This window comes from Arthrobacter sp. GW822-FHT05G07 (assembly GCF_058799755.1).
This window is the reverse complement of sequence record NZ_JBXALT010000007.1, coordinates 55,360-170,702: the sequence shown is the minus strand read 5'-3', so window position 1 is coordinate 170,702 and position 115,343 is coordinate 55,360. Positions and strand designations below refer to the sequence as shown.

At 63.2% G+C, this 115,343-nt stretch carries 102 protein-coding genes, 1 tRNA gene, 1 other RNA gene and 1 pseudogene (2 of these 105 only partly in view); 65 read left to right on the top strand and 40 right to left on the bottom strand.

Annotated features, from left to right (window positions below; all coding sequences use genetic code 11):
- Both AC1RJY_RS13650 and AC1RJY_RS13645 read right to left on the bottom strand, forming a co-directional pair.
- Positions 1–440, bottom strand: partial view of a PIG-L deacetylase family protein gene (locus AC1RJY_RS13650; protein ID WP_238324501.1) — the 5' portion only. The gene continues 475 nt to the left of window position 1, outside the view; 440 of the gene's 915 nt are visible here — the first part of the coding sequence; it begins with the start codon at positions 438–440; its stop codon lies beyond the left edge, outside the window.
- Positions 441–554: 114 nt separating this feature from the next.
- A complete protein-coding gene (locus AC1RJY_RS13645) occupies positions 555–2,198 on the bottom strand; it encodes a sigma-70 family RNA polymerase sigma factor (RefSeq protein WP_498602517.1) in 1,644 nt (547 codons plus the stop codon).
- Positions 2,199–2,545: 347 nt separating this feature from the next.
- Here AC1RJY_RS13645 and AC1RJY_RS13640 point away from each other — a divergent pair, with 347 nt between their 5' ends.
- A complete protein-coding gene (locus tag AC1RJY_RS13640) occupies positions 2,546–3,169 on the top strand; it encodes a hypothetical protein (RefSeq protein WP_143711601.1) in 624 nt (207 codons plus the stop codon).
- Positions 3,170–3,429: 260 nt separating this feature from the next.
- Entirely contained in the window at positions 3,430–4,257 is an 828-nt protein-coding gene (locus AC1RJY_RS13635; protein WP_014920754.1) for a DUF1684 domain-containing protein, read from the top strand.
- 26 nt (positions 4,258–4,283) lie between these two features.
- Here the strand turns inward: AC1RJY_RS13635 and AC1RJY_RS13630 are convergent, their stop codons facing one another.
- Complete coding sequence (locus AC1RJY_RS13630; RefSeq protein WP_286176341.1) at positions 4,284–5,591, bottom strand: acyl-CoA dehydrogenase family protein; 1,308 nt, start codon at positions 5,589–5,591, stop codon at positions 4,284–4,286.
- On the bottom strand, positions 5,588–6,382 hold the full coding sequence (locus AC1RJY_RS13625; protein ID WP_498602515.1) for an SDR family NAD(P)-dependent oxidoreductase: 795 nt from the start codon (positions 6,380–6,382) through the stop codon (positions 5,588–5,590). The genes AC1RJY_RS13630 and AC1RJY_RS13625 overlap by 4 nt, the downstream gene beginning before the upstream one ends.
- 113 nt (positions 6,383–6,495) lie before the next feature.
- On the opposite strand from AC1RJY_RS13625, the gene AC1RJY_RS13620 reads away from it, so the two are divergent.
- From AC1RJY_RS13620 to AC1RJY_RS13605, 4 genes are all read left to right on the top strand, one after another.
- Positions 6,496–7,668, top strand: a complete 1,173-nt coding sequence (locus tag AC1RJY_RS13620; RefSeq protein ID WP_498602514.1) for a glycoside hydrolase family 76 protein — start codon at positions 6,496–6,498, stop codon at positions 7,666–7,668.
- A 165-nt stretch (positions 7,669–7,833) separates the two neighbouring features.
- Complete coding sequence (locus tag AC1RJY_RS13615) at positions 7,834–8,883, top strand: iron ABC transporter substrate-binding protein (protein ID WP_498602513.1); 1,050 nt, start codon at positions 7,834–7,836, stop codon at positions 8,881–8,883.
- 4 nt (positions 8,884–8,887) lie between these two features.
- Entirely contained in the window at positions 8,888–10,489 is a 1,602-nt protein-coding gene (locus AC1RJY_RS13610; RefSeq protein ID WP_498602512.1) for an ABC transporter permease, read from the top strand.
- Positions 10,486–11,652 carry an ABC transporter ATP-binding protein gene (locus AC1RJY_RS13605; protein WP_187329918.1) on the top strand — a complete coding sequence of 389 codons (1,167 nt, stop codon included), beginning with the start codon at positions 10,486–10,488 and terminating at the stop codon, positions 11,650–11,652. Before AC1RJY_RS13610 ends, AC1RJY_RS13605 begins: the two co-directional genes overlap by 4 nt.
- A gap of 13 nt (positions 11,653–11,665) precedes the next feature.
- On the opposite strand, the gene AC1RJY_RS13600 is transcribed toward AC1RJY_RS13605, so the two are convergent.
- Positions 11,666–12,259, bottom strand: a complete 594-nt coding sequence (locus AC1RJY_RS13600) for a YdeI/OmpD-associated family protein (RefSeq protein ID WP_011773499.1) — start codon at positions 12,257–12,259, stop codon at positions 11,666–11,668.
- Between the two features lie 74 nt (positions 12,260–12,333).
- Here AC1RJY_RS13600 and AC1RJY_RS13595 point away from each other — a divergent pair, with 74 nt between their 5' ends.
- On the top strand, positions 12,334–13,032 hold the full coding sequence (locus tag AC1RJY_RS13595; protein ID WP_498602511.1) for a hypothetical protein: 699 nt from the start codon (positions 12,334–12,336) through the stop codon (positions 13,030–13,032).
- Here the strand turns inward: AC1RJY_RS13595 and AC1RJY_RS13590 are convergent.
- From AC1RJY_RS13590 to AC1RJY_RS13570, 5 genes are read right to left on the bottom strand one after another with little or no spacing between them, the layout of a single operon-like run.
- Complete coding sequence (locus AC1RJY_RS13590; protein WP_011773497.1) at positions 13,029–14,285, bottom strand: M20 family metallo-hydrolase; 1,257 nt, start codon at positions 14,283–14,285, stop codon at positions 13,029–13,031. The genes AC1RJY_RS13595 and AC1RJY_RS13590 overlap by 4 nt on opposite strands.
- Positions 14,286–14,293: 8 nt before the next feature.
- Entirely contained in the window at positions 14,294–16,030 is a 1,737-nt protein-coding gene (locus tag AC1RJY_RS13585) for an amidohydrolase (protein ID WP_498602509.1), read from the bottom strand.
- 8 nt (positions 16,031–16,038) lie between these two features.
- Complete coding sequence (locus AC1RJY_RS13580) at positions 16,039–17,445, bottom strand: gamma-aminobutyraldehyde dehydrogenase (RefSeq protein ID WP_011773495.1); 1,407 nt, start codon at positions 17,443–17,445, stop codon at positions 16,039–16,041.
- A gap of 14 nt (positions 17,446–17,459) precedes the next feature.
- The gene (locus AC1RJY_RS13575; protein ID WP_498602507.1) at positions 17,460–19,079 is read right to left on the bottom strand and encodes a thiamine pyrophosphate-dependent enzyme; all 1,620 of its coding nucleotides are present in this window, start codon (positions 19,077–19,079) and stop codon (positions 17,460–17,462) included.
- Positions 19,076–20,407: an MFS transporter gene (locus AC1RJY_RS13570; RefSeq protein WP_498602506.1), complete on the bottom strand. Its 1,332-nt coding sequence runs from the start codon at positions 20,405–20,407 to the stop codon at positions 19,076–19,078. The genes AC1RJY_RS13575 and AC1RJY_RS13570 overlap by 4 nt, the downstream gene beginning before the upstream one ends.
- Positions 20,408–20,543: 136 nt before the next feature.
- Here AC1RJY_RS13570 and AC1RJY_RS13565 point away from each other — a divergent pair, with 136 nt between their 5' ends.
- From AC1RJY_RS13565 to tgt, 8 genes are all read left to right on the top strand, one after another.
- Entirely contained in the window at positions 20,544–21,755 is a 1,212-nt protein-coding gene (locus tag AC1RJY_RS13565) for a PucR family transcriptional regulator (protein WP_210064651.1), read from the top strand.
- 155 nt (positions 21,756–21,910) lie between these two features.
- Positions 21,911–23,278 carry an MFS transporter gene (locus tag AC1RJY_RS13560; RefSeq protein ID WP_210064653.1) on the top strand — a complete coding sequence of 456 codons (1,368 nt, stop codon included), beginning with the start codon at positions 21,911–21,913 and terminating at the stop codon, positions 23,276–23,278.
- The gene (locus AC1RJY_RS13555) at positions 23,275–23,682 is read left to right on the top strand and encodes a RidA family protein (RefSeq protein WP_011773490.1); all 408 of its coding nucleotides are present in this window, start codon (positions 23,275–23,277) and stop codon (positions 23,680–23,682) included. Before AC1RJY_RS13560 ends, AC1RJY_RS13555 begins: the two co-directional genes overlap by 4 nt.
- Positions 23,679–24,287 (top strand): RraA family protein, encoded by a 609-nt coding sequence (locus tag AC1RJY_RS13550; protein WP_498602505.1) that lies wholly within the window; start codon positions 23,679–23,681, stop codon positions 24,285–24,287. The genes AC1RJY_RS13555 and AC1RJY_RS13550 overlap by 4 nt, the downstream gene beginning before the upstream one ends.
- A 77-nt stretch (positions 24,288–24,364) precedes the next feature.
- Positions 24,365–24,904: an NUDIX hydrolase family protein gene (locus AC1RJY_RS13545; RefSeq protein ID WP_011773488.1), complete on the top strand. Its 540-nt coding sequence runs from the start codon at positions 24,365–24,367 to the stop codon at positions 24,902–24,904.
- 73 nt (positions 24,905–24,977) lie between these two features.
- On the top strand, positions 24,978–25,961 hold the full coding sequence (locus tag AC1RJY_RS13540) for a DUF6707 family protein (RefSeq protein ID WP_011773487.1): 984 nt from the start codon (positions 24,978–24,980) through the stop codon (positions 25,959–25,961).
- Positions 25,962–26,021: 60 nt separating this feature from the next.
- Complete coding sequence (locus tag AC1RJY_RS13535; RefSeq protein WP_011773486.1) at positions 26,022–26,732, top strand: SRPBCC family protein; 711 nt, start codon at positions 26,022–26,024, stop codon at positions 26,730–26,732.
- A gap of 47 nt (positions 26,733–26,779) precedes the next feature.
- Positions 26,780–28,090 carry a tRNA guanosine(34) transglycosylase Tgt gene (tgt, locus tag AC1RJY_RS13530; protein WP_498602504.1) on the top strand — a complete coding sequence of 437 codons (1,311 nt, stop codon included), beginning with the start codon at positions 26,780–26,782 and terminating at the stop codon, positions 28,088–28,090.
- A gap of 81 nt (positions 28,091–28,171) precedes the next feature.
- Here the strand turns inward: tgt and AC1RJY_RS13525 are convergent, their stop codons facing one another.
- On the bottom strand, positions 28,172–28,882 hold the full coding sequence (locus tag AC1RJY_RS13525) for a queuosine precursor transporter (protein ID WP_498602503.1): 711 nt from the start codon (positions 28,880–28,882) through the stop codon (positions 28,172–28,174).
- 250 nt (positions 28,883–29,132) lie between these two features.
- On the opposite strand from AC1RJY_RS13525, the gene AC1RJY_RS13520 reads away from it, so the two are divergent.
- The 3 genes from AC1RJY_RS13520 to AC1RJY_RS13510 are packed head-to-tail and all read left to right on the top strand — an operon-like array spanning position 29,133 to position 31,204.
- On the top strand, positions 29,133–29,795 hold the full coding sequence (locus tag AC1RJY_RS13520; RefSeq protein ID WP_011773483.1) for a TetR/AcrR family transcriptional regulator: 663 nt from the start codon (positions 29,133–29,135) through the stop codon (positions 29,793–29,795).
- Positions 29,792–30,706, top strand: coding sequence for a TIGR01777 family oxidoreductase (locus AC1RJY_RS13515; protein WP_498602502.1), 915 nt, complete (start codon positions 29,792–29,794; stop codon positions 30,704–30,706). Before AC1RJY_RS13520 ends, AC1RJY_RS13515 begins: the two co-directional genes overlap by 4 nt.
- Before the next feature lie 45 nt (positions 30,707–30,751).
- The gene (locus AC1RJY_RS13510; RefSeq protein WP_498602593.1) at positions 30,752–31,204 is read left to right on the top strand and encodes a hypothetical protein; all 453 of its coding nucleotides are present in this window, start codon (positions 30,752–30,754) and stop codon (positions 31,202–31,204) included.
- A 44-nt stretch (positions 31,205–31,248) separates the two neighbouring features.
- On the opposite strand, the pseudogene AC1RJY_RS13505 reads toward AC1RJY_RS13510, so the two are convergent.
- Positions 31,249–31,680: pseudogene (locus AC1RJY_RS13505) on the bottom strand (methyltransferase family protein); the annotation flags it as partial.
- A 313-nt stretch (positions 31,681–31,993) separates the two neighbouring features.
- Here AC1RJY_RS13505 and AC1RJY_RS13500 point away from each other — a divergent pair.
- From AC1RJY_RS13500 to AC1RJY_RS13480, 5 genes are all read left to right on the top strand, one after another.
- The gene (locus tag AC1RJY_RS13500; RefSeq protein WP_498602501.1) at positions 31,994–33,403 is read left to right on the top strand and encodes an MFS transporter; all 1,410 of its coding nucleotides are present in this window, start codon (positions 31,994–31,996) and stop codon (positions 33,401–33,403) included.
- A 185-nt stretch (positions 33,404–33,588) separates the two neighbouring features.
- Positions 33,589–34,251 carry a response regulator transcription factor gene (locus AC1RJY_RS13495; protein WP_011773479.1) on the top strand — a complete coding sequence of 221 codons (663 nt, stop codon included), beginning with the start codon at positions 33,589–33,591 and terminating at the stop codon, positions 34,249–34,251.
- Positions 34,248–35,663 (top strand): sensor histidine kinase, encoded by a 1,416-nt coding sequence (locus AC1RJY_RS13490; RefSeq protein WP_498602500.1) that lies wholly within the window; start codon positions 34,248–34,250, stop codon positions 35,661–35,663. The genes AC1RJY_RS13495 and AC1RJY_RS13490 overlap by 4 nt, the downstream gene beginning before the upstream one ends.
- The gene (locus AC1RJY_RS13485) at positions 35,656–36,645 is read left to right on the top strand and encodes a TAXI family TRAP transporter solute-binding subunit (protein WP_014920741.1); all 990 of its coding nucleotides are present in this window, start codon (positions 35,656–35,658) and stop codon (positions 36,643–36,645) included. The genes AC1RJY_RS13490 and AC1RJY_RS13485 overlap by 8 nt, the downstream gene beginning before the upstream one ends.
- Before the next feature lie 52 nt (positions 36,646–36,697).
- Positions 36,698–37,534: a hydroxymethylpyrimidine/phosphomethylpyrimidine kinase gene (locus tag AC1RJY_RS13480; RefSeq protein ID WP_430515953.1), complete on the top strand. Its 837-nt coding sequence runs from the start codon at positions 36,698–36,700 to the stop codon at positions 37,532–37,534.
- Between the two features lie 88 nt (positions 37,535–37,622).
- Here AC1RJY_RS13480 and AC1RJY_RS13475 read toward each other — a convergent pair whose 3' ends face one another.
- On the bottom strand, positions 37,623–38,555 hold the full coding sequence (locus AC1RJY_RS13475; RefSeq protein ID WP_011773475.1) for a cytochrome b/b6 domain-containing protein: 933 nt from the start codon (positions 38,553–38,555) through the stop codon (positions 37,623–37,625).
- Positions 38,556–38,858: 303 nt separating this feature from the next.
- Here AC1RJY_RS13475 and AC1RJY_RS13470 point away from each other — a divergent pair, with 303 nt between their 5' ends.
- Positions 38,859–39,473, top strand: a complete 615-nt coding sequence (locus tag AC1RJY_RS13470; protein ID WP_014920738.1) for a TetR/AcrR family transcriptional regulator — start codon at positions 38,859–38,861, stop codon at positions 39,471–39,473.
- Here AC1RJY_RS13470 and AC1RJY_RS13465 read toward each other — a convergent pair.
- Positions 39,470–40,771 carry a serpin family protein gene (locus tag AC1RJY_RS13465; protein WP_498602498.1) on the bottom strand — a complete coding sequence of 434 codons (1,302 nt, stop codon included), beginning with the start codon at positions 40,769–40,771 and terminating at the stop codon, positions 39,470–39,472. The genes AC1RJY_RS13470 and AC1RJY_RS13465 overlap by 4 nt on opposite strands.
- 140 nt (positions 40,772–40,911) lie before the next feature.
- Positions 40,912–42,426 (bottom strand): XRE family transcriptional regulator, encoded by a 1,515-nt coding sequence (locus AC1RJY_RS13460; protein ID WP_014920736.1) that lies wholly within the window; start codon positions 42,424–42,426, stop codon positions 40,912–40,914.
- Between the two features lie 144 nt (positions 42,427–42,570).
- Between AC1RJY_RS13460 and aceA the strand changes: the two genes are divergently transcribed.
- Complete coding sequence (aceA, locus tag AC1RJY_RS13455; RefSeq protein ID WP_011773472.1) at positions 42,571–43,914, top strand: isocitrate lyase; 1,344 nt, start codon at positions 42,571–42,573, stop codon at positions 43,912–43,914.
- A gap of 113 nt (positions 43,915–44,027) precedes the next feature.
- On the top strand, positions 44,028–45,680 hold the full coding sequence (aceB, locus tag AC1RJY_RS13450) for a malate synthase A (protein WP_498602496.1): 1,653 nt from the start codon (positions 44,028–44,030) through the stop codon (positions 45,678–45,680).
- 219 nt (positions 45,681–45,899) lie between these two features.
- Here aceB and AC1RJY_RS13445 read toward each other — a convergent pair whose 3' ends face one another.
- Both AC1RJY_RS13445 and AC1RJY_RS13440 read right to left on the bottom strand, forming a co-directional pair.
- Entirely contained in the window at positions 45,900–47,093 is a 1,194-nt protein-coding gene (locus AC1RJY_RS13445; protein WP_011773470.1) for an MFS transporter, read from the bottom strand.
- 85 nt (positions 47,094–47,178) lie between these two features.
- Complete coding sequence (locus tag AC1RJY_RS13440) at positions 47,179–48,384, bottom strand: ROK family transcriptional regulator (RefSeq protein ID WP_043805778.1); 1,206 nt, start codon at positions 48,382–48,384, stop codon at positions 47,179–47,181.
- A 174-nt stretch (positions 48,385–48,558) separates the two neighbouring features.
- On the opposite strand from AC1RJY_RS13440, the gene AC1RJY_RS13435 reads away from it, so the two are divergent.
- The 10 genes from AC1RJY_RS13435 (at position 48,559) to AC1RJY_RS13390 (ending at position 56,656) form a co-directional block, all read left to right on the top strand.
- On the top strand, positions 48,559–49,335 hold the full coding sequence (locus AC1RJY_RS13435; RefSeq protein ID WP_011773468.1) for a sugar phosphate isomerase/epimerase family protein: 777 nt from the start codon (positions 48,559–48,561) through the stop codon (positions 49,333–49,335).
- Positions 49,332–50,453 carry a Gfo/Idh/MocA family protein gene (locus tag AC1RJY_RS13430; RefSeq protein WP_014920731.1) on the top strand — a complete coding sequence of 374 codons (1,122 nt, stop codon included), beginning with the start codon at positions 49,332–49,334 and terminating at the stop codon, positions 50,451–50,453. Before AC1RJY_RS13435 ends, AC1RJY_RS13430 begins: the two co-directional genes overlap by 4 nt.
- A 17-nt stretch (positions 50,454–50,470) precedes the next feature.
- A complete protein-coding gene (locus AC1RJY_RS13425; protein ID WP_498602494.1) occupies positions 50,471–51,646 on the top strand; it encodes a Gfo/Idh/MocA family protein in 1,176 nt (391 codons plus the stop codon).
- Between the two features lies 1 nt (position 51,647).
- Positions 51,648–52,649 carry a sugar phosphate isomerase/epimerase family protein gene (locus tag AC1RJY_RS13420; RefSeq protein WP_498602493.1) on the top strand — a complete coding sequence of 334 codons (1,002 nt, stop codon included), beginning with the start codon at positions 51,648–51,650 and terminating at the stop codon, positions 52,647–52,649.
- Positions 52,650–52,660: 11 nt separating this feature from the next.
- The gene (locus AC1RJY_RS13415; RefSeq protein ID WP_498602492.1) at positions 52,661–53,380 is read left to right on the top strand and encodes a TolB family protein; all 720 of its coding nucleotides are present in this window, start codon (positions 52,661–52,663) and stop codon (positions 53,378–53,380) included.
- A 20-nt stretch (positions 53,381–53,400) separates the two neighbouring features.
- Positions 53,401–54,423: a Gfo/Idh/MocA family protein gene (locus AC1RJY_RS13410; protein ID WP_498602491.1), complete on the top strand. Its 1,023-nt coding sequence runs from the start codon at positions 53,401–53,403 to the stop codon at positions 54,421–54,423.
- Between the two features lie 3 nt (positions 54,424–54,426).
- Complete coding sequence (locus AC1RJY_RS13405) at positions 54,427–54,903, top strand: heme-degrading domain-containing protein (RefSeq protein ID WP_400403556.1); 477 nt, start codon at positions 54,427–54,429, stop codon at positions 54,901–54,903.
- A gap of 146 nt (positions 54,904–55,049) precedes the next feature.
- A complete protein-coding gene (locus AC1RJY_RS13400; protein WP_498602490.1) occupies positions 55,050–56,081 on the top strand; it encodes an LLM class flavin-dependent oxidoreductase in 1,032 nt (343 codons plus the stop codon).
- A 51-nt stretch (positions 56,082–56,132) separates the two neighbouring features.
- On the top strand, positions 56,133–56,399 hold the full coding sequence (locus AC1RJY_RS13395) for a type II toxin-antitoxin system Phd/YefM family antitoxin (protein ID WP_011773458.1): 267 nt from the start codon (positions 56,133–56,135) through the stop codon (positions 56,397–56,399).
- Positions 56,396–56,656: a type II toxin-antitoxin system RelE family toxin gene (locus AC1RJY_RS13390; RefSeq protein ID WP_011773457.1), complete on the top strand. Its 261-nt coding sequence runs from the start codon at positions 56,396–56,398 to the stop codon at positions 56,654–56,656. Before AC1RJY_RS13395 ends, AC1RJY_RS13390 begins: the two co-directional genes overlap by 4 nt.
- A gap of 13 nt (positions 56,657–56,669) precedes the next feature.
- Here the strand turns inward: AC1RJY_RS13390 and AC1RJY_RS13385 are convergent, their stop codons facing one another.
- Positions 56,670–57,338 (bottom strand): response regulator, encoded by a 669-nt coding sequence (locus tag AC1RJY_RS13385; RefSeq protein ID WP_498602489.1) that lies wholly within the window; start codon positions 57,336–57,338, stop codon positions 56,670–56,672.
- Complete coding sequence (locus AC1RJY_RS13380) at positions 57,335–58,912, bottom strand: sensor histidine kinase (protein WP_011773455.1); 1,578 nt, start codon at positions 58,910–58,912, stop codon at positions 57,335–57,337. The genes AC1RJY_RS13385 and AC1RJY_RS13380 overlap by 4 nt, the downstream gene beginning before the upstream one ends.
- A 291-nt stretch (positions 58,913–59,203) precedes the next feature.
- Between AC1RJY_RS13380 and AC1RJY_RS13375 the strand changes: the two genes are divergently transcribed.
- From AC1RJY_RS13375 to AC1RJY_RS13360, 4 genes are read left to right on the top strand one after another with little or no spacing between them, the layout of a single operon-like run.
- Positions 59,204–60,211, top strand: a complete 1,008-nt coding sequence (locus tag AC1RJY_RS13375) for a Bug family tripartite tricarboxylate transporter substrate binding protein (protein WP_498602488.1) — start codon at positions 59,204–59,206, stop codon at positions 60,209–60,211.
- Positions 60,208–60,711, top strand: coding sequence for a tripartite tricarboxylate transporter TctB family protein (locus AC1RJY_RS13370; protein WP_011773453.1), 504 nt, complete (start codon positions 60,208–60,210; stop codon positions 60,709–60,711). The genes AC1RJY_RS13375 and AC1RJY_RS13370 overlap by 4 nt, the downstream gene beginning before the upstream one ends.
- A complete protein-coding gene (locus tag AC1RJY_RS13365) occupies positions 60,711–62,312 on the top strand; it encodes a tripartite tricarboxylate transporter permease (protein WP_498602486.1) in 1,602 nt (533 codons plus the stop codon). The genes AC1RJY_RS13370 and AC1RJY_RS13365 overlap by 1 nt, the downstream gene beginning before the upstream one ends.
- Positions 62,313–62,369: 57 nt before the next feature.
- Positions 62,370–62,762: a universal stress protein gene (locus AC1RJY_RS13360; RefSeq protein ID WP_011773451.1), complete on the top strand. Its 393-nt coding sequence runs from the start codon at positions 62,370–62,372 to the stop codon at positions 62,760–62,762.
- 68 nt (positions 62,763–62,830) lie between these two features.
- Here AC1RJY_RS13360 and AC1RJY_RS13355 read toward each other — a convergent pair whose 3' ends face one another.
- Positions 62,831–64,183 (bottom strand): NosD domain-containing protein, encoded by a 1,353-nt coding sequence (locus AC1RJY_RS13355; protein WP_498602485.1) that lies wholly within the window; start codon positions 64,181–64,183, stop codon positions 62,831–62,833.
- Between the two features lie 334 nt (positions 64,184–64,517).
- Between AC1RJY_RS13355 and AC1RJY_RS13350 the strand changes: the two genes are divergently transcribed.
- The 8 genes from AC1RJY_RS13350 to AC1RJY_RS13315 all read left to right on the top strand — a co-directional run bounded on the left by AC1RJY_RS13350 (position 64,518) and on the right by AC1RJY_RS13315 (position 73,314).
- Positions 64,518–65,795, top strand: a complete 1,278-nt coding sequence (locus AC1RJY_RS13350) for an ABC transporter substrate-binding protein (RefSeq protein ID WP_011773450.1) — start codon at positions 64,518–64,520, stop codon at positions 65,793–65,795.
- Positions 65,796–65,867: 72 nt separating this feature from the next.
- Complete coding sequence (locus AC1RJY_RS13345) at positions 65,868–66,755, top strand: carbohydrate ABC transporter permease (protein WP_498602484.1); 888 nt, start codon at positions 65,868–65,870, stop codon at positions 66,753–66,755.
- Positions 66,755–67,720, top strand: a complete 966-nt coding sequence (locus AC1RJY_RS13340) for a carbohydrate ABC transporter permease (RefSeq protein ID WP_498602483.1) — start codon at positions 66,755–66,757, stop codon at positions 67,718–67,720. The genes AC1RJY_RS13345 and AC1RJY_RS13340 overlap by 1 nt, the downstream gene beginning before the upstream one ends.
- Positions 67,721–67,730: 10 nt before the next feature.
- Complete coding sequence (locus AC1RJY_RS13335) at positions 67,731–69,128, top strand: right-handed parallel beta-helix repeat-containing protein (RefSeq protein WP_498602482.1); 1,398 nt, start codon at positions 67,731–67,733, stop codon at positions 69,126–69,128.
- A gap of 69 nt (positions 69,129–69,197) precedes the next feature.
- Entirely contained in the window at positions 69,198–70,286 is a 1,089-nt protein-coding gene (locus tag AC1RJY_RS13330) for a LacI family DNA-binding transcriptional regulator (RefSeq protein WP_498602480.1), read from the top strand.
- Between the two features lie 43 nt (positions 70,287–70,329).
- Positions 70,330–71,283, top strand: coding sequence for a carbohydrate kinase family protein (locus AC1RJY_RS13325; RefSeq protein WP_498602479.1), 954 nt, complete (start codon positions 70,330–70,332; stop codon positions 71,281–71,283).
- Positions 71,276–72,778 (top strand): glycoside hydrolase family 32 protein, encoded by a 1,503-nt coding sequence (locus AC1RJY_RS13320; protein ID WP_498602478.1) that lies wholly within the window; start codon positions 71,276–71,278, stop codon positions 72,776–72,778. The genes AC1RJY_RS13325 and AC1RJY_RS13320 overlap by 8 nt, the downstream gene beginning before the upstream one ends.
- A gap of 5 nt (positions 72,779–72,783) precedes the next feature.
- The gene (locus AC1RJY_RS13315) at positions 72,784–73,314 is read left to right on the top strand and encodes a GNAT family N-acetyltransferase (protein WP_011773443.1); all 531 of its coding nucleotides are present in this window, start codon (positions 72,784–72,786) and stop codon (positions 73,312–73,314) included.
- 10 nt (positions 73,315–73,324) lie between these two features.
- Here AC1RJY_RS13315 and AC1RJY_RS13310 read toward each other — a convergent pair whose 3' ends face one another.
- Positions 73,325–75,460 (bottom strand): amylo-alpha-1,6-glucosidase, encoded by a 2,136-nt coding sequence (locus AC1RJY_RS13310; protein WP_210064691.1) that lies wholly within the window; start codon positions 75,458–75,460, stop codon positions 73,325–73,327.
- Positions 75,457–76,512, bottom strand: a complete 1,056-nt coding sequence (locus AC1RJY_RS13305; RefSeq protein WP_498602477.1) for a glycosyltransferase family 4 protein — start codon at positions 76,510–76,512, stop codon at positions 75,457–75,459. The genes AC1RJY_RS13310 and AC1RJY_RS13305 overlap by 4 nt, the downstream gene beginning before the upstream one ends.
- Before the next feature lie 147 nt (positions 76,513–76,659).
- Between AC1RJY_RS13305 and AC1RJY_RS13300 the strand changes: the two genes are divergently transcribed.
- Positions 76,660–77,358: a DsbA family oxidoreductase gene (locus AC1RJY_RS13300; RefSeq protein WP_011773440.1), complete on the top strand. Its 699-nt coding sequence runs from the start codon at positions 76,660–76,662 to the stop codon at positions 77,356–77,358.
- 97 nt (positions 77,359–77,455) lie between these two features.
- On the opposite strand, the gene arfA is transcribed toward AC1RJY_RS13300, so the two are convergent.
- From arfA to AC1RJY_RS13275, 5 genes are all read right to left on the bottom strand, one after another.
- On the bottom strand, positions 77,456–78,994 hold the full coding sequence (gene arfA, locus AC1RJY_RS13295; protein WP_011773439.1) for an arabinosylfuranosidase ArfA: 1,539 nt from the start codon (positions 78,992–78,994) through the stop codon (positions 77,456–77,458).
- A 49-nt stretch (positions 78,995–79,043) separates the two neighbouring features.
- Positions 79,044–79,946, bottom strand: coding sequence for a carbohydrate ABC transporter permease (locus tag AC1RJY_RS13290; RefSeq protein ID WP_011773438.1), 903 nt, complete (start codon positions 79,944–79,946; stop codon positions 79,044–79,046).
- 2 nt (positions 79,947–79,948) lie between these two features.
- A complete protein-coding gene (locus tag AC1RJY_RS13285; RefSeq protein WP_011773437.1) occupies positions 79,949–80,869 on the bottom strand; it encodes a carbohydrate ABC transporter permease in 921 nt (306 codons plus the stop codon).
- Positions 80,870–80,905: 36 nt separating this feature from the next.
- Positions 80,906–82,240: an extracellular solute-binding protein gene (locus AC1RJY_RS13280; RefSeq protein WP_014920715.1), complete on the bottom strand. Its 1,335-nt coding sequence runs from the start codon at positions 82,238–82,240 to the stop codon at positions 80,906–80,908.
- Positions 82,241–82,425: 185 nt separating this feature from the next.
- A complete protein-coding gene (locus tag AC1RJY_RS13275; RefSeq protein WP_043469753.1) occupies positions 82,426–83,427 on the bottom strand; it encodes a LacI family DNA-binding transcriptional regulator in 1,002 nt (333 codons plus the stop codon).
- A 107-nt stretch (positions 83,428–83,534) separates the two neighbouring features.
- Between AC1RJY_RS13275 and AC1RJY_RS13270 the strand changes: the two genes are divergently transcribed.
- Complete coding sequence (locus tag AC1RJY_RS13270; RefSeq protein ID WP_014920713.1) at positions 83,535–84,221, top strand: TetR/AcrR family transcriptional regulator; 687 nt, start codon at positions 83,535–83,537, stop codon at positions 84,219–84,221.
- A 126-nt stretch (positions 84,222–84,347) separates the two neighbouring features.
- On the opposite strand, the gene AC1RJY_RS13265 is transcribed toward AC1RJY_RS13270, so the two are convergent.
- From AC1RJY_RS13265 to AC1RJY_RS13255, 3 genes are all read right to left on the bottom strand, one after another.
- Entirely contained in the window at positions 84,348–84,995 is a 648-nt protein-coding gene (locus tag AC1RJY_RS13265; RefSeq protein WP_011773433.1) for a LytR C-terminal domain-containing protein, read from the bottom strand.
- A 22-nt stretch (positions 84,996–85,017) separates the two neighbouring features.
- On the bottom strand, positions 85,018–85,317 hold the full coding sequence (locus AC1RJY_RS13260; RefSeq protein WP_011773432.1) for a type II toxin-antitoxin system VapB family antitoxin: 300 nt from the start codon (positions 85,315–85,317) through the stop codon (positions 85,018–85,020).
- A 160-nt stretch (positions 85,318–85,477) separates the two neighbouring features.
- Positions 85,478–86,152 (bottom strand): hypothetical protein, encoded by a 675-nt coding sequence (locus AC1RJY_RS13255; protein WP_238324499.1) that lies wholly within the window; start codon positions 86,150–86,152, stop codon positions 85,478–85,480.
- A gap of 265 nt (positions 86,153–86,417) precedes the next feature.
- On the opposite strand from AC1RJY_RS13255, the gene AC1RJY_RS13250 reads away from it, so the two are divergent.
- Positions 86,418–87,338 carry a Cof-type HAD-IIB family hydrolase gene (locus tag AC1RJY_RS13250; protein WP_498602476.1) on the top strand — a complete coding sequence of 307 codons (921 nt, stop codon included), beginning with the start codon at positions 86,418–86,420 and terminating at the stop codon, positions 87,336–87,338.
- Between the two features lie 67 nt (positions 87,339–87,405).
- Positions 87,406–88,995: a stealth family protein gene (locus AC1RJY_RS13245; RefSeq protein WP_374100565.1), complete on the top strand. Its 1,590-nt coding sequence runs from the start codon at positions 87,406–87,408 to the stop codon at positions 88,993–88,995.
- Here the strand turns inward: AC1RJY_RS13245 and AC1RJY_RS13240 are convergent.
- The 4 genes from AC1RJY_RS13240 to AC1RJY_RS13225 form a co-directional block, all read right to left on the bottom strand.
- A complete protein-coding gene (locus AC1RJY_RS13240) occupies positions 88,973–89,956 on the bottom strand; it encodes a phosphodiesterase (RefSeq protein WP_011773428.1) in 984 nt (327 codons plus the stop codon). The genes AC1RJY_RS13245 and AC1RJY_RS13240 overlap by 23 nt on opposite strands.
- A gap of 142 nt (positions 89,957–90,098) precedes the next feature.
- Complete coding sequence (locus AC1RJY_RS13235; protein WP_498602475.1) at positions 90,099–90,581, bottom strand: glutathione peroxidase; 483 nt, start codon at positions 90,579–90,581, stop codon at positions 90,099–90,101.
- A 77-nt stretch (positions 90,582–90,658) separates the two neighbouring features.
- Positions 90,659–92,218 carry a M23 family metallopeptidase gene (locus AC1RJY_RS13230; protein WP_498602474.1) on the bottom strand — a complete coding sequence of 520 codons (1,560 nt, stop codon included), beginning with the start codon at positions 92,216–92,218 and terminating at the stop codon, positions 90,659–90,661.
- A 155-nt stretch (positions 92,219–92,373) separates the two neighbouring features.
- Positions 92,374–92,769 carry a MarR family winged helix-turn-helix transcriptional regulator gene (locus AC1RJY_RS13225; protein ID WP_011773425.1) on the bottom strand — a complete coding sequence of 132 codons (396 nt, stop codon included), beginning with the start codon at positions 92,767–92,769 and terminating at the stop codon, positions 92,374–92,376.
- A 97-nt stretch (positions 92,770–92,866) separates the two neighbouring features.
- Here AC1RJY_RS13225 and AC1RJY_RS13220 point away from each other — a divergent pair, with 97 nt between their 5' ends.
- Together AC1RJY_RS13220 and AC1RJY_RS13215 are read left to right on the top strand one after the other, a co-directional pair.
- A complete protein-coding gene (locus AC1RJY_RS13220) occupies positions 92,867–94,309 on the top strand; it encodes an MFS transporter (RefSeq protein WP_498602473.1) in 1,443 nt (480 codons plus the stop codon).
- A 45-nt stretch (positions 94,310–94,354) separates the two neighbouring features.
- The gene (locus AC1RJY_RS13215; RefSeq protein WP_014920708.1) at positions 94,355–95,275 is read left to right on the top strand and encodes an oxygenase MpaB family protein; all 921 of its coding nucleotides are present in this window, start codon (positions 94,355–94,357) and stop codon (positions 95,273–95,275) included.
- A 165-nt stretch (positions 95,276–95,440) separates the two neighbouring features.
- Here the strand turns inward: AC1RJY_RS13215 and AC1RJY_RS13210 are convergent, their stop codons facing one another.
- Complete coding sequence (locus tag AC1RJY_RS13210; protein ID WP_498602472.1) at positions 95,441–98,914, bottom strand: bifunctional proline dehydrogenase/L-glutamate gamma-semialdehyde dehydrogenase; 3,474 nt, start codon at positions 98,912–98,914, stop codon at positions 95,441–95,443.
- A 123-nt stretch (positions 98,915–99,037) separates the two neighbouring features.
- Here AC1RJY_RS13210 and AC1RJY_RS13205 point away from each other — a divergent pair, with 123 nt between their 5' ends.
- Positions 99,038–99,964, top strand: a complete 927-nt coding sequence (locus tag AC1RJY_RS13205; RefSeq protein ID WP_011773421.1) for a LysR family transcriptional regulator — start codon at positions 99,038–99,040, stop codon at positions 99,962–99,964.
- On the opposite strand, the gene AC1RJY_RS13200 is transcribed toward AC1RJY_RS13205, so the two are convergent.
- Together AC1RJY_RS13200 and AC1RJY_RS13195 are read right to left on the bottom strand one after the other, a co-directional pair.
- Positions 99,961–101,004: an acyltransferase family protein gene (locus AC1RJY_RS13200; protein ID WP_498602471.1), complete on the bottom strand. Its 1,044-nt coding sequence runs from the start codon at positions 101,002–101,004 to the stop codon at positions 99,961–99,963. The genes AC1RJY_RS13205 and AC1RJY_RS13200 overlap by 4 nt on opposite strands.
- A gap of 190 nt (positions 101,005–101,194) precedes the next feature.
- Positions 101,195–101,279: transfer RNA gene (locus AC1RJY_RS13195), tRNA-Ser, on the bottom strand.
- Between the two features lie 305 nt (positions 101,280–101,584).
- Between AC1RJY_RS13195 and AC1RJY_RS13190 the strand changes: the two genes are divergently transcribed.
- The 5 genes from AC1RJY_RS13190 to AC1RJY_RS13170 all read left to right on the top strand — a co-directional run bounded on the left by AC1RJY_RS13190 (position 101,585) and on the right by AC1RJY_RS13170 (position 106,547).
- Complete coding sequence (locus AC1RJY_RS13190; protein WP_014920704.1) at positions 101,585–101,908, top strand: YqfO family protein; 324 nt, start codon at positions 101,585–101,587, stop codon at positions 101,906–101,908.
- A 206-nt stretch (positions 101,909–102,114) separates the two neighbouring features.
- Positions 102,115–102,211: signal recognition particle sRNA small type (gene ffs, locus AC1RJY_RS13185), an RNA gene on the top strand.
- Positions 102,212–102,244: 33 nt separating this feature from the next.
- Positions 102,245–105,445: a DNA polymerase III subunit gamma and tau gene (locus tag AC1RJY_RS13180; protein ID WP_498602469.1), complete on the top strand. Its 3,201-nt coding sequence runs from the start codon at positions 102,245–102,247 to the stop codon at positions 105,443–105,445.
- Positions 105,446–105,478: 33 nt separating this feature from the next.
- A complete protein-coding gene (recR, locus tag AC1RJY_RS13175) occupies positions 105,479–106,078 on the top strand; it encodes a recombination mediator RecR (protein WP_011773417.1) in 600 nt (199 codons plus the stop codon).
- A gap of 40 nt (positions 106,079–106,118) precedes the next feature.
- The gene (locus AC1RJY_RS13170; RefSeq protein WP_498602468.1) at positions 106,119–106,547 is read left to right on the top strand and encodes a dihydrofolate reductase family protein; all 429 of its coding nucleotides are present in this window, start codon (positions 106,119–106,121) and stop codon (positions 106,545–106,547) included.
- On the opposite strand, the gene AC1RJY_RS13165 is transcribed toward AC1RJY_RS13170, so the two are convergent.
- Positions 106,528–107,619, bottom strand: coding sequence for a hypothetical protein (locus AC1RJY_RS13165; protein ID WP_498602467.1), 1,092 nt, complete (start codon positions 107,617–107,619; stop codon positions 106,528–106,530). The two genes, AC1RJY_RS13170 and AC1RJY_RS13165, sit on opposite strands and share 20 nt — an antisense overlap.
- A 124-nt stretch (positions 107,620–107,743) precedes the next feature.
- Here AC1RJY_RS13165 and AC1RJY_RS13160 point away from each other — a divergent pair, with 124 nt between their 5' ends.
- Entirely contained in the window at positions 107,744–108,271 is a 528-nt protein-coding gene (locus AC1RJY_RS13160) for a DUF427 domain-containing protein (RefSeq protein ID WP_238324493.1), read from the top strand.
- A 160-nt stretch (positions 108,272–108,431) separates the two neighbouring features.
- Positions 108,432–109,778 (top strand): aspartate kinase, encoded by a 1,347-nt coding sequence (locus tag AC1RJY_RS13155; RefSeq protein ID WP_011773413.1) that lies wholly within the window; start codon positions 108,432–108,434, stop codon positions 109,776–109,778.
- Between the two features lie 130 nt (positions 109,779–109,908).
- Here AC1RJY_RS13155 and AC1RJY_RS13150 read toward each other — a convergent pair whose 3' ends face one another.
- The gene (locus tag AC1RJY_RS13150; protein ID WP_143711600.1) at positions 109,909–110,511 is read right to left on the bottom strand and encodes a TetR/AcrR family transcriptional regulator; all 603 of its coding nucleotides are present in this window, start codon (positions 110,509–110,511) and stop codon (positions 109,909–109,911) included.
- Positions 110,512–110,647: 136 nt separating this feature from the next.
- Here AC1RJY_RS13150 and AC1RJY_RS13145 point away from each other — a divergent pair, with 136 nt between their 5' ends.
- The 3 genes from AC1RJY_RS13145 to AC1RJY_RS13135 all read left to right on the top strand — a co-directional run bounded on the left by AC1RJY_RS13145 (position 110,648) and on the right by AC1RJY_RS13135 (position 114,878).
- A complete protein-coding gene (locus AC1RJY_RS13145; protein WP_286140244.1) occupies positions 110,648–111,928 on the top strand; it encodes an MFS transporter in 1,281 nt (426 codons plus the stop codon).
- Complete coding sequence (locus AC1RJY_RS13140; protein ID WP_498602466.1) at positions 111,928–114,423, top strand: beta-glucosidase family protein; 2,496 nt, start codon at positions 111,928–111,930, stop codon at positions 114,421–114,423. Before AC1RJY_RS13145 ends, AC1RJY_RS13140 begins: the two co-directional genes overlap by 1 nt.
- A gap of 155 nt (positions 114,424–114,578) precedes the next feature.
- A complete protein-coding gene (locus AC1RJY_RS13135; RefSeq protein ID WP_011773410.1) occupies positions 114,579–114,878 on the top strand; it encodes a DUF4193 domain-containing protein in 300 nt (99 codons plus the stop codon).
- Between the two features lie 108 nt (positions 114,879–114,986).
- Here the strand turns inward: AC1RJY_RS13135 and AC1RJY_RS13130 are convergent, their stop codons facing one another.
- Positions 114,987–115,343 carry the 3' portion of a LapA family protein gene (locus AC1RJY_RS13130; protein WP_011773409.1) on the bottom strand. The gene runs 27 nt beyond the window's last position, so 357 of the gene's 384 nt are visible here — the last part of the coding sequence; its start codon lies off the right edge, out of view; it ends in the stop codon at positions 114,987–114,989.

Here is a 115,343-nt window from a genome sequence, read left to right as displayed (position 1 = left end):
ACCCGTACAGCACTGTTTCCGCCTTTGCTGCCTGCGCTCATCACCATGGTCCGGACTTCGTGGCCGGCGTCCGACAGTTTTGCGAGGGTAGCCCCGCAGGCCAGCTCCAGATCATCAGGGTGTGCACCAATAGCGAGCACCTTCCGAGGCTGAGTGGCCACACCGTGGCGAATGCGGAACGTGGGGGCCACGAGGCACGCGCCGATCATGCCTACCCCGGCGAGCAGTACCAAAACCCTAAGCCAGGAATGATCCTTTGGATCAGCTGCGAAGCCCACTGAGGCCATCAGCAGGACGCCGCCCAAAGCTGCCAATGTACCCCGCAGGCGATGCGGCCACCTGTACCTGCGGACGAACCAGTTTCGACCAGTCGGGAGCACTGTCCAGACCATAACCAGGAGCCCCGGCAAACCAGCAACGGCAAACAACGTTGCGTTCATAATTCCTTCAAGATGGAGTTGAGATGTGTGCGGCTTCCGGATTTCCCAGGCACCGCCGTTGACTAAGTGGGCGGGGCAGCAGGATCGTGACGCAGACCCTGCCACGAATTGGGCTCAGTACCGGTACGCGAAGTCGCCTTGGACAAGACCTTTCCCACTCAAGGAATAGTTGAAGACGCCGCCGTCCCTGGAGCGTACCGATTCCGCGGTCACATGAAAGTGGAGGCTGCCTCGCTGCACCGATTCCGTGAGGCACATGACGACGGACTGCCCCTCCATGGAACACTCCCACCCGTCGGGCGCACGCAGTGAGCTCTCCACAATGCGCGCATGCCTTCCTACCGAAAACACAACCTTGCCGCTGCCCAAGGGGCCGGTGCCGGAGGCATTGAAGTCGATTTCCATGGCGGTACCGCTGGAGCTACTTCTCTCACGGATCTCCCGCACGGTGCCCGAGACCTTTGCCGGGACGGCCGCTGACGAACCGGTAGGAGCGGCCGGCGCGGGGGGCTTTGCTGGCGGCGAAACGGGGGCAGGAGTCGTAGCTACCGGCTGAGGCAACGCCTTCGGCGGCGACGGCAAGGACTCTGCCGGGGCCGGCACGGGAAGAGGCTCAACCGGCTCCGGGGCCGGCGCGGGAAGAGGCTCAACCGGCTCCGGGGCCGGCACGGGAAGAGGCTCAACGGGGGGCGGCACGGGTGCGGCAGGCAGCGGCTGAGTCTGTGCCGACGGTGCTGGGTCCGGAGCCTCGGTCTGACTTGGCGACGGGGAGGCCAGCCTTAAGTCGCTTTCGATTCGCGCTGCGGATGTCTCAGCTGTCTGCTGTTCTGCAAATATCTCCGGAGCCAGTCCCTCAGCTAATCCCCCTGCCCCCAGCATCAGGCCAACCCCTGCCGCTGCAAAGAGAGCCATAACGGCTGGCTGCGCCAAAGCAGGGACTGCGAGGGCTACTTTGGCCGGGACCATCCCGCTAAGGAAACCGAGCGCAGCGCCTTTACCCGCCCACATAGCCAAGGGGATTCCCGTCACCAGGGGCAGCAGTACCGCCCGCATGCTTCCCTGAACGTCTTCGAGTTCCGTAAGCGCGGCCGTACATGTGGAACAGCTATCCAGGTGATTGCGAACCATGCGTTCAGTAGCGCTGGGTAGCCCACCCCTGAGGAAGCTGCCAAGCTTGGACGCGAATTCGGCGCACCTGCCCGTCTGGTTCGCGAGATGACTTTGGAGGTATTGGCGTCGTAGGCCCTCACGCGCACGGACAGCGAGTGCAGAAACGGCGTTGGGGGTCACCCCAAGAATCGGTGCCACGGCTGCAGGTTTCATGCGTTCGACGTCCATGTACCAGAGAACAGCCTGCCACCGTTCCGGCAAGGCGCGGAACGCCTTGGCCACTGTGCGTGACTCGAAAGCGCTGATGACGGCGTCTGATTCGACCAGTGCTTCGTCCAAAACAGGATCATCACCGCTGAGCAGGATTTTGTTTGATTTTCGATTGCGTTGATGGGATAGCCGGGTGACTATGGACAGCAGGTACGCCCTGAAGAAGGCACGCGGTCCCTTTCCCCCTACGATGCTTTGCAGAACGGATTGAAAAGCCTCAGCCACAACATCCTCGGCGTCGCTCGGATTGTCGACATTCCGTTTGGCAATGGAGGACGCAATGGACAGGTGACGTTTATAGAGTCCATCGAAGGCAGATATGTCTCCGCCTCTCACCAGCTCAATGAGGTGTTGATCGCTGTCAACTTCACCCTCCATGTTTACGTTGCGGCCCGTATGTGCCCCGTGCGCCATTTATGGCATCCCGAAACTGTGAGTAATCCTGCCCATATTTATGGAGTGAGGGCAGACAGCAAGTCGTGACGCGGTTTATACAATGTGTTGAACCAAGACGCCAAAAGACTTCTTTGACAGGCGATCCCGGAGCATCTTCGTCACGAAACAACGCTGCTATGCACTGTTCGGATATGACATCGTTCCGGAGAAAATCACTCGCAGATTGCACGTTCTCGCGGCACCCTTTGCTGCGAAAATGGCAGGACACCAGCTATCAGGCAGGTTGGCGGTTTCGTGCGGATTGGTTCCTGCCGGAAGTTGGGACTGTGGTGGCTTCCCTCGCGAAGAGCGCGGTGATCCCAGGGCCCACAGCCAAGTCGCTTGGCGCTGCCCGTGCCAGGAATGGTGTCGGCATCACTGAGACCATGGCTGACTTCCGTGCTCTCTTCGCTGCCGCAGGGAAGAACGTGGACGTCGAAGCTCTGCAGTCCCTGGCAGAAGGGTGGGCGGAAGCCATGGAAACGGCGCCCCCGGTTTCGTGTACGGATGTCTACACGGGGTTGGCTACCCAGGCCCATTTCCGGCGTCGTCTCCACGAGATCTCAACATTTGGATCCGAACGGCCCGGGACGGTGGTTCTGGCCATCATCTCGATGGCCGGCCCCCGCAACAGTTTGAACCACTCCTGGACGCTGCTGGCACGTATCGGAGAAGCCGTCAATGGCCAGCTGGATGGAACCGGAGCAATGGCTATGTACCAAAACTCGGCCATCCATGTCCTTTTCCCCCTCAGCGAGAGCAACATATCCCGGGTCATCGAGTGCAAGATCGCTGTGGAAGCCCTGGGTGATGGCGCCCTCAGTCCCGCTCGCACCAAGTTCTATCCGCTTCCGTCGGCGGCGCCTGCCACCACCACAACGGCGCCACGGGATTCTTCCTGCGAAAGGCAATAGGCAAAGCTGCGCGACAGCGTCACGAACCGCACAGCGCGAACACTCACTACCAACCGGCATTCGCTGGCAAGGCACCCAGCGCCTGCCTGCTCGTGCCGTCCGTCAAACCCGGCTCGCGCTGGCATGTGTTGAAGGGCCAGCGCGAGCCGTACCACTGAACACCCCGTGAGGTTTCCGGGATTCGGGGAATTACGGCGTCCAGCGCATAGTTGAGCCAAGTGCAACACCGAGATCTGACGTGAACACAGCCGAGGAGAACCATGAGCTCGCCCACCACCACAATCGATCCCCAACTCGCCCGTTGGGAACGGTTCCGTGCCGGTCGAAATGCGGCCCTGGCCACCGAGCACGGCTGGTTGACGCTCACGTCCTTCCAGTGGCTTGAGGCTCAACCGTCCAAGGTTGAACTTGTTCCGGGCCTCTGGTCCACTGATGGCACCACGGCTTTCCTCACGGCGAGCGCCGCGGACGGGCTCACCTTGGTGGAGACAGGACAGGTTGTTGAGGGGACCATTACGGCGACACTGCAGGACGAAGAGTCGCTGATGTGGGTGCAGTTTGGAGGCGACGACGGCAAGCAAGTTGTGGTGGAACTTGCCATGCGTGCGGACAAGTACGCGGTTCGCACCCGCGACAACAGCTCCCCCGTGTTGACTGGGTTCGAGGGTGTCCCCACCTATGCGTACAGCCCTGCTTGGGTTATCGAGGGCCGGTTCGAACCTTACGCTGAGCCCATGGACGTACCCATCGGCACGGCCAACCCCTTGGTGGACGGTGTCCACAGGTCCGTGGGCGAGGTGGTGTTCCGGGCACCGGGCGTTCCCCACGAAATCCGGCTGCACGCGGAAGAGGAGAAGCTGGGCGCGCTTAACGTCACTTTCCACGATGAGACCAACGGTGACACCACGGATGAATGGCGGAAGGTGTTCATCCCCAGGCCTCGCCCCGACGGGTCCGTGGTGATCGATTTCAACCGTGCCATCAACTACCCCAGTGCCTTCACTCCCTATGGCACCTGCCCCATGCCTGTTCGGGGCAATTCAGTCGACGTGCGGGTGGAGGCCGGAGAGAAACTTCCGCAGGGCTAGCACCCGGACCGTACAGCCAGGGCGGTCTAGGTGATGGCTGAAACCCCCGTTACGGCGCGGCCAACGATCAGCGAGTTGATTTCGTAGGAGCCTTCGTAGGTATAGATGGCCTCGGCGTCGGCGAAGATTTTAGCGATGCGGTAATCGGTGACGATTCCGTTCCCGCCCAGGATTGACCGGCCCAACGCCACAGTTTCCCGCATCCTTGCGCTGCAGTAGGCCTTGGCGAGCGCCACCTGTGCCATGTCGGCGCCTCCGTGACGGACCCCCTGGGCGTCCGTGAAAATGTCCTCCTGCAGTTGCGCTATCCGAACCATCATCCCCATGCTGGCCACCGCGTTTCCGAGCATGTCCACCAGGTGTTGCTGGATGAGCTGGAATTTGGCCAGTGGCTTGCCGAACTGCATGCGCTCGACGGCGTACTGCCGGGCGACGTCGAAGGCTGCCAGTTGTTGACCCACTGCCTGCCAGGCGACCATGATGCGTGATCCACGGAGTAGGTGGTTGGTGTCGGCGAAACTGCTGATGCCGGCGAAGCGATCTGCCTCAGCTACCTCGACGTCAGCAAAGACGATGTCGGCGTTCTGCACCGTCCGCAGGGCTATCTTGTTCTCGATGCGGCTGCGGGTGATGCCCGGCAGGGATGCGTCAACGATGAAGGCACGCACTGCGCCGTCTTTTTCGTCCTTGGCCCACACCAACATGTAGTCGCAGAACGTCCCGTTTCCAATCCAGCGTTTGGCACCGTTGATCACCCAGTAATCGCCGCCGTCGGAATCTGCCCGCTCAACACGGCGGGCAGTGGTCTCCATCCCGCCGGCGACGTCCGATCCGTGGTTGGGTTCTGTGAGCGCGAAGGCTCCGGTGGTGCGGAGATTGGAGGCGTCGTCGAGGTAGCGGTCCTGTTGGACGTCGCTGCCGAAGTCGTAGAGGGACTCCACGAAGAGATCGTGGTGGACCATGAAGAACGTTGCGATGGAAGTATCAACGCGTGTCATCTCTGCGATCACCAGTCCGGCAAACAGGTGTGTATACCCACGCTGTGCCGGCGCACTGAGCCGGAGGGCAGCAAGCTTGGGGAGAATGTGTTCCGGGAACTCTGCCTTCTCCCACCATTGCCCGGCGTGCGGGGCAATCTCGGAGGCAAGGAATGCCCGGAGTTCGTTGAGTTTCCGCTGTTCCTGAACGCTGAGCAGCGATTCGAAGTCGAAGAAGTCAGCCGTAGGAAGGTCAGCCACGGACGGCGGAACGGACCCAACGGACCCAGCCGGAACGGGCCCGGACGGAACGGAACCAGAGGGAAATCCCGGAGAGCCGCTGTAGTCGCCCATCATTTGAGCCCCATACGGATGGCGCCATCGAGTCGGATGGTTTCCCCGTTGAGCATGGCGTTTTCCACGATGTGGGCCGCCAGGTTTGCATATTCCGCGGCGCGGCCAAGGCGTGCTGGATGCGGGACCTGCTGGCCAAGGGAGTCTTGGGCTGACTGGGGAAGTCCGGCCATCATGGGCGTTTCAAAGATGCCGGGTGCAATGGTGGCCACCCGGATCAGTGAACGGGCAAACTCCCGCGCCAAGGGGAGTGTCATGGCCGCCACCGCACCTTTGGATGCGGCGTAGGCAGGCTGGCCGATCTGGCCTTCGAAGGCAGCCACGGACGCGGTGTTGATGATGACGCCGCGTTCGGGCCCGCCCAGTTCCGTTGAGACAGGCTCGGTTTCCGCCATGGCTGCTGCGGCCAAGCGGATGACGTTGAAGGTGCCCACGAGGTTGATCTGTATGACCTTGTTGAAGGTCTCCAGCGGCAGTACGCCTTCGCGGCCCAGAACTTTCCCGGGGGTCGCGATTCCGGCGCAATTGACCACGATGCGCAGTGGCCCCAAAGCCAGGGCGGCGTGGACGGCGGCCTGGACCTGGGACTCGTTGGTGACGTCCGCGGGAGCAAAGACCGCGCGTGCCTCACCGGAACCTGCCGCATTCAGCTCGGCGGCATAGGCGTCCCCGGCAGATTGTGGCAGATCCACCAGCACCACCGAGGCCCCGGCGTCGAACAAGCGCTTGGCGGTAGCCGCCCCCAGCCCTGATGCCCCGCCGGTAACCAGCGCGACTGTGCCCTTGATGTCCATTCATCCTCCTTGATGCAGACCCAAATCCGTTAATGCATGTTAACTGGAATTGTGGTCCAGCGCACACTACCGGCTCCGATAGGCCAATTTCCCGACCCCGCTAGGCTAATGACATGTCCAGCCAGATCGAGCCGACCGGGAAGCCGGCCCCCTCCACAGACGCCACCGAATGGGCGTCGCGCGCCAATCAGGCGGCCCGCTCAGTGACCCGAAGCTTCGGTAGGCGACTGCTCTTCCTGCCAGGGACCCACATCGGCGCCGTGAGTCTGCCCAGCAACACCCTCAAGAGCATCTCCGGCCCTTGGCACTATTGGTGGCAAGCGCACTACGTCGATTGCCTGGTGGACGCCGGCCGCCGTGAACTCGCGAGCAAAACAAAGTTCGACGGCGCCTCCCGCCCTAGCGCCGGCCGGCTCGCTTCACGGCTGGTCACCACTATCCGGTTGCGGAATCTGCTGCGTTTCGTGAACGACTACTACGACGATATGGCGTGGCTGGCCCTCGCCACGCTGCGCTTGGAGAAGCTGGCGGAGGAGACCAAGAAGCCTGGTCGCCGGCGCAACGCGTACGTCCAAAAGAGCCTGACGCTGCAGTTCGATTCGGCCTCTACCGACCACCTTGGTGGCGGCACCTTTTGGAGCACCAAGCGCGACTTCAAGAACACACCCGCTACTGCCCCCGTGGCCCTCTATTATGCGCGGACAGGCCACCAAGAGCGCGCGCAATCACTGGTGACCTGGCTCAACAACAAACTCCTCCACCCGGAACGCGGCGTGTACTTGGATGGTTTGCGAATCAGCAACGGCAAAACAGAGCTGGATGCGGCCATCTACACCTACAACCAGGGCCCGGTCCTGGGTGCGCTGCTGGAACTGGGCGGTGAGGACAATCTGCGCAGAGCCGCCCTGCTTGTGGACGCCGTGGAACGCGAACTGACGCTTCCCGGCACGCAGGTGTTCCGCGGTGACGGCACAGGAGATGGCGGCCTCTTTACCGGCATCCTGCTCCGCTACCTCGCGCTGGCTGCAAGGGACGCCAGACTCCCGGCGACAACGCGAGAGACGGCCACGTCCTTGGTGCGCAGCACGGCCGATGCCTTGTGGACCGGCCGCCGCGAGAACCAGAACCAGGCCACGTCCCGCCGCGGAACTCCTGCCATCGTCTTCTCATTCGACCCCCAGCGACCGGCGAGCGAAACGTATCCGGTGGGGGCCGCCGTCGAGCTTTCCACGCAGCTTCAAGCCTGGATGGCACTGGAAGCCGCCGCGAGCATTCCAAGCAATTAAGACACGCAATACTTCTAGTGATCCTCGTCACTTATTGCCGTTTCATCTTCAAACAAAGGTATGCCTAACCTACGCTTTCCTCAGCGGGCTCCCCAACCTACCCGCCAGCACGGACCCAAGCCACAGTTCTTGGACTGCCGTGCTTGTATCCAGAAAGTAGCCCCCATGAAGCTCCCCAAAAACGCTCTGGCCGGAATCGCACTCCTCGCCACTGCCACTCTTGGCCTTTCCGCCTGCGGTTCCAACACCACCACTGCACCGGATTCCTCCGAATCCGCGGCTACCGGCGATGGCATCACGGTCTACAACGCTCAGCACGAGAGCCTGACCAAGGAATGGATCGACGCCTTCACCAAGGAGACCGGCATCAAGGTCACCCTGCGCCAGGGCTCGGACACCGAGATGTCCAACCAGATTGTGCAGGAAGGCGCTGCTTCACCGGCAGACGTCTTCCTCACCGAGAACTCCCCTGCAATGGCGCAGGTGGAGAATGCGGGCCTGTTCGCCGACGTCGACAAAGCCACCGTCGACCAGGTTCCTGCCGAGTTCCGCCCGTCCACCGGCAAATGGACTGGTATTGCCGCGCGCTCCACCGTCCTGGTGTACGACAAGAACAAGATCAGCGATGACCAGCTGCCCAAGTCCATGCTGGATCTGGCAAAGCCCGAGTGGAAGGGAAAGTGGGCCGCTTCCCCCTCCGGCGCCGACTTCCAAGCGATCGTCTCGGCCCTGCTTGAGCTCAAGGGTGAGGCCGCAACCGAAGAATGGCTCAAGGGCATGAAGGAAAACTTCAAGGCTTACAAGGGCAACAGCACCGCCATGAAAGCCGTCAACGCCGGCGAAGTGGACGCAGCACTGATCTACCACTACTACTACTATGGCGATCAGGCCAAGACCGGCGAGAACTCCAAGAACGTCACACCGTACTACTTCAAGAACCAGGACCCGGGCGCGTTCGTGTCCGTATCCGGTGGCGGCGTCCTCAAGTCGTCCAAAAAGGCAGCCGACGCCCAGGCGTTCCTGAAGTTCATCACGGGCAAGGCCGGCCAGGAGATCCTCAAGACCGGAACCTCCTTTGAGTACGCCATCGCCTCAGAGGTTGATGCCAATGAAAAGCTTGTTCCCATCAAGGACCTGCAGGCACCCACGGTGGATCCCGCCAAGCTGAACTCCACCAAGGTCACCGATCTGATGACCAAGGCAGGACTCCTGTAATTCTGTGACCACTGATCTATCGGCTCCCAACGTTCCACGTTCAGAGGGAAGCACGACGACGGCGGGCCGGGGCAAGCGCCCCCGCCCGCCTTTCGGCGTTTCCACGGTGTCCTTGCTGGCGGTGCTGATTGCGCTGTTTTCCCTGATTCCGCTGGGCTACGTGCTGTACATGACGGCGGCGACAGGTTGGGACACGGTGGTGGATCTCATTGTGCGTCCCCGTGTGGGCGAACTCCTGCTGAACACTGTGTTGCTGATGGTCTTCACAGTGCCGCTATGCCTGGGGCTCGGAGTGGGCGGTGCCTGGCTGGTGGAACGAACCAGGCTCCGCGGACACCGCTGGTGGGCGGTGCTGTTGGCCGCGCCTTTGGCTATCCCGGCGTTCGTCAACAGCTACTCCTGGGTGTCCGCCGTTCCTTCCTTGGAAGGACTCTGGTCCGGTGTGCTGATCGCCACGTTGTCCTACTTCCCGTTGGTGTACATCCCTGCCGCGGCGACGCTTGGCCGGTTGGACCCCGCCATCGAGCAGTCCGCGGCATCGTTGGGCCTGGGTTCCTGGGCCGTGTTTTTCCGCGTTGTCCTGCCGCAACTGCGCATCGCCATGACCGGTGGCGCCCTGCTGGTGGCCCTGCATCTGTTGGCTGAGTACGGTGCTTTCGCGATGATCCGCTTTGATACGTTCACCACGGCGATCATGGTCCAATTCCAGTCCACCTTCAACGGCACTGCAGGGAACATGCTGGCGAGCGTCTTGGTGCTCCTGTGCTTGCTGCTGCTGCTGGCCGAAGTCAAAAGTCGGGGCACTGCCCGCTACGCCCGGATCGGCTCCGGCGCGCAGGCGAAGGCTATCCGCCTGCCTCTGGGGGCCTACCAATGGCCTGCTCAGCTTGCACTGCTGGCCCTCACTGTCCTGGCCTTCGGGTTGCCGCTCTGGTTTGTGCTGAAGTGGGTGATGGCGGGCGGTTCGGACGTATGGGCGGCTGAAGACTTAATCCCGGCGCTCTCGCAAACCCTCATGTACGGGGCAGCGGGGGCACTGGTCACCACGGTGGTGGCATTCCCCATGGCTTACCTGGCTGTAAGACACCCGAGCTGGTTCAGCAAGATGTTGGAACTGTCCAATTACGTCACCAGTTCGCTGCCCGGAATCGTGGTGGGCCTGGCGTTCGTCACCGTCAGCATCCGGGTGGTCCCCGGGGTTTATCAGACCGCGGGGGTCCTGATAGCGGCGTACGTCCTGCTGTTCCTTCCGAGGGCCTTGGTGAACATCCGTGCTGGCTTGGCACAAGCCCCCAAAGAACTCGATGAGGCCGCGCAGTCCTTGGGCAAGACCCCTTTGGAGTCCTTCTTCAAGGTGACGTTGCGGCTCACTGCCCCGGCCGCTGCCGGCGGTGCTGCGTTGGTGTTCCTGGCCATAGTCAACGAGTTGACGGCCACTTTGCTCCTCTCGCCCAACGGTACGCGCACGTTGGCCACTGAATTTTGGAGCAAAAGCAGCGAGATCGACTACGCCGGCGCCGCACCTTACGCGTTGCTGATGATCCTGCTGTCAGCCCCCATGACATACCTTCTCTTCCAACAGTCCAAGAAAGTAGCCGGACAGTGACCGAACAATCCCCTTCCAGGCTTCCTGCGCCGCGGGTGGCCCCATCGGTGGCTCCCACCACGAATGCGCACCTGGATATCCGGGAGGTCACCAAGAACTTTGGCTCCCAAGCCGTGCTGAAGGGCGTGAACCTCTCCGTCGCCAAAGGCGGGACCACTGCGATCGTGGGCCCTTCCGGTTCAGGCAAGACCACGCTGTTGAGGTTGATCGCGGGCTTTGAGCATCCGGACACAGGTTCCATCAGCCTGAACGGTTCCCGGGTGGCCGGAGAAGGCGAGTGGGTGCCCGCGCACAAACGGCAGGTAGGGTACGTTGCCCAAGACGGCGCCTTGTTTCCGCACTTGACGGTGGGACAGAACGTCGCGTTCGGCTTGGATTCAGGAAAGCTCGACGGCGGTCGCGGCGCCGTGAGGTCGCGGGTGCAGGAACTGCTTGAGATGGTGTCCTTGGATGCGTCCATGGCCAAGCGCCGGCCGCACCAATTGTCCGGCGGTCAGCAGCAGCGGGTCGCTTTGGCCCGGGCGTTGGCCCGGGAACCTGAGCTCATGCTCCTTGACGAACCTTTTTCAGCGCTCGACGCCGGACTTCGGGTAGCCACCCGCAGGGCCGTAGCCAAGGTGCTCAGTGCTGCCGGTGTGACCACCATCCTCGTGACCCACGATCAAGCCGAAGCGCTCTCCTTCGCTGACCAGGTGGCCATCATGCGCGGCGGCAAGCTGGCCCAGATAGGCAACCCCTTTGTGGTTTACACCCGTCCGGCTGATCGCGCCACGGCTGAATTCCTTGGCGACGCCGTGATTCTTGAGGCGTGGATGGAAGGCTCCCTGGCCACGTGCTCGCTGGGCGGAATTCCGGTCCGCCGCCCGCCGGCGCAGGGAAGGGTGCAGCTGATGCTGCGGCCGGAGCAAATCCGCATTGCCTCCGATGGGCCTATCCGCGGAGTGGTGGTGGACACGGATTACTTCGGGCCGGAAACCACTGTTCGTATCAAGCTGGGTGAGTACACGGCCCCGGACGGCGGCGCGTCGGGCAACAGTCACCGCTACCCTGGCGGCGGGGAGATCATCACCATCAGGCATTGGAACGCTTCGATCACCAAGCCCGGCACTGAATTGTGTCTGCGCGTGGTGGGCGAAGGCGTGGCGTTTCCGTCCGAAACCTGACCGGCCTGGTGCATTACGTCGGCCGTTTCTTCTGCGGGTACGGCGTTTCGTGGCGGGCAAGCATCTCCACGAAACCGGCGATCTTGCGCGCACGGGTGTCTGCGCGCTTAACCCCGTTGGTGCGGTGAATAAGGGCGAACCGGTTCTGTGATGTCAGGACGTCGAACATTGCCTGAGCTTCCGGGACTGCGGCGATGGCTGCAGCGAGGTCGTCCGGGACCACGGAGTCCGCTGGCCCGGCGTAGGCCGCTTCCCAGCGTCCGTCAGCTTTGGCGGCCTCGACGGCGGCACGTCCGGCGTCGGTCATCCTGCCCTCGGACTCCAGACGGGCAATGTGCCCCACATTCCGCACTGACCAGATGCTCTTGCGGCCGCGGGGTGTCATCCGCTGGAAATAGCTTTGGTCGTCGCGGCTTTTCGCTTGGCCGTCGATCCAGCCAAAGCACAGGGCCTCGTCCAACGCGGCGTCGTAGTCCAACTCCGTGACGTTGCCGCCCTTCTTGTGCAGGATCAGCCACACGCCGGGACTGTCTGCGGCATGCTCCGAAAGCCAAGCACGCCACGCGGCGCCGTCTCGGACAAGAAGTTCTTCAAGCTCAATGGGCATGGACTCATTCTGCTGGGAACGGCAGATACGGCATAGGCTGAAACGCAGAAGCCCTGACAATCCCAGGAGGACCGATGTTGCGAGCCCGCCCCACTCATTACACGTCCCACCCCGAGCAGTGGGACGCGCTCCTTCAGGCTCTGGGTTTGGTGAAGACCGTTGACGACGACGCCTGGCGCGAATACGACGCCGGTTCGGGTCGCGTTGCGGTGGGCTCCGTGGACCATGGCCATCCATTGGACGGATCCACGATCTTTGGGGTCGAAGCAGGAAACCTGGAGGAGTTCGCACGCCGCACCGAGGAAGCCGGCACGCAGGCAGAGCTCCACCAAACTCCCGACGGAGCCACTGTGCGTATCTCCACGGAGGACGGTTTCGAGTTCTTCGCATTCCCCGCGCGGCGTGCCATGGATGGCACGTGGGCCACTTCAAGTGAGGCCGATTCCGCGCTCACCGTGGTAGCCACCTGGGTCAGTCCCTTTGTGGGCTTGGCGGCCAACGACCTCCGGAACATCGGCGCCCGGCCGCGCACGGAGGACGACGAATCGGCCACGTTCACCACCAAGAACGGTGGAATCCTGCGGGTGATCCACGGGGCGGATGGCACCAACGGCGAACTCGCGTTCGAGTACGACGACGGGTTGGAAGCTCTGCTGGACCGCCTCAGGGCAGCAAAAGTCGAGGCAAGGATCAGCGAGGGTGTCCTGTACATCGCCAATCCCGATGCCTCGGGTGGCGCGGCACCGGCCTCGATCGTGGTGGAGGCTGTTTAGTTCTCCAGCGCCCCGTCACACAGACGGGCAACCACCTCGGTGAGCATGGTGAGTCCGGCCACGATGTCCTGGTCCGTGGTGTATTCGTGCTCGTTGTGGGAGATGCCATCAACGCTGGGCACGAACAGCATCACGGTGGGGACGATGTCCTTCATGTTCGTGGAGTCGTGCCCGGCCAGGGTCATCACTTCCTTGTTGGACAGCCCGAGGTCGGCGGCAACCTTGGCTGCGAGCTCCACGCCTTCGGGCTGGTACGGGGTGACGGCCCAGGAGTGTGAGTGGTTTTTCTCTACGGTGACGTTGGCCAGCTGTTCGATCTCCGTGATGCGGGCGTGCAGCAGGGCGTCGGCCTCGGCCAGGACGGCTTCGTCGGCGCTGCGCAGGTCCAGCAGGAGGTTCACTCGGGACGGCACCACCACGGGCGAGTTGGGGTACACGTTGAGCTGACCCACCGAGGTGTGCAGGACACCCGGGAAGCGGTCGGCGAGTTCGCGTGCGGCAACCACCAGCATCGAGGCCCCGAGCAGAGCATCCTTGCGGTCCGCGATCACCGTGGAACCGGTGTGTGCCTGCTCGCCGTGAACCACGAACTCGTACTTGTTGGCGGCCCAGTTGGAGCTGACCAGCCCGATGGTGACGCCGTCGCGCTCCATGCTGCGGCCCTGTTCGATGTGGATCTCGGCGCAGTACGCGGCTTCCGGCCCCTCATACGTTCCGCGGCACCCGATCGCGTCCAAGGCATCGCGCACGGTGACCCCGGCGGCGTCCTTGGTGTTGAGTGCGTCCTCGAGTTCCAGCTTGCCGGTGTAGACGGATGAGCCCATCATGGACGGCTTGAAGCGACTGCCTTCCTCGTTGAACCAGTTGACGACGGCGAGGTTGAACGTGGGTGCTGTGGCGCCGGCTTCCCAGCGGGCGGCCAGGCGGAACGCGGCGTGGGCAGCAGCGAGGACGCCATACGCGCCGTCGTAACGTCCCGCCGTCGGCTGTGAATCCATGTGCGAGCCGACCACCACGTAGGGCGCACCGGGCACAGCTTCGTAGAGGCCCCACTGGTTGCCGGCGTGATCGAACTTCACCGTGAAGCCGTGCTCCTCCAGGAGTCCGGCGAGCCAGCGGCGCTGCTCGCCGTCGGGAATGGTTGCCGCTTGGCGGTCCACGCCGCCGTTCTCCGTGGCACCGAAGGCGCTCATGGTCCGGAAGTCCTGCACGAAGGCGGTGTCCTGGGTGGTGAAACTAGTGGTGATGGTCATGGTCTCCCCTATGAGCTTTGGGTTGCTGATACACGGCTCGCTGAAACACGGGCAGCGTACGGACTTTCCGAGGAAGGTTCCGCGTGGAAGTAGGTTGATTGGTAGGTAAAACGGCCGCCGACGGCGGTGGCCAGGACCTGCAGTTCGCTGATGGCAGGCGCCGTCAACGGTGAATCGGACAGGACGGCGAAGTCGGCAAGTTTGCCGGGTGTCAGCGTGCCTTTCTCGGCCAGGGTCCCCGTTGCTGCGGCGGCTCCGGAGGTGTACGCGGCGAGTGCCTGGTGTGGGGTGAGACGTTCGGCCGGGTTACCGAAGACAGCCCCGGACCCGGTCCTGCGGTCCACGAACGCCTGCATGCCGCGGAGCACGTTTCCGTCGGCTACCGGCCGGTCCGAGCTTCCCGCGAGCATCACTCCTGCGTCCAGGAAACTGGCTGCCCGGTAGGCCCACGGCAAACGGTCCGGCCCGAGGGACGCGGTCATGCCGTCCCCACCCTCGCGGAAGAAACTTGCCTGGGGTGTCACGGCGATTCCTGCGTCCGCGAGCCTTGCCAGCTGCTCGGGGCGCGTCATGGAGGCGTGTTCGATCCTGTTGGGCAAACGGCGCTGCCCGTACACGCCCTGGCAGTCGGTGATGATATCCACGGCGAGGTCAACGGCCCGGTCCCCGATGGCGTGGGCCGCGATGGACCACCCGGCGGCGTAGGCGGCCTCGATGCGTTCCCGCAGCTGGGCCGGATCCGCTTGGAAATAGCCAACGTTGCCGCGGTTGTCCTTGTGGCCGTGGCTGCAGAACTCGTGACTCACGGCCGCGGTTTCGCCCAGGAGCGAGCCATCCAGGAACACTTTCGCGGGGCCCAGCGATAGGTAGTCATTGCCGAAGCCGCTGGTGATGCCAAGGTCCAGCCCGGCCGGTGCGGCACCAGCACTGTCAGAAGCATGACCGCCCAGGCCATGCAGCACATCGAGCACGGGCATGACCTGTGCCCGGGCATGCAACCGGCCGTTGGCCGAAGCGCTCTGGTAGGCAGCGAGCTCGGCCGGGCTGTGCCCGATCCACCCGCCGCCCACCCCGGCCTCGGTGAAACTCGTGATGCCCTCGGAGGCGTAATACAACGTGGCCCTCTCAAGGGCGGCCTCGATGTCCTCCAGCGAATACGGCAGGATCAGCCGCTGGATCAGTTCCTGGGCCGTCTCCTGAACCAGTCCCGTGGGATGTCCCGCTGCGTCGCGGACGATCGCTCCGCCGTCGGGATCCGGGAACGACGGCGACTCCGCACCTGCCAGCCGCAACGCGGCTGTGTTGACCACGGCCATGTGCCCGGAGTTGTGCCGCATGAACAGCGGCCGCTCCCCCGTGATGCGGTCCAGCTCGGCGATGTCCGGGAAGGACCCGCCGTGCTGGGTCTGGCTGAAACCAGTGGAGAAGAGCCAGCCCTCGCCGTCGGTCCCGGGGTTGGCAACAGCGCCCCGAAGCAACTCATAGAGCTCCTCCAAGCCGCGGGCACCGGAGACGTCCAGTTCCGCCAGGCCCAGCCCGAACCACGTGGTGTGGCAGTGGGCATCGATGAAGCCTGGAGTGACGGTGGCACCGCCAAGATCGAGCACCTGAGCAGCGTCCAAGCCATCCAGATCCTCGTCCAAGCCCACGATGCGGCCCTGCCAGAGGCCCAGCGAGCCGGCCACAGGGCGGTCCGGATCCATGGTGATGATCTCTGCGTTTCGCAGGAGGAGGTCGAGTTTCATGTCCGGTTCTAGCGGTGGGAGGTGGTGACGGATTTGATGCGCGTGTAGTCCTCAAGTCCATAGACGGAGAGGTCCTTGCCCGTGCCCGAATGCTTGAACCCGCCGTGGGGTGCTTCGGCCGGGATCACCTGGTGGCAGTTGATCCATACGGCCCCGAAGTCGAGCTCGTTGGATACGCGGGTAACCACTCCATGGTTCTCGGACCACACGCTGGAGGCCAGCGCGTACTTGGTGCCGTTGGCGAGTTCGATCGCTTCTTCCTCGGTGGCGAACGGCTGGACGGTCAGCACGGGGCCGAAGATTTCGTCGCACACCACCTCGTCGCTCTGGAAGACGCCGTCGATCACCGTTGGCTCGAAGTGGAAGCCGGTTCCGGTGCGCTTGCCGCCGGAGAGGACGCGGGCGTTGGCGGGCAGGCGGGACATGAAGCCCTCTACCCGCTCCAACTGCGCGGCGCTGTTGAGCGGGCCAAGATCCGCATCGGAACCGCCCACCTTCAAGGCAGAGGCGGCGTCAGCCAGGGCTGCTGCGAACTCCGTATGAATGTCCTGGTGCACCAGGACACGGGTCACCGCAGTGCAGTCCTGCCCGGCGTTGAAGAAGGCAGCCAGGGCGATTTCGCTGGCAGTCCGCTGGATATCGACGTCGGCAAACACCACAGCGGGCGCCTTGCCGCCAAGCTCCAAGTGCACGTCCTTGAGCGTCTTGGACGCCGCGGACATGACCTGTGCACCGGCCCGTGTGGAGCCCGTAATGGACACCATCTCCGGGATGTCATGATCCACCATCGCAGCGCCGGCTTCGCGCCCGCCGCACACGATGTTCACTACGCCGGCCGGGTAGACCTGCTGTGCCAGTTCACCCAGGACCAGTGTGGACCAAGGGGTGGTGTCGGCAGGCTTGAGGACCAAGGTGTTGCCCGCAGCGAGGGCCGGACCGATCTTCCAGATGGCCATCATGAACGGGTAGTTCCACGGCGTAATCTGGGCCACCACACCGATGGGTTCACGCCGGATGGTGGACGAAAAACCCTCCACATACTCGGTCTGCGCCGTACCGGAAACCACCCGGCACGCCCCGGCGAAGAAGCGCAGTTGGTCCGCGCCGCGCAGGATTTCGAGCTCTTTGGTGAGGGCGGAAGGCTTGCCGGTGCAGGCAACCTCGGCCTCGAGAAGACGGTCAACGTTCGCCTCGATGAGGTCGGCCAGCTGCAACAGCAGCGACTGGCGTGTTCCCGGCGTCGTGCGCTTGTATCTCTTGAAAGCTGCGGCAGCGGCCTGGAAAGCGGCGTCGACGGCGGCAGCATCACTGTCCGGCGCGGTGCCGATCTGCTGGCCCGTGGCGGGGTCGAAGAACGGCAGGCTGGCCGCGGCGTCCACGGACTCGCCGTTGATGATGTTCTGAAGCTGGATCACGGTGAAGGCTCCGGTCAATTTGTTGAAGTCTTGGGGGAACGCGTGGTGGGGTCCTGCGGCAGGTGCAACAGGGCCGGGAGGCCGGAGTCGACGGCGCGGTGGAACGCGGCTGCGAAGTCTTCCGTGCGGTCCACGCGCTCGCCGTAACCGCCGTAGGAACGGGCGAGTGCGGCGAAGTCCGGGTTGGTCATGTGGGTGCCGGACGGGCGGTCCGGGTAGTGCGCTTCCTGGTGCTCGCGGATGGTGGCAAAGATGCCGTTGTCCACCACCAGGACGATGAACGTGGCACCGTAGCCCATGGCAGTGGCGATCTCCTGGCCGTTCATCATGAAGCAACCGTCGCCTGCCACGGAGATGACCTGGCGGCCCGGATAAGCGAGCGAGGCTGCCACGGCTGCCGGGATACCCATGCCCATGGCGCCGTTGCGCGGAGCGGCCAGAGAGTTGGCCGAGTTGTGGTCCAAGTACCGGGCGGGCCACAGGGCGTGGTTCCCGGCGCCGAAGGTGAGGACGGCGTCGTCGGCCATCTCCTTCTTGAGGACCTCCATGGCGACGCCCAAGTCGACGCCGATGCCGCCGTCGGGCTGGGGCGTGGAGAACGTGAGCTGATCGGCGCGGGCGCTGGCGAACCAGCCTTCCTCGCGGTTGACCTCCACAGCTGTGGCGGGGAGGGCCGCAGCGAATGCGGTGACGTCCGCAATGATGTGCTGGTCCACGCGGCCGAAGTGGCCCAGGAGGTTGGCATCGGCGTTGACTACGACGGTTTCGGCGTCGAGTCCGCGCTTGTAGCCGTCGGAGAGGACGTCGCCGCGGACGCAGCCAACAAAGACGATCAGATCGGCGTCGTCCAGGCGCTGGGCGTTGGCGTCGCTGCGTCCGTAGCCAAGGAAGCCGGCGTAGGCGTCGCTGCGGTGCGGGACGGCGTCGTAGGCGCGGAAGTCGGCCACCACCGGGATGCTGTTACGGCTGGCCCAGGCGGCCAGCTGCTCGCCGGAGTCCTGCGTCCAGCCTTCACCGCCGACGACGATGAGCGGCTTGCGTGCCTTCTCCAGTTTTTGGGTGAGGCCTGACAGGTCCGCCGCGGCAGGCTCCGGACGGGCAACCTTGCGGGGTTCCACCGTGGCGTTCTCCACGACGTGCACCAACACGTCTTCCGGGAGGCCGATCACCACGGGGCCGGGGCGTCCGCTCAGGGCGGTGAAGATGGCGTCGTCCACCACGCGGGCGGCGGAAGCGGCGTCGTCGAGGGTCACTACCTTCTTGGCGGTGCTGCCGAACCAGGCGTTGATATCGAATTCCTGGAAGGACTCGCGGCCCCGGTCGGCCACCGGAATCAGGCCGACGAACAGGATGAGCGGAGTGGCGTCCTGATAGGCGGTGTGGACGGCGATGAAGGCGTTGGCTGCACCCGGACCACGGGTCACCATGGCAACGCCGGGCAGCTCAGTCAGACGACCTTCGGCGAGTGCCATGAACCCGGCACCGCCTTCCTGGCGGGCCACCACGTTCTGGATGGGCGAGCCGTGCAGGCCGTCAAGGACATCGAGGAAGCTCTCGCCGGGAACGGTGTACACACGCTTGATGCCTGCGCGTTCGAGTTGGCCAACAATCAAGTGGCCGGCGGTGGTGCTCAATGCTTCATTCCTTCTTCTTCGATGGAAAGGGCGGGGAGGAACAGACCGGAGAGTGCCGTCAGTACGGAAACCACCAGCAGGATGATGGCGCCGGGCCAGAAGGAGTTGTTGGCTGCTACCAAGGCGGTGGCGATCAGCGGCACGAATCCGGAGATGACGCCGGCGGTGTTGGAGGTGATGGCGACGCCGGTGTAGCGGACCTTCGTGGCGAACAGCGCTGTCAGTGCCGTGCCGGAGACGGCGTACGGGATGGAAAGGACGGCGACGCCGATCACCATGCCCAGGACAACAAGGACGGGGTTGCGACTGTCGATGGCGAGGAAGACCGGGATGGCAATGACGGCCGAGGCCACGCCGCCCCACAGGATGACCTTGCTGGCGCCGAACTTTTCGCCCATGCGTCCGGCCCAGATGAGGGCGCCGATCTCCAGGGCTGCAGCAAGCAGGGTGCCCAAAAGCAGCAGTTCAGAGGGCAGCTTGAGGACCTTGGTGCCGTAGAAGACCACGAAGCTGGTGATGAGGTAGAAGCCACCGATGCCGAGCAATGCCGAGCACATGCCCACCAGGATCTGGCGCCAGCTGTTCTTCAGGACGCCGCGGATGGGAGCGTGTTCGGTCTCGCCGGACTCCATGAGGGCTTCAAATTCGGGTGATTCGCTGAGCCGGCTGCGGATCCACAATGAGATGGCAAGCAGCGGGATGGCTGCGATGAAGGGGATGCGCCAGCCCCAGGCGTCAAAGTTGCTCTGGCCCACCAGGAACAGCATGCCGAAGAAGCCACCGGAGGACAGGATGGTGCCGATCGGGGAACCGATCTGCGGCAGGGCGGCGTAGCGTGCGCGCTTCTCCACCGGAGCATTCTCGACGGCGATAATCACCGCGCCGCTCCACTCACCACCCACGGCAAGGCCTTGGACGATGCGCAAGGCAACCAGCAGGATGGGAGCTGCCAGGCCGATGGTCATGTAGTTCGGCAAGAGACCGATGAGGCCGGTGACAATACCGATGCCCACGATGGTGACCATGAGGATCTTCTTGCGGCCAACCTTGTCTCCAAGGGCACCGAAAATGAAGCCACCGATCGGGCGGGCAACGAAGCCCACCGCGAGAGTGGCGAAGGATCCCATGGCCGCCACAAAGGGGTCCTGGGAAACGAAGAACTGTGCGTTGAACACCAGCGCAGCGGCTGTGGTGAAAAGGAAGAAGTCGTACCATTCCAGTGCAGTGCCCACGAGGGCAGCCAGGGCCACCTTCTTGGTAACGCTTTCATCGACGACGCGTACTGCCGTGGGACTGGCGTCCGTAGCTCCGCTGACCGTGCTTGCCATAGTTACTCCATGAGTGCGAACGGGACCGGACGCTGGGGGTGCCCGGGCAAATTTGTGTGACTCAATCCATAGTGCCAGTAGTTTTCCCCAAAAAAACTAGCAATCCACCCCGGAATCGTGGCGCTAGAATGTGTGGATGCACAATTCCGAGACATCCGGGCATTCTGTTCGCTGGGCCGAGTTGGTGGACGAGCTTGAAGGCAGGCTGGACACCCTGGCCCAGGCCTTCACCACGAGAGTCCGGGAAATCCCCGAATACGGCGAAAGCCAAGTGACGGTCCTGGAAATCCAGGAGACCGCACGGGAGACTTTCCGGCGGCTGATCAGCGGCCTGAGGAATGGCAGGGCGGACAGCCGCGATGGCCTGCTCGACTTCGCCTCAGACCTCGGCTCCAAGCGCGCTCGAGCCGGCATCCCACCGGAGTCCCTCACCTCTGCCGTGCGGCTGGACTTCAGCATTCTTTGGGCCGAACTGCTGGAGATCGCCCACACTGAGGACGCCGCCTTGCTGGCCACCAGGGTGGACCAGGTGTGGAGCGTCGTGGACGAATTCGCCACCCGGACGCACACCAGCTACCTGACCGAGCGCGTCAGGATGGCGCAGGAAGAGTCCAGCATCCAACGCGAGTTCATCGCACGCCTGTTCAACCAGAGCAGCCCGTCCCTGGAAACCTCCTCCCAGGTAGCTGCGGCACTGGGCATCAACCCCGAATCGCGCTTCGCCTTGGTGGCAGCAAGCGGCGAACCCGGTGCCCGGCTACGCGCCGCAACGTCCCAGTTCGGATCGGGGCAGCACACCCGGCAGCGCTTGTTTCTCCACGAGTCCGGCGGCAACACCTATGTTTTCTGGGCGCTGCCGGCTGTTCGGACGCGGGGTGCTGAGCCCCTTGGCGAGACGCGCAGCCCTGAAGCCGACGGCCAGCAGCTGCCGCCCGGCGTCGTCGATGTCCCATGTGGCTACGTGCCCGAGGTCCTTGGACTGCGGGCCCTTCCAGGGGCCGCCCGCACCGCGGAGAGCCTCGCTGCTCTGCTGCGGCCACGGGATTCCGGTCCACTGTCAGCTGATTCCGCGTGGGCGCGGCTGGCCCAGCAAAACCTGCAGGATGCAGGCCTGGACCTCGCCGCGGAACTCGAAGAAGCCCTGGCCGAGTGCCGGGGCGGCGAGCGCGAGCGACTGCTGGAAACGGTCCGGAACTACCTGTCCACCGGCAACGTCACCGTCACGTCCGAGCAGCTGTTTTGCCACCGCAACACCATCCTCAACCGGCTCAACCGCTTCCAGGAGCTGACGGGAATCGACCTCGCCGTCCCAGCGAAAACGGCACGGCTGGTGGTGGCGTGGGCCTAAGCTTCAGCAGGCGAAGCTGCGCACCGGTGTGTGTTCTCACATTCCTGGCCGCGGTTTGCTGGAGATTATGCCATTGATGGTGTGATCCGGCACACACCATAGTTGTAGCTACCTTGCACCGGACATTCGTCCCCGCACCCCATCCGGAGAATCAGATGGCCCACACGGTAGATACTTCCTCCGCATCCACATCCAGGCTGGACCTGGCCAAGATGCGCAAGATTGCCCTTGCCAGCGTTATTGGCACCACCGTCGAGTGGTACGACCTTTTCGTGTTCGGAACAGCGTCGGCCCTCGTCTTCAACAAGATCTTCTTCCCCAGCTTTGATCCGATCGTCGGCACCATGCTGGCGTTTGGCACGTTCGCTTCCGCCTACATTGCCCGCATGGTGGGCGCCATCATCTTCGGCCACTTCGGTGACCGGCTGGGGCGCAAATCCATGCTGCTGGTCTCCCTCCTGACCATGGGAGCGGCAACGTTCGCCATTGGCCTGCTGCCGGACTACAACAGCATCGGCATCATGGCACCACTTCTGTTGCTCTTCCTCCGCGTCATCCAAGGACTGGCACTAGGCGGCGAATGGGGCGGTGCCGTGCTGATGACCGTTGAACATGCTCCTCCCGCACGTCGCGGCTTCTACGGTTCACTGGTGCAGGTTGGCGTTCCCGCAGGCACCCTGATCGCCAACGTGGCCTTCCTGATTGTGGCCTCCACGGTCAGCACCGAGGCCCTGTACTCCTGGGGCTGGCGCATTCCGTTCCTCGCCTCGGTCCTCCTGGTCACCGTGGGCATCTACATCCGGCTGCACATCGAGGAAACGCCGTCCTTCCAAGCCGTCAAGACCGCCGGCGCTAAAGCCAAGATGCCGTTCGCCGCGCTGATGGCCAAGTACTGGAAGCAGGTTGTCCTGGGCGGCGTCGCTACCCTGTCCACGGGCAGCACGTTCACCCTGCTGGTGGCCTCCGGCGTCTCCTACGGTAAGAAGGAACTCGGCCACTCGGAGAGCCTGATGCTATGGGTGGTCCTGGCCTCCTGCATCCTGGGGCTGTTCCTCATCCCGTTCTTCGGGAAGCTCTCCGATAAGTTCGGCCGCAAACCCATCATCTTCGCCGGCGTGGCAGCCGAGGCCGCCCTCGCGTTCCCCATGTTCTGGCTCATGGACACCAAATCGGTGGCACTGCTGTTCGTCGCCTACCTGGCCATGATGACCGCGTTCTGCGCCAACTACGGCCCCATCGCAACGTTCCTTGCCGAGCTCTTCGGATCCAAGGTCCGCTACTCCGGCCTGTCCGTGGCCTACATGCTGTCCGGCCTCCTGGGCAGCGCCGCCACCCCGTTCGTCACCACATGGCTCCTGGGCATGACGGGCCAGAGCTCCTCGATTGCCTGGTACATCATGGCCGCAGCCGGGCTGTCCTTGGTGGCTCTCTTCCTGCTGACCGAAACCCGGTACGGCAACATCGACGCCGTCGATGAGGCACCGGCGTCCGCTGGCTCCACGGAAGCCGCGGCAGCGCGGTGACCGTCACCACCATCGAGCGCCTGGCCGGCATCCCCGGCCAGGCGCCCGCCGTCGGGCCCTTTTCCCCGGCGGTCATTGCCAACGGTTTTGTCTTCACCTCCGGCCAGATCCCCGCGATCACCGGCCTGGACCATCAGCCGGACAGCTTTGAAGGGCAAGTCCGGCAAACCATCCAGAACCTCGCGGGCGTGTTGGAAGCCGCAGGATCCAGCCTTGAACACGTGGTCAAGGTCAACACCTACCTGACCAGCCAGGACCAGCTCGAGGAGTACAACCGCGTGTATGTGGAGTACTTCGGCACCGCCAAACCGGCCCGGACCACCGTATGCGTGAGCCTTTGGGGCGTGTCCCTGGAAATCGAATGCGTAGCTGTCGTTGCCCAGAAACCGGAGGTAACCCCGTGAGCCCAACACTCCTGCAGGACCTGAGCGATGTCAGCTACCCCACCGTCGGGCACTTCCTTGAGGATGGCTTCGTCTCCCCCGCCATCCAGTCGTTGCTGGCAAACGTGAAAATTGCCGGCCCCGCCGTCACAGTCCGCATCGCAGACCACGACGCCATTGCCATGAACCACGCACTCTTGGCACTCCGTCCCGGCGATGTGCTGGTGGTGGACATGGGCGGCGACCACCAGCATGCGCCCGTGGGGGCCGTCACGGCAGCCGCAGCGCTCGCCCAAGGAGCAGCCGGCGTGGTGGTTGATGGCGTGGCCACCGACGTCCTGGAACTCCGGGAGACCGGCCTGCCCGTGTTCGCCCGCGGAACATCGTGCCTGACCACCAAGCGCCTGTACGGAACCGGCTCCGCCGTCAATGTCCCGGTGCACTGCGGAGGCGTGGAGGTCAGCCCCGGAGACCTGGTCCTGGGCGACGATAACGGGCTGATCATCCTCTCCCCCGAAGCGGCAGGCAACGTGCTGGGGAAAGCGCTCGCATCCGACGCGGCGGAGCCCGCCATCCTTGCCCGCATAACATCCGGGGAGCCGCTCGAGTCCGTTCTGGCCCTCTAATACCGCCGAGAGCGTAACCACGCAGCCAGCGGAACGCCACCAAGGAACTTCGGCTGGGGATGCGGTAGAACTTAACCATGAGCGTACGTACACCCGACCCGTATCCAGGCTGGCTTTCAGATGAAGACCTCTTCGAAGCCCGCGGCCGACTCCCCATGGTCTATGTGGAGGCTGTTCCGGTCAGGCTGGACCCGCTCGGGTATGTGAACGAAGTCGGCACCCTCCTCCAGGGCGACGCCGACGGAAACATGGTCCGCTACCTCGTCTCCGGCCGCGTCCTCTACCGCGAGACCATCCGCGCGGCCCTCCTGCGGCACATGGAGAAGGACCTCGGCCCCTTGGCTTTCCCGCAGCTGCCCATCAGCCCAGTTCCCTTCACGGTGGCCGAATACTTCCCGGCTCCCTCCCAGACAGGTTTCACGGACGACCGCCAGCACGCCGTTTCGCTGGCTTACATCATTCCTGTGACCGGCGAATGCGACCCCCGCCAGGACGCCTTGGAACTCACGTGGATGACGCCCCAAGAGGTGCTCAGCGACAACGTGCAGCAGGAATTCGACGGCGGCCGCGGGAACCTCGTGCGGCAGGCACTGGCTTTCTCGGGCATCGTCCTCTAGCGGGTCCCGACACCCGCGTCGGCAGCTCTTTGTAGACTGGACGGCGGACCCCACGAGAACCAAAGGACTTCCGATGACTCACAGCCCAGCCACACAGCAATACAAGGAAAAGCAGGCTGGGGACCTGCAGCCCGGGGATTTTGTGTTCCCACCCGGCGACGGGCCGGCCGAGGAAATCGCCGCCGTTGAGGTGGAAAACGACGATTACGGCTTTGCCGCGTTGCTGCTGGTGACACTGGTCGACGGCGGCACGGTGCGGATCGCTGTTGGATCCACCGTTCCTGTGGGTGACGGTGTTCCGGCCGACGCCGAAGGCTCCATCCCAAGCGCCGCGGACTCCAGCACCTCCGCGGAAGGCGACGCCGAGGCTCCCGCCGGACCCGCCGTCGTGGTTCCTCCCCGCCCGGAGACGCCGCCCGCGTACACCGGCCCCACCGCCGAAGAGCTCGCGCTCATCCCCGAGCCCGACGGCACACCCGAAGCCGTAGTCCGTGCCGCCGCCGCCAACCACAAAGGCAAGAACGGGGTGCAGGTCCTGGCAGAACGGCTGGCGAAGGGCATCAACACGAAGTCCGGAAGCTGCCTCCGGGACCTCAGTGACCTCGCCTTTGACCTGTGCATCGTGCTGCGCGATCCGGACCACGCCTTGACCGTCGCCGACCTGCTGAATGTGTTGCCGTTTGACGGAAACCTGGACCGCTGGGCGTCCATCGAGCGGGCGCTGGCGTTGTCCAGTTTCATCTGCCGCGAGGCCGGACAAAGCGAACGAGCCGCGGTCTACGAGAAACTGCTGCGCGCGCCCGAGTCCCAGGAAGAAGACCCCTTCAAAGCCCGGATCAATGCCCGGGTCCGGCAGCGCTCGCTGAACGAACCCAACCTGTACGACAAAGAAATCTTCCGGGCGATCGATAACGGCAACCACGAAGCCGAGCGCGAATGGCGGTTCCTGCGTCTCGAAGCGCTGATGTTCCTGCGCGCCCACGGCGGATCGAAGACCATCGACGAGGACGAGCTGGCCCGGCGGATCGGCAATGAACTCGAGTCGGTGCGCGCGTAACGCTATTTCGGGAATATCAAGCCCTGTTCTGTGGGCGCCAACGGCGGTAGATTCGGGGCCATGACGAACAATCTGAGCGTTGTGATTAATGCCGACGCGCAGCAGGTTTGGACAATGCTGCGTGAACCGTCGCTGGTGGCCCAATGGCACGGCTGGGAAGCCGATGACCTCAACGACGAAATCAAACAGATCTACTTCAACACAGATGTTGTGGAGGGACCCGATCATACGAGCCTGACCGTCAACGGCGGCGATGTCTTTGAGCTCCACCCCGTCTCCGGTGGTACCGAAGTGCGGGTCACCAGGGCCGCCCTCGACCACAACTCGGAATGGGCCGAGTGGGATGAGGACATCACCCAGGGCTGGCTCACGTTCCTGCACCAGCTGCGCTTCGCGCTGGAACGGCACCCCCACGGGCACCGACGTACGCACTTCATCTCTCTTCCGGGCAAGGGCGGGCCGGCGATTGAGAAGCTGGGACTCGGGGATTTGCCGCCTGTTGGGGAGGAGTACTCACTCACACTCGCCACCGGCGAGAAGATCTCCGGCAAGGTCTGGTTCAAGAGCCGCCACCAGGTGGGCCTCACCGTGCACAGCTACGCCGAGCATGGGGACGGACTGCTGATCGTCGCGGAGCAGCTGCCGATTCCGGAAAAAAGGCCCGACGGCGGGTCAATGGTGATTGCCTCCACCTACGATCTGGGAGCCCACACGTTGGCTGACATCCGGTCCTCGTGGGACAACTGGAAGGCTGAGAACTACGGTTCGTAGAGGTTTTTGGGCAAGTTACCCGCGGTAAAGCTGGCACACTTGGTAGCGTGCCAGCTTCCTCTTCTGCTCCTGCTTCTTCTCCTGCGCTGCCCGGTTTGTCCCAACGGCAATCCGAGTTCTCCTTTTCGGTGGGCAAGCGCCTGACGGAAACGTGCTCGCCGTCGGACTCTCAGGTGGACGCCAACGGCGGCGCTTTCCTGGGCCGCACCGGAACCATCACCACGCCGCACGGGACCATCCAGACGCCCGCGTTCATCGCCGTCGGGACCAAAGCAACCGTCAAGGCAGTGCTGCCGGAGTCGATCGCCGGGCTCGGCGCGCAGGCTGTCCTGGCCAACGCCTACCACCTGTACCTGCAGCCGGGACCTGAGATCCTCGACGCCGCGGGCGGGCTGGGCGCGTTCATGAACTGGTCCGGGCCTACCTTCACAGACTCGGGCGGATTCCAAGTGATGAGCCTCGGCTCCGGGTTCAAAAAAGTCATCGATATGAAGAACGTGGACAGCTCAGGACCCGACGACGCAGTAGCGCCTGGCAAGGAGCGGCTGGCGCACATTGACGACGACGGAGTCTGGTTCAAATCGCACCTCAACGGGGATCGGCACCGGTTCTCCCCCGAAATTTCCATGCAAGTCCAGCACCAGATCGGCGCGGACATCATGTTCGCCTTTGACGAGCTCACCACGCTGCAGAACTCACGTGCTTATCAGGAGGAGTCACTGGAACGGACCCGGTTGTGGGCGCTGCGGTGCTTGGAGGAGCACGCTCGCTTGACCTCATCCCGTGTGGGCAAGCCGTACCAGGCGCTGTTCGGCGTGATCCAGGGCGCCCAGTACGAGGACCTGCGCCGCAAGGCATGCCAAGACCTTGGCGCCATGCCCTTTGACGGGTACGGCATCGGCGGGGCGCTGGAGAAGGAGAACCTTGGCACGATCGTCCGCTGGTGCAACGAGGAACTTCCCGAGGACAAGCCCCGGCACCTGCTGGGCATCTCGGAGCCGGACGACATTTTCACGGCCATCGAGAACGGCGCCGACACGTTCGACTGCGTCTCCCCCACCCGCGTTGCCCGGAACTCCGCGTTCTACACGCCGTTTGGCCGGTTCAACCTGTCCGGCGCTAAGTACAAGACCGACTTCGGGCCCCTGCAGGACGGCTGCGACTGCTACACCTGCGTGAACTATTCGCGGGCCTACATCCACCACCTGTTCAAGGCCAAGGAAATGCTCTCGGCAACCCTGATCTCCATCCACAACGAGCGTTTTGTGGTGAAGATGGTGGACGATGCCCGCCTCGCCATCGAATCCGGGGACTTCTTTGAGTTCAAGGCGGAGACTCTGGGCCGGTACTACCCCTAGGCGTCGAGTTCGCCGGAAGCATGCGTGAGCGTGCGGAATCTTGCGGCGACCTCACACGCTTCCGGCGAACTCGGCGAAAGCCTACGCCGCGACGACTCCGTAGCTCGGCTCGCGCTTCTTGATCCAGCCAACAACCAGCACTGTGACCGGGACGAACAGGAACTCCACGGCGGTCTTGTAGACGAAGCCCACCAGGACGTAGTTCAGGAACGAGCCGAAGTCCGTGATGCCAATGACCGACGCCGCGATGCTGCAGAAGATCAGGGTGTCCACGAATTCACCCACCACCGATGAGCCCATCAGGCGCGCCCACAGTGACTTCTCGCCGGTGCGGGCCTTCATCTTCACCAGGATCCAGGAGTTGATGGTCTGCCCGGCCAGGAAAGCGAGCAGCGAACCGAGGACGATCAGCGGAACCGGGCCCAGGGCACCTTCGATGGCAGCCTGCTTGGCGGTTCCATACTCGTCATTGAAGCCGGGCAGCACGATGATGATCCAGTAGCAAAGGGATGCGAACATCGAGAGCGCGAACGAGGTGATGATGGCCTTGCGCGCCACCTTGAAGCCGTAGACCTCACTCATGACGTCGCCCAGAATGTAGGCGAGCGGGAACAGGAAGAACCCGCCGTCAGTGATGATCGGGCCAAGCACGACGCCCTTGGACGCGCCGATGTTGGACAGGATCAGCACCACGGCCATGATGGCCAGCATGATGCCGAAATACGGGGAGCCGATCGAAGCGAAGCGCGGAGCGGGCTTGCTCAAAGTACTGGAGCCGGAGGGCGAGGGCATGGGTCATCCATTTCGTAGTGGTTCGCGCAGGCCCCCATAGTGAGGTTGCCCCGCTGTATTAGCACTGTGGTTGGTGGGGCATCGGGCCCGGCACCGGTTCCATTCTCCCACCACGGACCCTCTCTCACATCCCACCCCCTTCCGAGCAACCCTCTCTCACCTCCCACCATCCTGTCACCGTTTTGAACACGTTCAGAAAAGTGACATACTCGTTCTTGAACACGTTCAAAATTCACGCAAGGAGCAGCTGGTGGCAGCAAAGAGTGAACAGACCCGGCAATTGGTGGCCGATGTTGCGCTGAAGATGTTCCGCGAGGTCGGCTTCGAAAAGACCACCATGCGCGCCATCGCACAGGAGGCCGGAGTCTCGGTCGGCAACGCCTACTACTACTTCGCTTCCAAGGACGAGCTGGTCCAGGAGCTGTACATCCAAGTCCAGGATGAGCACGCCGTGGTTGCGGCGCAGGCCCTCGAAGGGGTTCAGGATCTCGCGGGGCGCCTGAAAGCAGTGCTCCACACCGGCGTCGACGTCATGGCGCCGTACCACCAGTTCGGTTCCGATTTCATCGCGACGGCGATCCGGCCGTCGTCGCCCGTCAATCCGTTCGGCGCGGCGTCCACCGCCGCCCGCGAGGCTTCCCTCGCGATCTTCCGGTCCGCCGTCGAAGGTTCCTCTCCCGCCGTCGCCAAGAAGCTGCGCGGCGACCTGCCTGAGCTGCTGTGGTTGGCGTACATGGGCGTCGCGCTGTTCTGGGTTTACGACAAATCCGAGGACCAGCGCCGGACACGAAAACTTATCGACGGCGCTGCCCCGCTGGTGGCGCGCGGCCTGTCGCTGGCGAAGATTCCCGGTGTAAGCAAGGTGTTCGACGACGTCCTGGGGCTCGTGCGCAGTGTCAAGGAAGAGTCATGATGTCGCGGACGGTGGTGATCGCGGGTGCTTCCGGCTTCATTGGCAGTTACTTCCGGCGTCGGTTTGTAGCCGAGGGGTGGCAGGTCCGGACCGTTGGGCGGGACGCCTCGGCGGACGCGCAATGGCACGACGACGGCGCCATCACCAAAGTGCTGGACGGCGCCGAGCTGCTGGTGAACCTCGCCGGACGGTCTGTGAATTGCCGCTACGACGAGAAGCACCGGCGGGAGATTCTGGACTCCCGCGTTCTGACTACACGTGCATTGGGCCGGGCCGTGGCTGCCTGCGCCGAACCGCCCCGGACGTGGATCAACTCGAGTACTGGAACCATCTACCGGCACGCCGAAGATCACCCACAGTCGGAGGTCGCGGGCGAATTGGGCAGCGGGTTCTCCGTGGACGTAGCCCGGGCTTGGGAGGATGAGTTAGCGGCTGCTGTTGTGCCGGCTACGCGGAAGGTGCCGCTGCGCATTGCGATCGTGTTGGGGGCCGGCGGGGTCATGAGCCCCCTCCGTAACCTGGCCCGGCTTGGCCTGGGTGGACACATGGGCCCGGGCACGCAAAAGTTCAGCTGGATCCATGTGGAGGACTTGTTCCGGGCGGTGGTGTTTATCCACGCGGATCCCGGGGTGACGGGTCCGGTGAACGCAGCGTCGCCCTACCCCGTGGACAACCGGGAGCTGATGGCCCTGGTTCGACGGAGCATGGGTGTCCCCTTTGGCATCCCGACGCCAGCGTGGCTGCTGGAGGCCGGAGCCGTTCTGATCCGTACGCAAACGGAGTTGGTGCTGAAGAGCAGATGGGTGGAGCCCCGAAAACTGCTCGATGCCGGCTTCACGTTTGGGTACCCGTCGTTGGCAGGCGCCCTCAACGACGTAGCCAATGGCAAGGCCGATCCCTCGCTCACATAATCGCCCCTTCAACCGAACGCTCGCTCATATCCCTCGGAGGTCGTCATGAGCCAGGACCCGTGGCCAATCGATGAAGACTACTCGCTGGCAACAAGGAGCCCATCCACTGGATGGCGCTATGGACCGAAGGACCGGGTGGTACTGGGAGGCAAAGGACTGACTCTGGGCATCGCCGTGGCGCACTTGACGTTCTGCGTGTTGCTGTCCATCCAGAGTCCCGAGTGGGCCGTTGTCTTTTTCATTTACAGCCTGCTTCCAGTCTGGGCAGTTGGTGCCTCGGTTGGTTCACTCCTCGGACTGGCCCTGCGACGCGTTCGGAACCAGTGGGTTCACGTGGCCGCATTCTTCGCTGCGGGATTGCTCATGTGTGTGCCCTTCGGCGCATTTTCATCCACGGGTTCGCTCCTGTTTTCCTCGTCCATAGCCGTCGCCGCCTGCGTTGGCCGCGTAGCCATCTGGAAGCTGGTGCGAATTAACCAGATGGGCGAGCCCACATAGCGGGGGACGTCTCTCTGGTATTCGGCATAGGGCTGGCCAAATCGCTCCTTGAGCATATTTTCTTCCCACAGCGCGCCCAGATGTTCCACCAGCATTCCAGCAGGCAAAGTCACCAAAGCCCAAGCGGAACCCCTGGAAACCGCCACACCTGTGTGAATCAGCCACCACCCCAGATACATCGGATGGCGGCTCGCTGCATAGGGTCCGCTGGTCACCAGACCTTCGGGATGACCCAGAGCAAAGCTTCCAGTCGTTTTACGCCGGCGCTCCGCAACAGCCCAAGCGGTGATTCCCGCGCCGGTCAGAGCCAAGCCCGCACCGGTCGCCCGGCGTCGGACGTCGCGCCCAGGGACGAAGGCCGGATGCAGACGATCGAGGACTACATCCAGCACCAGGCCCACAACTTGCCCGGGTGGCAGCGGAATACTGGCTGCCTCCCGTTTCACTGCGCGGGCGGTTCGTAGAACTGCACCCATGCCAAGAAGATAACCCCGGCCGCCCGGGAAAGCCACAGCCGAAGCTGCAACCGGGAATCCTGTGGCGAGCGCCCGCCGTCGAGCACTAACCGACGTCACCCGAAACCTAAGGAAGTGTTAGGAAATCCCCCGCGGACTAGGGCTGTGCCGTGCATCACCCATAGTTTGGAACATGTCCTCTTCACCCTGGAGGGCCTTTCTTAGTCGACGAAGAGCCATGCGCAAGGACGCCATGAGCACGAGCTTCATGGACAGAACGAACTCATGCAAGACACGGCCGTTGCAAAACGCTGCCGTCCAGGAAGGTTCATTGATGAGCACCCAACAAGCTGCACCTCTGAGCGAAGCCGCCCAGACACGCAAGGCCGTGAGCAACATCCTCAAGGGCTCCGCGGGCAACCTCGTGGAGTGGTTCGACGTTTATGTCTATACCGCTTTTGCGGCGTATTTCCAGTCGCACTTTTTCAACTCCTCGGACGATCTGCAGGCAGGCCTTGAGGCGATGGCGGTCTTCTCGACGTCGTTCCTTATGCGCCCGATCGGCAGCTGGTTCTTCGGCCGCTACGCCGACCGTAAGGGCCGCAAAGCTGCGCTGACACTCAGCGTGACCATGATGTCGGCGGGATCTTTCGCCATCGCGATCCTGCCAACGCAGGACGTCATCGGCCTCTGGGCTCTGATCCTGCTGGTGTTTATCCGCATGATTCAGGGCTTCTCGGTGGGTGGCGAGTACGGCACCAGCGCTACGTACATGTCCGAGGCTGCAACGGCCAAGCGCCGCGGTTTCTTCTCCAGCTTCCAGTACGTGACGCTGATCGGCGGCCAGATGCTGGCCCTCCTGGTGCTGGTGATCCTGCAGAACACCATGAGCAAGGAAGACCTGACGGCGTGGGGTTGGCGCATTCCGTTCGCCTTGGGTGGCGTTGCTGCGTTGGTTGTTCTCTGGCTTCGCCGTTCGATGGAAGAGACTCTTTCCGCAGACCAACTCCGCGCCGCACATGTCAAGGTTGAGGGTGAAGCGCAGCCTGGCACCATGAAGCTGCTGTTCACCAAGCACTGGAAGCCGCTGCTGATCTGCATCGGCATCACCCTGGGTGGCACCGTGGCGTTCTACACGTACACCAACTTCATCCTCAAGTTCATGAACGATACGTCCGGCATCGCCAAGACCGACACCTCCGTCATCAACTTCTGGGCTCTGTTCATCTTCATGCTGCTGCAGCCCGTGTATGGCATGCTCTCGGACAAGATCGGCCGCAAGCCGTTGTTGATCTGGTTCGGCGTCACTGGCGTACTGTTCACATGGCCGCTGCTCTCCACCCTGGCTGGAACCAAGGACCCGTTCGTGGCATTCCTCCTGATGTTCGGTGGCCTGCTGATGGTGGGCGGCTACACGTCCATCAACGCGCTGGTGAAGGCCGAACTGTTCCCGGCATCCATCCGCGCACTCGGCGTTGGACTCGGTTATGCGATTGCCAACTCGCTGTTCGGCGGCACCGTTCCACTGATTGGAGCTGCGCTGCAGAAGTCGGGCCAGGTGGATATGTTCTTCACCTACGTCACCGCCGCGATCTTCATCTCGCTGCTGGTTTACATCTTCGCGCTGAAAAACAAGAAGTCGACTCACCTGGATGCGGAGCAGGGCCACGCCTTCGTGGCGAAAGGCACCGCAAAGGGCGCTGCGAAGGACGACGACGACAAGAAGGACCTGGTCAACGCCTGATCTGTTTCTGCGCCTGATCTGTGCGCCTTGTGAGGCCCGTTCTGCGCTCTTTGGATACTCCGAAGGGCGCGGAGCGGGCCTCACAACGTTAAGCTCTAGTAGCGGACAAGCCCTACGGACTGGCCCAACCAGCTCGAACGGACCAGCCCCGCGGACCAGCCCACGGCAAGCCAAAGGACATGACAGTGCACGTGCTCATCGTCGAGGATGACGACGCCATGGCGTCGGCCTTGAGTGCAGCCGTCGCCTCCGCCGGCCACAAGCACACCCGGGTTTCCCGCGGGGAGGATGCGCTGCTCGCTCACCGCCAGCACGAGGTCATCCTTCTTGACCTCGGCCTTCCGGACCTGGATGGCTTGGACGTCCTGCGGAAACTTCGCCAGGTCACACAGATCCCCATCCTGATCCTGACTGCCCGCGACGACGAACGCAGCGTGGTGCTGGGCCTCCGATCCGGAGCGGATGACTACCTCGTCAAACCGGTGAAGCTCGTGGAATTGCTCGCCAGGATCGAAGCCGTGACGCGTCGGACCAACAGGGTGGGCAACACAGCACCCCACAACATAGTCCTCGGAGAACTGGAAGTGGACCTCGACCGCCGCCTGGCATCCGTGGGCCAAAGGCAACTGGCCCTGACCGCAACGGAGTTCGACCTCCTGAGCCTCCTCGTCAGGAACGCAGGCTCGGTGGTGACCCGGGAGCAGATCCTTGACGCGCTTTGGGGTGACGCGTTCCTGGCACACTCCAGGTCCTTGGACGTGCACCTCACAGGCCTCAGGTCCAAGCTCCAGCTTCCCGGATTCATCATCAACGTCCGAGGCGTCGGCTACCGCGTAGAGCAACCGTGAAAGTCCGCGTTCTGGCCATCCTGAGCCTGCTTGTGGTGGTCATCGTTGTGACGGTTTCCAGCGTGATCCTCACATCGGCCAGCCGAGAGCTCACCCAGGAACTGCAGATCAACCGTGTCGCAGCCCTTAACCGTTTCGCGCAGCTGGCCAGCGACTCCGCAGAGGACAACAACACAACTCAACTGCAACGGGAAATGGACCGGTATTCCGAGCTTTATGGTGAAGGGATCCTGATCCGGCTTCAAGAAAAGAAGATCCGCTCCGGCGGCCTCAGCGAGGACCAGCCCGAGGTCCGCGACGCCCTCAACCGGGCGAGTCTCAACCTCAGCGACACCACGCTGAACCCCATTCGCGCCTTCGGGACCGGCAACGACATCATTTCCAGGCCCTTCGGCACAGCGAGCCAGGTCCTCGGCGAAGTGGTTGTTGAAGTCAACCTCGACGCCGCGCGGCAGAAACTACGCGAGCGGTGGCTCGTGGTTGGACTTGCCGCGGCGGCGCTGGGTGCGCTGCTCCTGGTGGCGGCGTCCCGCATCACGGCTTGGGTTCTTCGGCCGGTCCACAGACTGAGCAAGGCAGTCCACGAGCTCGAAGCCACGGGTAAGACCAGCCAGCTTCCCGAGGCCGGTCCGCCTGAGCTCCGCGAGCTGAGCCGGTCCTTCACGGCCATGGCAGATACCGTGACCGAAAGCATGGAGTCACAGCGCCGGCTCATCGCCGATACTTCACATCAGCTCCGGAACCCTGTTGGCGCGCTGCGCCTGCGCATCGATCTGCTGCAGCTCGCCCTGCGATCGGAACCCGGGAAAGAAGCTGCGGCCGGAGTGGTGGCGGAACTTGAGCGGGTTGAGGAAATGCTCGACGGCGTGCTGAAGCTGGCTACCGCTGAACACCGGGCTTCTGAAGGGTCTGCCCGTGCGGAACAGGAATCAGGGCACCAGCGTTTGGGCATCACCAATCCTTTCCCGGTCCTGCAGGGCGAAGTGGAAAGGGCGACGCCGGCAGCTCACCTTGCGGGGGCACAGCTGACGTTGGTGGGCCCACCGTCTGACAGCCCGATCGTGTGCGACCCCGACGAACTCGCACACATGGTGGGCGAACTCCTCGCCAATGCCATCAAGTACGCCCCGGGTGCCCGCATTACCGTGGCCATCAAAGCTACGAAAGGAGGCACCGCCGTCGAGATTTCCGACGACGGTCCCGGCCTCCCGGCCGAACAGCTCGCCGCGTCCACCACCAGGTTCTGGCGGGCGCCGCAGCACAGCAGTATCCCTGGCAACGGGCTGGGCATGACCATCGTGGAGCGGCTGGCAGAAGCAAATGGCGCGAAGTTGGTCCTGGAATCGCGCGAGCCGCACGGGCTCACTGCCCGTCTCGAGTTCGCACGACCACGGGAGGACGGTCATGCTTGAGTTCCCTGTCATGTCCCGGCGGAGTGTCCTTCAAACCGCCGTGGCACTTAGCCTGGGCGGCAGTCTGCTCACGGCCACCGCCGCGTGCACTCCGGAGGAACCCCTGCAGGAGCTCACCGTCGCCGGTGGTGAAGCCGGCGGCTTCTATCTGGAGTTCGCCACCCTCCTGGCGGCGCTGCTGCAGCGGGAGCGCGTCGCCGGAAGGGCCGTCGCATTGACTACTGGCGGCAGTCTGGAGAACATCCAGCGGGTCCTGTCCGGCGAGGCGACCTTCGCCGTCGCGCTGGCCGACGCAGCAGCCCAAGCAGCCGCGCCCGCCGGTAAGCCAGCGCAGCCCGAAAGCAAGTTGGTGGCGCTTGGGAAGGTGTACCAGAACTACGTCCACTGCCTGGTGCGGGAGGACAGCGGAATCCGCACCTTTACTGACTTGGCAGGGAAGGCTGCGGGCGTGGGCGAAGTGGGCTCGGGGACAACGCTCACGGCCGGACGGATCATTGCGGCCGCGGGACTGTCTGAACCGGACCGGGCTGTGAAGCAGGTGAACCTTGGTTTGAACCAAGCTCTGGCTGCCTTGAAGGACGGGTCCATCGACGTCATGATCCAGTCGGGAGGCGTACCTACGGCACCCATCGCTGCCGCGGCGCGGGACCTCGGCGTCCGGCTGCTTGACCTCTCCGACCTCATTCCGGCCACGCGGGCTCAGTCCGGGTTCTTCTACGACCGCGTCCTGATCCCCGCCAACAGCTACGGGGACGCGCCGGCTGTGTGGACAGTCGGCGTCGCGAACCTTCTTCTGTGCCGCAGCGATCTGGCGGACCATGTTGTTCGGCAAACTGTGGAGCTGTTGGTGGAACAGGCCCAGGATCTGGTTCCGAAATCCAGCACCGGCGTGCAATTCCTTAGCCCGGAGACGTTAATCAACACGGCCGGTGTCCCCTTGCATCCGGCGGCGGAGGCCGCCTATCGGGCACTGCATGGGTAGCCCTCACGGGCCAAAATCGGTCCACGGCCGGGCAACTGGCAAAATGGAAACCATGACTTCAGCCGTTGCCCCTGCCATTGCCCTGACCATCGCCGGTTCCGAAGCGACCGGCGGCGCCGGTGCGCAGGCCGACCTCAAGACCTTCCAGGAACTCGGAGTGTTCGGCATAGCGAACCTCACCTGCATCGTGTCCTTCAACCCGCAGGACAACTGGAACCACCGTTTTGTCCCGGTGGATCAGCAGGTCATCGCGGACCAGTTGGAGGCCACGACGGCGGCATACGGTGCCGCTTCCGGCGCACCTTCGGTCCTGGACACCGTGAAGATCGGCATGCTGGGAAGCCCGGCAACCATCAGCACCGTGGAGAAGGCACTGACTGACGGCGATTTCGCGAATGTGGTTTTGGACCCGGTTTTGATCTGCAAGGGCCAGGAGCCGGGCCACGCCTTGGACACTGATCAGGCGCTGAAGGCCCAGATCCTGCCGCTGGCGACCTTCGTCACGCCGAACCACTTCGAAGCGGAGTCGCTGTCAGGGCTGACCATTAGCGATGAAGAGTCGCTCAAGGCTGCTGCTATCAGGATCCACGAGATCAGCGGTGCAGCAGTCCTCGCCAAAGGTGGCGTGCGGCTGGAAGGCCCGGACGCCGTCGATGTTTACTACGACGGCGAGACGCTGGAAGTCCTCCGCGCCCCGAAGGTTGGCGAAGTGGCTGTGTCCGGCGCTGGTTGCTCCCTTGCTGCAGCTGTGACCGCCGAGCTCGCCAAGGGTGCGACGCCCCTTGAAGCAGCCCGGACTGCGAAGGCTTTCGTGACTGCCGGCATCAAGAACCGGGTGTCCTCCGGTGCGCCGTTCGATGCCCTGTGGCAGGGCGGGGCTCTGTCCTAGCTTCTCTCGTTACAGACAAAAGCAGCCGCCCCGGAAACACTTCCGAGGCGGCTGTTTGTCTTTGCGTGAGGGCTTCTTTGCGTGAACGCTAGCGCGAGACCTTGCCCATGAGCGAGGCGATCGGCCGCAGGAACAGCGGGCGGGCAAGGAACCAGGCGGCCGCAGTGAAGACGATGGAAGCCGCGAAGATGCCGAAGCCCCACCAGCTGTTGTTATCGTCGTTCGACGCGTACATGTGGTTGAGATTCCTCAGGGCGCCGGTAGCCAGCACCAGGGTGACGTGGACGATCACGAAGGCCACGAAGTAGATCATCACCGGGAAATGGACCTTCCGGGCCAGTTCGATCGGGTAGAACTTGTTGATCGCAGCCTTCTTGGGCCATGCACCGGACATCCGAATGCCCGTGAGGATGGCCAGCGGTGCCGCGATGAACACCGTGATGAAGTAGGTCAGGAGCTGGAGGCTGTTGTAGTTGTTCCAACCGTTTTCAACCGGCCAGTTCAGCGAGGCGTACTGCAATCCGGCGGAGACGGCGTTGGGGAAGACATCCCAGCTGGTGGGAACGATCCTCAACCACTGACCGGTAGCGAAAAGCAGCACGATGAAGATGATGCCGTTCAGGACCCAGAGCGCGTCCAGCGTCAGGTGGAACCAGAGGTCCAGGCTGATCTTGGTGGGCGGGTTCTTGGTCTTGATGAAGCCCTTGTTGTTCCGGGTCCAGTTTGCCGCCGGGCGTGTGGTGGTCCGCACCTGCCAGCCCGAACGGATGATCAGGACAATGAAGAACATGTTCAGGAAGTGTTGCCACCCCAGCCAGGCGGGGAAGCCGGTGGGAGCGCCCTCAGGAACGGCCGAGTGCCCGGGGTAATCCACCAGGAACTGCTGGACCGGCTGAAGGGTCCGGAGCCATTGCGCCACGAGCACCAGGATGAGGGCCACCACCAAAGCTCCTGCGGTGACGACGACGGGTTTGAACCACCTGTTCGACGTGATCCCGGACGACTTGCTTGAAACGGACATCAGGCCGCGTTCCTCTCTGGCTTGTTTGGCTGCGACCAGTTGGCGCTATATAGCGATTCAACCAGTTGCAGCCCGACGGTGAAAACGGCACCCGGGTTTCGGGGCGTTCGACGTCAAAAATCGCAGCATTCGGATACATGCCGCAATACGTATTTCTAGAACAGACTTCCAGAATTATTTCCTGTGTTTCACGGGGCAGTCAAGGCTTGTTGATGGCTATGTGGATTCTTTCGGAGGTAGGATTCCAAAAAATGGCCGGTCGACACTCCGGTCTTTGCCTTGCCTGTGAGAGGAGCCCAAAGCATGGTCCGCAAGACATCCGAAGTAGCCAACAACGCGGGCTCCTGGCAATGGACCCGGACAGCTGCCACCCAACGCAACCTGCTGGACGCTGCCACCGAAGTGTTCGTCCAGCATGGCTTCACCGACGCGAGCATCTCGGACATCGTGGCGCGCGCCGGATCCAGCGTCGGCAGCCTCTATCACCACTTCGGAGGGAAGACCGAACTCTTCCTCGCGCTCTGGGACGACTACCAAAACGAGCACGAAAGGCTGGTCGCCGCGGCCGTGGCCAAAGCCCGGAAGGCCGGCGAAGACGATCCCTTAGCGCTGTTCAACGTGGGCAGTCGCAGCTACTTCGACTACACCTGGAAGCACCGGGATCTGGAGCGCGTGTTCATCGAAGGCGACACTCCCCCGGGCTTCGAAGTACTCAGGCGGGAACGCGGCCGCGAATGGGTCCGGCAGAACACCGTGCTCCTCGGCGCCAGCGACGACACCCTGGGCAGGCTCACGGTCGCGGTGATCACGGACATCGTGACAGTGTCCGGGCAGGAAGTGGCTCTGAGCGCATCCAAGCAGGCAGCCGACGAGGTTGTTCAAGCAGCTGCAGTCCTGGTGGAGCGACTGGTCCGCTAGCGCGGGTCCGCCACCCACCCCGTGAAGAGGGGCATGCCCGTCTCACTGTGAACGATCTGGTAATGGAACGGGTGATCAAGGATGATCTTCCGTTCCGGGACCATCGCGCTGGACGCCTCTGCATTGATTTGGGTCACCGCTGAAGCGATGGTCCCTTTCTCAGCAACAGTGATGTTGGCTGCCTGGGCCGCCTGCGTCAGCTTCATACCCTGCTGGATGGAATCGAAGTCGGTGGAAGTCGCCAGCATGTCCTTGAGTCCCAGCGTTTCGAACACTTTCCGCAGTTCGAATGTGGTTTTGTGGTCCCACTTGGGCATGCTGATGTGGACCATGTCCTGTTGTGCCCCGGAAAGCTCCCTCGCCACATCGGCAAGCACCTCCGCAGAAACCGCAGCCGGACCGTCCGGACCAGACGCACCGCCGTCGGGCAGTATCAGCCGCATCACGAAGCCCTCGGCGTAAGGCAGGTCCACTGCCTTCCAACCCGGAGCTTCCGCGTAGGCCATGGTGAGTGATGAGTGCATGCTGGGTACGTTGATCACTTCGCCTCCGGCCTTGGTGAAGGGGCTGTCCGCCGTGTCGTTCGCGTCGAAGGGAGCCTGCCAGGCTGCGGCGAAGTAGAGGGCGTTGAGCAGGCTGAAGGTGTTGTCCGGACTGTATTGTGCAGGGGCTTCCTTGATCCGCCCACCGGTGTTTTTGCTGACCCACTGGTCAATGGCGGGCTTGGTCACGGCCTCGTCCCTGAAGTTCACCGGATACACGCCCGTGCCAAAATGCTTACCCAGCGTGGTCAGAAAAGCCTCGCCAGTGGGCACCCCTTTGTCCACAAACAGCCCGTTGGCAGCGTGCATGACCGGCTTCTGCGGCGGGTTCTCTTCGTCCACTGAGCCGGGGTCGCCGTCGAACTTTTCAAGGGAGGCGAGCAGCGCGTTCATCGCTTCGTCGCGCCCTTCGGCCGGCAAACCCAGAACCGAGTCCATCTCCGCAGCAGTGACCCCCGACGCCCCGGCCCGGAGCATGCTCAACGCAATCAGCAGGCTGGCGGGCGACGAGACCACGTTGCCGTTGCCGGAGTCGCCGCCATCGGCGAGCAGCGTGACACCGAGCTTGCGCGCTGACGCATTGAAAGCCTCAAGCTGCGCAGAGTAGTCCGCAGTTTGAACCGAAACGCGAGTCACGCCGTCGGCCGTCAAGAGCCCGACGTCGGCTGGTTGGGGCGCGCAGGCACTGATCGTCGCCGAGCCGCTCACCAGCGCGGCTGCCGCGATCAGCGTTGTCGCTTTGCGGACTCGATTCATGACGCATCCCCCTGCTTGGTGTCGTCCTCACATGGTGCTCCGTTTGTGGTGGGAACTCACGCGATCTGAGAGAGGGATGGCCAAATGTTGCCGGAATGTGAGAGAGGGTCACTGCCAAGCACGAGGGATGTGAGAGAGGGTCAGCGCTCGGAGTGGGCCGCCAGGAAGCTGTATACCTCTGTCTCGTCCACGCCGGGGAACGCACCCGGGGGCATGGCTGCCAGCAGGTGCGAGTGCGCGCGGGCGGAGGGCCACGCGTTGCCGGCCCACTCGTTCGCCAATGATGCCGGGGGCCGCTTGCAGCAATTGGGATCCGGGCAGTTTGACGTTGCCCGGGCAGTGGTCTCGCGCCCCCGGAACCATTTCACATGCTGGTACGGCACACCAATACTCAGGGAAAATTCACCGGCGGCCGACCGTTCGGTCCGAGCCGTGCACCAGTACGTACCCGAAGGGGTGTCCGTGTACTGGCTGTAGGCGCTGAATTTGTCCGGCACATCGAACACTGCACGGGAGGTCCACGCCTTGCAGGACGGTTGTCCTTCAATTGCCCCGGTGTGGTCCTGCGGGAAGGTGACGCCGTCGTTCTCGTAGGCCTTGTAAATGATGCCGGACTGGTGGGTCTTCTGGAAGTGCGTGGTGATGCCCAAATGCTTGGTGGCCAGGTTGGTGAAGCGGTGCGCGGCCGTTTCGTAGGACACGGCGAAGGCGTCGCGAATGTCCTCCACGGCAATTTCCTTGGCGGCCTTGGCTTTTTGCAGGAACTCCACCGTGGCCTGCTCGGGGAGGAGCAAAGCGGCAGCGAAGTAGTTGGTCGCCACCCGCTGCGCCAGGAAATCCCCGTAATTGCGCGGAGTTTCGTGCCCCAGGACGTAGTGGCCCAGCGCCTGCAGGAGGACCGAACGGGGGTCATGATCCTGGCGTTGGTTCTGCGTCAGATAAATTCTGCGGTTCTTCAAATCGGTCACGGACCGCGTGGAATGGGGAAGATCACCCACATGGTGCAGGGTGAAACCCAGGTTCTCGGCGATGTCCGCGATAACGTGCTGGCTCAGCGGACCGGTGGTGTAACCCACTCCTTTGAGGACCTTCTGCGCCTCCGCCTCGTACTCGGGGAAATAGTTGCCGCGCTCGCGCATCATGGCACGCAACTCGCCGTTCGCACGGCGGGCTTCTTCCGGCGTCGCCACCTGCTCATTAAGTTTGCGTTCGAGCTCCTGGAGCAGCCCCACCTGAGACTCCAGCACATCGAGCGGAAGCCGCGAGCTGATGCGGATTTTGGGCAGGTTGAGAGACTCGTAGAGCGGCCCGCGCTGGTACCGTTCGAGCTCAATTTCCAAGGCCGCCCGACGGCTTGGCGGCTCGGCTCCGAGCAGCTGATCGATGGTCACATTCAGTGACGCGGCGAGCTGCTGCAGCAGCCCCAACTTGGGCTCGCGTTTGCCGTTTTCGATAAGGCTCAACTGGCTGGGTGCGGTCCCGACGGCGGCACTCAAGTCGTCCAGCGTCAGCCCCGCCTGCTTGCGCAGATGGCGCACGCGGCGGCCAAGGCTGATGACGTCCAGTTCAGGGGACGCAGCGGGTAACGACGGCGACGCGACTTCGCGATTCCAGCTCACAGGCGACATTTCTTGAGAATACGCGAAGAAGTGCATTTCTTTCCATAGTTTTCCCCTAGTAACCCTCTTGGAAGTGCAGAAAAGTAGGTCTTACGAAAAGAAATACAGACCCCGGGCAAGCCGGCCGATGCAGCAAAGGCGCAGCGGAGGCCGGCCCGGGCACCACATAGGAGATCAAAGATGACCGCTTCATTTGAACCAGCAGAGTCGTCCGCTCAGGACACAGCAGGCGAGCAGGCCGCAGCGCTGGAACTTGAATGGTCCGCCAACCCGCGTTGGGAAGGCGTCACCCGCGATTACTCGGCTACCGACGTCGTCCGCCTCCGCGGTCGCGTCTCCGAAGAGCACACCCTGGCCCGCCGCGGTTCGGAGAAGCTGTGGAAACAGCTCACCGAAGAAGCTCCTACCGGCGGCTACACCAACGCTTTGGGTGCACTGACCGGCAACCAGGCAGTGCAGCAGGTCAAGGCCGGCCTCCGCGCCATCTACCTTTCCGGTTGGCAGGTTGCAGCTGACGCCAACCTTTCGGGCCAGACCTACCCGGACCAGTCCCTGTACCCGGCCAACTCGGTACCCCAGGTTGTCCGCCGCATCAACAACGCCCTGCTCCGCGCAGACCAGATCGAATATGCCGAGGGCGTCAAGACCGTTGAGGACTGGCTCGTCCCGATCGTCGCCGACGCCGAAGCCGGCTTCGGTGGCCCGCTGAACGCCTACGAGCTCATGAAGTCCATGATCACCGCCGGCGCCTCGGGCGTTCACTGGGAAGACCAGCTAGCGTCCGAAAAGAAGTGCGGCCACCTCGGTGGCAAGGTCCTGATTCCCACCCAGCAACACATCCGCACCCTCAACGCAGCCCGTCTGGCAGCCGACGTCGCCGGCACCCCCACGGTGGTCATCGCCCGCACCGACGCCGAAGCAGCAACCCTGATCACCTCCGACGTTGACGAGCGCGACCAGGAATTCATCCTCCGCGAAGGTGGACAGCCTGTTCGCACGGCCGAGGGCTTCTACAAGGTCCGCAACGGCATCGAACCCTGCATCGCCCGCGCCAAGGCCTACGCACCGTACTCCGACCTCATCTGGATGGAGACCGGCACCCCGGACCTGGAGCTGGCCCGCAAGTTCGCCGAGTCGGTCAAGGCCGAGTTCCCGGACCAGATGCTTTCCTACAACTGCTCCCCGTCCTTCAACTGGCGCAAGCACCTGGACGACACCACCATCGCCAAGTTCCAGCGCGAACTCGGTGCCATGGGCTTCACCTTCCAGTTCATCACCCTGGCCGGATTCCACGCCCTGAACTACTCGATGTTCGACCTCGCCCACGGCTACGCCCGTGAAGGCATGAGTGCCTACGTCGAGCTCCAGGAAAAGGAATTCGCCTCCGAGTCCCGCGGCTACACCGCCACCAAGCACCAGCGCGAAGTCGGCACAGGCTACTTCGACGACATCGCAACAGCGCTCAACCCGAACGCATCCACCCTCGCACTGGTCGGATCGACCGAAGAGGGCCAGTTCCACTAAACCAATTCCCGACGGCGGCTGTCGCCTCCGGCCTGCGGACCGGCTCCTTGGCCTGGTGCGCATCTCGCGGAAGTGCCGCCGTCGAACATTTGCTTCTCATAGGAGAGATTGAAATGAACAGCTTCACTGACAACTTCACTATCAATGGCATCACCATCACCGCGCAGCCCATTTGCCGGCAGAACGAGGTCCTCACGCCGGACGCCCTCGAGTTCATTGGCAAGTTGCACCGGGCGACGGCGGATCGTCGTCAGGAGCTGATGCAGGCACGGCACGCCCGCCGCAACCAAATTTCAGGGGGCCAGGATCCACGGTTCCTGCCGCAAACCGAAGCCATCCGGAATGACCCGTCGTGGCGTGTCGCTCCCCCGGCGCCGGGCTTGGAGGATCGTCGCGTCGAGATCACGGGCCCGGTGGACAAGAAGATGACCATCAACGCCCTGAACTCCGGTGCCAAGGTTTGGTTGGCTGACATGGAAGACTCGTCCACACCGACGTGGCGGAACGTGATCCAAGGGCAGCTGAACCTGACCGATGCTTTGGAGCGCCGGATCGATTTCACTTCTCCTGAGGGCAAGGAATACAAGCTCAAGGCCGCCGAGGACCTGCCCACCATCGTGGTCCGCCCCCGTGGCTGGCATCTGCCGGAGAAGCACATGCTGATCGATGGCAAGCCAATCGCCGGAGGCATCGTGGACTTCGGGCTGTTCTTCTTCCACAACGCCCGCCGCCTGATCGCCCAGGGCAAGGGCCCGTACTTCTACCTGCCGAAGATCGAGAACCACCTCGAAGCCCGCTTGTGGAATGACATTTTCGTCCTGGCCCAGGACCTGCTCGGCATCCCGCAGGGCACCATTCGCGCCACGGTGCTGATCGAAACCATCACGGCTGCGTTCGAGATGGAAGAGATCCTCTACGAACTGCGTGACCATGCTTCGGGTTTGAACGCCGGCCGGTGGGACTACATTTTCTCCCTGATCAAGAACTTCCGCACCCGCGGACCGCGTTTCGTCCTCCCGGACCGCGGCCAGGTGACCATGACCCAGCCGTTCATGCGTGCCTACACGGAGCAGCTGGTCCGGGCTTGCCACCGCCGCGGGGCCATGGCGATCGGTGGCATGGCTGCTGCTGTTCCCAACCGCAAGGACGAAGCAGCAAACACCGCTTCGTTCGAGAAGGTCCGTGCGGACAAGACCCGTGAGGCCAATGACGGTTTTGACGGTTCATGGGTGGCCCACCCGGATCTGGTGCCGGTGTGCCGGGAAGTTTTTGACTCAGTTCTCGGAGACCGCCCCAACCAGCTGGACCGTTCACGCGAGGACGTCACTCCCGATGACCGCGCACTGATCGACATCGCAAGTACCGAGGGCACCATCACCGAGGGCGGGGTTCGCCTGAACATCGAAGTGGGAATCCGCTACATCGAGTCCTGGCTGCGGGGCAACGGAGCTGTGGCCATCCACAACCTCATGGAAGACGCCGCCACCGCGGAGATCTCCCGCTCCCAGCTGTGGCAGTGGATCCACTCCCACGCCATCACTGACCACGGTGACATCATTACCCGCGAATGGGTTGAGGACATGCTGGATGAGGAATACGCCCGCCTGGAACGCTTCGATGGAGACCGCTTCGCTGATGCCCGCGCCATCTTCGAAGAAGTCACCCTGGCCGAGGAATTCCCCACCTTCCTGACCATCCCCGCGTACGCCCGTTTCCTCACTGAGGCCCGTGAAGAGGCCACGGAGGAGGAACTCGTCGCGGCCTAGTTCTACTGGGTAGCGACACCATCAAGCCCCGACGCTGGGCTGCCTGCACTCTTCGCAACAAGTGACCCCGACCGTCGGGGAGGCAGCCCAGCAACGGGGCTTCTCCATGCCCGAGTCCATGCCCGAGCGGCCCATTTCGATGCCCCGCTGCTGATCGTGCCGTGCGCACGGCACGATCAGCAGGGAACCCCCGAATCGGGCCGGCCAAGCGAGAAAAGCTCAGCGCTGCCGGGCCACCCAGCGCACGGACAAGGTGGTGCACACGCAGAACGTGAGCACCGAGCCGAGGATCACGAACAAAGGCACCGTCCAGCCCTCGGTAACACTGTGCACGTAGCCAACAATCGTGGGAGCCAAGGCAGCGAAGCAGTAACCCACGCCCTGCACCACGGCGGACATCTTGCCGGCGGCGGCCTGTGAATGGGCGAATTGGATGACGGCAATGAAGATCACCGTGATGCCTCCGCCCTGGGCAACTCCGCCCAGGGAGGACCACATCCACCACCACGAAGGCGCCAACAACAAGCCCACGGGAACCGTCAGCCACAGCGCACTCAAGGTGACCGCCACCGTCGTCGTACTGGCAAAGCGGGCCAGGAGCGGGACGCCCAAGCCGCCCACAATCGCGAAAATCTGGAACAGTGAGGAACCCGCGCCGGCTTGGGCGGTTCCCATGGCGAGTTCGTCGGACAGGAAGCTGGGCAGCCACGCGGTGACGCCGTAGTAGGAGAACGCCTGGCCCGCGAAGCCAAGTGTCAGGCCCACGGTCAACCAGCGAACACCCGCAACGCCCCCGGACGAGGAAGCAGGAACAACCGGCACAGCGGCTGGCACGAACGCCCGGCGTGCACCCACGGTGGGCACCCAGAACAGGATGGCGGCCAAGGCCAGCAGGGCGCTTGCAGCAAGGGCAAGTCGCCATCCCACCAGCTCGGCAAGTGGCGCGGTGGCCACGGAGGTGAGGAACGAGCCGATGTTGAGCGCGGCCGTGTACACGCCCATTGCGGTTGCCTGCCGCCTGGGTGCAAAGTCCCGCCGGATGATGAGCGGCACTGCGATGTTGCCAATGGTGATGGCCACGCCAATGATCACCGTACCGGCCATCACCAATGCACCGCCGCCACTGGAGCGGATGACCACGCCGGCCAGCACACCCAGCAATGTGAGCATGACGGCGAACTCCGCCCCCAGCCGTCGGCCTGCCAACGAGGCCAAGGGGGACGCGAGGGAGAAGCAGAGAACGGGAATGCCGGTCAGCAGCCCGAGTTCCACCGGCGAGAACCCCAGGTCCTGCCGCAGCAGGTCCACCACGGGTGCCACGGCCACGAAGGGTCCGCGCATGTTGAGGGCAATGAGCCCAATGCACGCGAGGATCAGCCACCCGCGGGGAATTTTGGCGAGGAACTGACTCATGGTGTGGACCGGAAAATGACAGGAAGCGTTTTCATCACTTTCATTGCTATCACGCGCCTAACCCGCCGCGAGCCATAAGACGCGATTAGCCCGTCGCTTGGAGCGTGGCCTCAATCACTGCCGGTGACAAGACGTGCTGGGTGACCATGTGGCTGGCGCCGAGGATGGCGGCGCGCTGGCCGGCTATGGAAATGCCGATGCGCAGGTGCGTTGTGGCCAGGGGCAGGGATCGCCGGTAAACCACTTCGCGGATTCCGGCCACGAGGTGTTCGCCGGCCTCCCCCACGCTGCCCCCGATGATGATCATGGACGGATTGAGCAGGTTGACCACGGTGGCCAGTACATCGCCGACGTCGCGTCCGGCCTGCCGCAGCGCCTGGATGGCCTGAAGGTTCCCTTCGCCCACGAGGCGCAGGACATCAGCACCGTTGGAAGCTTCCAAACCTTGCGCTTGCAGTTGACGTGCGACGGCGGGACCTGACGCGAGCGCCTCCAGGCAGCCGTGATTGCCGCAACGGCAGAGGACGTCGTCGCCGCGCGGAACACGGACGTGGCCGAGGTCGCCGGCTGTGCCGTTGGCACCACGCTGCAACTGACCGCTGCTGATGATGCCCGCGCCGACGCCGGTGGCCACTTTGATGAACAGGAAGTTGTCATGGTCCGGCCAGTACGCGGTCCGTTCGCCGAGCGCCATGATGTTGACGTCGTTGTCCACCAGGACGGGAACGGGCAGGGAGCGCTGAACGTAAGTGACGACGTCGAATCCGTCCCAGCCAGGCATGATGGGCGGCTTCACCGGTCGACCGGAATCGTGCTCAACGGGGCCGGGCAGTCCAATGCCCATCCCGGCAAGGTCGCCAAGTTCCCGGCCGGCTTCGGCCAGGAGTTCCCGGCCCGCTGACACCACGCGGCCCAGGACCACGTCCGGACCATCGGCGACTTCCTGCCCCAAGCGTCGCTCCGCCAAAACGTTGCCACCGAGGTCGGTGACGGCAACAATCACGTGGGTAGCTCCGACGTCGACGGCAAGGACCACCCGCGCTGCCGGGTTGAAGGCAATGCGCGACGGCGGCCTGCCGCCTGTGGAGGTCGCTTCACCGGCGGTCCCGACGAGCCCGGAGTTAATGAGCGCGTCAATGCGTGAGGCCACCGTGGACCGGGCCAACCCGGTGGTTTCGGCGAGCTCAGCACGGGTGCGGGCCTTTCCGTCGCGGAGGAGTTGGAAGAGATTCCCGGCGCGCGAGAGATTGCCGGCCTCTGGCGCGGCGGTGTTTCCGGCCGCTGTTGTCATGCATTTAGTGAAGCATGATTGCTTATGCATGTCATCCGCCGGAAGTTCGGCGGAATATTTACAACTTTTGCTAGACGCTCGGCAAAAGTCCCTCTAGGCTGAAATGAGTGCGCTCACTAGACTGACGCCATCTCGCCAATATTCCTGAACAGCCCTCTCCGGAAAAGGAAACCAATGTCTTACTCGATCCAGCTCTACACCTTGCGGGACGCTCTGCAGGAAGACCTGCCGGGAACCATCAAGAAGGTTGCCGAGATTGGTTTCACGCAGGTTGAGCCGTACAACTTCGTGGCCACGGCCAAGGAGCTCGGTGCTGCACTGAAGGAGAACGGCCTCACCGCTCCTTCCGGCCACGCACCGCTCCTGTCCCAGGACCAGGACCAGATTTTCGCAGCGGCCAAGGAATTGGGCATCACCACCGTGATCGATCCCTTCCTCCCGGCCGAGCACTGGCAGGACGCCGAAACCATCCAGGCCACGGCAGCCAAGCTCAACGCTGCAGCCAAGAAGGGCGCTGAGTACGGCATCCGGGTGGGCTATCACAACCACGCGTGGGAGCTGGAGTCCACCATTGAGGGCAAGACCGCCCTGGAATACTTCGAAGGACTGCTGGATCCGGAACTTGTCCTGGAAGTGGACACGTACTGGGTGGCGGTCGGCGGCCAGGATCCCGTGGAGCTCTTGGCCCGCTTGGGTGACCGCGTGAAGCTCATCCATATCAAGGACGGACCGGGTAACACAGACACCAAGGCACAGCAGCCTGCAGGCCAGGGCACCATTCCGGTGCTGGACGTTATCGCCGCAGCCAAGTCCTTGGAAGTAGGCGTCGTGGAGTTTGATGACTACTCCGGCGACATCTTCCAAGGCATCACCGAGAGCCTGCAATTCCTGACCGCCGCTGCCAGCGCCAACGCCGCCGAGGGCACCGTTTCCCGGGAGGCCGGCGCATGAGCTTCGCACCTTCAACCCGCAAAGGCCCGGTTGGCGTCGCCGTCATCGGCGCGGGCAACATCAGCAAGCAGTATCTGGACAACCTCACGGTCTTCCCGGACCTGAAGGTCTTGGTGATCGCAGACCTCTTCGTCGAGGCCGCCGAAGCACGGGCCAAGGAATACGGGATCCCGGAGTTTGGTGCGCCCGAGCTGGCACTGAACCATCCCGACGTCGAAATCATCGTGAACCTGACCATCCCGGCAGCGCACGTCGAGGTTGCCACGGCTGCGGTGAACGCGGGCAAGCACGTCTGGACTGAGAAGCCCTTCTCGCTAGACCGCGAGTCCGGGCTTGGCCTGCTCAAAGCAGCTGACGCCGCCGGCATCCGCCTGGGCACCGCACCGGACACGTTCCTCGGAGCCGGTTTGCAGACCGCCCGGCGGATCATCGAACGTGGGGACATCGGGACGCCGTTGACCGGCATGACCACGTTCCAGACCCCCGGCCCGGAATCCTGGCACCCGAACCCGGCGTTCCTTTTCCAGCACGGCGCCGGTCCGCTGTTCGACATGGGACCGTACTACCTCACTGCGCTGATCCAGACCTTCGGATCGATCCGTAAGGTGGCCGCCGTCGGCTCCTCTGCCAAGGCGACCCGCGTCATTGGTTCCGGTCCCAAGGCGGGCGAGGAATTCGCCGTCGAGGTTCCCACGCATGTGTCCGCGATGGCGCAGTTCGAAGGTGGCCAGTCCTCGCACAGCGTGTTCAGTTTCGAGTCCCCGCGCCTGCGGATGGGCTTCGTGGAAATCACCGGCTCAGAGGCGACGCTGTCCCTCCCGGATCCGAACTATTTCGACGGCGACCTGAAGCTCTGGCGTCCCGGAGCGGAAGAACCGGAAATCGTCCCTGCAACGGGTCCGGCCAACGGCCGCGGCCTGGGTGTTCTGGACATGGCCCGCGCCCTCCGTGCCGGCACCGCCCACCGCGCCACAGGTGATCTCGCCTACCACGTGCTGGACAGCATGGTCTCGATCGCCGAATCCGTGGAATCGGGAACGTTCGTGGACGTCACCAGCAACGCCCCCGTCTCGGCTGCCCTCCCTGAGGACTGGGCACCCGAAACCGCGACCCTTTAGAACCGGCGAGGAACCTGATGACTATTTCCAACTCCTCCCCGCTGGGAGTGGCGGTAATCGGCTATGCCTTCATGGGCAAGGCCCACTCGAATGCCTGGCGGAACGTGGGCAGTTTCTTCGACGTCCCCGCTTTCGAGCAGAAAGTGCTCGTGGGCCGGGACGCCGGTGCCGTCGCGGAGGCCGCCGCCAAATATGGCTGGGCCGAATCCGCCACGGATTGGCGTGCCGTGCTTGAACGGGACGACATCCACATCGTCGATATTTGCGCGCCGGGATGGATGCACGCCGAAATCGCCACTGCCGCGCTGGAAGCAGGCAAGCACGTCCTCGTGGAGAAGCCGCTGGCCAACACTCTGGGCGAGGCCGAGGCGATGGTGGCCGCCGCCGCTTCAGCCCGGGCCAACGGCGTCCAATCGATGATCGGCTTCAACTACCGCCGGGTCCCTGCCCTGGCACTGGCCCGCGAGCTCATCGCCGAAGGTCGCCTCGGCACTGTCCGCCACGTCCGCGCCGCGTACTTGCAGGACTGGTTGACCGACGCCGAGTCCCCCATGACCTGGCGCCTCCGCAAGGAAACCGCCGGATCCGGTGCGCTGGGCGACATCGCCTCGCACGCCATCGACCAGGTCCTGTACCTCCTGGACGATCCCGTCACGGAGGTATCCGGCCGCCTGCAGACCTTTGTTGATCAGCGCCCAGGCGCTGATGGGCTGGAGGATGTCACGGTCGACGACGCCGCTTGGGTCAATCTGACGCTCGCCTCCGGAGCAATCGCCTCAGTGGAAGCCTCCCGCGTAGCGACCGGACAGAAGAACTCCCTCAGGCTCGAAATCTACGGTTCGCTCGGATCGCTGACGTTCGATCTGGAAAACCTCAACGAACTCAAGTTCATGGACACCACAGTGCCCGTCCGGGAGCAAGGATTCCGACGGATCCTGGTCAGCGAACCCGAACACCCCTACCTCGAAGCGTGGTGGCCGCAGGGGCACATCATCGGCTGGGAGCACACGTTTACGCACCAGATCCGGGACTTCCTGACTGCCATCGCCACAGGTGTTGCTCCGTCGCCGTCGTTCGAGGACGGCCTGAACATCCAACAGATCTTGGCCGCAGTGGAAGAGTCCGCCGCAGCTAAAAGCTCACTGATCCAGCTGTCCGCAAGGGCAACCAGCACCGCTACCGAAGGAGCCTGACATGCCCCGCCCGTACACCCTGTTCACCGGCCAGTGGGCCGACCTCCCGTTCGAGGAAGTCGCGCGCCTTGCCTCGGGCTGGGGCTACGACGGCCTGGAAATCGCCGTCTCCGGAGACCACCTGGACGCCTGGCGCTGGGACGAACCCGGCTACGTCGAATCCAAACTCGCCATCCTGGAAAAGTACAACCTGAAGGTCTGGGCCATCTCCAACCACCTCAAGGGCCAGGCCGTCTGCGATGACCCCATCGACTTCCGCCACGAAGCGATCGTCGGCTCCCGCGTGTGGGGCGACGGGGAACCCGAAGGTGTCCGGCAACGCGCCGCCGAAGAAATGAAACACACCGCCCGTCTGGCTCGCGCCCTGGGCGTGGATACCGTGGTGGGGTTCACTGGTTCCTCCATCTGGCAGTACGTCGCCATGTTCCCGCCCGTCCCGGAAAAGGTCATCGAGGCCGGCTACCAGGACTTCGCCGACCGGTGGAACCCCATCCTGGACGTGTTCGACGAATGCGGGGTCCGCTTCGCCCACGAAGTCCACCCCTCCGAAATCGCCTACGACTACTGGACCACCGTCCGGACCCTCGAAGCGATCGGACACCGGGAAGCGTTCGGCCTGAACTGGGACCCGTCCCACTTCATGTGGCAGGGCATCGACCCCGTGTCCTTCATCTGGGACTTCAAGGACCGGATTTACCACGTGGACTGCAAGGACACCAAGCTCCGCCCCACCGGCCGGAACACCGTGATGGGCTCGCACCTGCCCTGGGGCGACCCCCGCCGCGGCTGGGACTTCGTCTCCGCCGGACGCGGTGACGTGCCCTGGGAATCCTCCTTCCGGGCCCTGACTGCCATCGGCTACACCGGACCCATCAGCGTGGAATGGGAAGACGCAGGCATGGACCGCCTCCACGGCGCCCCCGAAGCCCTCGCGGCGCTGAAGATGTTCGACTTCCCCGCCTCACAGACCTCCTTCGACGCCGCCTTCAGCAGCAAGGACTAGGACCAACCGACGTGATCCGCACCTTTCAACCAGGTCAGCGCTGCGAGGTGTGGGTCGCGTCGGTAACTGGCGAGGCCGAGCTGCTCTACAGCACTGACGACGTACTCTTCGAAGCACCCAACTGGACCCTGACTTCGAAGGGATCGGGCCACGCGCTTGTCCTCAACGGGGACGGAAAGCTGTGGACGCTGGACGTGACCGGTGGTCATCCCGTGGAAGTTCCGCTCACCGGTATCCCTGACCTCAATAACGATCATGTGCTGGCACCTGATGGAGAGAGCATCTTCCTCTCCGCCAACGACGGCCACATCTACCGCGCCTCGCTTTCCGGTGGCCCCGCCACCAGGATCACGGACGACGACGGCTCTTTCCATTTCCTCCACGGCGTCAGCCCGGACGGCAAGGAACTGGCCGACGTGGGCATCGAGGCGGGCGACTTTACGCAGCCGGGTCGCCTCATGACCATAGCGTCCGACGGCGGCGCTATCGCCCGCGTTGATGTCGGGTCCGGTCACCGCGACGGCCCGGAGTACTCGCCGGATGGGAAGTGGCTCTACCGGAACGGAAGGCCACCCCGCCGACTTGCCGGTCGACGTCGTCCTTGTTTCGACCGAGGACTGGACCACTCCCCTCCATACATGGCCACTTTTCGGCGGCCAAGGTACCCTCAACGTCAACAGCTGGTCGCCGGATTCCGTGCGCTTTGCGTTTGTGGCGTACCCAATTTCTGACTCGACAATGGACTAAGCACGTGACCCTCAGCAATGGCACCTCCGACGGAACGATCCGTTGGGGAATCCTCGGCACAGGATTTATTGCCGGGCTCCAAACGCAGGACCTGAAAGAGAATGGCTTTGCGGTGCAGGCGGTGGGTTCGCGCTCATCGGACTCAAGCAAGTCGTTCGCGGAGCAGTATGGCGTGACCACCGCTCACGGGAGCTATGAAGATCTGGTGGCAGACCCGCTGGTTGACGTGGTCTACATCGCCACGCCTCACCCCTTCCACCACGAGAACGCCCTGTTGGCGTTAAATGCGGGCAAGCACGTGCTGGTGGAGAAGTCGTTCACCATGAATGCGCGCGAAGCACAGGACATCGTTGACCTCGCTGAGTCCAAGGGACTCGTTGCCCTCGAAGCGATGTGGACGCGATTCCTGCCGCACATGATCCGCATCCGCGAACTCATCGCTGCCGGCGCTATTGGTGAGGTCCGCAAGGTTGTGGCCACCCACAACCAGAGCCTCCCCCAGGACCCTGCACACCGGCTCAACGATCCCGCGCTCGGTGGCGGAGCGCTGCTGGACTTAGGCATCTACCCGATCTCCTTCGCGTTCGACATTCTCGGCACCCCGGCCGCAGTCCGGGCCAGCGCCACCATGTCGCCCACCGGCGTGGACCGTCAAACGGCAGCGATCTTTGAGTACGCAGACGGTGCTCAGGCGATTGTTGATTGCGAGCTCGACGCCGCCAGTGCCAACCGTGCCATGGTCATCGGGACGGATGGGTGGATCGACATTGAACACACTTGGTACAACCCTGTGCCGTTCACGGTTCATGCCGTTGATGGCAGTGTTGTTGAACGGTGTGACCAGCCCGTCGGCAGCCGTGGAATGCAGTTCCAAGCTGCTGAGCTGGAACGCCTGATCCGCGCAGGAGAGACCGCCGGAACCATCTTGCCGCCGGGTGAGACCGTGTCCATCATGGCCGCGATGGATGAGATCCGACGCCAGATCGGGTTGAGCTACGAGGCTGACGCTGCAGTGGAAGGGAAATGAACAATGACTGAGTCACCGCGGCACGCTGAACTCCGCCAGCAGGAAGAAGAGCTGGTCTTCGCATCGTTCGACAACCACGACGCCTGGCGGCTTGGTTCGCTGATCGCCAACCACGCCATCGCGTCCGGGTTTGGAGTGGCGATCGATATCCGCCGCCACAACATCGTGCTCTTCCGCTGCGTTTTGCCGGGAGCCACCTCAGACCAAGAGGAGTGGATCCGCCGCAAGTCTGCTTCCGTGCTGCGCTTTGAGCACAGCACGGCGTTGTTGTCCGAGCAGTTTTCTGCCCGCGGTCATAGCCCTTTGGGTGGTGGCTGGCTTGCGCATGAGGACTACACCTTGGCCGGAGGATCGTTCCCCATCCGCGTCCGCGGAGCAGGCGTGATCGGCGCGATCACCGTATCCGGGCTGACGTCCGATGAAGACCACCAGATGGTGGTGGACGGGATCCGGAACTACCTGAAGACGGTAGGGGTCTAGGGTGAGCTCCCAGGCTGAGGGCTTCGTCCCGCCAGTGAGATACGGCGGCTTGCCCGCTCCCATCACAAAAGGTAACCTCCCGCCGTCGTCCCCGGTACCGCCGCCTATTCTGGGCAGTAACTGCCGACCCAACCCGAAGGACGTCCATGCCCCGCCCCGAACAGCCCCTCCGCAAGCTTGGTTTTCTCACTATCGGCCTGTTCGACGCTGCGGACCCGGCGGCTGGCCACCGGTCCACGCTGGAGATCATCGAGCTCGGTGAGCAGTTGGGGTTCGACAGTGCCTGGCTCCGGCACCGTCATTTGCAGTTCGGAATCTCCTCCCCGGTAGCAGTCATGGCCGCCGCCAGCCAGCGCACGTCAAGGATTGAGCTCGGAACCGCGGTAACCCCGCTGGGTTGGGAAAACCCGTTGCGGCTGGCCGAGGACCTGGCCACCGTGGATCTGCTCGCAGGCGGACGGATCAATCCGGGGTTGAGCGTGGGAGAACCGATGCACTACGACACCGTGAAGCATGAGCTGTACCCGGATTCCACAGAATCAGAGGACTTCTCATACGCCCGCGTGGAACGCTTCGCCCGTCTGGTCAGAGGCGACAAAGTTCGGGACTTCTCCGGTAAACAGGGCGTTGTGGAGGAATTCTCCAACCGGGTGGAGCCGCACTCCCCCGGACTGCGCAGCCGCCTCTGGTACGGGGCAGGCAGCATGAAATCAGCCGTCTGGGCCGGAGAAAACGGCTTCAACCTGCTCTCCAGCAGCGTGATCTTCCCGGACAAGGACCAGGAGCCGGACTTCGCCAAGGTCCAGCAATCGCAGATCCGCGCGTACCGCGAAGCAGCCGCCGCAGCCGGAAACACCGCCCGGGCATCGCAAGGTTTGGTGGTCATCCCCACAGATTCTGCTTCCAGCGGCCAGCGTGCGAAGTACCAGCGCTACGTCGATGAACGTACTCCCCGCACACAGTCACCGCAGGGACCGAAGGGCATGATGTTTGCCAGGGATCTCATAGGCACCAGCGACGAAATCGCCGAGCAACTATATTCACACGCAGGATTCCAGGAAGTGGACGAGGTGGCGTTCGCCCTGCCCTTCAGCTTCGACCACGAGGACTACGTGCAGATCCTCACTGACATCGCAGGGAAATTGGGGCCAGCCTTGGGGTGGAAAGCGAGCATGTGAGCCAAAAGCGCCTTTATGTACATTTCAGCGCTCGGGGCGTAAAATCGCAGTATGACCGAGATGACAGTCACCGTGGCCCGGAGCCGACTTTCCGAAGCGGTTGACACGGCACGAGTAAGCCATGAACCGGTGTATTTGTTGCGCCGTGGCCGCCGCGTGGCAGCACTGATCGACGCAGAAGATCTCGCCAAGCTGATTGAGGCAGCTGAGGACCTCAACGACCTCCGCGCAGCCAACGCTGCACGGACCGAAATGACAGAGACCGGCGATGCCGCCGTGCCATGGGAGGAAGTCAAAGCGGAGCTTGGCCTGGCTTGAGTTACGCCGTTCAGGTTGCGCCCGCGGCGGTCCGCCAGTTGCGAAAGATCCCACCGGAAGCACGCCGGCGCATCCAGGCCGCCATCGAAATCCTCGCCGAAACACCTCGTCCTCCCGGGGCAAAGAAGCTCTCCGGAAGCAGCGGAGACTGGCGCGTCCGGACTGGTGACTATCGGATCATCTATGAGATCCGCGACGCACAACTCATTGTTTTGGTGGTAGCCATGGGCCACAGGCGGGACATCTACCAGCACTAGGTGAGTGTCCGGCTTACCGCCCCTTCAGCACATATCGCCTTTCAGGACGCCCGACGCCGTACTTGAGTCTGACCTCCAGCGCCCCTTCGTCGTGGAGGTACTCCAGGTAACGGCGGGCGCTGACACGGGACGTGCCAAGTTGCTCGGCCAGCTCCGCTGCGGAGAGATCCCCAGGCGCTGTTTTCAGGGCTGATTCAACCAGTCCGAGGGTTTCCACGCTGCAACCCTTGGGCAGTGTCCGTTCGGAAGCAGACAGCCCAAAGACCTTGTTCACATCGGATTGCTCGGCCTCCACCTTGGAAGCGTCCAGGCCTTGGTAGGCACTGAGGTAATGCTCCAGGCGTTCCTGCAGGTCAGACTGGGAGAAGGGTTTGATGAGGTAATGGACGATCCCGCCGCGCAAGGCCTTTCGGACGGTTTCCACCTCGCGGGCAGCGCTGATCACCAGGACATCGAGGGCCGGTGCAACATCACGCAGCTGGTGCATGAGCTCCAGTCCGTTGATGTCCGGGAGATGGATGTCCAGCAACACGAGGTCGGGCTGGAGCCTTTGCGTTTCAACTAGGGCCTGCGCACCCGTGTGTGCCACGCCCACCACTCCGAAGCCTGGGGTCCTTTGGATGAATCCGGCGTGGACCTTGGCCACCATGAAGTCATCGTCAACAATCAGTACTTGGATCATGGCTGGGAGGCCCCTTTCGTGAATCGAGCCGTGAAGACGGCTCCGTCGTCGTTGACCACCGTCAAGTCTCCCCCGGAGCGCCGGCAGATCACCCGGGACAACGCCAACCCAAACCCCCGCGCATCGCCCGGTCCAGGCTCTTTCGTGGAGAAGCCTTGTTGGAAAATATCCTCTGCGGAGCCGGAAGGAACACCGGGACCGTTGTCCCTGACTGTGACTGTGACGTCGTCACCCGAGTTGACCACCCACACTTGGACCGACGCCCCGGGAAGGCCAGTGACGGCGTCGAACGCGTTATCTACCAGGTTCCCCACCACGGTGGTGAGGTCGCGTGACAGTTCCTCGTTGACGCGTGGCAGCGCGGACCTCGGGTCCAGTTTCAGGTCCACACCGCGCTCCGTTGCCAGGCTGGCTTTGGCGATCAGCAGGGCTGCGAGCGCGGGGTCCTCGATGCGGCTGGTGACGTCGTCGTTGAGCCGTGTCCGGTCTACGGTGGCGCCATTGACGAATTGCACCACGGAATCGTATTCGCCTATCTGGATCAGGCCGGAGATGACGTGGAGTTGGTTGGCGAACTCGTGGGCCTGGGCCCTCAGGGTATCGGTGACGGTGCGGGTGGCACCGAGTTCGCTTTCGAGAGAGGACAGTTCGGTCCGGTCCCTCAGCGTGGTGACGGAGCCGATGTCGCGTCCGTGGGAACGCAGGGCAACGCGGTTCATGACCACTAGCCGCTCCCCCACGAGTACCAGTTGATCCGCGTCTGACTGTTCGCGGGTGAGGACTATCTTCAGGGCCGGATCCACGTGGAGGGATCGCAACTTCTTCCCCACACAATCCGGTGGCAGGCCGAGGAGTTGCCGGGCGCTCTGGTTGGCCACCGTGATGCGCTCGTGGGGATCCAAGGCGACCACGCCTTCCTTCAGGCCCTGCAGCATCGCTTCACGATTCTCCACGAGGCCCGTGATTTCGCGGGGTTCCATGCCGAGGGTTTGCCGTTTGACGCGGCGGGACAACAGGAGGGATCCGGCGACGCCCAGGATGCTGGCGACACCCAGATAGGTGAGCAGGTTGGGAACGGCGTCGCCGAGTCGCTCAATGGTGGATGGGTAGTTCCTGCTGATTGATGCGACGCCAATGACTTTTCCGGAATCGTTCAGGACCGGGACGTGGGCGGACAGCACGGCACCGCTGCTTCCTGGCAGCACACCTGTCCAGGCGCGCCCTTCCATCACCTGGCTCTCACCCAGCGGCAGGGGTTGGCCCAACAGGCTGGGATCCGATGATGCCACCACGGTGCCGTCAAGTTTGGCGAGTGCCACATGTGATGATCCCGAAACGGTGCGCACGGATTCGGCCACGGCCGGAAGGGCTGAACCGACGCGCGGTTCGGCCTCCGGCAACAATGCGCGGACGGTGGGGTTGCTGCCCAAGGCTTCAGCGGCCAGCAGCGCACGGCGTCCTTCAGTCCGCTCGAAGGTGGCGGCGGATTGAGCCAAAGAAATGGCAACAACGGCAACAAGAACTGCGAGGACGATCAGCAACTGCAGCACAAGGTACTGCCCTGCCAAGGACATGCCTCTTCTTCGAGTCAGTCGAGTCACTGCTGGTTCCTTTGGTGGTGCCGGAGATCGGAGGGGCGGACAACAGCTTCCCCCGTGGCGTATCGGAACTATACCCCAGCGGCACAGAAGACCCCAGCGGCACGAAAGACCAGCTCAGACCGCAGAAACCCGTGAACGCAATGAACTTAAAGATCACTGCGAACACAAGAGTGATCCCTGTCACTGACGCGCCTAGCATCAAATCAACGGGGCACAACGCTGATCGCCCTGCACTGAATTTTCAATGATGAGAAGAGGAACACCATGCGCCAGATCCGCGCATTGCGAGTCGCCGCCGTCGCTGCCGGCATCGCCCTGATGGCCACCGGCTGCGGTGCCACAGGTAAGTCCACCGGTTCTGACAGCACCGGCGCAGCAGCAGGACCGATCACCGGACTCCAGATCATGGTTCCGAACACTCCGGGTGGCGGCTATGACACCACCGCCCGCGCGGCCGCCAAGGTACTGGACGACGAGAAGATCTCCGCCAACACCGAGGTCTTCAACCTTGCTGGTGCCGGCGGGACAGTGGGCCTCGCCCGCATCGTCAATGAAAAGGGCAACGGCGACCTCACTATGCTGATGGGCCTTGGTGTTGTTGGAGCCAGCTACACCAACAAATCCGAGTCGAAGCTGACCGAGACCACTCCCTTGGCAAAGCTCATCGAGGAGCCCGGCGCCATCATGGTCAGCAAGGACTCACCCTACAAGACCATCGATGACCTTGTGACGGCGTGGAAGGCCAACCCGGGTTCCATTGCCGTTGGCGGCGGTTCCTCGCCGGGCGGCCCGGACCACCTCCTGCCGATGCAGTTGGCCGGCGCTGTTGGCATCGACGCTACCAAGGTCAACTTCGTCTCTTACGACGGCGGTGGCGACCTCCTCCCAGCCATCCTCGGCAACAAGCTCGGCTTCGCCGCTTCAGGTGCCGGAGAGTACTTGCAACAGATCAAGTCCGGTGAGATCCGGGTCTTGGCCACCAGTGGCGAGAACCGTCTGGAAGGCGTGGACGCACCCACGCTGAAGGAATCCAACATTGACCTGGTCTTCACCAACTGGCGCGGCATTGTGGCCCCTCCGGGTATCAGCGACGACGACAAGAAGTCCCTGATTGCAGCACTTGAGAAGATGCACGCCTCCGCAGGCTGGAAGGAAGCGCTCAAGACCCACAGCTGGTCCGATGCCTTCGTCACCGGTGACGAGTTCCAGACGTTCCTGACCGACCAGGACAAGCGGGTGGCAGACGTCCTGAGCAAGCTCGGGTTGGCGTGAGCTCCTTAGCCACAGGCCTCAAAGGCCGCGCCGAGCTGGGGGTCTCCCTCCTGCTCGGCGTGGTCGGCGTTCTGGTCTTCTTGGACGCGAACGGCCTGGTCACCCCGTACTCGCAGTCGGACCCGGTGGGTCCCAAGACCGTTCCGTTCATTGTTTCCGGACTACTGATTGTCTGCGCCATTCTCCTTGCCATCAACGTCCTCCGTGGCGGCAAGGGCGAAGCCGAAGGCGGCGAAGACGTTGACCTGGCACACCCTGCCGATTGGAAGACCGTCCTCCCGTTGGCCGGAGCTTTCATCCTGAACATCCTGCTCATCGACTGGGCCGGCTGGGTCATTTCCGGAACCGTCCTGTTCTGGGGCAGCGTGTTGGCCCTCGGCAGCCGCCGCTACATCCGTGACGGCCTGATTTCCGTCGCACTCTCCTTGCTGACCTTCTACGGCTTCTACCTCGGCCTGGGCATCGCCCTTCCAGCCGGGCTCCTGGAAGGAATCCTCTAATGGACGTCTGGTCCTCCCTGATGGACGGTTTCGCCACCGCCCTGACCCCCATGAACCTTTTATTCGCCGTGATCGGCGTGCTCCTGGGCACCGCCGTCGGCGTTCTTCCCGGACTTGGCCCGGCCATGACTGTGGCTTTGCTGCTTCCGGTGACTGCCGCATTGGAGCCCACCAGCGCGTTCATCATGTTCGCCGGCATCTACTATGGCGGCATGTTCGGCGGTTCCACCACCTCCATCCTGCTCAACACACCAGGAGAATCGTCGTCGGTGGTGACAGCCATTGAAGGCAACAAGATGGCTAAAGCCGGCAGGGCCGCGCAGGCTCTAGCCACCGCGGCCATCGGCTCCTTCATTGCAGGTACCATCGGCACTGCGCTGCTGGCCGTCTTTGCACCCATCGTGGTGCAATTCGCTGTCAGCCTCGGTGCGCCAAGCTACTTCGCCATCATGATTCTGGCCCTCCTTGCGGTGACCGCCGTCCTCGGTTCGTCCAGGCTACGGGGTTTCGCCTCGCTGGCCCTGGGCCTGGCCATCGGACTGGTGGGCATCGACTCCGTGACCGGCCAACGTCGCCTGACCTTCGGCCAGCCCCTGCTGGTGGACGGCCTGGACATTGTGGTGGTTGCCGTTGCGATCTTCGCCGTAGGTGAAGCCCTCTGGGTTGCCGCCCACCTGCGCCGGACTCCCTTGCACATCATTCCCGTGGGCCGTCCGTGGATGGGCAAGAAGGACTGGGGCCGCTCCTGGAAGCCCTGGTTGCGCGGCACAGCATTTGGTTTCCCGTTCGGCGCTTTGCCCGCCGGTGGCGCGGAAATTCCCACCTTCCTCTCCTATGTCACGGAGAAACGTCTCAGCAAGCACCCGGAGGAGTTCGGCAAGGGCGCCATTGAGGGCGTCGCCGGACCTGAAGCAGCCAACAATGCGGCCGCTGCAGGGACGCTGACCCCGATGCTCGCCCTCGGCCTGCCCACCAACGCGACGGCCGCCGTCATGCTCGCGGCCTTCACGTCCTACGGCATCCAGCCCGGTCCGCAGCTGTTCTCCAGCCAGGGGCCCTTGGTGTGGGCGCTGATCGCAAGCCTCTTCATCGGCAACTTCCTGCTCCTGCTCATCAACCTGCCCCTGGCGCCGGTCTGGGCGAAGCTGCTGCAGCTCCCCCGCCCGTACCTCTACGCAGGCATCTTGTTCTTCGCTACTTTGGGTGCCTACTCGGTCAACCTGCAGGCGTTCGACCTGGTGATCCTGCTGGTTCTCGGCGCACTCGGGTTCATGATGCGGCGGTTCGGACTTCCGGTCCTGCCGCTGATCCTCGGCGTCATCCTGGGTCCGCGCATTGAGGGCCAGCTCCGCAAAACGCTGCAGCTAAGCGCCGGCGATCCCGCCGGCCTCTTCAGCGAACCCATCGCGATAGTGGTCTACATCATCGTGGCGATCATCCTGGCATGGCCGTTCATCTACAAGCTCATCCGCCGCAACCGTCCTGCTGCAGCAACAGTGATCCCAGGCAACTCCGGGGCGACTGTCCCGAGGGAAGCCGGCGGTGTAAGCCACGGCAGCCACCGCGCCGACGGAACGGCAGACGGCGACGGCGATGGCTAGCCTGGCGCCTGTCAAGGCCAGCCGCCCTTCCAACTACAGATACACCAAGGAGAAACCATGACCATCGTGGTGGGATACGTCCCCACACCGGAAGGCGAAGCGGCACTGACGCAAGCCATCGCCGAGGCCAAGAAAAGCAACGACACCCTGCTGGTCATCAACTCATCCAAGGGCGACGCCTTGGTGGATAACCGATATGCCCAGGAACCGGATATCCAGAGCATCGAGGAGCGCCTCGCCGAGCACGGCATCCAGCACATCATCAAGCAACCCGTCCGCGGTCACGACGCAGCGGCCGAGGTTCTGGACGCCGCCGACGACAATGACGCCAGCCTGATTGTCATCGGCCTTCGCCGCCGCAGCCCGGTGGGCAAGCTCATCATGGGCAGCGTCTCCCAACGGATCCTGCTGGAGGCCGACTGCCCGGTCCTGGCGGTCAAAGCGGACTAACTTCAGAAAGCACGACGGCGGCTGGTCACCTTGGCGACCAGCCGCCGTCGTGCGTTTGCGGCCATACGTCAGGGCGTGGGCCGAATGGCTGTGTCCGGGCTGTAGGACGTGATGGTGGAGGCGGCGCCGCTGTCCAGGACCTTGGACCGGGTTGCCGATCCATCAAGAACCACGTGTTGGGTGTCCACGTTGCTGATGACGTGATTGGTGGCTATGACGTTGCCGTCCCCGCCTGCGATCAACATGATGGTGGGCTGGGCTCCCGCAGGGGCAACCTTGTTCGGCGGGACGTCGTAGGCAAACAGGTTGTTCGAGATCAGGTTGTTGTCCCCCAGCGCGTGGATGACGCCGTAGAGGTCATCCAATCCGTTGGTGCGGTCAATGAACGGAGGGAACCCTTCCGTGCCCCGGCGGAAATGGTTGGACGTGATGAGGTTTTCCTTGCAGCCATTCAGCAGCCGCATCATGCCGGGGTAGAAGCCTTGGAACCTGTTTGATGTCACGCTGCAGCGGTTGCAGCCGCTGAACTCAAGGAGACTGCGTCCTCGAGGAAAGAAGTTGTTCCCTGTGACCAAGAGGCCCTCGTGGTTTTCGGCGAGAAGCGTCACACCTTCGGGGCCGGCACCCATCAGGTTGTCGCTGACAATTGTTGCCTGTCCGGCACCGGTCAGTTCAACGCAGTTCCCGCATTCGGCAATCATGTTGTCGTGGACCCGGAGGGCGTCCGCACCTCGAACTATCAGAGCGTGTTCAAGATAGACGAACCCCATTCCGGTGATGTGGATGGAGTCATTGTCGGAGGCGACGTCAATGCCGGTCTTACCGTTCTTGTAGCTGTTTCCGTCCGGGACGAAGTTGACTCCATCAAGGCAGAAGTCCTTGAACACAATCCCGGACAGGCGCGGACTCCCGTCCCGCCGCACAAGGAATGCCTGGGGCGAGGATGGGGGCGTGAGGACGCGGATGTGGCTGCCACCCGGCTGAAGGTTCAGCCAGCCCGTGGTGTCCACGTTGTCTTTGATGCTGCGGGAGAAGAAGCCATGTCCAAAACCGGCGATGGTGAGGTAATCCACGTCCACCACCACTTGAGTGTGGAGGTCGTAGTCCCCCGGCGGGATGATCACCACGGCTCCCGGTCTGGTTTCCGGTGTGGATTGGCGTTTCTTGATGTCCGCGATGATGTCGTTGATGACGGCGCCTATATCCGACTCTGCCGTGACCTTGGGCTGGCCCTTGATTCGCCAGGCCGTGACGTCATAGACATTCGGCGAGTTCAACGGGCTGACTTTCGCGCCTTCGGCAGCTTCTGCCTTTGGGGCCATCCCCAGGCTCAGGGCAGCTGCCAGCGTGCCCACGGCTCCCGCACCCACCAGCTTCCGCCGGCTGGTGTTGTTCATATCAAGCGTCGTATCAATTCCCATAGGGTTCTCCTGCCAATCCTTGGTCCATTGGTTTGTCCGGGGCAGCGCTCCGGCGTCCATGCGGTGGTGCCCCGGCATTGGCGTCTATGCCACGGTGTTGATGCCAAAAATGTGCCAAATCGTTTTATCTGAAGCTGAGAGAAACACTAAGCTGCGCTGAAGATCACTGTCAACGACAAAATCCGGGCAGCAATTTTGGCACCTAACACCACTCCAAGTGACTCTTGACACTTCCAAACTCTCGGCCCTACAGTGTTGCCAAGACGTTTTGGCAAAACGATTCTTCAACCAAATCACTCCTTTCACCCGTTCAAGAGAAAGTGAGTCGACAGCGATGTCCACTCGAAAAACCATCTCCAGGCTCGTCACCCTTGGCGGCATCTGCACCGCCGTCGCACTCGCAGCTACCGGATGCGGCGCAGGGGGCCCGGCACCGACGTCGGGCAGCGCCGCCGGCACCGTCAACGTCCTGGTGGAAGCCGGCGGTCACGCCGAACTCACCGGCGTGGCCGAACAATGCAAGAAGGACACCGGAATCGACGTCAACTTCGTCGAGCTGCCGTACGACGGCATGTTCAACCGGCTCTCCAGCGAATTCTCTTCCGGCAACGTTTCCTTCGACGTCGCCGCCCTGGACTCCGTGTGGCTCCCAAGCTTCAAGGACGCGGTCCAACCAATCGACGAAATCTTCACCGATGAGGCCAAGAAGGACATCTTCCCCGCCCTGGTCAAGGAAGCCAACGTGGATGGTCACTTCATCGGCCTGCCTGCGTGGACCAACGCCGAGATCATCCTCTACCGCAAGGACCTCTTCGAAGACGCCAAAAACAAGGCCGACTTCCAGGCGAAGTACGGCTATGAACTCGCTGCGCCCACCACGTGGAAGCAGTACCAGGACATCTCGGAGTTCTTCACCAAGGACGGCATGTACGGCACCGACGTCAAGGGAGCCGTGGAAACCGAATGGCTGGCCCACGTCCTGCAAGCGGGCTCCCCCATGGTCCTCGACGGCGACAACGTGGTGATCGACAACGCAGCCCACAAGGAAGCACTCGACTTCTACGTCAGCCTCACAAAGTCTGCGCCTCCAGGTGCAGCACAGGTTGACTGGGCTGCAGCCCAGAACCTGTTCAACCAAGGCAAAACCGCCATGACCCGCTTCTGGGCCCACGCTTACCGCCAGATCCCCAAGGATTCACCAGTGGCAGGAAAAGTGGGAACGGCAGCAATGATTGGCGGCAGCGCCGGCGTCGCAGGCGTCCCCGGACCCTGGTACCTGTCCGTACCGAAGGCCACCAAAAACGCAGACTCTGCGAAGAAGTTCATCAAGTGCGCCTACGACCACAACTCTCTGGGCATCGAATCCAGCCTTGGCCTGGCCTCCCGAATCTCCGCGTTCGAGAAGTACCAGGACCAGCCCGGATACGAGAGCTTCAAGCCGCTGATCGAGACCCTCAACGGCAAAGCCACAGCCACCCGCCCGGCAACGGCCAAGTGGCAGCAAATCGTTGACACCGTCCTGGTGCCGCTCCTGCAGAAGGCAGTGGCCGGCGGTGACTCCGCAACCCTCCTGGCCGACGCCAAGAAGCAGATCCAGGACCTCCTCAAGTAAAGACTCCGCGGCCGGCACCCGGAACCATAAACCCCGTGCCGGCCGCGGCCCCAACCAGCAGAAGAGAAAATCGTGCGCATCTCCGATCGCCGCTTCGCCCTATACCTGATGACCCCGGCGGCTTTGTTCCTAGGCGTCTTCGTGGCTTACCCGCTGTTCCGCCTTATCGCCGACAGCTTCTACAAAATCTCCCCCATTGCCGGCGGCCCCCGGGACTTCGCCGGATTCCAGAACTACGTCACGGCCTTCGCCTCCGAAGCCTTCATGGGCGCAGGATGGCGGACCCTGGCTTACACCGTGGTGGTCGTAACCCTCGAGTTCGCCCTCGGCCTGGGAATGGCGCTCCTGTTCACCACCCTCGGACGCAAATCCCAAATCTGGCGAACCGTCTTCCTGTACCCCCTGATGATCGCGCCGATCGTTGCAGGTTTGCTGTGGAAGTTCCTCATGATCGATAACTTCGGCCTCATAGGAACCCTCCTGCATCAGGCGGGTATTCTCTCCAATCCGAACCAGATCGGCTGGTTGTCAGATCCGAACATCGTGCTGTTCTCAGTGGCCGTTCCAGACATCTGGCTCACCACCTCCTTCATGTGCCTCGTCTTGTTCGCCGGACTGCAGAACATCCCCGGTGATCTGATTGAAGCTGCACGCCTGGACGGCGCCAAGGCCCCTGCCCTCCTGTTCCAGATCATTCTTCCGCTCCTCCGCCCGGTGATCGCAGTGGCGTTGGTAGTTCGCGGGATCGACGCCGCACGCGCCTTCGACACCATCCTGATCCAAACCAACGGCGGCCCCCAGTCCGCATCCGAAACCATGAGCCTGCTGATCTACCGCACCATGATCCGCTTCGGCGATCCCGGCCTGGCCAGCGCCATGGGCACCATCTACCTGCTGGCGATGCTCGCCGTCGCATTCTTCGCGGTGGCCACCATCTGGCGGCCAGGAAAGGACAACTGATGACCTCCCGGACCGCGATCAAACGGAACCAAGCCACAACAGAGGGCGACGTGACAAGCCAGGGCGAACAGCCGACGTCGAACGCCGCCTCGTTGAACGGCCCGCGCAAGCGCCGCGGAGTCAACCGCGAGGGCCTGGAAGCAGGGCGCCGAAGCACCCGGATCATTCTGTGGATCCTGCTGGCCGTGGCCATGGTGCTGTATGGCTTCCCGTTCCTGTACCTGCTGTTTACGTCCTTCAAGACGCCGATCGACACCATCGCCGTCCCGCCCACCATCCTCCCCACGGAATGGACGCTGGAGAACTACGCCAACGCGTTGGGCCGGAGTGGAGTTTTGGCCTCGTTCATCAACAGCATTCAGACCGCCGTCATCAGCACCCTGCTGTCATTGGTGCTCGCTATCCCGGCCGCCTACGGCATCACGCGCTATAAGACTCCCAGCGGCCGCGTGTTCATCATGGCGGCACTGGTAACACGGATGGTCCCGCCGGTAGCAATCGGTATTCCGCTGGCATCCATGATGTCCTCCGTAGGCCTGGCAGACACACCCATCGCCCTGTCCATCGCCCACACCACCATCTCCCTGCCGTTGTCCATCTGGCTGATGTCCAGCTTCTTCGAGTCGGTCCCCCGCGACTTGGAGGAAGCGGCAACGGTGGATGGTTGCAGCAGACTGGGTGCGCTCTGGCGGGTAGTCATCCCGGTGGTCTCCGGTGGCATCGCCGTCACCGCGATCTTCGCCTTCCTGGCGTCGTGGAACGAATTCCTGTTCGCGCTCCTCATGACCGCAATCCGCTCGCAAACAACGCCCGTGGTCATCGCGAACTTCCAAACCCAGTTCGGACTGGACTGGGGCTCCATGACCGCACTCGCGGCCGTCTACTCCATTCCCGTTATCCTCCTGACGCTGCTGCTGCAGCGCAAGATCGTTGCCGGCATGACGCTCGGCGCGGTTAAGGGCTAAGGAAGGAACCATGTCCAACAGCAATTATTACAACGTCACCACCTGGCCCATCGGCGATCCGTTCACGGACGTTGGTGAAGTCATCAACAGCATCATCGCGGACATCAAGGACCGGCAAACGGCCACGGATGAGAACGACGGCGGCAAGCCGGGAGCGGTGATTTATCTTCCGCCCGGCGATTATCGCCTCCGGACACAGGTAGTCATCGACGTCAGCTTCCTCAGGATTGAGGGCTCAGGTCACGGCTTCACGTCCTCGAGCATCCGCTTCAACGTTCCCGAGGCCGAATGGCCCGATCTTCATGAGTTGTGGCCTGGCGGGAGCCGCGTCATGGTCGACATTCCGCTCCGCGACGACTTACTCAGGGACGACGAATCCCAGGGTGCCGCCTTCTACGTTGAACGAAGCGGAAGCCCAAGGATCAGTTCCGTTGAGTTCTCCAACTTCTGCATCGACGGCTTGCACTTCACCCTGGACGGGTCCGAACTGCCTGCGGAGAACAGTTACGTCAACGGCAAGACCGGCATTTATGTGGCGAGCGCCAATGACTCATTCCGGGTCAATGGAATGGGTTTCGTCTACCTTGAGAACGCGCTCACCATCTGCAAGGCAGACGCCCTGTCCGTCCACGACAACTTCATTGCTGAATGCGGAAGCTGCATAGAACTCCGCGGCTGGGGCCAGGCCTCAAAGATCACGGACAACTTGATAGGGGCCGGATTTAAAGGGCACTCGATCTACGCCCAGAACCATGGCGGTCTCCTGATCACCGCGAACAACATCTTCCCCCGCGGCGCCAGCAGCATCCACTTCGAAGGTGTCACACGTTCAAGCGTCTCCAACAACCGCCTGCACTCGTTTTACCCCGGAATGGTTGTCCTGGCGGAAAACAGTTCGGAAAACCTTGTGGCCACCAACCACTTCCTGCGCGATCACGAGCCTTGGACGCCGTTCCTGGAAGTCGACAACGGGCTGGACGACCTCTTCGGGCTGGTTAGCGTCAGGGGCAGCAACAACTCCGTGATCGGCAACCACTTCTCGGAGATCGTGGACGCACAGAGTATTCGGCCATCCGGGGCGTCGCCCGTGATCATCCGCTTGGCCGAAGGGACAGGAAACTTCGTCTCCAACAACCACGTGGTGGCCATGGACGTTCGCTCTGCGTCCAGTGACTCCTGCTTCTCGGCCCAAGTGGATGCCTTGTTGACCACCGGAGCTTCGGACGGACTCGCAGTAACGGCGGTGCTGGTCGACTCCACCTCGGCACGGAATACCATCCTTGACTCCGGGAATGACGCCCAGGTCATCGCGGACAGGGGTGCCAATGCTGTGAGGGCCACGCCCACCGTGGGCTTTGAGGCAGCAGAGGCCACCCAAAGCAGCCAGGGCGCGGGTATTCCTCGATAGCCTACTGAGACCAGTAAGCGGACGTAGGATCAGCAACAATCATCAACACCTTGAGGACGTGGGAAAGCAATGACCAAAAGATCTGTCGGTATCAAGGACGTGGCCGCCGCAGCCGGTGTCTCTGTCACCACCGTCTCCCATGTCCTCAATGACGTTGCCTACGCCCGCGTAGGTACCGAAACGAGGGAACGGGTCCACCAAGCGGCTCAACAGCTGGGTTACGGGCCCAACCGACTGGCCCAGGCCCTTCGCACCCAACGCTCGGGGATGATCGGTTTCATCAGCGAAGAGATCGCCACCACTCCGCACGCGGGCCGGATCATCCTCGGGGCCGAGGAAACAGCACGGGCACGTGGGTACAACATCATGATCATCAACTCCACCAGCACGGGTTCGCAGGACTCACGCGAAAGCGACGTCGCTGATCTGTTGGACCGGCAAGTGGATGGCATCCTGTACGCCACCATGTATCACCGGAAGCTGTCCCTTCCCAAGAATCTCACCGGTGTTCCGGCGGTCCTCGTGGACTCCGAGGACATCAACCGCTCCGTTTCAGCAGTCATCCCCGACGAGGCCGGCGGTGCACGCCTCGCGGTTCAAACCCTGATCGACGCCGGTCACACGCGGATCGGAATGATCAACAACACCGATGACGTACCGGCAACGCACTCCAGGCTCAAGGCTTTCCAAGACACGCTGGCCGACGCCGGGCTGACTTTCCATGAAGAGCTGGTCCACTCGGAACTGTCCGAGGTACCAGGTGGCCATGAAGCGGCACTGCGGGTTCTGCAATCGCCTCACCGCCCCACGGCCATCTTCTGCTACAACGACCGCATGGCCATGGGTGCTTACAGGGCAGCCGGGGAGCTCGGGCTGCGAATACCGGAGGACCTCTCCATTGTGGGATTCGATAACCAGCAGCTCATCGCGGAAAATCTGTACCCATCGCTGACCACTGTGGCCCTTCCGCACTATGAAATGGGCGCGTGGGCAACCAAAAACCTGATTGACGCCATCGAGGGAAAAACGGACCTGCACCTGTTGACGGCCCATCCCACCGTTCTTCCCTGCCCGTTGGTCCTGCGCAATTCCGTCGCGTCCCCGCAGCCCGGGCCTCGCGAAGGCAGTGCAGAACAGAATGCGCGCACCACCACCTGACTTCCACCGCGTCCTCGGACGCGCCCACCACGAAGGATCATCAATGCACAGCCGCCCTGTCCCCTCCTGCCCTGAAACGGACGTCGTAGTAGTTGGCGAAGCCCTCATCGACGTCATTGACACAGCGGCAGGAGCCGTCGAGTTCCCGGGCGGTTCCGGGCTCAACGTTGCCTTCGGGCTCGGTCGCCTGGGTATCAGCACTGCGTTTCTCACAGCATTGGGCAAGGACCACCGCAGCGCGCGGATTCAGGAGCACTTGGCGAGCGCTGGCGTGTCCATGATGCCGGGAGCCGAACACCTCCCCAGGACGTCAACTGCCAGGGCGATCCTAGACAGCAAAGGCTCCGCGGAGTACGAGTTCGACTTCCAGTGGGATCTCCCCGCTATCAGTCCGACGTTCCTCCCGAAGGTACTGCACACAGGGTCTTTGGCCGCGTTCATGGAGCCCGGGGCAACTCAGGTCCGCTCCGTCCTGGAACTGTTCTCCGGCCGCTGCACCATCACCTACGATCCCAATATTCGCCCCACGCTCCTCCCGGACCACGCTGCAGCCCTGCAAACCTTCGAGCGCACCGCGACACTGGCTACCGTGGTGAAACTCAGTTCGGAAGACGCCCTCTGGCTCTACCCACGGTGGTCTCCTGCCGCCGTCGGGCGCCACCTTCTTGGCCTGGGGCCGGAAGCGGCCATCATCACCGATGGCGGGTCAGGGTCCTATCTATGGTCCAAGACCGCCGAGGTCCATGTGCCGGCGCCAGCTGTGGCGGTTAAAGATACTGTCGGCGCGGGCGATTCCTACATGTCCGCCCTGATCGCAGGACTGGTGGAGAACCCGCAGGCCGTTTTCGACGACGCCGACCTCACCAGGCTGGGAACGGCGGCTTCCCTCGCTGCGGCCATCACCGTGGGACGGCACGGAGCCAACCCGCCAACGCGGGCCGAACTGAGCGGATCGCTGGAACTGGCACACACTTCCCGAAAGAACTCCAATGACTGATACAACCACTCACCCTGCCGGTGCCGCCCAACTTATGAGCCGGCCCGCACTTCACTACACGGCCACCAACACCTGGCTGAACGATCCCAATGGGCTGGTGTACTACCAGGGTGTTTACCACCTCTTCTACCAAAACAATCCGTTCGATAACGTCTGGGGCAACATGTCCTGGGGTCACGCCACCTCAGAGGACCTACTGCACTGGACGGAACACCCGGTTGCCATCGCCTGCGACGAGCAGGAGGACGTGTTCTCCGGCAGCGTGGTGGTGGACGAAGATAACACGTCCGGTTTGGGCACACTGGAGAACCCTCCGCTGGTTGCCATCTACACCAGTGCTTTCAAGGAAGGCTCAGGGCTGCAGGGGACCCAGGCACAGTCGCTCGCCTTCTCCACCGACTCGGGCATGACGTGGCAGAAGTACGCGGGCAATCCTGTCCTCAACCGGGGCTCGGCACATTTCAGGGATCCCAAGGTGTTTCGCCATGAGGGCTCCGACGGTGCTTTCTGGGTGATGGTTGCGGTGGAGGCCCAGCATCAGCAGGTTGTCCTGTACCGTTCCGACGACCTCAAGGAATGGGAGTACTTGAGCACGTTCGGCCCCGCCAATGCCACCGGCGGCGAGTGGGAATGTCCTGATCTGTTCCCCCTTCCCGTGGACGGGGATCCCCATCAGCTCAAGTGGGTGCTGGTGGTCAATATCAATCCCGGTGCCGTGGCCGGCGGTTCGGGAGGGCAGTACTTTGTGGGCCACTTCGATGGCGTCCGATTCATCGCTGATCCCGATTCCCTGGTTCAAGCCAGTGCAGACGGAACGGTGAACCTCCCGGATTGTCTTTGGTTGGATTGGGGCCGCGACTACTATGCGGCCGTCTCTTTCAGTAACGCTCCCAACAACCGCCGGATCATGATCGGATGGATGAACAACTGGGATTACGCCAACTCCCTCCCAACGCAGCCGTGGCGGTCAAGCATGTCACTGGCACGGGAGGTGGAACTGACCACGATCAATGGACTACCCCGCTTGGTCCAGCGCCCTGTTCTGTCCCCAGGTTTCGGGAGGAACATCCACACCGTGCAGGACATGGAGGTTGGTTCTTCCCCTCTAGCCCTGCCGGACTTTGACACCGCCCAAGTGATCGATGCCGACATCCTGCCGGGTACGGCCCGGGTTGTCTCGTTGACACTTTTCGGGGCCACCCGCCTCAGTTTCGATGCCGCCACTCACCAGCTCACCTTGGATCGCCGAAACTCCGGTCACACCACATTCCACGAAAAGTTCGCTTCCACTGAATCGGCACCTGTGGTTCTGGAGGACGGCATCCTGAGGCTCCAAGTGATCGTGGACCATGGCTCCGTGGAGGTCTTCGCCCAAGGCGGCAAGGTTGCGTTGACCGATCTGGTGTTCCCCGGCCCAGGGAGCGTGGGCACCGAACTGAGTGCGGAGGGCGGCACAGCAACAGTACGGAAACTTACCGTCTCGGCCGTATCCTGACTCCTATGACCGAGACCATCCGCACCGCCACAACGCACGACGCCGGGAAGCTGGCTGAGCTTGCTGCCGTCACCTTCCCGCTGGCGTGCCCGCCGGGCGCCTCACGGGCGGACATCCAAGCGCACCTCGAAAAGACGTTGAGCGAAGCCAACTTCACGGACTACCTCGCCGATGCGAACATCACCATCCTGGTGCTCGACGACGGCGGGCAGCTCAACGGGTACACCATGCTGGTTGCCAAACCGGCCAGCGACCCCGACGTCGCGTCCGTTCTCTCGGCGCTCCCCTCCACGGAGCTGAGCAAGTGCTACGTCCACCCCGAGCACCACGGCAAAGGCGCTGCATCGCGACTCATCAGCGCCTCGATCGCTGACGCTGCAGATAAAGGTGCGTCAGGAGTCTGGCTCGGCGTCAACAGCGAGAACGCGAAAGCCATCCGTTTCTACGAAAAGAGCGGTTTCCAGCGGGTGGGCACCAAGTCGTTCAAGCTCGGCGACTCCGTAGAGCACGACTTCGTGATGGAGCACGCGCTCTAATAAACAGGAACTAGCCGAACAAGTCCCCCGTCAGTGGCGGTCGAGGATCGGAGCGCAGTTCAAGCCCGGCCGGTAGCCCACTTACCGTACCGGACGAACCGGAGGCTTGCACAGTGATCCGCGAGCGCCCCAGCAGCACGTTCTCCGCTCGGAACGACCCGTAAGCGTCCGGCAGGATCGGCGCCAGGTGCAGCACGTTCCGGGTGAAATCCGGGTCGAACCGCAGCAGGATCCGGGCGAGTTGAACGGGTGCCGCAGCCGCCCACGCTTGGGGGGAACACGCCGTCGGGTACGGTACCGGCTCCGCAAAGTCGCCACGGTCAAAGCCGCAGAAAAGCTCCGGAAGCTGACCGCCGAAGTGTTCGGCGGCGTCGAACAGTCCGCTCGCAACCCGGCTGGCTTCCTTCACGAAGCCGTACCGCATGAGTCCTGTGGCCACGAGCGCGGTGTCGTGGGGCCACACCGAGCCGTTGTGGTAGCTGACGGGGTTGTACGCGCCCATGTCGGACCCCAATGTCCGGATGCCCCACCCGGTGAACATCTCCGGGGACATCAGCCGCTCGGCCACCAGCGGTGCCTTGTCCTCGTCCACGATGCCCACCCACAGGCAGTGCCCCATGTTGGACGTGCAGGAGTCCACGGGCTTCTTGTCCTTGTCCAGCGCCAGCGCGAAATAGCCCTGATCGGGGAGCCAGAACGCCTCGTTGAAGGCGGCTTTCAGTGTTTCGGCGCGGTCGGCGCAACGGCGTTCGACGGCGGTATCGCCCGCCGCGCGGGCCAGCAGGGATCGGCCTACGTAGGCTGCGTAAGCGTAGGCTTGCACCTCGCAGAGGGCTATTGGCGCTTCCGCCATCCGGCCATCGGCGAAGTTGATGCCGTCCCAGGAGTCTTTCCAGCCTTGGTTGATCAGTCCGTGCTCGTTGGGCCTTTGGTATTCGATGAAGCCGTCGCCGTCGCGGTCTCCGTACTGTTCCAGCCATTCGATGGCACGGTCCGCGTGCGGGAGGAGGGAGTCGATGATATCCGAGCCGAGGCCCCATCTGCTGAGCTCGCCGAGCGTGGAGACGAACAGGGGCGTCGCATCTGCGGTTCCGTAGTACGCGGTCCCGCCCAGCGAGAGCCCGGCGGTCACGCCGAGACGGACCTCGTGAGGAATGCGCCCGGGTTCTTCCTCGGAATCTATGTCCACTTTGCTGCCTTGGAGCGCGGCCAAGGTCTGCAGCGTTCCGGCCGCCAGACGCGGGTCCACCATGAGTGACATGTAGGACGCAAGGAGGGAGTCGCGTCCGAACAGTGCCATGAACCAGGGCGCTCCGGCCGCCACCGCCACCCGGTCCGGATGCTCGGGATCAAAGATGCGCAGCGAGCCCAGGTCGCGTTGGCTGCGCTCCAGGACTTCCTCCACGTTGGCGTCCGTCACGGCGATCCGGGGAACATGCTCTTCCCAGGCGACGTGACGGCGGACGCCCGGGGTGTGGTGCAGCGGCGTGGTCTCGGTGAAGGGATCGTTGGGCCCCTTTCCGTTGACCAGGGGAAGGGCGATGATGCTGGTGGACCATTGGCTGCGTGCGGGGATGCTGATGTGGAACCGCAAGCCGTCGTTGGACACTTTGGCGCCGGAGGCCCGGAATGCCACTCCCCTGCGTTGGCCGCTGGAGTGGAGCGAATCGATGTGGAGCTCCTTCTTGTGCGCCTTCTTCAGGGGGGTGGCGGCTTTGTTGGTACGGCCTCCTTTGACGTCGAAGAGGTCGGCGAGGTCGGCGTCGATCAGCAGTTCAATCTCGCACGGGGCATCCTGTCCCGAGTAGTTCCGGATGGTGATGTCGTCCCGGAGGCCCGCCCCCACGTGCCGTTGATGCTGGACTACCAGCGGACTGTCGAACCTGCCGTCAGCTGAGCATGCCCGGCCGACGTACTCAGCCTGGAACGCGGTGGGATTCCGAGCTACCAATGGCTCCCTGAGCGCCCCGTTGATCCGTAGGATCCAGCGCGAAACGATCCTCGTGTCCTGGTAGTAGGCGCCTTGGGAACCGCCTCCGTGAATGTCACCCGAGTGCGAGGAGATACAGAAGGATGAACCTTCCACGACGGTGACGGCACCCAGCTCTGACGCCCCGGCTTCGGTGTCTTCGTTCCAAGCGGTCATGGCCGGAAGGCCTCCTCGGGAGTCTTGCTTGAGGGCTTGAATTGTTTGATCACCTTGGCGTAGAGGTCCAAGTGGTCTGCCGCCATGCGTGTGGCGTTGAAATATTCATCCACTGAGCGCCGGCACTCCGCCCGGCTCAGCTGGGCCGCCGCCTCCACGAATCCGGGTAATTCGTCGATCCCACCGAGGTACCCGGTGACGCCATGCCGGACAATTTCGGGAGCAGCACCCATGGGGGTGGCCACCACTGGAGTTCCCGTGGCCAACGCCTCGATCATCACCAGCCCGAACGGTTCGTGCCACTGGACAGGGTTGATGAGGGCTGACGCACCACGCATGAGCTCGTATTTTTCCGGATCGGAAAGCTCACCGAGCAATTCTTCCTGCGGCCCGAGGACTGGCTGGACCATGTCCCGGAAGTACTCTTGCTCATCCTTGGCGTGCATCTTGGCTGCGATGCGCAGTGGCACTCCGGCTTCCCGGGCAACAGCCACCGCCTCCAAGAGTCCCTTGTCCGGGCACATCCGCCCCACGAAGCACACGTATCCGCCATCCCCTGCTCCGACAGAAACACTGGAAAGGTCGAGTCCATGATGGATGACTGCCGAGATCCGGAGGTCCTGCACCCGGCTGCACTGGTCGTGTGAGATGGCGATGATGGCGGTGTCCTGGGCCATGTCCCGGTACAGTGTTGCCGCCCGTGGCGAGAGCTGCCCGTGAATGGTGGTTACTACGGGAATATCCAGCGGGCGGTGGGCGTACAGCGGGCCGGCCATGGTGTGATCGTGGATGATGTCCACTCCGCCCATATCTCGGTAGGCCTTAATGACATAAGCCAGCTCGCTCAGCGTTAGGCCTACTTCTTCGGGTTCGCTGGGTCCAAAGCCCGGAAGCTGCGGGACAGGGCAGATGCTGTCCGATGCCGCCGCCAACAGAACGTCGTGTCCTGCGTCCACCAAAGCCCGCGCCAAAGCGTCCACGACACGTTCGGTTCCGCCGTATTTTTCGGGCGGCACGGTAAACCAAGGGCCGACGATAAGTCCGATGCGCATGCTAGAGCCTCCGCGCAAAACCCCCAGTCCAAGGGCTGGCTTCATAACCCGTTTCAAGAATATTGGGCTTCGGGTGGAACAACAACGGGTGAGCAAAATAACAGTCGTGTAAGGAATGCCGGGCTGTCCTGGCAGGTTGTCCAGATCATGAAGATTGAGATCTGGTCAGACGTCGCGTGCCCGTGGTGCTACATCGGCAAGCGCCGTTTTGAGACCGCCCTGGCACAGTTCCCCCACCGCGATTCCGTGGACATCGAGTGGAAGAGCTACCAGCTGGACCCCTCCGTTCCCGAGCACTACGACGGCACGGAATTGGACTATCTCAGCAATCGCAAGGGCATGGCCCCTGAGCAGGTCAAGCAGATGTTCGCGCACGTCACGGAGACGGCTAAGGGCGAAGGGCTGGATTATCACTTCGACAAGGTTGTGGTGGCCAACAGTTTCACAGCCCACCGCCTCATCCACCTCGCGGCATCCCACGGACGCCAGGACGCGGCCAAGGAACAGTTGCTCAGCGATCACTTTGAGCACGGCAAGGACATCGGGAACCAGGAGTACCTCACGGAACTCGGCGCCTCCCTCCAGTTGCCGGCAGATGAAGTCGCCGAGCTGTTCACCTCTGACAAGTACACGGACGCCGTCAACCAGGACATCAACGAGGCCCGCGCCATCGGCGTCACCGGCGTCCCGTTCTTCGTCATAGACCGCAAGTACGGCATCTCCGGCGCCCAACCCGCGGACCTTTTCAGCCAGGCCCTGAACCAGGCGTGGCAGGAAGCCAACCCGCTGATCCCGGTGGGCGCTTCCGATGCCGAGGCCTGCGGACCGGACGGCTGCGCAGTCTAAGTAGCCCCCGCCGTCGTGCATCAACCCACGTAGGTGACGGCAAACGTCGCAATGAGCGCTCATTGCGACGTTTGCTGTCACTCAGCTGGGTACGCGGCTAGCCTTTCACCACATCAAGCTCGACGACGGCCCAGGACAATGCGGGCAGCGTCAGGCGCAGCTCCGAACCGGTCGCCTTCACACCTTCCAAGGCAGTCAGGCCAACACGGCCCGGCTGATCCTGGGTGTTGATGGTGAGGCGGTCGCCCCCTTCGGGGATTTCGAGGACCTCGGCGCGGAGCACCTGGCGGGCATCGAAACCGCGCAAGGCAACCTCCACGTCGGCAGCCTCTTCCAAGCCGCGGTTCGCGAAGAACAGTGCCACCCGGCCCGTTTCCTCGTTCCACGTAGCGCTGACGTCCACCAGGTCCGTGTCCCCGAAGCGACTATTCGAGTACTTGTCCGAGTCCACCGAGAGCCGCAGGATCTGGCCCTTGGCGAGCTCGGCCATCCGTGCGAACGGGTGGAAGATGGTCTGCTTCCAGGCCGGACCGTTTTCCTCCGACAGGATCGGCGCGATCACGTTCACCAGCTGCGCCTGGTTGGCGATCTTCACACGATCACCGTGGCGGAGCAGCGAATTGAGCAGCGTCCCCACCACCACGGCGTCGGTGACGTTGTACTTGTCCTCGATCACGCGGGGGTGCTCACGCCAACCGGCCTTGATCACGTTGTGCGGCTGGTCTTCGGTGTCCAAGCCGCGCTGGTACCAGACGTTCCACTCATCGAAGGACAAGTTGATGTGCTTCTTGTGCTTTCCCTTGGCACGCACCGCGTCCGCGGTAGCGATCACGGATTCGATGAAGTAGTCGGTGTCGACGGCGGAGGCCAGGAAGCTGCCGACGTCGCCATCGTGCTCCTGGTAGTAGGCGTGCAGGGAAACGTAATCCACTTCGTCGTAGGTGTGCGTCAGGACGGTCTGTTCCCAGGCGCCGAAGGTCGGCATTCCGGAGTTGGAGCTGCCACAGGCCACCAATTCCAGCGAGGGGTCCACAAAGCGCATGGCCTTGGCGGCTTCCTGTGCCAGGCGTCCGTACTCATCGGCGGTCTTGTGGCCGATTTGCCACGGGCCGTCCATCTCGTTGCCCAGGCACCAGAGCTTGATGTTGAACGGGTCTTTGTGGCCGTTTTTGGCGCGGAGGTCGGACCAGTAGGTTCCGCCGGGGTGGTTGGCGTACTCCACGATTTCGCGGGCCGCGTCCACTCCCCTGGTGCCCAGGTTGATGGCTTCCATGATTTCCGTACCGGCTTGCTTGGACCAGTCCACGAATTCGTGCAGGCCGAAGGCGTTGGTCTCCACGGTGTGCCAGGCCCCATCCAGGCGGCGTGGCCTGTTTTCGCGGGGACCGATGCCGTCTTCCCAGTTGTAGCCCGAGACGAAGTTGCCGCCGGGGTACCGGATGACAGTGGCGCCCAGTTCCTTGACGAGCTTCAGGACGTCCTGGCGGAAGCCGTTCTGGTCAGCTTCGGGGTGGCCGGGCTCGTAGATGCCGGTGTAGACACAGCGGCCCATGTGCTCCACGAAGGAGCCGAACAGGCGGCGGGGTACCTCGCCAATGGTGAAGTCGCGGTCGAGGGTGATGCGTGCGCGGGACATGTATCTCCTTGGTTGTGTTCTGAAACTGTTGATAAGTGGAAGGTGCCGGTCAGGTTCCGGCGAGTCCCGTCGTCGCGACGCCCTTGATGATCTGGCGCTGGAAGAACAGGAATACGACGATCAGCGGCAGCGCGGCGAGCAGTGCGGACGCCATGTTCTGCGCGTACTGGATGCCGTAGGCGCTCTTGATGGTTTGCAATCCGACCGGGAGGGTCAGCAGGTTGCCGTCGTTGGTGGCGATGAACGGCCACAGGAAGTTGTTCCACGCGCCGATGAACACGAAAATCGCGACGGCGGCCAGGATGGGCCGGGACAACGGCAGGATGATCTGTGTGAAAATCCTCAAACGGCTGGCACCGTCCATGACGGCCGCTTCTTCGAGTTCGCGCGGGATCTGATCGAAGAACTTCTTCAGCACGAACACCATGGCTGGGTGAATGACCTGCGGCAGGATGATGGCCCACGAGGTATCGATCAGGTTCAGCGCGAGCATTTGGTAGAACAGCGGGATGATCAGGACGGGCGGCGGAATGATGATGGACGCGATGATCGCCGTCATCAGCACCTTCTTGCCCTTGAAGTCGATCCTCGAGAGCGCGTAGGCAACCAAAGCAGAGATCACCAGGGTGATGGCCGTGATGGCCGCAGAGGTGTAGAGCGAGTTCCAGGTCCACAGCGGGATGTTGCCGTCCTGGAACACCTTCACGAACGCTTCGGGAGTAAAGCCCGACGGCGGCAGCCACGTGACGTCCGGGGCTGCGGCATCCGTCTCGGTTTTGAAAGCGGTGGCGGTGGCCCAGCCGAACGGGATCAGCCACAGCACCGCAATGAAGGCAGCGACGACGATGGCGGCGATCCTGCCGACCGTCAGCTTCTTGCGTGGCTGGCGGATCTTGAGGCTGTTGCTGGTGGTTGTACGCGGTGCGGGACGGGTCAGGGTAGGGGTTGCCATGGTTATGCACTCCTGCGACGGGTGATGACGAACTGCATGATGGAGATGACCACGATCAGTCCGAAGAAGATGTAGGAGATGGCTGCCGAGTAGCCCAGCCGGTAACCGGTGAACCCGGTTTCGAAGATGTACTGCACCACGGGCCGGGTGGAACCACCGGGGCCTCCGGCGGTCATCTGGTACACCTGGTCGAAGATCTTCAGTGACGCCAGGATCTGGAGCAGCACGATCATCACGGTGGTGGGGGTCAGCTGCGGGAGCGTGATGGAGAAGAACTGGCGCCATGCTCCGGCGCCGTCCAGCGATGCTGCCTCGTAGTGCTGGGCCGGGATGTTCTGCATCGCAGCCAGGTAGAGCAGGAAGTTGAATCCCACCGTCCACCACAGCGTGGCGATGACGATTGCCCACATGGCCACGTTGGGGTCATTCAGCCAGGCAACCCTGGGGAGCCCGATGCCTGTCAGGAACTCGTTGATCAGGCCAAGCTGCGGGTTGTACATCCAGGTGAAGAACAACGAAACCACCGTGGAGGCCAGGAGGTACGGCGCAAAGTAGGAGAGCCGCCACAGCCACTGGGCCGGAAGCCCGATGTTGAGCAATGCGGCCATGACCAGGGCAACGAGGACCAACGGGACGGTGCTGATGACCGTGAAGTAGAGGGTGTTGCCCAGGGAACGCCACATATCGGCGTCGGCCAGGGCTTCGGCGTAGTTCGCGAAACCAATCAAACTGTCGTTGGCGCCGGTGAGGGACTTTCCCGTGAGGCTCATGTAGAAGCCGTAAATAATCGGCCAGACGAGGAAAACGAGGAAGAAAACAAGGAACGGGGTGGCGAATCCCCAGCCGCTCAGATTGCTTCGGGTGCGGCTTCCGGGTTTGCGCAGGCTCTCCGGCCTCGGCCGGGACAGCGTAGAGGTACTCATTGAAGAACTCCTTTGGTCGCTCGGTACGTGGGCCGGTCAGACCGGGTTGGGACGGGAGAGGAGGGTGTTGGTGCGTTGCTCGAAGGCATCCCATCCTGCGGCTGCCTTGTCCCTTCCAAGGAGGACGTTCTGCACGTTCTCCGCGAAGTAGGTCTGCCAGTCCGAGCCGGAGCCGCTGAACCAGGACTCGGGGTCGTAGGCGATGATGTCCGCCGCGTTGGCGTAGTGGATCTGGGGCGTGAGCTCACGGTAGGCCTGTGATTGGACAACTGGCTGGTAGCCGGGGATGTGTCCCGCTTCTGCCCAGGACAGCGAACCCTTGAGGACGTCCGTGACGAACTTGTAAACGTCTCTGCGCTTGTCCTCGTTGAGGTTTAATTGGCGCGGGAGGACAAAGGAGTGCGAGTCCGCATAGGAGGCCGGGGTCCCGTAAAGAGTGGGAATGGTGGCCGCATCAACGGGTATTCCGGCTTTCTTCATGGTGGGCAGTTCCCATACGCCACTGAACAGCATTCCGGAGCCGCCGCGGGCAAACTCCGCGATGCCTGTGCTGATGTCTCCGGCCTGGGCTGCGATGGTGTCATCAAAGAGGGAGGCCATGAACTCCAGCGATTCGATGGCCGCGTCCCGGTCCACTTTCATGGGCTGGCCCGGTGTCAGTTCCATGTCCACGCCGTGCTGCTTGTAGAGGGTGTAGAACAGGCGCCACATCTGCGAGCCGCTGCCCAGGTAGCCGAAGGATAGGCCGTGGGCTTTGGTCACCTTCTGCATTTCCAGCGCCATGGCTTTGAACTCTTCCGGCGAGCGCACTTCCTGGAGCTGGCCGTTGCTGCCCAAGAGTCCCGCTTTGCCGGCTACGTCGGTGTTATAGAACATGACGAATGGGTGGGAGTCCAGGGCTATGGAGAAGACCTTGCCGTTGTGTTGGCTCTTCTCCCAGATCCTGGGAGCGAAGTCGGAGGCCGTGACGCCATTCTCTGCAAGCAGGTCCAGGTCCCACGGCTCAATGAGTCCACCTGGCGCATACCCGGGAACCCGGCTGGCGTGCATGATGGCTACCTCTGGAGGACGCCCGCCAGCGGAGGCCATGGCCAGTTTGGTGTAGTACGGCGGACCCCATGCAAGCACTGTGGGGTGCACCTTGAAACCGGCATTGGCTTGGTTGGCGCTGTTGATCATGGCCTGCATCTTGATGCCATCACCGCCGGAAAGGAGGTGCCAAAACCCGATGTCCTGCACTGCGGCGGCCTGGGCTGCGCCTCCGCAGCCGGTGAGGCCTGTGGCCAGGAGGCCGCCGCCCAGAAGGGCCGATCCTGTCAATAACTGTCTCCGGGACAACTGTTTCCCGGTCAAAGATTCAAACTGCTTCACCCGTCACTCCTTTGGATGGGTCCGCTGAAAGGTCACTGCTCTACTGCTCAAAGTCCGGCTCCGTTGCGTCCCCACGCTCGGGTAAAGGTTGGCCCGGGGGTGACGCAGGTCTCACATTACATCGATGTAATAGGCAGGGCAAGAGAAAATTGTTAGCGCGCACAATTTAATGCGGGGCTATCGTTTCAGCCCTTGCTGCTGTCCCGTTCCACGATGCTGTAATCGATCTCCACCAAGCGCTGACCGTGGGACCTGTCGGACATGCGTTCGGTCAGCAGGCGCAGGGCTTCCGTGGCAATAGCCCGTTTGTCGAAGGACACCGTGGTCAAGGAAGGTACCGCAAAGCGCCCGTCGATCACGTCGTCGAAACCGGCTACCGCGATGTCATCCGGAACGCGCACTCCCCTCTTCCACAAGGTATTCAGGGCGCCCAGAGCCATGGAGTCGGTGAAACAGAACAGAGCCTCGGGCAGGGGATTCGCGTCCAGATACTCTGCCAGTGCTGAAGCGGATGACGCGGGCGTCCAACTGTCGCAAGAGATCAGCAACGACTCATCCTTGGCAATACCCAGCATCTGGAGTGCGGCCTCGTAGCCGCCCGCCCGCTGGATCGCCGTGGCGGATTGCCTTCCGCGATTGACACCCAGAACCGCAATACGCGTTCGCCCGGGTCTGGCCAGAGCCAGGGTCATGTCCCGCGCCGCCGCGAAGCTGTCCACGAAGACACGGTCGGCCAACTGCTGCTTAACTTCCCCCAAGAGGACCACTGGAGGGAGCGCGACACCCACCTGGACGGCGCTCTCCCTCAGCACAACGGGGTTGAGGATCAGTCCGTCGATGAGGTTGGCACGCGCACGTGTCATCAACTCGTGCTCACGCTGCGGGTCAGAGCCGGTTTCCTCGATCTGCACGCTGAAGCCTTGCTCGTGGGCAACCTCCACAATGCTTTGGGCAATCTCCGCAGAGAAGGGGGTAGCCAGATCCGGCAACGCCAGTCCAATGACACCTGAGCGGCCGTTCCGCAGTCCGCGGGCCGAAAGATTGGGGACGTAGTCCAGCTCCGCCATGGCCTGCTCTACCCTGAGCCGCGTGGGGCCACTAACGGGCACGATCCCGTTCATCACGTTCGATACCGTCTTAGGCGAGACCCCTGCACGGCGCGCGACGTCCTTAACCGTTGCGCGCAAGACGCCCCCTAGATGCTTGTTATGCGTTTGCTGACGATGTTACCGCCCGCCTCGTCAGTCACCGCGTCGGGCACCCGTTTGCTGACAGATCACTGTAAAGTGTCTATATGCCCAGGATCACGGCCGCCACGAATGCTGCCCAACGTGCCGAGACCCAACGTCGGATTCTGACCGCTTTTGGAGAGCTCCTCTTCACCCATGGCCTCCCCGGGCTCACCATGACGGACGTCGCCCGACACGCAGGCGTTGGACGCACCGCGGTCTACAACTATTACGCGGACATGGAACAACTGCTCATCGCGTACGCCTTGGACGAGACCGAGCGTTTCATCGTGGACCTCCGGGATTCGCTGGCCGCCCTGGAAAACCCCGTGGACAGGCTTGCGCTGTATGTTCGCGCCCAGGTGGAGGATCTCAGCCGCCGCCACCTGCCTCCGGGTCCGGCCATGGCCGCGGTCCTCTCCCCCGGGTCCTTCGCGAAGCTCGCAGACCATGTGGGCGATCTCAACGTCCTGCTTCAGGACATCCTCCAGGACGGGGTCCGGCAGGGATACCTTCCGGACATCGACGTCGCCCAGTTGGCGCGGCTCATTCACGGGACACTGTCCGCCAGCGCCGCACGACGCAACCGAACGCCCGACGGCGACACTCCCCCGCCAGCCCCAACCTCCGACGTCGAAGCCCGCACAGCGCAGACAGTGCGGTTCATCCAGTTGGGCGCAGGGGCCCGCTTCGACGAAGCCGGCCGGCCTTTGCGCCTGGAAGAGCCGACCCACGACGCCCTGGCGGGTTGAGCAACCCGTTACAACGGACACCTTCCGATTCGTGGGCTAACTGCACACGATGCCGTTCGCACGGCACGAGGCGCAGCTACCCATCGAAACGGGCAAGCTCATCAAGCACTCATCAAGCCCGGCTAGCTACTGTGCGGCTGGAAGCGTGGGGATAATGGGCCACTTGGAGTTGTCCGCGATCCGCAGGTCCTCACGCGGGCACTGCAGTGTGCCCGGGGTCTGGTCCACCAGCTGGGCTTCCACCAATCCCTCGAAGCCAGGCGTGAGAATGACGTCCACCGACTCGTCCTCGCGGTTGTCCTCGAAGTAATCCGTACCGGCAAGGTTCCGCTGGACGTTGAACGCCGCCGCCTGGCCCTTGACTCCGGAGACCACCACGCCGATGCCCGAGTACGCGGTATCGCTGTTGTCCACCGACGCCACCTTGTAGCCACGGGCCGTGAACTGGTCTGCCACCGTGCCGGCCAGTCCTCCGCGTGACGTGGCGTTGAAGACATTGAGTGTCACGGTCTCGTTCGGGACGTAGTCGAACTGGGTGGTGGGACAGAGACTGGTGGGCGCTTTGCTGGCGATGGAGCTTGGAACCTTGACCACCCCGTTCATGATCGCCCACGCACCCACGGCACCGGCCGCTATGACGCCAACCAGGAGGACCAGGACGATCCCATGGAACAGTCGCCGCCCGAAGCGGCCCTTGTGCGCCTGGGCGTCCTCGGCAAAGGTTGCCCGAAGCTCCGGGCCTGTCACCACGCGGTGACCGTGGAGCTGCGTCACATCCTTGGGACGCCTGCGCTTACTAGCCATCGATCACCAATACACGTGCGTGAATGGCCGTCCTCTGGTGGAGAGCCGTGCGAACCGCCCTGTGAAGCCCGTCTTCGAGATACATGACGCCTTGATACTGGACGACGTGCGGGAACAAATCACCAAAGAAGGTTGAGTCCTCAGCCAACAGTGCCTCCAAATCCAGGGTCCGTTTGGTGGTAACCAGTTCATCCAGGCGGATAGGGCGCGGGGGAAGGGCAGCCCAGTCCCGCGGCGCAGAGTATCCATGGTCAGGGTACGGGCGTCCCTCGCCCACAGCTTTGAAGATCACTCTGCAAGCCTATGGAAGAAGCCGCCCGAACGGAACTTGTGACCGGCAGCACAGGCACGTTGTAGCCAAAAGGTGACTATCAGCTTCTGCTCCAATCATGGGCTCACTCTACTGACGCGGTTCCCATCGTCCCGCGCGAGGACCTACCCCCCGCGCTTGCTCAAAGAGCTGCGCACGCCGCCTTGGTGACGGTGAAGTCCACACTCTTGGCGCTTCCCTCGAATGTGTACACGTACTTCATCTTGATACCGGCATCAAGAATTTCTTTCGTCGATGTGGCTGCACATACGGTCGGAAGGACCATGCCGCGTACGGACTCTGCGCTGAGTGTGGACGGGTCGACGCTGGACGAGAGGACGAGGTCGTAACGGATCGCATCGCCTTCGGCCTCGATTCCAGTCAAGGAGGTGACGGAGTCCACTTGCATCGGGAGCTCTCCCTGAAGATCGCGCGCTTTCTCGACAACGGACTTAACTGTGCTCTCGACCGATGGGGATGAACCGTTGAAGGCTCCTGACAGGGCGAGAACGGCTCCGAGCATGAGCAGGCAAATGTTCAGGCCGTTCAGAATAAGGACAATCCAGCCACAGATTCTCCCGAATGGAGCCCGCACCCCCAGGGCCTCGGCCTTGGCGGCATTCCTGATCGCCAGGGGACCAAAGATGACGCCGAAGAAGAAAATCCCGATGACGGCAAAGGTTGTGGCTTTGGACCTGAACGCGGCGCCCTCTAGGTCGGGGAAGAAAAACGGCCCCTCTTCCTGTCCGTCGTCAGCCTCGCGCTTGGGATAGTTGGGTGGCGTAGCGTGGGGCTGCTGGGCGAATTCGTGGGCCATAGTCCGGTCTCTCTCGTACATCATCGTTGGAAGGTCTCTCCAGAGACTACGGGCCGGATACGACAGCCCTTTGTCACACGCCCGCTGACCAGAGGGCCGTATCTCTGGCAAGGCGATGAAAAGGTTGGCGCGCTGTAAGGGCTTGAATCTTGGCTTCGACTGAACGTGCCACACCGTAAGCATGCCGTCACCGAAGAATCTCCTCCACAGGCGTCACAGACGTCACAGCTGTGAAGCGCACCTCCGGGACTGACAGAATGGGGTCATGACTCAACCGCTGCAAGGTACTGACCGGACCGCTGCCCGCGCCACGCCAGCTTTGGCGTTGCTGCTGGATGTCGATGGCCCTATCGCCAGCCCTGTGACGCGCGACGTCAAGCCGGACATCATTGCGGACATGGTGGCCCTTGCCTCGGCCGGGATCCCCGTCATTTTCAACACGGGCCGCTCGGACGCGTTCATCAGCGAGCAAGTCATGGAACCCATGATTGCTGCGGGAATGCCGGCGGACACTGTCATTCACGCTATTTGCGAGAAAGGCGCCGTGTGGTTCAGCTACACATCCGATGGTCCTGGCCCTATCCACGTGGACCACGAACTCGCCGTGCCCAAGGCATACGGGGATGACATCCGCAGGCTCGTTGCCGAGGACTACTCGGCGCATATGTTCTTCGATGAGACAAAGCGCGCCATGGTTTCGGTGGAGCAGCACGTGGACGTGGCCAGCGAGGATTACCTGGCCGAACAGAAACTCTTCGACGCCGATGCCCTGGACATCATGGGACGCCATGGCCTCAACGCCGCCATCCTGGACCACCACGCACCTGGGTCCGATGACACCGCGGATTACCGCCTGGACCCCACCATCATCTCCACGGACATCGAATCCGTCCGCCTGGGCAAGGACCTCGGAGCCAGCCGCGCCGTTGAACTCCTGGCAGCGCAGGGCATCACCCCGCTCTCCTGGAGGACAGTGGGTGATTCCCGTACGGACTACGCCATGGCAGACTGGCTTCACCACAACGATCACGATGTGAAGCACGTGGACGTCCGGCCCGCAGATGGCGTACCGGTGAAGCCTTACACCATCCTGACGGCTGCTGACCTGGAGTTGACGGACGACGTTATCCACGACGACGCCGGCGGCGCTTTCCTCCGCAGCTGGCGCGAGGCACTTTCCATCTAAGTTCCAGCGCAACATAGTTTTAGAGTTTCAGAGCAACCCGCACCGCAACGATCCCGGAGATACAGCCATCACACAAGCACAGGTCGATCCGATTTACCACGGCAGCCCGTCCATCGAAGAGGACACGATTGCCGAGGCAATCTCGCCTGCCGTCGTCGCGCATCTTAAGCACAGGTCCGACGTCGTCCGTCACCGCGGGCGGTACGCCCTGGTCAACGGCGACCTGACCCCGCAACAGGCCATGGTGTCCGATCTTCTGGCTGTCCGGGCCGCTTTGGACGCCGCTGGTGTGGACTTCATCCTGGTGCGTGGCAATGATGAGCGGCCTGTTATTGCGGTTGACTGGGAGTCGCGGAAGGACGTCCGTGAGGCACTGGTCACGGCGTTCCGGAATGAGCCCTTCTATTCCATGACCGTGGACGCCAAGAAGAAGACCTCCATGTTGGTGGCCGACGGCGATCTCACGGCTAACCGGAAGGCCCGCATCTTCCGCCTCTACCGGCCGCGCGTCGAGATCGGTGGCGGCCTCTGGTACGGCCCGGCCTTGGGCGTGCAGCTGGAGCTGTGGCGGTTCGAAGGCGATCACTTGGAACTGCCCGTGGAGAACTCCCTGACCCGCCGCACCATGCTGCGCCAGGACGCGGTGCGCGGCACAGTTCAGCGGCACGGACTGACCTGGCCCACCATCGAGAACATGTTCGCTGATCACGCCAGCGACATCGACTTTGACATTGACATCGTCTTCTCGTGGGTGGACGGCAGCGACCCCGAGTACATCGCCAGGAGGCGCGCGCAGCAGGCCGAGGCTGTCCTCGGCGAGGGCGACGATCATGAGGCACGCTTCCGGCAGATCAACGAGCTGAAATATGCGTTGCGTTCGGTGCACATGTTCGCGCCGTGGATCCGGAGGATCTTCATCGCCACGGACTCCCCTGCACCGGAATGGCTGGCCGACCACCCGTCGGTGACCATTGTGCGCAGCGAGGAATTCTTCGCCGACCCCTCCGTGCTGCCCACCCATAATTCGCAGGCCGTGGAATGCCAGCTGCACCACATCAAGGGCCTCTCAGAGCACTTCCTGTACTCCAATGACGACATGTTCTTCGGCCGTCCCGTGGGCCCGGACATGTTCTTCACGCCCGGCGGCATCACCAAGTTCATCGAAGCGGACACCCGCATTGGGCTGGGCGAGAATGACGCCGAACGCAGCGGCTTTGAGAACGCCGCCCGTGTGAACCGCAGGCTCCTATGGGAGCGCTTCGGCAGGATCACCACCAGGCACCTTGAGCACACCGCGGCGCCGCTGCGCCGCAGCGTCGTGGCCCGCATGGAGAAGGAATTCCCGGCCGAGTTCGCGAAGACCGCCGGCAGTCGCTTCCGGGCCGCGGACAACATCTCGGTGACCAACTCGTTCTACCACTACTACGCCTTGCTCACCGGCCGTGCCGTCACCCAGACCAGCGCCAAAGTCAGATACGTGGACTCCACCATGTGGGCCGGGCTCCACTACCTGCCCAAGCTTCTGGCAAAGCGCCACATGGATTTCTTCTGCCTGAATGACGGCAGTTTCCCGGAGGTTGAAGCCAACGAGCGCGCCGACCTGGTGACCGACTTCCTGGAGAAGTACTTCCCCGTCAAGGCGCCTTGGGAGAAGTAAAAGCTCCGGGCGAAACAAGCGGGAGCGACGAGGTGTGCGTGCCCGGTGAGGTGTGGGCTCCCACCCTGGACTCGTGCGGAATGCGGATGCCGGCCTCGGCCAGTCGCCGCTGAACCTCTGCTGCGTCCACCGGTTCACCCACGGTCACACCACCGGACATCGGCACTATCGAATGCACAATCGTGTGTTCGTAAACGTGGATCATGTTGTACGACTGCGCTCCGTCGCGCCCTCGCTGTCCACCTGCGCGCACCGCCAGGTCCTGGGTGTAACACGTGGCGGAGGCAACCGAAACCGGGATGCCGGCGAAGCTCGCCGTCGTCGAGTAATGCAGGTGGCCACCCAGGATAGTGCGGACGTCCGTATTACGCACGACGGCGGCCAGTGCGGCTTGGCCGCGCAACTCCACCAACACGGCGAGGTCCTGCACGCACGGGACAGGCGGGTGGTGCAGTGCCAGGATGGTGCCGTCCGGGGCCGGTGTGGCTAATTCGGAGGCCAGCCAGTCCAGCTGGGATTCCGACAACTCACCGTGGTGATGCCCCGGAACCGTGGTGTCCAAGGTGATGATGCGGAGTCCGTTGACAAAGTAGCTCCGGTCTACCGGGTCCTGCGGCTTGCTGGCCTCGGAGGCGTCAGCGAACGCGGACCGGAAATTTGCGCGGTTGTCGTGGTTGCCCATGGCCCAGATGGCCTTGGCACCCAGTGAGTCGCAAAGAGGTTCGATCATCTCGCGGAGACTCTCGTAGGCTTCAAGCTCGCCCTTGTCCGCGAGGTCTCCGGTGAAGATGATGGCCGCGGGCCTGATCCTGGAGGCCACGATCTGCTCGCAGATCTCCTGTAGCCTGGCTGCGCTGTCCACCGAGCCGTGGAGCGTGCCCGGACCACCTACCAGGTGAAGATCGCTCAGGTGCAAAAGCACATGACCTGGTTTGGGGTATTCGGCCTCGATGAGCTCCATAGCTTCGCCTTAGCGTTTGGTGGGAGACGGCGCCTCCCGTATCAATCCAGTAGTTCCAATCCAACCAGACAACAAGCCAACAACCGGCTAACTTCCGGCGGAATGTTGGAAAATTACTTTTCCTCCTTTCGGAATCGGCGGCTTACAACAGCGCCTTTTCCACTGCTTCCATAAGGTCTTCGGAGTCAGGCTCCACTGCGGATGGGAACCTTGCCACGAGTTCACCCCCGCGATTTATGACGAACTTCTCGAAGTTCCACTTCACCTTGGCCGACTGCCCGTCCTCGTCCCGGGTCAGCTCCGCGAACAAGGGATGCTGCTGCTTGCCAAGGACGTTGGCTTTGCTGGTGAGCGGGAAGGTCACGCCAAAATTGCGTTCACAGAACTCGGCGATCACGTGATCAGCGCCGGGCTCCTGCCCGCCGAACTGGTTGCAGGGCACGCCGAGGATTTCCAAACCCTGCGCCCGATACTTGCCATACAGCTCTTCCAGGCCCGCGTACTGGCGCGTGTAGCCACATTCGGAAGCGACGTTCACCACCAGCACCGCTTTGCCCTCGAACCGGCCGAAGTCCGCTTCGGTGCCATCGTTGAAGGTGAGGGGAATGCTGTACAGGCTGGTCATGGGATTCGCTTCCTGACGACGTCGTCTGGCGGGATTGCCGCCATCGAGCTTACGGGAGCTGACTCAGGTAGAGAAACCTAGGGCGTCGGAATGATGAGCGAGGACAACGGCACGATCACGCCGTCCGGCCGCTGGACCAGGTCTGGTGCGATCAGGATGTATCCGGGCGGAAGGACCACTGCCGGCAGCGACGTCGGGAGGACAGCAACCGGTGCGGGCGCCGGAGCGACCGGAGGGGCAGGAGCTGCCGGAACCACGGTCTGGGTCACTACCGGAGCCTGCTCCACGATGACCGGTGCCGGGGCAACCACAACCGGGGCCGGCTCCACAACGGCAGGCGCAACGGGTGCAGGAGCCACCACAACCGGGGCAGGCTCAACAACGGCCGGAGCAACCGGTGCCGGTTCAACAACTGCCGGCGGGACGGTACTGGTTTCCGGGACGGTGGTCGGCGGCGGCGGTGGAGTCGTGCTGTCCGTCGGGGTTGGCGTCACAGTGGTCGTCGGGGTTGGCGTCACAGTGGTCGTCGGTGTCGGCGTGACCGTCGGCGGAGCCGTGACCGTCGGCGTCGGCGTTGCCGTCACGGAAGGTGAGGGCGTCGGCGTCGTGGTTTGAACCGGCGTCGTAGTTGCTGGCGGAGTGGTCTGGGTGCCGCCAGGGCTGCTCGGGGGGTTAGCTGCCGGCGGAGTGGTGCCGGACGGTGCCGCGGGTGGAACAGGAAGCGGTTCGTCGTGTTCGTGCTCTCCACCGATGACGGCCCGGGTGGTGCCATCCGATACGGGAACGGCCCACTGCGGTGTGGCCGAGGTGCCGGTGCCAACGCCGGGCTGGTAGTTCACCATGGCGATGGTTTGCAGCGCATCAACCTGCCGGATGGGCAACAACGACCAGTTGGCGGGGTCAGTGTGCAAACCGTTCACGATCGTCTCAAAGTGCAGGTGGCAGCCAGTGGACCAGCCCGTGGTGCCAACCTCTGCGATGACCTCGCCCACCCGCACCGACTGGCCTTGCGTGACTCCTATTGCCTGGAGGTGGTTGTACGTGGTGACCAGGCCGTTGCCATGCTCGATTTCAACACGGTTGCCACCGCCCCATACATGCCACCCGACGGCCCGCACTACACCGGCGTCGGCTGCGTAGACGCGGGTGCCGCAGGCTGCTGCGTAGTCCTGGCCCCAGTGGAATTCTCCGGCAAGGCCCGTCAAGGGGCTGTAGCGGTAGCCGTAGGAGGAGCTCTTGTTGAGGACCTCAAGCGGTGAGTACAGGCTGCCTGCGGGTGGTCGCGACAGGCCTGCGGAGGCGACGGTAAGGCCCGTGGAGCCGTCCTTGCTGACGGTACGGACCAAGGCGCGGTCGAAGTAGACCATGGGCGTGCCGGGGACTTGTTCCGGGGGTTCGGGCATGGTGTCGATCACCAGCGTTTCGGCCTCCGGCGGCACCAAGGTGCCTAGGGCCGTTGGTTCAACCACCCCCTGCGCCAGTGCTCCACCAACGGAGCTGCTGGAGACGGAACTTAGAGGTTGGAACCCAAACGCAAAGAAAGCCAGGACGGCCAGGCTTCCCGCGATCAGAACGCGATGGAAGCCTACGGTGCGGATCAGGTCTACTGCCCGGTCTGATTCATGATGCTTGCCCACAAAACACTCCCCAAAGCCAGCGGCACCAAACCCCAGCCTGGCGTGCAAGCACCATTGTTGCGGGAATGGAAGCGAAAATAAAGGCTTACCGGGTGCCATCCAACGAAAGGTTGGCTCAGTTTTGGCTCAAGAATCTTGAGCTTTGCGTCCGCAGGTTAAGAGCCGAGGTTTTCCTTCAGCAGGGCACGGTGTTCGACGGCGGCATTGGCGTGAAGTGCGCGGCCCGCCTCAGTCAATTCCAGGAAGAGGGAACGGCGATCGTCGGCGCAGGTTTCGCGTGACACCAGCCCTGCTTTTTCCAGCCGATCCACCACCTTTGACACAGCACTCTGGGTCATGGGGGTGCGCTCCCCCAAGGCCTTCATGCGGCACGCGGACTCTTCGCTCTCGGCCACGAGGTCCAGGATTTCGAACTCGTTGAGGCCAATGTCGAACTTGGCTTCGAGGGCGCGGTCGATCGCTCCTGCGGTGCGGAAGTAGGAGTTCTGGATGCTGCGCCACTGTTCCACCAATTGGCGGTCATGCAGTTGACGGTCACGCGTCGTTGCCATGGTCCGATTCTAGTTCATCACGGCGTTAGAATCCACGTCATAAGATGACACATCATATTCCTTGTCATTGAATGACGCGTCATGTACATTCGAATCCATGACATCACCCACCACCCTCAAAACCTCAACTGAGCCGCCTTTGGTTTCAGCCGTTCACTGGACACGGGCCCAGTGGCTGCTGCTCATGGTTGTGTGCACCGTCCTGGCTTTGGACGGGCTGGACGTCTCCATGGTCGGCGTTGCCTTGCCGTCCATCGGACAGGAGCTCAACCTCGGAACGGATTCCCTGCAGTGGATCGTTTCCGCATACGTTCTGGGCTACGGGAGCCTCCTGCTCCTTGGTGGCCGTCTCGCCGATCTGTTGGGCCGGCGTCGAATCTTCCTCATTGCGTTGTCCGTCTTCGCCGCGGCCTCGCTGCTAGGCGGGCTGGTGGACGACCCCGCCATCCTGATCGCCACACGGTTCATCAAGGGACTGGCTGCCGCGTTCACCGCACCCACTGGCTTCTCCATCATCACCACCAACTTCGCGGAAGGCCGCGAGCGCAACAAAGCGCTGTCCATCTTCACCACGTTCGGCGCCAGCGGTTTCTCGCTGGGCCTGGTGGTGGGCGGCCTGATGACCAGCCTGAGCTGGCGCTGGACGTTCCTGGTTTCGGTGCCCATCGCCGTCGTCGTTGTCTTCCTGGGCATGAAGTTCATTCCCAAGGACAAGCCGTCAGCGGAGAACAGCGGGCACGATATCTGGGGCGCCGTGACCCTCGCACTGGGCATGCTCGGCCTGGTATATACCCTGGTTTCAGCACCGGAGCAGGGCTGGGGATCTGTGGCAACAATCGCCGGATTCGCAGTTTCCATCGCCGTGCTGGCAGCCTTCGCGGTAATTGAGAACAAGGTCAATCATCCGCTGATCCGCTTCAGCATCCTCAAAGAAGGCTGGGTTGCACGGGCCAATCTCAGCGCGGTGGGGCTCTTCGGCTCCTATCTCAGCTTCCAGTTCATCGTCACCATGTACCTGCAGTCCGTGCTGGGTTGGACGCCGCTGGGAATGGCCCTGGCCCTGCTGCCGGCAGGTCTGTTGGTGGCCACAAGCGCGCCGTTCGCGGACCGGCTCATTGAAAAGTTCGGCGCCACGCAGCTGATTCTGACAGGGCTCACGGCCCTTGGTCTCGGCTATGTCCTGTTCCTCCGCGTGGGCACCACACCCAATTACGTGCTGGACATCCTGCCGTCGGTGGTCCTGCTGGGCATCGGATTCGCTCTGGCTTTCCCGTCCATCAACGTTCAGGCGACGGCCGGGATCAAGGATTCGGAGCAGGGGCTGGCTGCCGGGTTGATCCAGACCAGCACACAGGTAGGCGCCGCCTTGGTTTTGGCGGTCACTACGGCGCTGGTGAGCGGTCACGGCCAGGCAGCCGGAACCGTCAGCGCCCAAGCCATGCTGGAACAGTACCGTCCGGGCCTCATCCTGAGTGCCGCCGTCGCCATCGCCGCCCTGCTGGTGGCCGCAGCACCATCCCGGCGACGAGTCCGCACCTGACCCCGCACGTTTTTCCCCTGTACACCGGCGCAATTGCGAGGTCTCATGGGATTTATGAGGAATTACCTCACGGAGTACAGGCACGAACTGCAGCGCACCTTCACAGGAACGTCGGGCACGCCTCCGGAGTGGGTGCCGCGCCTCGCAGAGGGGAACGACGCCGGCTATCACCTTCCGGGGTCGGCCGTCTGGGCGGTTCACGGCCACGTGGCCACCATTGTGGCGGGGATCAGGGTCCTGTTGATGCAGGCCCTGCACCCCGGCGCGCTGGCGGGGGTCTACGAGCACTCCGGTTTCCAGAAAGACCCGCTCGGCCGCCTGGCGAACACGGTCCGATGGATTTTTACGGTGACGTACGGTTCCACGGAGGCAGCCGAAGCAGCCACCGCCCGTGTGCGGAAGATCCACGAGCGCGTGCGGGGGACGTACGTGGACGGCAACGGTGTAACGCGCGAGTACGCCGCCAATGATCCGGAACTCCTGCGCTGGGTTCACGTCACCTACGCCGACTCCTTCATTACCGCCAACCGTATTTGGGGCCGGCCCATCCCCGGCGGGCCCGATGCCTACGTTCGCGAGTGGGCAGCAGCAGGGCGGCTGATGGGAGTTGAGAACCCGCCCCTCACCGAGGCCCAGGTCCACCAAGAACTTGAGCAGTGGTACGCCTCCGGGATACTTCGGGCTGACGAGCGACTTGCCGAGACGGTGTCCTTTATCCGCTATCCACCTCTCAGCCCGCTGCTTAAGCCGGGTTACAGCATCCTGTTCGCGGCCGCCGTCGCAAGCCTCGAACCCAGGTATCGCGAGATGCTGGGTATTCGCCGCGCCGGCTTGGGTCCGCTTCCTTTACCCGTGATCACAGCCGCCCGGGCCGTCTTGGGCATGGTCCGGTTTGCCCTGGGCTCCCACGGACCCAGCGAGCAGGCTGCCCGGCGGAGGTTGCAGAGGCTCGGGTACGCGGCCTGAGCGTGGCCTTCGCCGAGGGGTGAGCTCTCACCCCTTTCGCGGGGTAATAACTCCGAAAGCTAACCCCTCGACGCAAGCCCACCTTGTGGGGGCCTCGCCGAGGGGTTGGCTTTCAACCTTTTCACGTGTGCTTACAGCCGAGAGCTCACCCCTCGGCGAACGGTCCTAGATCAGGTGATCCGACAGGTGGTTCGGGGTGCCGAAGCGGTGGGCAGTGATGGACACGGCCTGCTCGCGGAGGAACGGCAGCATCTCGATCCGGCCGGCCTGGGTCACAGCACCGTGGTAAACCGCGACATCCGGACGACCACCCATGGCTGCGCTCAGCGCGGCGAAGTCGCCCCCGATCAGGCGGATCCGTCCGGCGTCGAACTTGGCTGCACGGGCCAGCCACGCGGCGTCGTCCTCGATACGGACGCTGACGCCCAGGTTCGCGAACACGGTAACCACAGCGTCAGGAAGTACGACGGCGGAGCTCACCTTGAGCGCCGAACCTGCCACTGCGCCGGCTGCTACAACGCGCAGCAGCTCAGCGAGCCGCTCGCCTTCGGAGAGGCGGACCGTGACGGGTAGGGAACGGTAACGGAAGACGTTGCGCTCTGCGGAAAGGGCGGAGACGTCCTTGCGGGTGCCGAACTCGGATTCCCACGCTGCGGCATCGCTGAAGAGCGACTGCTGGAGGGTCTGGAGTTCCTCGGCGGTCACGTCCGCAGACTTTGCTGCGGTGAGGATTTGTGCGGCAGCGCCCTGAAGTACGGTGCCTCGCTTGGCCTTGGCCTCGGCGGGAAGCCAGCTGCCCAGGCCGATCAGGTAGTTCGGTCCACCGGCCTTGGTTCCGGCGCCCACGGCCGACTTCTTCCATCCACCGAACGGCTGGCGCTGGACGATCGCACCGGTGATGCCGCGGTTGACGTACAGGTTTCCGGCCTGGATAGTGTCCAACCAGACGCCCATTTCAGCGGAGTCCAGTGAGTGGAGGCCGGCGGTGAGGCCGTACTCGATCTCGTTCTGGATGGCGATGGCTTCCTCGAGGGTCTCCGCGGTCATAACACCCAGGACCGGACCGAAGAACTCGGTCAGGTGGAAGTAGGAGCCACGCTTGACGCCGGAACGGATGCCCGGGGACCACAAACGGCCGGTTTCGTCGAGGCGCTCGGGCTTGATGGCCCACGTTTCGCCGTCGCCCAGGGTGGTGAGGGCGTTGAGGAGCTTGCCGTTGGCCGGCTCGATGATCGGCCCCATCTGCGTGGTGGCGTTCTCCGGGTAGCCCACGGTCAGTGAGCGTGCGGCGTCGATCAGCTGGTTGTGGAAGCGTGCGCTCTTGGCCACCGAGCCCACCAGGATCACCAGCGAGGCAGCCGAGCACTTCTGGCCTGCGTGGCCGAATGCCGAATACACCACGTCCTTCGCGGCGAGGTCCAGGTCGGCACTCGGGGTGACGATGATGGCGTTCTTACCGGAGGTCTCCGCGAGCAGCGGCAGGTCCTGGCGGAAGGAACGGAACAGCTCAGCGGTTTCGTAACCACCGGTAAGGATCACGCGGTCAACGCTGGGGTGCGAAACCAGCTGGGTGCCGAGCTCACGCTCTTCAAGCTGCACCAGTGCCAGCACTTCGCGCGGCACACCGGCTTCCCACAGGGCATCCACCATGACCGAACCGGAGCGGCGGGCCTGCTTTGCAGGCTTGATCACGACGCCGGAACCTGAGGCGAGCGCTGCGAGCGTTGAGCCTGCGGGAATCGCCACCGGGAAGTTCCACGGCGGGGTCACCACGGTGAGGTTGGCCGGGACGAACGTGGCGCCGTCGACCGTTTCCAGGTCCTTGGCACGCTCGGCGTAGTAATGCGCGAAGTCGATCGCTTCGCTGACTTCGGGGTCGCCTTGGTCGATGGTCTTACCGGTCTCGGAAGCCATGACCTCCAGGAGTTCCGCGCGGCGGGCTTCGAGGACCTCGCCGGCGCGGTGCAGGATGGCTGCACGCTCGGCGGCGGGGCGGGCGCCCCAGGCCTTGCCGTGGTCTACGGCGGTGGCGATGATGCGATCCAGCTGGGCAGCGTCGGAAACCTTGGTGGACTCCACGATCTTGTTGCCGGCGGTGGAACCGGGGATGCGCTTGAGGATGTCACGGCCCCAGGCTCGGTTTGCCGGGAGGGCCGGGTCGGTGTCCGGGGTGTTGGCGAAGCCTTCAAGCGGGGCAGGCTCGGCGGGGAGGCGGCGGTCCTGCTGGCGGTTGGGGCCGGGAACCGTGTCCGTCATGCCTGCCAGGGAGTCCAGGAAGCGCTGCTGCTCGCGCTTGAACAGGGCTTCGTTTTCGCTCAGCTCAAACACTGCGGACATGAAGTTTTCCTGGCTGGCGCCTTCTTCGAGGCGGCGGATCAGGTAGGCGATGGCGACGTCGAACTCGCCCGGGTGGACCACCGGTGTGTACAGGAGGAGGCTGCCCACGTCCTTGCGGACTGCGGTGGCCTGACCGGTTGCCATGCCCAGGAGCATCTCGAATTCAATCGCTCCCTGTCCCTGCTGGGCAATGCCCCGCTGCTTCGCCAGCAGCCAGGCGAAAGCGACATCGAACAGGTTGTGGCCTGCGACACCGATGCGGACTGCGTCAATGCGCTCCGGGGTGAGGGCGTAGTTGATGACGTTCTTGTAGCTGGTGTCCGAGTCCTGCTTGGTGCCCCACGTAGCCAGCGGCCAGTCATGCAGCGAGGCTTCAACCTGTTCCATGGGAAGGTTGGCGCCCTTGACCACGCGGACCTTGATGGGTGCGCCACCCTGGGCGCGGCGTGCCGAGGCCCACTCCTGCAGTTCCTGCATGGCGCCGAGGGCGTCCGGGAGGTAGGCCTGGAGGACGATGCCGGCCTCAAGGTTCTTGAATTCGGGCATGTCAAGGATGCGCTTGAACACCGCAATGGTCATGCTGAGGTCCTTGTATTCCTCCATGTCCAGGTTGATGAACTTGGGCTTGGGGAAGGACGCGGCAAGGCGGTAGAGCGGGGTGAGCTTCTCCACCACGTGGTCGACGGCTTCGTCGAAGGCCCACGGGGAGTGAGGTGCCACGGTGGAGGATTCCTTGATGGACACGTAGTCCACGTCATCGCGGGCAAGGAGCTTCAACGTGCCTTCCAGGCGGCGCTGGGCTTCGTGCTCGCCCAGGACTGCTTCGCCGAGGAGGTTGACGTTCAGGTGCACACCGTCCTGGCGGATCTTGGCGATGGCCGGGCCGAGCTTGGCGTCGGTGGCGTCCACAATCAGGTGGCCCACCATTTCGCGGAGCACGCGGCGGGCGATCGGGATGACAACCTGCGGGACAATCGGAGCCATGACGCCACCCACGCGCACAGCGCTGCGCATGTACCACGGGAGGAACTTGGGCACCTTGGGAGCGAGCTCTGCGAGCTTGCGGCCGGCGACCGACAGGTCCTCGGGGCGGATGACGCCGTCGACGAATCCGACAGTGAAGTCAAGGCCGTTCGGGTCCTTCAGGACACCGGCGAGACGCTGCGCGGACACATCCACGGGGATCTTGCTGGCTTCGGTAAGCCAGTGGCGGACCAAGGCGATGGCTTCCTGAGCCAAAGCATCGAACTGCCCGGAATCCTGGGTGCGCGGGGCGGTGGCATCCGGGAGGGTGCTGGTCATGGGGGCTCCTTCTGAGACGGAGAAGTTTGTTTGTTTCCATCAGTATGGATCTACAATCACGTTAGGAAAAGCGATCTTTTCTGACGAATATTGATTACCCATCCCGAACCTTTGGAGGTCGTCTTGCTGGACGTCCGCAGGCTGCGTTTGCTGCACGAGTTAAAGATCCGCGGAACCTTGGCCGAAGTCGCCGATGCGATGCAATACAGCCCCTCATCAGTTTCACAGCAGCTCACGTTGCTGGAGAAGGAAGCCGGGGTGGAGCTGCTGCGAAAAGCGGGGCGTCGGGTGCAACTGACTCCGCAAGCGGAGATCCTCGTGGCCCACACCGCGGCGCTGCTGGAGACCTTGGAGCGCGCGGAAACCGAGCTCGCGGCGTCGCTCTCCATGGTGACCGGAACCGTGCGCTTGGCCGTGTTCCAATCCGCGGCACTGGCTTTGCTGCCCGATTTCCTCAGCATCATGCGCAAGGAGTATCCCGAGGTACGCGTGGAAATGACACAGCGCGAGCCCGAGACTGCACTCTACGAAACGTGGGCGCGGGACTTCGACCTTGTGGTGGCCGAGCAATACCCGGGCCACGCGGCCCCGCACCACAGCGGGCTGGACCGGGTAACCCTCACCAGCGACGCCATCCGGCTGGCCACTCCCCCCGTAGGACTTGGCGGCGAAACCGTAGCCACCCTCGCGGACACCGCCTCAATGCCGTGGGTCATGGAACCCCGCGGCGCAGCATCCCGGCACTGGGCGGAGCAGGCCTGCCGGTCCGCGGGCTTCGAACCGGACGTGCGCTACGAAACAGCCGACCTCCAAGCCCAGATCCGGCTCATTGAATCCGGGAACGCCGTGGCACTCATGCCGGACCTCGTATGGACCGGGCGCACCCGCACGGTCCAACTCCTGGACCTTCCCGGTCTCCCGGAGCGAACCGTGTTCACATCCACCAGGACGGCCGGCCGGATCCACCCGGCAATTCTGGCCTGCCGGGAAGTGCTGGAACGCGTGGCTGCCGCTCAGCAGAAAGATACCGAGCAGCGGGCTGACGGCTAACCCACCAGCCAGCGCCGGAGCGGCGACCGGAGCACCAGCAATGCGAGAGCAAAGGGCACCGCCAAAGCTACAACGGCGTCAAAGATCGATCCCGACGCAGGCGTGTTGAGCAGGTAGAGGAAGAACGCGTGGGTGAGAACCACCACCAGCCCGGCGGAGGCCAGCTGGATCGTCAGGCGATTCACCGCCGGGCTAACCATGCGGTACAGCGCTGCGAAGACGAGGATCAGTCCCAGGCTAATTGCAGAGGCGTTGACCACGCTCAGCGCGACTGAGCCGAAGTCGCCGTCCTTCATGTTCAGCGGCTGAACCACACCGCCGACCGTCAGGGCAACGCCAGCAAGTACCAGACCCACGCCCACGGCCGTCTTGTACCGGACGCGATGGACCATGGCAGGCAAAGCGCGTCCGACGAGAACGAACACCAGGCACGGCACCGCCAAGGCTATTCCTAAGGGCGTCTTTGCCATCACCTCCCCCGCAAAAACGCTTGCTGCCAGCCCAAGTCCAGCGATGATCCACGCCATCCAGGGCGGAAATCGCTCCAGCCAGCGGAACAGCACGGCCGTGAAAAAGAGGACCGGCACAAACCAGAACGCCGAATACGGGCGCACCGCGAACGCTCCGCCATAGACCGCATTTCGGAGTGCTTCGACGGGCAGGGATCCGCCACGCAGATACTCCACGGAAGCGAACGCGACACTGAGGACGGCCAGCCACGCAACATACGGGACCAGGAGCGTCTTGGAGCGGCGGGTGATCTCATCCCGCACCGTCCGGCCCGACTTCCACAGATAGCCCGTCAGGATGAAAAATACGGGGACATGCCACGCAAACAGGGCATCGGTGAACGGCCCGGATGTCCAGACATGACCAACCACTACGGCTGCGATACCGGTAAGCCTGATGGCGTCCAGATCCGCCGCCCGAGCCCGGTTCGACGGGGCCGCACTGTGCCGGGTCGACGGGGCTGCGCTGTGCCTGATCGGCGGGACTGCAAGGTGCCTGCCCCGGACTCTTCCTACACTGAAGTCCGACACCGGATTCCCTCTGGTTGCGAGCAAGTCCAAGCAATCCTAGGAGGGCATAAAGGTCCGGCCAAGCACGTCATAGGACAAATGGTGCGCTGGGAATGAGCGGGACGTGATGCGGGAAACCGTCATGGCCGGACTCGGGTTTCGGGCAAAGAGAAAGGCTCCGGGATCAGCTGGATCCCGGAGCCTTTTTCGGCGGAGAATGGGGGATTTGAACCCCCGAGGGCGTTAACCCAACACGCGTTCCAGGCGTGCGCCATAGGCCGCTAGGCGAATTCTCCTTGCTTCCGATTCGAAAGCAGATACTACTGTACCTGAGAATTTCGGCATCGTGTAATCGGGCTGATTTGCCACGCCGAAGCACCCTCGGAGAAGCGGTCGTTAACGGAAAAATGGACGCCCCCAACGCGCCCATTCTTGCGGTATCACCGTTGAGCTGCCGGGTCCGGCCCCTCGCTCCCAGGCCCCGCAGCTCACAACCTTGAGATTGCCCCAATCGGTGTACATACCCATGGTCCGCTGCAGTCCCTCGTTTTGCAATGGTTGAGACCTGTTTGTAGCCGAAGTTTATTGACAGGATGTCCTTATGGCTCAGCTGCATGCCCTGGTTGTCTACGTTCCTGAGACGCATATCGAGGAAGTCCTCCTGGCCATTGGCGACGCAGGCGCCGGGAGAATCGGCGACTACTCCCACTGCGCCTTTACTTCACCAGGCACCGGCCGCTTCACGCCTCTACCGGGAGCACGGCCAGCCATCGGTGAGGTGGGGATCGAGGAGCAGGTGCCCGAAACCCGGGTTGAGTGCGTTGTTCAGGAGGACATGCTCGACGGCGTTGTGCTGGCTCTGCGGGCCGCGCACCCATACGAGGAGCCGGCTTTCATGACATGGCCGGTGAATGGCTGGCGGTGACGGGGAGACCGCCAGGACACGAACCCCACCCACTCCCCACTACCCATCCCGCACCATAGCCACACCCGTTCCGACGAACCTCTCCTGCAGTACGACGATTACCAGCCAGCCCCGACAAAATGAGAAGGCCAGCCAAACGCCGTCGAGCCTTATCCACAGCCCTTCGAGCCGATTCGAACCCCAACCCAAGTTCGGGTAAGCTTGTCGACGGCCCCTCATGTGGCGTCATCCTGTTGAACTCCCCCAGGACCGGAAGGTAGCAAGGGTAGATGGGCTCTGGCGGGTGCATGAGGGGTCACTTATTTAAATGTCAGTCTCTATAGGTAGGTTTCACTTGTGACTGTTACAACTGCCCTGTATCGAAGGTATCGCCCGGACTCTTTCGCGGACGTTATCGGGCAGGAACACGTCACGGAGCCGCTGATGACGGCGCTCCGCAAGAACCGTGTGAACCACGCCTACCTCTTCTCCGGCCCCCGCGGTTGCGGCAAAACCACCTCTGCGCGCATTCTGGCCCGCTGCCTTAACTGCGCCGAGGGCCCCACTGACACCCCCTGCGGAAAATGCCCCAGTTGCATCGAACTTGCACGCGGCGGCTCCGGCTCGCTTGATGTCATAGAGATCGACGCCGCCAGCCACGGTGGCGTGGACGACGCCCGCGATCTCCGCGAGCGCGCAACGTTCGCCCCGGTGCGTGACCGCTACAAGATCTTCATCATTGACGAGGCCCACATGGTCACGTCTGCCGGCTTCAACGCGCTGCTCAAGATTGTTGAAGAGCCGCCGGAACACATCAAGTTCATCTTTGCCACAACCGAGCCGGACAAGGTCATTGGGACCATCCGCTCGCGGACGCACCACTATCCCTTCCGGTTGGTGCCGCCCGAGCCGCTGATGCAATACCTTGAGCTGCTCTGCCAGCAGGAGAATGTTCCTGTCGCTCCCGGCGTACTTTCGTTGGTCATCCGCGCGGGTGGCGGTTCTGTTCGTGACACCCTGTCCGTCCTGGACCAGCTCATGGCTGGCGCGGGACCCAACGGCTTGGACTACGAGCTCGCTGTTGCGCTGCTCGGTTACACGCACGCTTCCTTGCTGGACGACATCGTGGATGCCGTGGCTGCCGCGGATGCTGCCACCGTATTCCGCGCGGTGGACCGAGTCATCCAGACCGGTCACGACCCCCGGCGCTTCGTCGAAGACCTGTTGGAACGCTTCCGCGACCTCATCATCGTCCAGGCCATGCCCGAGAGCGCGCAGGCCATCCTTCGCGGCATGCCGGCCGATCAGATCGCTCGGATGCGCAACCAGGCAACCAACTTGGGCGCAGCCGAGCTGTCCCGGGCAGCGGACGTCACAAATACCGCGCTCACCGAGATGACCGGGGCCACGTCCCCGCGTCTCCACCTTGAGCTGTTGTGTGCCCGCATCCTCCTGCCCAGCGCCGAACAGACGGAGCGTGGCATCGCTGCCCGCATCGACCGCGTGGAACGTCGCCTGAATTACACGGGCGACGGCGGTGCTCCGGCTGTTGCTGCCGCCCCACCGGCGGCTGCAGTTACTACGCCAACGGCTTCGCCGGTAGCCCCGACGACGCCCGCTCCCGCCCCTGCGCCTGCGCCTGCAGCCGCTGTTGTTGCGTCGGCCGATGCCCAGCCAACGCCCGCTTCGGCTCCGGCGGTTTCCGAGCCGTCCGCTGAAGCAGGATCACGCGACGCCATCACGGCACCGCGAGTCTCCACCAACGATTGGCCCGTCGAGGACCGTCCGGCTGCCGGCCGCTCCCCCCAGGCTGCCGCATCCCCGGCCGCTCCAGGCCAGCCGCAGCCGCAGCCGGGGTCGGCATCACCACAGCAAACCCAGCCTGTTCAAGCTCCTACGCCTCCTCCCTCGCAGGAGGCTGCCCCGCAGGTTCAGCCGACAGCCCCGGTGCAGGCAGCCCAACAGCCACCCGCCGCAGCCCAGCAGCCACCTGCCCCCACTCCGCAGCCTGCTGCTGCAGCTTCGGTTTCCGGTGGCAGCGGCGACGTAGAGGCCCTGCGTCGCGCATGGCCTGACGTCCTGCAGACCTTGACCAAGATCAAGCGCAGCACCTGGGCACTGGTGGAACCGAATGCCCAAGTTGCCCAGTTCGATGGCCAAGTGCTGACTTTGGCTTTCACAACAGGCGGCCTTGCAGGGGCGTTTGGACGCGCGGATCATTCCGAGAACCTTCGCCAGGCGATCCACAAGACCATCGGCATCGACTGCCAGATCGTCGCCGTGGCTGGCGGCAACAGCTCAGCGAGCTCTGAGCCAAACCCAAAAGCACCTACTAGCCGGGAAACTCCGGCTGCTGCATCGTCAGCAGGCACCCCCGCGAACCCCACTTCGCCGCCTGTTGAATCAGCTCCTGCACCAGCCCCGGTATCAGCGGTCGACTCTGCGTGGGGGCTGGCACCAGCGGCAGCAGCATCGCCAGCTCCAGCAGCAGTACCCGCGCCAGAAGTCCCGGCTGCCCCGACGCCGGCCGCGCCAGCACCCGCCCCGGCGGCAGCATCGCCGGCAGCACCCGCACCCGCCGCCCCCGCGCCAGCCACTTCGGCACCCGCCGAGCCATCCACGGATTACTCGTACCCTGACGACGATTGGGGTCCGCCGCTCGACGAGGATGCCCCGCCTTTGGATGAAGAGCCTCCGGCGGATTGGGAACCCCCGTCGGGATACGGCCGCACGGGCTCACAGCCGGCTACGCCGGCCCCCGCCCAGTCCCCGGCAAGCGGATCACCTTCCTCGAGCCCGTCACCGACGGCGCCGCGAGCATCAGCAGCGCCGGCCCAGGCCGTCCCTTCTGCCACCGCTTCCACAGCGGCAAACCCTGCGGGCATCAACGGGTCCGAGGACCCATGGTCCCGCGCGGTGGAGCAGGCTCCTGGGACGTGGGTTGTGGGCACGGAGTCCAACGTGGGCAAGCGACCCCTCGACTCTCCTGAAGAAAGCGCACCCGCAACGGACGCCCCGGACTATGAACCGGCGGCGGCGCAGGTCCCGGAAACACCCTCCGGAACTTACGGCCACCCAACCAATGCCGAACAGAACCCAAGCTCCAGCTGGGACGTCGCACCGGCGTCGAGCTGGCCGGGAACGCAATCCATGCCCGACCCTGCCGGCAGCAGCGACACGGCCGGCAGCGTCCCGGTAACCAGCGGCGCCCCGGCTGCCAGCAACGCACCGGCAACCTGGCCATCCTTGGCTACGCAACCCGAGGAGTCGCATGGTTCGGTTGCGACGCTTGAGGAGGGTGCGCCGTCGAGCAGTCCAAATGGCCGGCAGAGCTTGTACCAGCGGTTGACGAACAGCCCCGAAGCCCAGGCCGGCCGTGTGCAGGCCCCGGTGCGGACTCAGGCGAAGCCGGAGTCAGTCCCGGAGGACATTCCCAGTCCGGAAGATGAAACCATCGAGGAATCCCGGGTCTTTGGGCGGGCTGCGGTGGAGCGTATTCTGGGCGGAAAGCTGATTGAAGAGCGCGCCTTGGACGGTTCTCCCCTACAACCCCGCTGACTCCAGCACTGATTTCAAACTAATGAGGACATTGTGTACGAAGGTGCAGTTCAAGAGCTGATTGATGAGCTCGGCCGGCTTCCCGGTGTGGGCCCTAAATCGGCGCAGCGCCTGGCGTTCCATATCCTTGAGGCAGATCCCGAGGACATGAAGCGTCTTGTCACGGCTATCACCACGGTCAAGGAACGCGTGAAGTTCTGCACTGTCTGTTTCAACGTGACCGAGCAGGAAACGTGCAATATCTGCCGGGATCAGCGTCGTGATCCGTCGGTCATTTGCGTCGTTGAGGAGTCCAAGGACGTCTTGGCCGTCGAGCGCACACGGTCCTTCCGCGGGCGCTATCACGTGCTGGGCGGGGCCATTAATCCCATCGCCGGCATCGGGCCGGAACAGTTGCGCATCCGTGAACTCCTCACGCGCCTCAACGACGGCGCCATCCAGGAAATCATCATCGCCACTGACCCGAACCTTGAGGGCGAAGCTACGGCAACGTACCTTGCCCGCATGCTCAAGTCGATCGGGATCACGGTGACACGGCTGGCGTCGGGCCTCCCCGTGGGTGGAGACCTTGAGTACGCGGACGAGGTCACCTTGGGCCGCGCGTTCGAGGGCAGGCGCAACGCGCTGTTGTAGTCTCGCAATCACAACATCAACCGTCAAACGCACGGGGACCATGTTCGACACCGTCGTGATGGGCTGGAACACCTACGCTGTTGGACTGCCGGTGGGCATGACAAGCCCGTATCAGCACCTCAAACAAGTGGTGTTTTCCCGGACACGGACCGAGTCGGACATACCCGGCGAGCACCCGAACCTGAAAGTCACGGATGAAGATCCGGTAGAGGTTGTTCGCCGGTTGAAGTCCGAGCCCGGCCAGTCGATTTGGCTTTGTGGCGGCGGGCAACTGGCAACGCAGCTCGCGGGCGAAATCGACCGGCTTGTGCTCAAACGCAGTCCGGTGCTCTTTGGCGACGGCATCCCGCTGTTTGCGCCCGGCACCTACCAGCCCAGCGCCTTCAATGAGGTTTCGACGACGGCGTTCGGCTCGGGAGTCGTCATTTCTGAGTACGCTCGGAGGCAGCTCAGCCAGGACCCGAACTAGCCGCCGCCCGGCGGTCAGCCAGCCAGCGTCCCGACATAATCGCCAGCGCGGCGAGTGCTGCCTGCAGTACCAAGCCCGTCAGCGCCACAGGCATGGATGGAGCAAGGCCGTCGCTTGATTCCCCGCCAAGGCACGGGACTTCGCGTGACGGACCGTCGGCGGCCCATTGCAGTCCGGACAACATCCATCCAATCGGGTTGTCCGTGGGCGCCAGTTCCCCGCCCACGCTGCCCAGGAGCAGGGCAGGGTTGGTGGTGGCCAGCCAGGCAACCCGATCCGTGTGCGCCACCTCAACCGGACGAAGATTGCCAACGCATTCATAGGCAGTGATCCTTCCGGAGTCGTCCCGCTCCACGTTCACCGGCACGGATGCCTGACCCGTACCTGTGGTCGCGGGCAGCAACAGGACCGTGACCGCCACATTTCCTATGCAAAGGAAAGCCATGAGCACCACAGCCAAAACCCCTGCCGGCATGACCTTGGCGAAGCATCTCCGTGAACCAGCACCGATCAGCCCGAAGAGGGCTACTTCAAGGACAATGACGACGACGGCGGCACCGGCCAGCGCGATCGGCCCGCCGACGTTGAAGCCCACCACCATCAGAACAGCGCAAGCTGGCACGGCCAAGGCCACCCCGCGCATGGCTCCTGCAAGCAGCAGTGAAGGGACGCTTCCGTTGGGATGCCGGAAGCCCCACACGGCGCCCAGCACGGCCGCTGAGAGTGCCAGAAATGCCGCCATCAATAAATGGACAGCATTGGCGACCCCGGCCTCAAACCCCCCGCTGGATTCTGCCCAGGCCACCAAGGCGGCGGCTATCCCCCAGGCGAGAGCAATCCCAAGTGCGCAGGCCAGCCAGAACCACCATGACGTGAAGGACTCCCGGGTGTTCCGCCACGCCTCGCCGGCAGTCACTGAGAAATTTCCAGAGGCGAGCGGCGGCCCCGTGCCTGGTTTCCGGTCGGTCACCTTGGACGGCTGATCATCGATCATCCCGCCGCCGATGACTTCATATTCGGGCTCGTTCCATCCCGGACCCGAACCGCCCGTATGGTCAGGCAAACCGGCCATCGCCGCTCACAAACCTCATGAGTTGGATGGTACGCCGGGCACGCCCCAACCGATACGCCGGGGCCCAGGCTCCGATGCACCGGCTTTCACGGGGAGATCCCAGCCAAGCGTGCCACCATGGGACATGGTCTCCAGTCGCAGTGTTTCCGGCGTCTTTCGGCGCCCCCGGCCCATCAAACCCAAGAAGGGACAGGAGTCGGTGTGGGACTATCCACGTCCGCCGAGGATCGAACCACGCTCGGAAAGGGTGGTTGTCCGACTTGGGGGTCAGGTGATCGTGGACACCACTGACGCTGTGCGGGTTCTGGAGACAAGCCACCCGCCCGTCTACTACCTACCCTTTGATGCCTTCCCTTCCGGCGTGCTGGTTCCTCACGCCGGCACGAGTTTTTGCGAGTTCAAGGGAGAGGCAAGCTATTTCGACGTCGTTGCCGGCGGTGTTGTCGTATCCCGCGGCGGGTGGACTTACGCGAACCCGGCCAGGGGTTTCGAGCCCCTCAGTAGCCGGGTGGCCCTCTACCCGCAACATATGGATTCCTGCGAGATCAACGGCGAGCAGGTGACATTCCAGCAAGGCGGCTTCTACGGCGGGTGGATCACTCAGCAGATAGTAGGCCCGTTCAAAGGCGGTCCGGCCACGTCAGGTTGGTGAGACGACTCACCATATGTATGGTGCGTGGCCGCTATGTGGTCACAATTCCTACCAGCCCTGCGCGCGGCGATAAACTGGGCAAATAAGCTACGCTGGCGTGCTCAAATTTGGAATTTGGCATGCCGCGTTCGAACCCTATTGATGCAGTGAGGGTGCGCGCATGACTATGCCCACTACCGAAGTGAAGATCGAAGAGCTCTCCAACGAGGCTGCGATTACCAAGCAGCTGATCGTTCAGAAGTTCGGCGGTTCCTCGGTTGCAGATGCTGATGGCATCAAACGGGTCGCTCAGCGCGTCGTGGATGCGCAGAAGGCCGGCAACGAGGTTGTGGTTGTTGTCTCCGCGATGGGCGACACCACCGATGAACTCCTGGACCTTGCGGGTCAGGTCACGGACTCCGCTCCCGCCCGTGAGATGGACATGCTGTTGTCCGCCGGCGAGCGAATTTCCATGGCTTTGCTCGCCATGGCCATCAACAAGTTCGGCGCTTCCGCGCAGTCCTTCACCGGCTCCCAGGCCGGCATGATCACCGACGGCATCCACGGCAAGGCCCGGATTATCGACGTCGACCCCCACCGCATCCGCACAGCCCTGGACAAGGGACACATTGCGATCGTGGCAGGTTTCCAGGGCATGAGCCGCAGCACCAACGAGATCACCACCTTGGGTCGCGGCGGATCGGACACCACCGCTGTTGCGTTGGCCGCCGCACTTGAGGCTGATGTCTGCGAAATCTACACGGACGTGGACGGCATCTACACCGCCGACCCCCGCGTTGTGACCTCCGCCCAGAAGATCGACCGTATCTCCAGCGAGGAAATGTTGGAGTTGGCCGCTTCCGGTGCCAAGATCCTGCACCTGCGGTGTGTGGAGTACGCCCGCCGCTTCGGCGTGCCGCTGCACGTCCGCTCGTCATTTAGCCAGCACGAAGGCACTTGGGTCATCCCCGGCGCCGATGAAAAGTTCAACATTCAAGAGGGAGTTGCCTTGGAGCAGCCAATCATCTCCGGCGTTGCACACGACCGGTCCGAAGCCAAGGTCACCGTTGTGGGCGTTCCGGACATCCCCGGCAAGGCTGCCGCGATCTTCCAGGTGATCGCAGACGCGCACTCGAACATCGACATGATCGTCCAGAACGTGTCCACCCACGGCACCGGCCGCACGGACATTTCGTTCACCCTTCCCATCGTGGAAGGCGCCGACGCCCTTGCCGCCCTGCGTGCTGCCGAAGGCCAGATCGGCTTCGAGAGCATCGAATACAACGAGCATGTTGGCAAGCTCTCCCTCATCGGCGCGGGCATGCGTTCGCACCCGGGCGTTTCGGCCACGTTCTTTAAGGCCCTCTCCGACGCCGGCATCAACATCGACATGATCTCCACCTCGGAAATCCGCATCTCCGTGGTCACCAGCGCTGACGCCTTGGATGATGCCGTGCGCGCCATCCACAATGCGTTCGAGCTCGACGGCGACGCTGAGGCCACCGTTTACGGCGGCACTGGCCGCTAGAGCCACCAAGTCTTAACAGCGGAAGGACCGGAGCAAGCGCTCCGGTCCTTCCTGCATTAGTTTGGTGGCACTCGAATTCGTTGAGGACGTGTCGCAAGCCTCTTCGCGCAGCGAGGAGGAGCCCGGGTAGCTATGCCTCCTTGGCTGCCGGCGCCAAAAGCACGTCAATGAGTTGCCGTAGCCCGTCCGCCATGTCCACGGACTTGTCGTAGAGCCACTGGAGTTGCAGGCCGTCGAACGCGGCAATCGTTAGCCGCGCAAGCATCACGGAGTCGACGTCGGTGCGCACCTCCCCTAAGGCCTGGCGCCGTTGGATGTCAGCGGCAATGTCCCGCACCACCGTCTCGTAGCGCTCTTTGAAATAGCTGTGGGAGTTGTGCCCGGGATCGTTGGCCGTGGCCGATGCCACTGCGTAAAGGGTGGTGAGGCCGGGCTCGCGCTCGTTCCGTTCCGCGATAGGCGGCATCAGGTTCAGCCCCACGTCCTCCTGGCCGCTGACTGCAATGGAGCGCCGGTCGCGTTCCGCCAGCACGGCAGTGAGGAGCTCTTGCTTCCCCTTGAAGTAGTGGAAGAGCGTGGCTTCCTTGACTCCCACAAGTTCAGCTACGCGCTTGAGGGCCGTTCCTTCAAAGCCTTCAGTGGCAAAAACATCAGTTGCCGTTTGGATGATCTGTTCACGGCGTTCCGCACCCTTGGCGTACTGGCCCCGGGCCCTCGAACTCGACGTAGACATCCGTTCAGTGTATTTCACCATCCCAAAACCTAGCTTCACTCGACTTTTTACGCAAAAACCTAGTCACACTAGATTTTTAGGGCTAAAGTCGTTCTTCGAGACCCAACGGTGGGTCACCCGTTCACCAGGAGGCAATGTGGCCCTCAATCTCAATCAGCAGATGGCAGGCGCGGAAACCGTCAGCCCGGGGCTTCGAAGCACCCCGCCTAAAGCCGCTTCCCGCGCCTATGTCATCGGTATGCCCATCGCGAGCGCCGGCCTCTGGATGGCTGTCCTTGCCCCCGCATTGGTAGTCCTTGCCATCAAGATTTCGGAGATCACCACACCGGACACGCGCGCTGGAGCACTCAGCCTCGTGGCTGGCGTCGGAGCAGCTGTTGCCTTGCTCGCCAACCCGTTCTTTGGCCGACTCAGCGATCGCACCACGTCACGATTCGGCATGCGCAAGCCGTGGATCGTCGGCGGCTCCCTAGTGGGCCTTGCAGCGCTCTTCCTGCTGGGTTCGGCCACGGAAGTCGGAGTGGTTCTGATCGCTTGGGTTGTAGCACAGCTGGGCTTCAACGCCGGCTTGGCCGCTCTGGTTGCAACCCTTCCCGACCAAGCCGGCCCAATGGAGCGCGGACGCCTTTCCGGGCTGATCGGCATGACGTTGCCCATCGGCCTTGTTGCAGCGGCCTTCTTTGCACAGATGTTCGAAACCGCCTTGCAGATGGCGGTAGTCCCGGGGATCGTGGGCACGGCGATAGCCATTGCCTTTGCCTTCACCTTCAAGGACCGCGTCCTCACCGAGAAACCGGCACCGCTGAACTTCAAGGAGATCCTGGGTTCCTTCTATTTCAACCCCAAGGATTACCCGGGCCTGGGGTGGGCTTGGGTCACCAAATTCCTGGTCTACGTGGGCTACTGCGCCGGCCTTCTCTACCTGCCGTACTTCTTCACGGACCACCTCCACGTCGCCGAAACGCAGGTCACCAGTTTGGTGTTCCAAGCAACCTTGGTGAGCTCAGCCGGCACCGTGATCACCAGCCTCGCAGGTGGCTGGATCAGCGATCGCCTTGGTAAGCGCAAGAGTATGGTCATCATCTCCGCCCTGATCATGATGGGCGGCCTGGTCGTCATCGCTACCAGCACCAACACAGGTCAGGTGCTGGTGGGCCAAGGCATCCTGGGCTTAGGCCTCGGAGTCTTCAGCGCCGTGGACGTAGCCCTCATTACGGACCTGCTGCCCAGCGACCAGTCAGAAAATGCCAAGACCTTCGGTGTCTTCAACATCGCCCAGGCCCTCCCTCAGTCCCTGGTGCCTGCTATCGCCTTCCCTGTGATCGCCCTGGGTGGCTACCCCGCGTTGTTCCTCGGCGGTGCCGTTGTCGGCATCATCGGAGCCCTCCTCGTCACCCGTATCAAAGGAGTCAAGTAATGAATCCCACAGTCTCAGCCGCCGTCACGGCCCCATCAGCAGGAACTCAGGATGCGGAAGCCGAGATCCGCGACCTCGCCCAAAGCCTGACTCTCGAACAGCAGGTTCAACTGCTGACGGGTGCGGACGTTTGGTCCACGCACGCCATCCCGGAGATCGGCCTGTCCCGCGTGGTCATGTCCGATGGTCCGGCCGGCGTCCGCGGTGAAGATTTTGATGAGCGCCACGACTCAGTCTCCTTACCATCGTCCTCGGCTTTGTCCGCGACCTGGAGCGTCGAAACGGCGCGCCGCTACGGCCAGGTCCTGGGCCAAGAGGCCCGCCGCAAGGGCGTCCACGCCGTCCTGGGGCCCACCATCAATCTCCACCGCTCCCCGCTGGGCGGCCGCCACTTCGAGTGCATGAGCGAGGACCCGCGCCTCACAGCTACCATGGCCGCAGGATATGTGGCCGGCGTCCAGTCCATGGGTGTTGGTGCAACGCCCAAGCACTACCTGGCCAACGAAGCCGAAACCGAGCGTTTCACCGCGGACTCCGTGGTGGACGAACGCCCCCTGAGGGAGCTCTACCTGGCAGCCTTCGAGGACGCCATCACCGAGGCCCGCGCCTGGCTGGTGATGAGCTCTTACAACTCCATCAACGGCACCACGGCCAGCGAGAACAAGCTCTTGGAAACCCCACTGTCCACCGAATGGGGCTTCGACGGCGTCGTGGTATCCGACTGGACCGGCGTCCGCTCGATCGACGCGGCCAACGCCCATCAGGATCTCGAAATGCCCGGCCCGGTAGGCCACTGGGGACCCAAGCTCCTCGCCGCCGTCAACGAAGGACGCGTCAGCCGCGAAGCAATCCTTGAGAAGGTCACCCGTATCCTGCGGCTCGCTGCCAGAGTGGGCTCACTCGAAGGTTTCGAACCAGCAGTGACCCACCTCCCCACCGAACTGAACGGTGCCGCCGTCGCGCGTGAAGTTGCCGTCCGCGGCGCCGTGCTGGTCCGCAACAAGGGCCTCCTCCCGCTGGATGCCAAGGCGCTGGGCAGCGTGGCTGTGATCGGCCACAACGCCGACGAAGCCCGCACCCAAGGCGGCGGCAGCGCCACAGTGATGCCTAAGTACACGGTCTCACCGCTGGAAGGGCTGCGGAAGGCACTGCCCGAGGGCGTCAAGGTCACCTACGCGCGCGGCGCCAAGGTTGCCGAGGGCATCCAGGCGTTCCCCCGAACGTCACTGCACAACCCGGTCTCCAATGTGCCTGGAATCCGCGTGACTTTCCTGGCGGAAGACGGCACGGAGATCTCAGGCGAAGACCGCTTGGCGTCGCACCTGATTTGGTTCGGCATTGGAATTCCCGACGGCGCGGCCTCCATCCGCATGGAAGCGGACTGGACTGCCGAAACAGCAGGCGTCCACCACCTGGGCGTCGGCACCGTGGGCCGGATCCGCTTTGTCCTGGACGGTACGGAAGTCTTCAACAGCGAACTTGAGGACGACACCGAAGTCCTGGGCGCCGCCCTGTTCGATCCGCCCAAGACCGTCCATGCAATCGACACCACGGCCGGCCAGAGCATTCGGATCGAGGCCGAGTACCAGTTGCCCAAGGAACAGGTCATTCCTTTCACCGCCATCCTGCTGGGCGAGGAAACGGTGGTTGCGGAACCGCAGGCCGAGATTGACGCGGCTGTGGAAGCCGCACGGGCCTCCGACGTCGCCGTCGTTGTTGTGGGCACCAACGCGGCCATCGAGTCTGAAGGATTCGACCGCAAGGATCTGGATCTCCCCGGGTACCAGAACCAACTGGTGAAGGCCGTCGCGGCGGCCAACCCCCGCACGGTGGTTGTTGTGAACTCGGGCTCGCCTGTGCTGATGCCGTGGCTGGACACGGTTGACGCGGTCCTGCTGGGCTGGTTCGGCGGCCAGGAGTTCGGCAGCGCCGTCGCAGACATCCTGCTGGGTGTCGAGGAACCGGGTGGACGACTTCCCACCACCTGGCCTTCCGCACTGGAAGATGTTCCCGTCCTCAACACCACGCCCACGGACGGCAAAGTGGTCTACTCCGAGGGAATCCACATCGGTTACCGTGCCTGGCTGAAGCAGCAAGCCGAAGGCGGTGCAGCCCCTGCCCTGCCGTTCGGCGTCGGGCTCGGCTACACAACGTTTGAATTCGGCAAAGCCCACGCACCCCAGGCGGTGACCGCAGGAAAGGATGTTGTGGTCCATGTGCCGGTCAAGAACACCGGCACACGCACTGGCCGCGAAGTGGTGCAGGTCTACGTCGAGCGCACTGAATCCGCGGTTGAACGCCCGGTCCGCTGGCTCGCTGGCTATGCGGGAGCGCACCTCGCCCCCGCTGGCACCGAGAGTGTGGAAATACGCATCCCGGCCAAAGCGTTTGCACATTACGACGGCGGGTGGCAGTTTGAGCAGGGCACGTTCCGCCTGCTTGTAGGTCGACACGCGGCCGACGACTTCCAATCTCTGGACATAGAACTTCGGTAACACAGAGGCGAAATGACCGTGGGTGGCGGATTTTTTTGGCCGCCACCCACGTGGTTTTCGCCACAAGCTGTAGAACTGGGGTATGGTATGGAATTTTCGTGGCATGCTGTACGTTGCATACCCGGTAACCCCCTAACACGAAGAGGCATTAAAAAGTGGCAGCCGATTACGACGAACTCCGTACCGATGTAAAAGAGAACCAGGAGCAGTCCCTCCAGGCTCTCCAGTCCGCCAGCGCTCCCACGGCCAAGAGTGTCGTGCTTGAACTGGACGAAACCGATGGCCTCGACGCCAACGGCCCCGGCGGCGAAATCGTCGCCGAAGAACTGGTCATCCAGGTCATTCCGCAGGCAAACGACGAGTTCACTTGTCACTCCTGCTTCCTGGTCCGCCACCGCTCGCAGATCGCACGCGAAAAAGATGGCGTCGCCTACTGCACTGACTGCGAAGGCTAAGACGACACAACACCCCGGCGGACTTAACATCGTCAGGGAGTGCCGCCGTCGGGATTTAATTGCGGAAGGACCGGAGCAAGCGCTCCGGTCCTTCCGCAATTAACAGGTCTAAGGGGCCACGCCCGGCCCACCAACGGCCTTTTTGCGGCGGTGGTTGCTCATCCTCAGCTGAAGGATGCGGGCGCCTCCTGCGAGCGCCACCAGCACGCCGCCACCTACAGCCGCTATGAACAGCGTGGTGCCGAGTGCGAGCGTCCCCTCCAGCCCAAAGAACCGGACCGTGATCATGTCCTGGTTTTGGACGAAGAACACGATGAGCATCACCAGGACCACCAAACCAACGGCTACTGCCACCCACAGGGCGGCGGTGCGGGTTGGCCTGTCGTGGCCTGACGAGGGCGTCGGGGTTACTGGTTTCCGGCGCTCGGAACTACCTCGATCCGGACGGGCGGAGCTGTTCGGTAC

Excerpts from the sequence above, each read along its gene's own strand:
- AC1RJY_RS13645 (WP_498602517.1), bottom strand. The coding sequence starts at position 2,198 with ATGGAGGGTGAAGTTGACAGCGATCAACACCTCATTGAGCTGGTGAGA.
- AC1RJY_RS13635 (WP_014920754.1), top strand. The coding sequence starts at position 3,430 with ATGAGCTCGCCCACCACCACAATCGATCCCCAACTCGCCCGTTGGGAA.
- AC1RJY_RS13630 (WP_286176341.1), bottom strand. The coding sequence starts at position 5,591 with ATGATGGGCGACTACAGCGGCTCTCCGGGATTTCCCTCTGGTTCCGTT.
- AC1RJY_RS13625 (WP_498602515.1), bottom strand. The coding sequence starts at position 6,382 with ATGGACATCAAGGGCACAGTCGCGCTGGTTACCGGCGGGGCATCAGGG.
- AC1RJY_RS13620 (WP_498602514.1), top strand. The coding sequence starts at position 6,496 with ATGTCCAGCCAGATCGAGCCGACCGGGAAGCCGGCCCCCTCCACAGAC.
- AC1RJY_RS13615 (WP_498602513.1), top strand. The coding sequence starts at position 7,834 with ATGAAGCTCCCCAAAAACGCTCTGGCCGGAATCGCACTCCTCGCCACT.
- AC1RJY_RS13600 (WP_011773499.1), bottom strand. The coding sequence starts at position 12,259 with ATGCCCATTGAGCTTGAAGAACTTCTTGTCCGAGACGGCGCCGCGTGG.
- AC1RJY_RS13595 (WP_498602511.1), top strand. The coding sequence starts at position 12,334 with ATGTTGCGAGCCCGCCCCACTCATTACACGTCCCACCCCGAGCAGTGG.
- AC1RJY_RS13590 (WP_011773497.1), bottom strand. The coding sequence starts at position 14,285 with ATGACCATCACCACTAGTTTCACCACCCAGGACACCGCCTTCGTGCAG.
- AC1RJY_RS13585 (WP_498602509.1), bottom strand. The coding sequence starts at position 16,030 with ATGAAACTCGACCTCCTCCTGCGAAACGCAGAGATCATCACCATGGAT.
- AC1RJY_RS13570 (WP_498602506.1), bottom strand. The coding sequence starts at position 20,407 with ATGGCAAGCACGGTCAGCGGAGCTACGGACGCCAGTCCCACGGCAGTA.
- AC1RJY_RS13565 (WP_210064651.1), top strand. The coding sequence starts at position 20,544 with ATGCACAATTCCGAGACATCCGGGCATTCTGTTCGCTGGGCCGAGTTG.
- AC1RJY_RS13560 (WP_210064653.1), top strand. The coding sequence starts at position 21,911 with ATGGCCCACACGGTAGATACTTCCTCCGCATCCACATCCAGGCTGGAC.
- AC1RJY_RS13545 (WP_011773488.1), top strand. The coding sequence starts at position 24,365 with ATGAGCGTACGTACACCCGACCCGTATCCAGGCTGGCTTTCAGATGAA.
- AC1RJY_RS13540 (WP_011773487.1), top strand. The coding sequence starts at position 24,978 with ATGACTCACAGCCCAGCCACACAGCAATACAAGGAAAAGCAGGCTGGG.
- AC1RJY_RS13535 (WP_011773486.1), top strand. The coding sequence starts at position 26,022 with ATGACGAACAATCTGAGCGTTGTGATTAATGCCGACGCGCAGCAGGTT.
- AC1RJY_RS13525 (WP_498602503.1), bottom strand. The coding sequence starts at position 28,882 with ATGCCCTCGCCCTCCGGCTCCAGTACTTTGAGCAAGCCCGCTCCGCGC.
- AC1RJY_RS13515 (WP_498602502.1), top strand. The coding sequence starts at position 29,792 with ATGATGTCGCGGACGGTGGTGATCGCGGGTGCTTCCGGCTTCATTGGC.
- AC1RJY_RS13510 (WP_498602593.1), top strand. The coding sequence starts at position 30,752 with ATGAGCCAGGACCCGTGGCCAATCGATGAAGACTACTCGCTGGCAACA.
- AC1RJY_RS13500 (WP_498602501.1), top strand. The coding sequence starts at position 31,994 with ATGAGCACCCAACAAGCTGCACCTCTGAGCGAAGCCGCCCAGACACGC.
- AC1RJY_RS13485 (WP_014920741.1), top strand. The coding sequence starts at position 35,656 with ATGCTTGAGTTCCCTGTCATGTCCCGGCGGAGTGTCCTTCAAACCGCC.
- AC1RJY_RS13480 (WP_430515953.1), top strand. The coding sequence starts at position 36,698 with ATGACTTCAGCCGTTGCCCCTGCCATTGCCCTGACCATCGCCGGTTCC.
- AC1RJY_RS13475 (WP_011773475.1), bottom strand. The coding sequence starts at position 38,555 with ATGTCCGTTTCAAGCAAGTCGTCCGGGATCACGTCGAACAGGTGGTTC.
- AC1RJY_RS13470 (WP_014920738.1), top strand. The coding sequence starts at position 38,859 with ATGGTCCGCAAGACATCCGAAGTAGCCAACAACGCGGGCTCCTGGCAA.
- AC1RJY_RS13465 (WP_498602498.1), bottom strand. The coding sequence starts at position 40,771 with ATGAATCGAGTCCGCAAAGCGACAACGCTGATCGCGGCAGCCGCGCTG.
- AC1RJY_RS13460 (WP_014920736.1), bottom strand. The coding sequence starts at position 42,426 with ATGCACTTCTTCGCGTATTCTCAAGAAATGTCGCCTGTGAGCTGGAAT.
- aceA (WP_011773472.1), top strand. The coding sequence starts at position 42,571 with ATGACCGCTTCATTTGAACCAGCAGAGTCGTCCGCTCAGGACACAGCA.
- aceB (WP_498602496.1), top strand. The coding sequence starts at position 44,028 with ATGAACAGCTTCACTGACAACTTCACTATCAATGGCATCACCATCACC.
- AC1RJY_RS13445 (WP_011773470.1), bottom strand. The coding sequence starts at position 47,093 with ATGAGTCAGTTCCTCGCCAAAATTCCCCGCGGGTGGCTGATCCTCGCG.
- AC1RJY_RS13440 (WP_043805778.1), bottom strand. The coding sequence starts at position 48,384 with ATGACAACAGCGGCCGGAAACACCGCCGCGCCAGAGGCCGGCAATCTC.
- AC1RJY_RS13435 (WP_011773468.1), top strand. The coding sequence starts at position 48,559 with ATGTCTTACTCGATCCAGCTCTACACCTTGCGGGACGCTCTGCAGGAA.
- AC1RJY_RS13430 (WP_014920731.1), top strand. The coding sequence starts at position 49,332 with ATGAGCTTCGCACCTTCAACCCGCAAAGGCCCGGTTGGCGTCGCCGTC.
- AC1RJY_RS13425 (WP_498602494.1), top strand. The coding sequence starts at position 50,471 with ATGACTATTTCCAACTCCTCCCCGCTGGGAGTGGCGGTAATCGGCTAT.
- AC1RJY_RS13420 (WP_498602493.1), top strand. The coding sequence starts at position 51,648 with ATGCCCCGCCCGTACACCCTGTTCACCGGCCAGTGGGCCGACCTCCCG.
- AC1RJY_RS13405 (WP_400403556.1), top strand. The coding sequence starts at position 54,427 with ATGACTGAGTCACCGCGGCACGCTGAACTCCGCCAGCAGGAAGAAGAG.
- AC1RJY_RS13400 (WP_498602490.1), top strand. The coding sequence starts at position 55,050 with ATGCCCCGCCCCGAACAGCCCCTCCGCAAGCTTGGTTTTCTCACTATC.
- AC1RJY_RS13395 (WP_011773458.1), top strand. The coding sequence starts at position 56,133 with ATGACCGAGATGACAGTCACCGTGGCCCGGAGCCGACTTTCCGAAGCG.
- AC1RJY_RS13385 (WP_498602489.1), bottom strand. The coding sequence starts at position 57,338 with ATGATCCAAGTACTGATTGTTGACGATGACTTCATGGTGGCCAAGGTC.
- AC1RJY_RS13380 (WP_011773455.1), bottom strand. The coding sequence starts at position 58,912 with ATGTCCTTGGCAGGGCAGTACCTTGTGCTGCAGTTGCTGATCGTCCTC.
- AC1RJY_RS13375 (WP_498602488.1), top strand. The coding sequence starts at position 59,204 with ATGCGCCAGATCCGCGCATTGCGAGTCGCCGCCGTCGCTGCCGGCATC.
- AC1RJY_RS13365 (WP_498602486.1), top strand. The coding sequence starts at position 60,711 with ATGGACGTCTGGTCCTCCCTGATGGACGGTTTCGCCACCGCCCTGACC.
- AC1RJY_RS13360 (WP_011773451.1), top strand. The coding sequence starts at position 62,370 with ATGACCATCGTGGTGGGATACGTCCCCACACCGGAAGGCGAAGCGGCA.
- AC1RJY_RS13355 (WP_498602485.1), bottom strand. The coding sequence starts at position 64,183 with ATGGGAATTGATACGACGCTTGATATGAACAACACCAGCCGGCGGAAG.
- AC1RJY_RS13350 (WP_011773450.1), top strand. The coding sequence starts at position 64,518 with ATGTCCACTCGAAAAACCATCTCCAGGCTCGTCACCCTTGGCGGCATC.
- AC1RJY_RS13340 (WP_498602483.1), top strand. The coding sequence starts at position 66,755 with ATGACCTCCCGGACCGCGATCAAACGGAACCAAGCCACAACAGAGGGC.
- AC1RJY_RS13335 (WP_498602482.1), top strand. The coding sequence starts at position 67,731 with ATGTCCAACAGCAATTATTACAACGTCACCACCTGGCCCATCGGCGAT.
- AC1RJY_RS13330 (WP_498602480.1), top strand. The coding sequence starts at position 69,198 with ATGACCAAAAGATCTGTCGGTATCAAGGACGTGGCCGCCGCAGCCGGT.
- AC1RJY_RS13325 (WP_498602479.1), top strand. The coding sequence starts at position 70,330 with ATGCACAGCCGCCCTGTCCCCTCCTGCCCTGAAACGGACGTCGTAGTA.
- AC1RJY_RS13320 (WP_498602478.1), top strand. The coding sequence starts at position 71,276 with ATGACTGATACAACCACTCACCCTGCCGGTGCCGCCCAACTTATGAGC.
- AC1RJY_RS13315 (WP_011773443.1), top strand. The coding sequence starts at position 72,784 with ATGACCGAGACCATCCGCACCGCCACAACGCACGACGCCGGGAAGCTG.
- AC1RJY_RS13310 (WP_210064691.1), bottom strand. The coding sequence starts at position 75,460 with ATGACCGCTTGGAACGAAGACACCGAAGCCGGGGCGTCAGAGCTGGGT.
- AC1RJY_RS13305 (WP_498602477.1), bottom strand. The coding sequence starts at position 76,512 with ATGCGCATCGGACTTATCGTCGGCCCTTGGTTTACCGTGCCGCCCGAA.
- AC1RJY_RS13300 (WP_011773440.1), top strand. The coding sequence starts at position 76,660 with ATGAAGATTGAGATCTGGTCAGACGTCGCGTGCCCGTGGTGCTACATC.
- arfA (WP_011773439.1), bottom strand. The coding sequence starts at position 78,994 with ATGTCCCGCGCACGCATCACCCTCGACCGCGACTTCACCATTGGCGAG.
- AC1RJY_RS13290 (WP_011773438.1), bottom strand. The coding sequence starts at position 79,946 with ATGGCAACCCCTACCCTGACCCGTCCCGCACCGCGTACAACCACCAGC.
- AC1RJY_RS13285 (WP_011773437.1), bottom strand. The coding sequence starts at position 80,869 with ATGAGTACCTCTACGCTGTCCCGGCCGAGGCCGGAGAGCCTGCGCAAA.
- AC1RJY_RS13270 (WP_014920713.1), top strand. The coding sequence starts at position 83,535 with ATGCCCAGGATCACGGCCGCCACGAATGCTGCCCAACGTGCCGAGACC.
- AC1RJY_RS13255 (WP_238324499.1), bottom strand. The coding sequence starts at position 86,152 with ATGGCCCACGAATTCGCCCAGCAGCCCCACGCTACGCCACCCAACTAT.
- AC1RJY_RS13250 (WP_498602476.1), top strand. The coding sequence starts at position 86,418 with ATGACTCAACCGCTGCAAGGTACTGACCGGACCGCTGCCCGCGCCACG.
- AC1RJY_RS13240 (WP_011773428.1), bottom strand. The coding sequence starts at position 89,956 with ATGGAGCTCATCGAGGCCGAATACCCCAAACCAGGTCATGTGCTTTTG.
- AC1RJY_RS13235 (WP_498602475.1), bottom strand. The coding sequence starts at position 90,581 with ATGACCAGCCTGTACAGCATTCCCCTCACCTTCAACGATGGCACCGAA.
- AC1RJY_RS13225 (WP_011773425.1), bottom strand. The coding sequence starts at position 92,769 with ATGGCAACGACGCGTGACCGTCAACTGCATGACCGCCAATTGGTGGAA.
- AC1RJY_RS13220 (WP_498602473.1), top strand. The coding sequence starts at position 92,867 with ATGACATCACCCACCACCCTCAAAACCTCAACTGAGCCGCCTTTGGTT.
- AC1RJY_RS13215 (WP_014920708.1), top strand. The coding sequence starts at position 94,355 with ATGGGATTTATGAGGAATTACCTCACGGAGTACAGGCACGAACTGCAG.
- AC1RJY_RS13210 (WP_498602472.1), bottom strand. The coding sequence starts at position 98,914 with ATGACCAGCACCCTCCCGGATGCCACCGCCCCGCGCACCCAGGATTCC.
- AC1RJY_RS13190 (WP_014920704.1), top strand. The coding sequence starts at position 101,585 with ATGGCTCAGCTGCATGCCCTGGTTGTCTACGTTCCTGAGACGCATATC.
- AC1RJY_RS13170 (WP_498602468.1), top strand. The coding sequence starts at position 106,119 with ATGTTCGACACCGTCGTGATGGGCTGGAACACCTACGCTGTTGGACTG.
- AC1RJY_RS13165 (WP_498602467.1), bottom strand. The coding sequence starts at position 107,619 with ATGGCCGGTTTGCCTGACCATACGGGCGGTTCGGGTCCGGGATGGAAC.
- AC1RJY_RS13160 (WP_238324493.1), top strand. The coding sequence starts at position 107,744 with ATGGTCTCCAGTCGCAGTGTTTCCGGCGTCTTTCGGCGCCCCCGGCCC.
- AC1RJY_RS13155 (WP_011773413.1), top strand. The coding sequence starts at position 108,432 with ATGACTATGCCCACTACCGAAGTGAAGATCGAAGAGCTCTCCAACGAG.
- AC1RJY_RS13150 (WP_143711600.1), bottom strand. The coding sequence starts at position 110,511 with ATGTCTACGTCGAGTTCGAGGGCCCGGGGCCAGTACGCCAAGGGTGCG.
- AC1RJY_RS13140 (WP_498602466.1), top strand. The coding sequence starts at position 111,928 with ATGAATCCCACAGTCTCAGCCGCCGTCACGGCCCCATCAGCAGGAACT.